87 protein-coding genes and 1 tRNA gene are annotated in these 90,063 nt (G+C 64.9%); 36 read left to right on the forward strand and 52 right to left on the reverse strand.

The genetic code is table 11. From position 1 onward, the window contains the following. Nucleotides 1-105: 105 nt before the first annotated feature. The 23 genes from murA to argS all read right to left on the reverse strand — a co-directional run bounded on the left by murA (nt 106) and on the right by argS (nt 24,622). Nucleotides 106-1,365 carry a UDP-N-acetylglucosamine 1-carboxyvinyltransferase gene (gene murA / locus ACL02S_RS20575; RefSeq protein WP_412804100.1) on the reverse strand — a complete coding sequence of 420 codons (1,260 nt, stop codon included), beginning with the start codon at nt 1,363-1,365 and terminating at the stop codon, nt 106-108. 187 nt (nt 1,366-1,552) lie between these two features. After that, nucleotides 1,553-2,134 (reverse strand): cob(I)yrinic acid a,c-diamide adenosyltransferase, encoded by a 582-nt coding sequence (locus ACL02S_RS20580; RefSeq protein ID WP_412804101.1) that lies wholly within the window; start codon nt 2,132-2,134, stop codon nt 1,553-1,555. 17 nt (nt 2,135-2,151) lie between these two features. Then, on the reverse strand, nt 2,152-2,574 hold the full coding sequence (locus tag ACL02S_RS20585; protein ID WP_412804102.1) for a DUF2550 domain-containing protein: 423 nt from the start codon (nt 2,572-2,574) through the stop codon (nt 2,152-2,154). 264 nt (nt 2,575-2,838) lie between these two features. Further along, the gene (locus tag ACL02S_RS20590) at nt 2,839-3,216 is read right to left on the reverse strand and encodes a F0F1 ATP synthase subunit epsilon (RefSeq protein WP_412804103.1); all 378 of its coding nucleotides are present in this window, start codon (nt 3,214-3,216) and stop codon (nt 2,839-2,841) included. 6 nt (nt 3,217-3,222) lie between these two features. Then, entirely contained in the window at nt 3,223-4,668 is a 1,446-nt protein-coding gene (gene atpD / locus ACL02S_RS20595) for a F0F1 ATP synthase subunit beta (RefSeq protein ID WP_412804104.1), read from the reverse strand. A gap of 31 nt (nt 4,669-4,699) precedes the next feature. Next, nucleotides 4,700-5,671, reverse strand: coding sequence for a F0F1 ATP synthase subunit gamma (locus ACL02S_RS20600; RefSeq protein ID WP_412804105.1), 972 nt, complete (start codon nt 5,669-5,671; stop codon nt 4,700-4,702). A 98-nt stretch (nt 5,672-5,769) separates the two neighbouring features. Beyond that, entirely contained in the window at nt 5,770-7,407 is a 1,638-nt protein-coding gene (atpA, locus tag ACL02S_RS20605; RefSeq protein WP_412804106.1) for a F0F1 ATP synthase subunit alpha, read from the reverse strand. Nucleotides 7,408-7,461: 54 nt separating this feature from the next. Beyond that, entirely contained in the window at nt 7,462-8,271 is an 810-nt protein-coding gene (locus ACL02S_RS20610) for a F0F1 ATP synthase subunit delta (protein ID WP_412804107.1), read from the reverse strand. Nucleotides 8,272-8,290: 19 nt separating this feature from the next. Beyond that, nucleotides 8,291-8,851, reverse strand: coding sequence for a F0F1 ATP synthase subunit B (locus tag ACL02S_RS20615; protein WP_412804108.1), 561 nt, complete (start codon nt 8,849-8,851; stop codon nt 8,291-8,293). Between the two features lie 5 nt (nt 8,852-8,856). Continuing rightward, a complete protein-coding gene (locus tag ACL02S_RS20620; RefSeq protein WP_412804109.1) occupies nt 8,857-9,108 on the reverse strand; it encodes an ATP synthase F0 subunit C in 252 nt (83 codons plus the stop codon). Nucleotides 9,109-9,186: 78 nt separating this feature from the next. After that, nucleotides 9,187-10,035: a F0F1 ATP synthase subunit A gene (gene atpB / locus ACL02S_RS20625; protein ID WP_412804110.1), complete on the reverse strand. Its 849-nt coding sequence runs from the start codon at nt 10,033-10,035 to the stop codon at nt 9,187-9,189. Between the two features lie 253 nt (nt 10,036-10,288). Beyond that, nucleotides 10,289-10,750 carry a Cg1360 family ATP-synthase-associated protein gene (locus ACL02S_RS20630; RefSeq protein WP_412804111.1) on the reverse strand — a complete coding sequence of 154 codons (462 nt, stop codon included), beginning with the start codon at nt 10,748-10,750 and terminating at the stop codon, nt 10,289-10,291. 11 nt (nt 10,751-10,761) lie between these two features. Beyond that, nucleotides 10,762-11,919, reverse strand: coding sequence for a glycosyltransferase family 4 protein (locus tag ACL02S_RS20635; protein ID WP_412804112.1), 1,158 nt, complete (start codon nt 11,917-11,919; stop codon nt 10,762-10,764). Then, entirely contained in the window at nt 11,916-12,587 is a 672-nt protein-coding gene (locus tag ACL02S_RS20640; protein ID WP_412804113.1) for an L-threonylcarbamoyladenylate synthase, read from the reverse strand. Before ACL02S_RS20640 ends, ACL02S_RS20635 begins: the two co-directional genes overlap by 4 nt. Nucleotides 12,588-13,137: 550 nt before the next feature. After that, nucleotides 13,138-14,016: a peptide chain release factor N(5)-glutamine methyltransferase gene (gene prmC / locus ACL02S_RS20645; protein WP_412804114.1), complete on the reverse strand. Its 879-nt coding sequence runs from the start codon at nt 14,014-14,016 to the stop codon at nt 13,138-13,140. Between the two features lie 26 nt (nt 14,017-14,042). Further along, complete coding sequence (gene prfA / locus ACL02S_RS20650) at nt 14,043-15,113, reverse strand: peptide chain release factor 1 (protein ID WP_412804115.1); 1,071 nt, start codon at nt 15,111-15,113, stop codon at nt 14,043-14,045. A gap of 81 nt (nt 15,114-15,194) precedes the next feature. Further along, complete coding sequence (gene rpmE / locus ACL02S_RS20655) at nt 15,195-15,425, reverse strand: 50S ribosomal protein L31 (RefSeq protein WP_412804116.1); 231 nt, start codon at nt 15,423-15,425, stop codon at nt 15,195-15,197. A gap of 228 nt (nt 15,426-15,653) precedes the next feature. After that, on the reverse strand, nt 15,654-17,708 hold the full coding sequence (gene rho, locus ACL02S_RS20660) for a transcription termination factor Rho (protein ID WP_412804117.1): 2,055 nt from the start codon (nt 17,706-17,708) through the stop codon (nt 15,654-15,656). Nucleotides 17,709-18,036: 328 nt separating this feature from the next. Continuing rightward, the gene (thrB, locus tag ACL02S_RS20665) at nt 18,037-19,002 is read right to left on the reverse strand and encodes a homoserine kinase (protein ID WP_412804118.1); all 966 of its coding nucleotides are present in this window, start codon (nt 19,000-19,002) and stop codon (nt 18,037-18,039) included. 25 nt (nt 19,003-19,027) lie between these two features. Continuing rightward, complete coding sequence (gene thrC / locus ACL02S_RS20670; RefSeq protein ID WP_412804180.1) at nt 19,028-20,131, reverse strand: threonine synthase; 1,104 nt, start codon at nt 20,129-20,131, stop codon at nt 19,028-19,030. A 23-nt stretch (nt 20,132-20,154) separates the two neighbouring features. Beyond that, the gene (locus tag ACL02S_RS20675; RefSeq protein WP_412804119.1) at nt 20,155-21,510 is read right to left on the reverse strand and encodes a homoserine dehydrogenase; all 1,356 of its coding nucleotides are present in this window, start codon (nt 21,508-21,510) and stop codon (nt 20,155-20,157) included. Next, a complete protein-coding gene (lysA, locus tag ACL02S_RS20680) occupies nt 21,507-22,928 on the reverse strand; it encodes a diaminopimelate decarboxylase (RefSeq protein ID WP_412804120.1) in 1,422 nt (473 codons plus the stop codon). Before lysA ends, ACL02S_RS20675 begins: the two co-directional genes overlap by 4 nt. A 35-nt stretch (nt 22,929-22,963) precedes the next feature. Further along, the gene (gene argS, locus ACL02S_RS20685) at nt 22,964-24,622 is read right to left on the reverse strand and encodes an arginine--tRNA ligase (RefSeq protein WP_412804121.1); all 1,659 of its coding nucleotides are present in this window, start codon (nt 24,620-24,622) and stop codon (nt 22,964-22,966) included. Nucleotides 24,623-24,713: 91 nt separating this feature from the next. Here argS and ACL02S_RS20690 point away from each other — a divergent pair, with 91 nt between their 5' ends. The 11 genes from ACL02S_RS20690 to ACL02S_RS20740 all read left to right on the forward strand — a co-directional run bounded on the left by ACL02S_RS20690 (nt 24,714) and on the right by ACL02S_RS20740 (nt 34,241). Further along, nucleotides 24,714-25,607: a thioredoxin-like domain-containing protein gene (locus ACL02S_RS20690; RefSeq protein ID WP_412804122.1), complete on the forward strand. Its 894-nt coding sequence runs from the start codon at nt 24,714-24,716 to the stop codon at nt 25,605-25,607. Beyond that, entirely contained in the window at nt 25,607-26,323 is a 717-nt protein-coding gene (locus ACL02S_RS20695) for a DUF305 domain-containing protein (RefSeq protein ID WP_412804123.1), read from the forward strand. Before ACL02S_RS20690 ends, ACL02S_RS20695 begins: the two co-directional genes overlap by 1 nt. Nucleotides 26,324-26,430: 107 nt before the next feature. After that, nucleotides 26,431-26,503, forward strand: a tRNA-Arg gene (locus ACL02S_RS20700). A gap of 183 nt (nt 26,504-26,686) precedes the next feature. Further along, nucleotides 26,687-26,968 (forward strand): hypothetical protein, encoded by a 282-nt coding sequence (locus tag ACL02S_RS20705; protein WP_412804124.1) that lies wholly within the window; start codon nt 26,687-26,689, stop codon nt 26,966-26,968. Between the two features lie 193 nt (nt 26,969-27,161). Further along, the gene (locus ACL02S_RS20710) at nt 27,162-27,788 is read left to right on the forward strand and encodes a hypothetical protein (protein WP_412804125.1); all 627 of its coding nucleotides are present in this window, start codon (nt 27,162-27,164) and stop codon (nt 27,786-27,788) included. Nucleotides 27,789-28,099: 311 nt separating this feature from the next. Then, nucleotides 28,100-28,690 carry an Rv0361 family membrane protein gene (locus tag ACL02S_RS20715; protein WP_412804126.1) on the forward strand — a complete coding sequence of 197 codons (591 nt, stop codon included), beginning with the start codon at nt 28,100-28,102 and terminating at the stop codon, nt 28,688-28,690. Nucleotides 28,691-28,750: 60 nt separating this feature from the next. Beyond that, nucleotides 28,751-29,773, forward strand: a complete 1,023-nt coding sequence (locus tag ACL02S_RS20720) for an iron ABC transporter substrate-binding protein (protein WP_412804127.1) — start codon at nt 28,751-28,753, stop codon at nt 29,771-29,773. Next, nucleotides 29,773-31,329 (forward strand): ABC transporter permease, encoded by a 1,557-nt coding sequence (locus ACL02S_RS20725; RefSeq protein WP_412804181.1) that lies wholly within the window; start codon nt 29,773-29,775, stop codon nt 31,327-31,329. Before ACL02S_RS20720 ends, ACL02S_RS20725 begins: the two co-directional genes overlap by 1 nt. Next, nucleotides 31,326-32,429, forward strand: a complete 1,104-nt coding sequence (locus ACL02S_RS20730) for an ABC transporter ATP-binding protein (RefSeq protein ID WP_412804128.1) — start codon at nt 31,326-31,328, stop codon at nt 32,427-32,429. Before ACL02S_RS20725 ends, ACL02S_RS20730 begins: the two co-directional genes overlap by 4 nt. A 72-nt stretch (nt 32,430-32,501) precedes the next feature. Continuing rightward, nucleotides 32,502-33,053 (forward strand): MarR family winged helix-turn-helix transcriptional regulator, encoded by a 552-nt coding sequence (locus ACL02S_RS20735; RefSeq protein WP_412804129.1) that lies wholly within the window; start codon nt 32,502-32,504, stop codon nt 33,051-33,053. A gap of 147 nt (nt 33,054-33,200) precedes the next feature. After that, entirely contained in the window at nt 33,201-34,241 is a 1,041-nt protein-coding gene (locus tag ACL02S_RS20740; protein WP_412804130.1) for a hypothetical protein, read from the forward strand. Nucleotides 34,242-34,288: 47 nt separating this feature from the next. On the opposite strand, the gene ACL02S_RS20745 is transcribed toward ACL02S_RS20740, so the two are convergent. Continuing rightward, nucleotides 34,289-35,065, reverse strand: a complete 777-nt coding sequence (locus tag ACL02S_RS20745) for an enoyl-CoA hydratase (RefSeq protein ID WP_412804131.1) — start codon at nt 35,063-35,065, stop codon at nt 34,289-34,291. A gap of 229 nt (nt 35,066-35,294) precedes the next feature. Between ACL02S_RS20745 and ACL02S_RS20750 the strand changes: the two genes are divergently transcribed. Next, nucleotides 35,295-35,759 (forward strand): hypothetical protein, encoded by a 465-nt coding sequence (locus tag ACL02S_RS20750; protein WP_412804132.1) that lies wholly within the window; start codon nt 35,295-35,297, stop codon nt 35,757-35,759. A gap of 252 nt (nt 35,760-36,011) precedes the next feature. Here the strand turns inward: ACL02S_RS20750 and ACL02S_RS20755 are convergent, their stop codons facing one another. Beyond that, nucleotides 36,012-36,464, reverse strand: coding sequence for a PaaI family thioesterase (locus tag ACL02S_RS20755; protein ID WP_412804133.1), 453 nt, complete (start codon nt 36,462-36,464; stop codon nt 36,012-36,014). A gap of 388 nt (nt 36,465-36,852) precedes the next feature. On the opposite strand from ACL02S_RS20755, the gene ACL02S_RS20760 reads away from it, so the two are divergent. The 3 genes from ACL02S_RS20760 to ACL02S_RS20770 are packed head-to-tail and all read left to right on the forward strand — an operon-like array spanning nt 36,853 to nt 40,467. Continuing rightward, entirely contained in the window at nt 36,853-37,176 is a 324-nt protein-coding gene (locus tag ACL02S_RS20760; RefSeq protein WP_412804134.1) for a hypothetical protein, read from the forward strand. Next, the gene (locus ACL02S_RS20765; RefSeq protein WP_412804135.1) at nt 37,166-39,679 is read left to right on the forward strand and encodes a WXG100 family type VII secretion target; all 2,514 of its coding nucleotides are present in this window, start codon (nt 37,166-37,168) and stop codon (nt 39,677-39,679) included. The genes ACL02S_RS20760 and ACL02S_RS20765 overlap by 11 nt, the downstream gene beginning before the upstream one ends. Further along, nucleotides 39,676-40,467 (forward strand): hypothetical protein, encoded by a 792-nt coding sequence (locus ACL02S_RS20770; protein ID WP_412804136.1) that lies wholly within the window; start codon nt 39,676-39,678, stop codon nt 40,465-40,467. The genes ACL02S_RS20765 and ACL02S_RS20770 overlap by 4 nt, the downstream gene beginning before the upstream one ends. A 19-nt stretch (nt 40,468-40,486) precedes the next feature. On the opposite strand, the gene mmsB is transcribed toward ACL02S_RS20770, so the two are convergent. The 5 genes from mmsB to ACL02S_RS20795 form a co-directional block, all read right to left on the reverse strand. Then, nucleotides 40,487-41,386, reverse strand: a complete 900-nt coding sequence (gene mmsB, locus ACL02S_RS20775; protein WP_412804137.1) for a 3-hydroxyisobutyrate dehydrogenase — start codon at nt 41,384-41,386, stop codon at nt 40,487-40,489. Then, complete coding sequence (locus ACL02S_RS20780; RefSeq protein ID WP_412804138.1) at nt 41,386-42,450, reverse strand: enoyl-CoA hydratase/isomerase family protein; 1,065 nt, start codon at nt 42,448-42,450, stop codon at nt 41,386-41,388. The genes mmsB and ACL02S_RS20780 overlap by 1 nt, the downstream gene beginning before the upstream one ends. Before the next feature lie 162 nt (nt 42,451-42,612). Further along, entirely contained in the window at nt 42,613-43,752 is a 1,140-nt protein-coding gene (locus tag ACL02S_RS20785) for an acyl-CoA dehydrogenase family protein (protein ID WP_412804139.1), read from the reverse strand. Between the two features lie 3 nt (nt 43,753-43,755). After that, nucleotides 43,756-45,255, reverse strand: coding sequence for a CoA-acylating methylmalonate-semialdehyde dehydrogenase (locus ACL02S_RS20790; protein ID WP_412804140.1), 1,500 nt, complete (start codon nt 45,253-45,255; stop codon nt 43,756-43,758). 157 nt (nt 45,256-45,412) lie between these two features. Next, complete coding sequence (locus tag ACL02S_RS20795) at nt 45,413-46,366, reverse strand: hypothetical protein (protein ID WP_412804141.1); 954 nt, start codon at nt 46,364-46,366, stop codon at nt 45,413-45,415. A 258-nt stretch (nt 46,367-46,624) separates the two neighbouring features. Here ACL02S_RS20795 and icmF point away from each other — a divergent pair, with 258 nt between their 5' ends. Both icmF and ACL02S_RS20805 read left to right on the forward strand, forming a co-directional pair. Then, nucleotides 46,625-49,843, forward strand: coding sequence for a fused isobutyryl-CoA mutase/GTPase IcmF (gene icmF, locus ACL02S_RS20800; RefSeq protein WP_412804142.1), 3,219 nt, complete (start codon nt 46,625-46,627; stop codon nt 49,841-49,843). A 96-nt stretch (nt 49,844-49,939) separates the two neighbouring features. Then, a complete protein-coding gene (locus ACL02S_RS20805; protein WP_412804143.1) occupies nt 49,940-51,010 on the forward strand; it encodes an amidohydrolase family protein in 1,071 nt (356 codons plus the stop codon). 28 nt (nt 51,011-51,038) lie between these two features. Here the strand turns inward: ACL02S_RS20805 and ACL02S_RS20810 are convergent, their stop codons facing one another. The 3 genes from ACL02S_RS20810 to ACL02S_RS20820 all read right to left on the reverse strand — a co-directional run bounded on the left by ACL02S_RS20810 (nt 51,039) and on the right by ACL02S_RS20820 (nt 55,742). Further along, the gene (locus ACL02S_RS20810; RefSeq protein ID WP_412804144.1) at nt 51,039-51,845 is read right to left on the reverse strand and encodes a helical backbone metal receptor; all 807 of its coding nucleotides are present in this window, start codon (nt 51,843-51,845) and stop codon (nt 51,039-51,041) included. 274 nt (nt 51,846-52,119) lie between these two features. Beyond that, nucleotides 52,120-52,887 carry an SWIM zinc finger family protein gene (locus tag ACL02S_RS20815; protein ID WP_412804145.1) on the reverse strand — a complete coding sequence of 256 codons (768 nt, stop codon included), beginning with the start codon at nt 52,885-52,887 and terminating at the stop codon, nt 52,120-52,122. Then, entirely contained in the window at nt 52,884-55,742 is a 2,859-nt protein-coding gene (locus tag ACL02S_RS20820; RefSeq protein ID WP_412804146.1) for a DEAD/DEAH box helicase, read from the reverse strand. Before ACL02S_RS20820 ends, ACL02S_RS20815 begins: the two co-directional genes overlap by 4 nt. 158 nt (nt 55,743-55,900) lie before the next feature. Here ACL02S_RS20820 and ACL02S_RS20825 point away from each other — a divergent pair, with 158 nt between their 5' ends. Next, the gene (locus ACL02S_RS20825; protein ID WP_412804147.1) at nt 55,901-56,263 is read left to right on the forward strand and encodes a hypothetical protein; all 363 of its coding nucleotides are present in this window, start codon (nt 55,901-55,903) and stop codon (nt 56,261-56,263) included. Nucleotides 56,264-56,287: 24 nt separating this feature from the next. On the opposite strand, the gene ACL02S_RS20830 is transcribed toward ACL02S_RS20825, so the two are convergent. After that, nucleotides 56,288-57,106 carry a sulfurtransferase gene (locus tag ACL02S_RS20830; protein ID WP_412804148.1) on the reverse strand — a complete coding sequence of 273 codons (819 nt, stop codon included), beginning with the start codon at nt 57,104-57,106 and terminating at the stop codon, nt 56,288-56,290. Between the two features lie 248 nt (nt 57,107-57,354). Between ACL02S_RS20830 and ACL02S_RS20835 the strand changes: the two genes are divergently transcribed. Then, nucleotides 57,355-58,551, forward strand: coding sequence for a benzoate/H(+) symporter BenE family transporter (locus ACL02S_RS20835; protein ID WP_412804182.1), 1,197 nt, complete (start codon nt 57,355-57,357; stop codon nt 58,549-58,551). On the opposite strand, the gene ACL02S_RS20840 is transcribed toward ACL02S_RS20835, so the two are convergent. Then, a complete protein-coding gene (locus tag ACL02S_RS20840; protein WP_412804149.1) occupies nt 58,497-59,303 on the reverse strand; it encodes an SDR family oxidoreductase in 807 nt (268 codons plus the stop codon). The genes ACL02S_RS20835 and ACL02S_RS20840 overlap by 55 nt on opposite strands. A 154-nt stretch (nt 59,304-59,457) precedes the next feature. Between ACL02S_RS20840 and ACL02S_RS20845 the strand changes: the two genes are divergently transcribed. Next, the gene (locus tag ACL02S_RS20845; protein ID WP_412804150.1) at nt 59,458-59,802 is read left to right on the forward strand and encodes a hypothetical protein; all 345 of its coding nucleotides are present in this window, start codon (nt 59,458-59,460) and stop codon (nt 59,800-59,802) included. 28 nt (nt 59,803-59,830) lie between these two features. Here the strand turns inward: ACL02S_RS20845 and ACL02S_RS20850 are convergent, their stop codons facing one another. Next, a complete protein-coding gene (locus ACL02S_RS20850; RefSeq protein ID WP_412804151.1) occupies nt 59,831-60,316 on the reverse strand; it encodes an Lrp/AsnC family transcriptional regulator in 486 nt (161 codons plus the stop codon). A 163-nt stretch (nt 60,317-60,479) separates the two neighbouring features. Here ACL02S_RS20850 and pdhA point away from each other — a divergent pair, with 163 nt between their 5' ends. From pdhA to ACL02S_RS20865, 3 genes are read left to right on the forward strand one after another with little or no spacing between them, the layout of a single operon-like run. Continuing rightward, the gene (pdhA, locus tag ACL02S_RS20855) at nt 60,480-61,592 is read left to right on the forward strand and encodes a pyruvate dehydrogenase (acetyl-transferring) E1 component subunit alpha (RefSeq protein ID WP_412804152.1); all 1,113 of its coding nucleotides are present in this window, start codon (nt 60,480-60,482) and stop codon (nt 61,590-61,592) included. Beyond that, nucleotides 61,589-62,572 carry an alpha-ketoacid dehydrogenase subunit beta gene (locus ACL02S_RS20860; protein WP_412804153.1) on the forward strand — a complete coding sequence of 328 codons (984 nt, stop codon included), beginning with the start codon at nt 61,589-61,591 and terminating at the stop codon, nt 62,570-62,572. Before pdhA ends, ACL02S_RS20860 begins: the two co-directional genes overlap by 4 nt. A gap of 31 nt (nt 62,573-62,603) precedes the next feature. Next, nucleotides 62,604-63,974 carry a dihydrolipoamide acetyltransferase family protein gene (locus ACL02S_RS20865; protein WP_412804154.1) on the forward strand — a complete coding sequence of 457 codons (1,371 nt, stop codon included), beginning with the start codon at nt 62,604-62,606 and terminating at the stop codon, nt 63,972-63,974. 151 nt (nt 63,975-64,125) lie between these two features. Here ACL02S_RS20865 and ACL02S_RS20870 read toward each other — a convergent pair whose 3' ends face one another. From ACL02S_RS20870 to ACL02S_RS20880, 3 genes are read right to left on the reverse strand one after another with little or no spacing between them, the layout of a single operon-like run. Beyond that, nucleotides 64,126-64,518, reverse strand: a complete 393-nt coding sequence (locus ACL02S_RS20870; RefSeq protein ID WP_412804183.1) for an acyl-CoA thioesterase — start codon at nt 64,516-64,518, stop codon at nt 64,126-64,128. A 29-nt stretch (nt 64,519-64,547) separates the two neighbouring features. After that, a complete protein-coding gene (locus ACL02S_RS20875; RefSeq protein ID WP_412804155.1) occupies nt 64,548-64,667 on the reverse strand; it encodes an AraC family transcriptional regulator in 120 nt (39 codons plus the stop codon). After that, nucleotides 64,664-64,891, reverse strand: a complete 228-nt coding sequence (locus tag ACL02S_RS20880) for a cupin domain-containing protein (RefSeq protein ID WP_412804184.1) — start codon at nt 64,889-64,891, stop codon at nt 64,664-64,666. The genes ACL02S_RS20875 and ACL02S_RS20880 overlap by 4 nt, the downstream gene beginning before the upstream one ends. 89 nt (nt 64,892-64,980) lie before the next feature. Between ACL02S_RS20880 and ACL02S_RS20885 the strand changes: the two genes are divergently transcribed. Next, nucleotides 64,981-65,832 (forward strand): NmrA family NAD(P)-binding protein, encoded by an 852-nt coding sequence (locus ACL02S_RS20885; RefSeq protein ID WP_412804156.1) that lies wholly within the window; start codon nt 64,981-64,983, stop codon nt 65,830-65,832. Between the two features lie 71 nt (nt 65,833-65,903). Here the strand turns inward: ACL02S_RS20885 and ACL02S_RS20890 are convergent, their stop codons facing one another. The 3 genes from ACL02S_RS20890 to ACL02S_RS20900 are packed head-to-tail and all read right to left on the reverse strand — an operon-like array spanning nt 65,904 to nt 68,790. Continuing rightward, nucleotides 65,904-67,316: an NAD(P)(+) transhydrogenase (Re/Si-specific) subunit beta gene (locus ACL02S_RS20890; protein ID WP_412804185.1), complete on the reverse strand. Its 1,413-nt coding sequence runs from the start codon at nt 67,314-67,316 to the stop codon at nt 65,904-65,906. Nucleotides 67,317-67,333: 17 nt separating this feature from the next. Continuing rightward, complete coding sequence (locus tag ACL02S_RS20895) at nt 67,334-67,672, reverse strand: NAD(P) transhydrogenase subunit alpha part 2 (protein ID WP_412804157.1); 339 nt, start codon at nt 67,670-67,672, stop codon at nt 67,334-67,336. After that, nucleotides 67,672-68,790, reverse strand: coding sequence for a Re/Si-specific NAD(P)(+) transhydrogenase subunit alpha (locus ACL02S_RS20900; RefSeq protein ID WP_412804158.1), 1,119 nt, complete (start codon nt 68,788-68,790; stop codon nt 67,672-67,674). Before ACL02S_RS20900 ends, ACL02S_RS20895 begins: the two co-directional genes overlap by 1 nt. 559 nt (nt 68,791-69,349) lie before the next feature. Here ACL02S_RS20900 and ACL02S_RS20905 point away from each other — a divergent pair. Genes ACL02S_RS20905 through ACL02S_RS20915 form a run of 3 tightly spaced genes read left to right on the forward strand, consistent with a single transcriptional unit; the run spans nt 69,350 to nt 71,307 of the window. After that, nucleotides 69,350-69,811: an HIT family protein gene (locus ACL02S_RS20905; protein ID WP_412804159.1), complete on the forward strand. Its 462-nt coding sequence runs from the start codon at nt 69,350-69,352 to the stop codon at nt 69,809-69,811. Further along, nucleotides 69,808-70,644 (forward strand): maleylpyruvate isomerase family mycothiol-dependent enzyme, encoded by an 837-nt coding sequence (locus ACL02S_RS20910; protein WP_412804160.1) that lies wholly within the window; start codon nt 69,808-69,810, stop codon nt 70,642-70,644. Before ACL02S_RS20905 ends, ACL02S_RS20910 begins: the two co-directional genes overlap by 4 nt. A gap of 9 nt (nt 70,645-70,653) precedes the next feature. Further along, a complete protein-coding gene (locus ACL02S_RS20915; RefSeq protein ID WP_412804161.1) occupies nt 70,654-71,307 on the forward strand; it encodes a Type 1 glutamine amidotransferase-like domain-containing protein in 654 nt (217 codons plus the stop codon). 65 nt (nt 71,308-71,372) lie between these two features. On the opposite strand, the gene ACL02S_RS20920 is transcribed toward ACL02S_RS20915, so the two are convergent. Then, nucleotides 71,373-71,693, reverse strand: a complete 321-nt coding sequence (locus tag ACL02S_RS20920) for a hypothetical protein (protein WP_412804162.1) — start codon at nt 71,691-71,693, stop codon at nt 71,373-71,375. 252 nt (nt 71,694-71,945) lie between these two features. On the opposite strand from ACL02S_RS20920, the gene ACL02S_RS20925 reads away from it, so the two are divergent. Both ACL02S_RS20925 and ACL02S_RS20930 read left to right on the forward strand, forming a co-directional pair. Further along, the gene (locus ACL02S_RS20925; RefSeq protein ID WP_412804163.1) at nt 71,946-73,304 is read left to right on the forward strand and encodes an FAD-binding oxidoreductase; all 1,359 of its coding nucleotides are present in this window, start codon (nt 71,946-71,948) and stop codon (nt 73,302-73,304) included. A gap of 43 nt (nt 73,305-73,347) precedes the next feature. Continuing rightward, nucleotides 73,348-73,638, forward strand: a complete 291-nt coding sequence (locus ACL02S_RS20930) for a GNAT family N-acetyltransferase (RefSeq protein ID WP_412804164.1) — start codon at nt 73,348-73,350, stop codon at nt 73,636-73,638. Nucleotides 73,639-74,099: 461 nt separating this feature from the next. On the opposite strand, the gene ACL02S_RS20935 is transcribed toward ACL02S_RS20930, so the two are convergent. The 4 genes from ACL02S_RS20935 to ACL02S_RS20950 form a co-directional block, all read right to left on the reverse strand. Continuing rightward, a complete protein-coding gene (locus tag ACL02S_RS20935) occupies nt 74,100-75,257 on the reverse strand; it encodes an acyl-CoA dehydrogenase (RefSeq protein WP_412804165.1) in 1,158 nt (385 codons plus the stop codon). Nucleotides 75,258-75,522: 265 nt separating this feature from the next. Further along, nucleotides 75,523-76,209 (reverse strand): TetR family transcriptional regulator, encoded by a 687-nt coding sequence (locus ACL02S_RS20940; RefSeq protein ID WP_412804166.1) that lies wholly within the window; start codon nt 76,207-76,209, stop codon nt 75,523-75,525. A 96-nt stretch (nt 76,210-76,305) separates the two neighbouring features. Then, complete coding sequence (gene purE / locus ACL02S_RS20945; RefSeq protein WP_412804167.1) at nt 76,306-76,821, reverse strand: 5-(carboxyamino)imidazole ribonucleotide mutase; 516 nt, start codon at nt 76,819-76,821, stop codon at nt 76,306-76,308. Next, nucleotides 76,814-78,034 (reverse strand): 5-(carboxyamino)imidazole ribonucleotide synthase, encoded by a 1,221-nt coding sequence (locus tag ACL02S_RS20950; RefSeq protein ID WP_412804168.1) that lies wholly within the window; start codon nt 78,032-78,034, stop codon nt 76,814-76,816. The genes purE and ACL02S_RS20950 overlap by 8 nt, the downstream gene beginning before the upstream one ends. A 39-nt stretch (nt 78,035-78,073) precedes the next feature. Between ACL02S_RS20950 and ACL02S_RS20955 the strand changes: the two genes are divergently transcribed. Further along, on the forward strand, nt 78,074-78,613 hold the full coding sequence (locus ACL02S_RS20955) for a GtrA family protein (RefSeq protein ID WP_412804169.1): 540 nt from the start codon (nt 78,074-78,076) through the stop codon (nt 78,611-78,613). A gap of 10 nt (nt 78,614-78,623) precedes the next feature. On the opposite strand, the gene ACL02S_RS20960 is transcribed toward ACL02S_RS20955, so the two are convergent. Genes ACL02S_RS20960 through ACL02S_RS20970 form a run of 3 tightly spaced genes read right to left on the reverse strand, consistent with a single transcriptional unit; the run spans nt 78,624 to nt 81,172 of the window. Then, nucleotides 78,624-79,931 carry a sensor histidine kinase gene (locus ACL02S_RS20960; RefSeq protein WP_412804170.1) on the reverse strand — a complete coding sequence of 436 codons (1,308 nt, stop codon included), beginning with the start codon at nt 79,929-79,931 and terminating at the stop codon, nt 78,624-78,626. 1 nt (nt 79,932) lies between these two features. Next, nucleotides 79,933-80,610 carry a response regulator transcription factor gene (locus ACL02S_RS20965; RefSeq protein WP_412804171.1) on the reverse strand — a complete coding sequence of 226 codons (678 nt, stop codon included), beginning with the start codon at nt 80,608-80,610 and terminating at the stop codon, nt 79,933-79,935. A 16-nt stretch (nt 80,611-80,626) separates the two neighbouring features. After that, nucleotides 80,627-81,172: a PH domain-containing protein gene (locus tag ACL02S_RS20970; RefSeq protein WP_412804172.1), complete on the reverse strand. Its 546-nt coding sequence runs from the start codon at nt 81,170-81,172 to the stop codon at nt 80,627-80,629. A gap of 188 nt (nt 81,173-81,360) precedes the next feature. On the opposite strand from ACL02S_RS20970, the gene ACL02S_RS20975 reads away from it, so the two are divergent. Next, nucleotides 81,361-82,314, forward strand: coding sequence for an acyl-ACP desaturase (locus ACL02S_RS20975; protein ID WP_412804186.1), 954 nt, complete (start codon nt 81,361-81,363; stop codon nt 82,312-82,314). Between the two features lie 20 nt (nt 82,315-82,334). Here the strand turns inward: ACL02S_RS20975 and ACL02S_RS20980 are convergent, their stop codons facing one another. Next, a complete protein-coding gene (locus ACL02S_RS20980) occupies nt 82,335-83,135 on the reverse strand; it encodes a biotin--[acetyl-CoA-carboxylase] ligase (protein WP_412804173.1) in 801 nt (266 codons plus the stop codon). Between the two features lie 272 nt (nt 83,136-83,407). Here ACL02S_RS20980 and ACL02S_RS20985 point away from each other — a divergent pair, with 272 nt between their 5' ends. From ACL02S_RS20985 to ACL02S_RS20995, 3 genes are all read left to right on the forward strand, one after another. Beyond that, the gene (locus ACL02S_RS20985; RefSeq protein WP_412804174.1) at nt 83,408-85,048 is read left to right on the forward strand and encodes an acyl-CoA carboxylase subunit beta; all 1,641 of its coding nucleotides are present in this window, start codon (nt 83,408-83,410) and stop codon (nt 85,046-85,048) included. A gap of 197 nt (nt 85,049-85,245) precedes the next feature. After that, nucleotides 85,246-85,584, forward strand: coding sequence for an acyl-CoA carboxylase subunit epsilon (locus ACL02S_RS20990; RefSeq protein WP_412804175.1), 339 nt, complete (start codon nt 85,246-85,248; stop codon nt 85,582-85,584). After that, the gene (locus tag ACL02S_RS20995; RefSeq protein WP_412804176.1) at nt 85,581-86,213 is read left to right on the forward strand and encodes a nucleoside triphosphate pyrophosphatase; all 633 of its coding nucleotides are present in this window, start codon (nt 85,581-85,583) and stop codon (nt 86,211-86,213) included. Before ACL02S_RS20990 ends, ACL02S_RS20995 begins: the two co-directional genes overlap by 4 nt. Here ACL02S_RS20995 and ACL02S_RS21000 read toward each other — a convergent pair. Further along, the gene (locus ACL02S_RS21000) at nt 86,142-86,918 is read right to left on the reverse strand and encodes a helix-turn-helix transcriptional regulator (protein ID WP_412804177.1); all 777 of its coding nucleotides are present in this window, start codon (nt 86,916-86,918) and stop codon (nt 86,142-86,144) included. The two genes, ACL02S_RS20995 and ACL02S_RS21000, sit on opposite strands and share 72 nt — an antisense overlap. A gap of 168 nt (nt 86,919-87,086) precedes the next feature. Between ACL02S_RS21000 and ACL02S_RS21005 the strand changes: the two genes are divergently transcribed. After that, the gene (locus ACL02S_RS21005) at nt 87,087-87,998 is read left to right on the forward strand and encodes a sulfurtransferase (RefSeq protein WP_412804178.1); all 912 of its coding nucleotides are present in this window, start codon (nt 87,087-87,089) and stop codon (nt 87,996-87,998) included. Between the two features lie 197 nt (nt 87,999-88,195). Beyond that, nucleotides 88,196-90,001 carry an acetyl/propionyl/methylcrotonyl-CoA carboxylase subunit alpha gene (locus ACL02S_RS21010; RefSeq protein ID WP_412804179.1) on the forward strand — a complete coding sequence of 602 codons (1,806 nt, stop codon included), beginning with the start codon at nt 88,196-88,198 and terminating at the stop codon, nt 89,999-90,001. Nucleotides 90,002-90,063 lie beyond the last annotated feature (62 nt).

A 90,063-nucleotide genomic window follows, 5' to 3' on the forward strand; every position in this document is an offset into this window, starting at 1 on the left:
CTGGAATAAGTTACGCATCTCTGTAAACAATGTCAAATCGCCTGGTCAGGAAGCGTTTTTCGGAAAACGCTCGACACCGGTTGATGCCCGGAATCGAACCCATGATCATTCAGCGGCGCCGACACGGGTGACATCGCCGCCGAGCGCCCGCAACTGCTCGACAAAGTCCGGATAACCGCGATCGATATGGAAGACGTCGTGCACCTCGGTAGTTCCCTCCGCGACCAAGCCTGCGAGAACGAGGCCCGCACCCGCCCGGATATCGGACGACCACACCGGTGCGCTGGACAACCGAGGAATCCCGCGCACCACTGCGTGGTGCCCATCGGTACGCGCGTCCGCACCGAGCCGGATCATCTCCTCGACGAAGCGGAAGCGTGCTTCGAAAATGTTCTCGGTGATCATCGAAGTTCCGTCGGCGATAGCCGCCAAACCGATGGCCATCGGCTGCAGATCCGTCGGAAAACCGGGGAAAGGCAACGTCGAGAAATTCACCGCGCGCGGACGCTCCGCCTGGACCACCCGAAAGCCGTCCTGCTCGAACGAGATCCGCGCCCCCGCGGAACGCAACTTGTCCAGCACCAGCGCCAGATGCTTGGGGTTCACCCCACTGACACGCACATCACCCATCGTCATCGCGGCTGCGATCCCCCAGGTCGCGGCCACAATTCGATCGCCGATGACGCGGTGCGTGGTTGGTGAGAGCCGCTCGACGCCCTGAATGGTGAGCACCGAGGTGCCCGCTCCACTGATCCGTGCGCCCATCTGGATGAGCATGTTGCACAGATCGACGATGTCGGGCTCGCGTGCGGCGTTGTCGATTACCGTCTCGCCTTCGGCGAGCACGGCCGCCATGAGGATGTTCTCGGTCGCGCCGACCGAGGGGAAATCGAGACGGATTCTTGCGCCCTGCAGTTCATCGGCCCTTGCCACTACACAGCCGTGCTCGATCTCGCTGGTCGCGCCGAGCAAACGCAGACCGGCTTGATGCATATCGAGTGGACGGGAACCGATCGCATCACCGCCAGGCAACGCGACAACGGCTCGCTTACATCGCGCCATCAGGGGGCCGAGGACACACACCGACGCACGGAATTGGGTGACGGCGGGGAAATCCGCGTGGTACTTCGGTTCGGCGGGCGTGGTGATGGTGACCACCCCACTGTCGATAGTCACCTCACAGCCGAGGCCGCGCAGCACATCGCCCATCAACGGCACATCGAGGATGTCCGGGCAGTTCGTGATCGTGGTGGTGCCTTCGGTCAGCAAGGCAGCGGCCATCAGTTTGAGGACGCTGTTCTTGGCGCCCCCTACCGTGACCTCACCGACGAGCCGATTACCGCCGGTAACCATAAACCGTTCCATGCCGCCTCTCCGCGTATTCGGCACACTGTTGGTGCAAGGATAGTTGCGGCGGCGGACTATGGTGCCGCCTCGCATCGCTGCCGGTCCAGCGAGTACCACGAGGTGGGCATTCCACAGACCACAGGCAGTCCGCTGTGCCAGGCATACCCGATGTGTGTTCAGGTACGCACCTCGTGGCACACCACAATCAGGGATTCGGCCGATCTCCACCGGGCTGCCACAGGATATCCCCGTCCGGATTGGCCACTCGGCTCAGGATGAACAGCAGGTCCGATAAGCGATTGAGGTATTTGGCAGGCAGCGTGCTTGTGTCGTCTGGATGCGCTTCGATCGCAGCCCATGCGGAACGCTCCGCACGGCGTGCCACAGTGCGCGCGGTGTGCAACAGAGCCGCCAGCGGCGTACCCCCGGGCAGGATGAACGAGTTCAGCGCGGGCAGTTCGGCATTGAACTCGTCACACCACGTTTCGAGCCGATCGATATACGGCTGGGTGACACGCAGCGGTGGGTACTTCGGCTGCGCTACTACAGGTGTCGAGAGATCCGCGCCCGCGTCGAACAGATCGTTCTGTAACTGCCGTAAGACGGCGAGTATCGACGCCTCCGGCTGCCCTAGGGCGATCGCCATACCTATCGCCGCATTCGTCTCGTCGCAATCGGCATAGGCGATCAGCCGCGGGTCGGTTTTCGCAACTCGGGAGAAGTCGCTCAGCCCTGTCGTTCCTTCATCGCCGGTCCTGGTATAGATCCGTGTCAAATGCACGCTCACGACCCACAGCCTAGATGTCAGAGCCCTGGCATCCGCCGGGTCCGGTCGGACGGGCGGGATTCCACCCAGGAGAGAAAGGCGGTCAGCGAGTCACGATCAAGCGCCAGCTCGAATTCACCGGCCGGGTCCGACACCGCGATCACCGCGATGTCATCGGTCATGATGTCGTATTCATCACCGCGCGGGCCACGCCGATCGCCGATCTCGATACCCCTGCGTCTGATCGTGGAATCCGGGCCGAGCTTGAGACTGGTGAGTTTGAAGAAGACGAGCCGGTCCTCGTCATAGCGAATCAATCCGTGCCGCCAGCCTTGACCGCCACGAGCGGGTAATACCCGCAGAATCGCGGCAGTTCCACCACGGCGCAACATGATCAGGCGATACGTCGAAGCCAGCGCGAGGAACACAAGCACGAGCACCAGAATGATCAGAAGAACCATCCCGGTCTGCAATGCCGTTCATCCCTTCGCTCCGCCGCCGTGTCATCGACACGGTATTCGGTTGGCGGTGTTCGCAGGCTCTTCGTGATTACCCAGGCTTCCCGCCTGGTGCGCACACCGCGTGCGGTCATTCAACCATGGTCCCGAGTGTACAAACGGTCCGGCCATACTCGACTCGCCTATAAAGACCTCGCCGGTAAAGAAACTGCCGGCGGTGAAGAGAATCTTCACCGCCGGCAGGTGCGCTCGATAACAGGGTGCTGGTCAGACGTGCGCTTTCTGCTCGACCGCGCGCACCCGAGCCTGAGCCGCCTTCTGCTGCTCTTCATTGGCGTCCGAATCGGCGAGCACCCGGCGGGCCGCCTCGACATCCACCTCATCGGCCAACTCCGCCAATTCGGCCAACACCCGAACGGTGTTCGAGGTCACCGAAAAGAAACCACCGTGCACCGCGGCGACGATGCGTTGACCTTCGGTATCCACGATGGTTACGGTGCCGCCTTCGACCAGCTGGCCGAGCAGCGGCTCGTGTCCCGGCATGATGCCGATCTGGCCCTCGGTGGTCTGCGCGCTGACGAACGATGCCCGGCCGGACCAGAGCAGCCGCTCGACCGCGACGAGATCAACTGACATTTCCGCCATCGGTGACTACTTTCCGGCGATCTTCTTCGCGGCCGCCTCGACGTCGTCGAGACCACCGCAGCTGTTGAACGCCTGCTCCGGGAAGTGATCGAACTCACCCTTGCAGACCCGATCGAAGTCGTCGATGGTCTGCTCCAGCGGTACGACCGAACCCGGCTGGCCGGTGAACTTCTCGGCGACGATGAAGTTCTGACCGAGGAACTTCTCCAGCCTGCGGGCGCGACCGACGAGCACCTTGTCCTCTTCGGAGAGCTCGTCCATACCGAGGATGGCGATGATGTCCTGCAGCTCCTTGTACTTCTGCAGGATCCGCTTCACCTCGTTGGCCACCGCGAAGTGCCGGTCGCCGAGGATCGAGGCCTCCAGGATGCGGGAGGTCGAGGTCAGCGGATCGACGGCGGGGTAGATGCCCTTCTGCGAGATCGGGCGGGAAAGCTCGGTCGTCGCGTCCAGGTGGGCGAAGGTGGTCGCCGGAGCCGGGTCGGTGTAGTCGTCGGCGGGCACGTAGATGGCCTGCAGCGAGGTGATGGACCGGCCACGGGTCGAGGTGATGCGCTCCTGCAGCTCGCCCATCTCGTCGGCCAGGGTCGGCTGGTAACCGACGGCCGAAGGCATACGGCCGAGCAGGGTCGACACCTCGGAACCGGCCTGGGTGAACCGGAAGATGTTGTCGATGAACAGCAGCACGTCCTGGTGCTGCACATCGCGGAAGTACTCGGCCATGGTCAATGCCGAGAGCGCGACGCGCATACGGGTGCCCGGCGGCTCGTCCATCTGACCGAAGACGAGGGCGGTGTCCTGGAGAACCCCCATCTCCTCCATCTCGAGCCGGAGGTCGGTGCCCTCACGGGTACGCTCGCCGACGCCTGCGAACACGGAGGTGCCGGAGAACTCCCGCGCGATACGGGTGATCATCTCCTGGATCAGCACGGTCTTGCCGACGCCTGCGCCACCGAACAGACCGATCTTGCCACCCTTCACGTACGGGGTGAGCAGGTCGATGACCTTGATGCCGGTCTCCAGGATCTCGGTCTTACCCTCGAGCTGGTCGAACGACGGCGGCTTGCGGTGGATACCCCACTGCTCGCCCTCCCGGCCGAGACCGGGTGTGTCCAGGCAGTCGCCGAGGGCGTTGAAGACGTGGCCCTTGACCACGTCACCGACCGGCACCGAGATCGGCTTGCCGGTGTCGGTGACGGTGGCGCCGCGGACCAAGCCGTCGGTCGGCTGCATCGAGATGGTGCGCACGATGTTGTCGCCGAGGTGCTGGGCGACCTCGAGGGTCAGCGTCTTGGCCACCGAGGTCAGGGTGATCTCGGCGTGCAGGGCGTTGAACAGTTCGGGAATGGCTCCGCGCGGGAATTCGACGTCCACGACGGGGCCGATGACCCGGACGACGCGGCCTGCGGCGCCGGTCCGGGTCGTGTTGTCTCGAGTGACAGCTGCGGTCATTGGTGTTGGTTCTCTCCGTGTCTATGGGCGCTTAGTCGCGGTCCGAGCTCGCGGCCAACGCATTCACGCCGCCGACGATTTCGCTGATTTCCTGCGTGATGTGGGCCTGACGCACCGAGTTCGCCTGGCGGCTCAGCGCACTGGCCAGTTCGTTGGCGTTATCGGTGGCGGCCTTCATTGCGGTGCGCCGAGCCGCGGACTCGGATGCCGCTGCCTCGAGCAACGACGCGTAGATACGCGTATTGATGTACTTCGGCAGCAGTGCCGCCAGCAGCACATCGGCGTCGGGCTCGAATTCGTACTGCGCCTGGACATCCGCGGTCGGGGAATCCGACACCATGTCCTCACCCAGGTCGAAGCTCTCGTCGACGAAGCTCACCTGGATCGGTGCCAGACGGCGTACTTCCGGCGTCTGGGTGAGCATCGATACGAAGCGGGTGTAGACGATGTGCAGTTCGTCGAAACCAGCGATGTCACCCGTCCCGTTCGGGGCCGGAACCGTACCGTCGGCACCCGCCATGAAGGCATCGACCAAGTGCCTGCAAGCTGCCGAGGCATCGGTGTACTTCGGCTGCTGGGAGAACCCGGTCCAGGCCGACACGAAGGGGCGGTTACGGAAGGTGTAGTACGTCAGGCCCTTATTGCCCATGACGTAGAGCACCGGCTCCTTGCCATCGCCACGCAGGGTGGTCATCAGCTCTTCCGCGCGCTTGAGCACGTTCGAGTTGTAGCCACCGCACATGCCGCTGTCACTGGTGATCACCAGCACTGCCGCCCGACGCGCGTCGGGACGCTCGGTCAGCAGCGGGTGCGACAGGTTCTTCGACGCACTCGCCAGCTCACCGAGGACCTTGGTGATCTCCTCCGCGTACGGCTTCGCGGCCGCGACCCTGCCCTGAGCCTTGGAGATTCGCGAGGTCGCGATCAGCTCTTGGGCCTTGGTGATCTTCTTGATCGAATTCACACCACGAATGCGGGAGCGCAATTCACGCAAGCTTGCCATCAGCGGTTCACACTCCCTTCATTCGCGGCAGTAGTTTGGCAGCGCTCACGGCTCCGGCCGCTCCTGCTGCTGATCGAATAGCGCATTGCCGACTCGCGTCACTTCTCGACGTGCTTGCGGGTCACCGACAGCGACTCGACCTCTTCATGGTCGAGCTCACCGGCAGCGGGCTCGTTCACCACACGGCTGCCGTCGGAGGCGAGGAAGCCCTGCTTGAACTTCTCAGTGGCCGCCTTGATCGCCTCGGCCGCATCGCTGTCGAGCACCTTGCCACCCTCGATAGCCTTGAAGGAGTCGGCCGCGGTGCGGTGCAGGTCCTCGATCAGTTCGGTGTTGAAGCGACGGATGTCGGCAACCGGAACCGAGTCGTAGTAACCGCCGTCGACCAGGTAGATCGAGACGATCTGATCCTCGACCGGCACCGGCGAGTACTGGTCCTGCTTGAGCAGCTCGACCCAGCGGGCGCCGCGCTCCAGCTGCGCCAGCGACGCGGCGTCGAGATCGGAGGCGAAGGCGGAGAACGCCTCCAGCTCGCGGTACTGCGCCATTTCCAGACGCAGCGAACCGGCGACCTTCTTCATGCCCTTGGTCTGAGCGGCGCCACCGACACGGGAGACCGAGGTACCGACGTTGATCGCCGGGCGGACACCCTTGTTGAACAGGTCGGACTCCAGGAAGACCTGACCGTCGGTGATGGAGATGACGTTGGTCGGGATGAACGCCGAGATGTCGTTGGCCTTGGTCTCGATGATCGGCAGACCGGTCATCGAGCCGGCGCCGAGCTCATCGGAGAGCTTCGCGCAGCGCTCCAGCAGCCGGGAGTGCAGGTAGAAGACGTCACCCGGGTACGCCTCACGGCCCGGCGGGCGGCGCAGCAACAGCGAGATGGCACGGTAGGCCTCGGCCTGCTTGGTCAGATCGTCGAACACGATCAGAACGTGCTTGCCCTGGTACATCCAGTGCTGCCCGAGGGCGGAACCGGTGTAGGGGGCCAGCCACTTGAAGCCTGCGGAGTCCGAGGCGGGCGCCGCGACGATGGTGGTGTACTCCATCGCGCCGTGCTCCTCCAGCGCGGCCTTCACGCCCGCGATGGTGGAACCCTTCTGGCCGATGGCGACGTAGATGCAGCGCATCTGCTTGGTGGGGTCGCCGGACTCCCAGTTGGCCTTCTGGTTGAGGATCGCGTCGATGCAGACCGCGGTCTTACCGGTCTTGCGGTCACCGATGATCAGCTGACGCTGACCACGACCGATCGCGGTCAGCGCGTCGATGGCGGTGATGCCGGTGGCCATCGGCTCCTCGACCGGCTGACGCTCCAGCACGGACGCGGCCTGCAGCTCCAGCACACGCTGCTCTTCGGCCTCGATCTCACCGAGACCGTCGATCGGCTGACCGAGCGGGTTCACGACGCGGCCGAGGAATTTGTCGCCGACCGGAACCGAGAGCACGTCGCCGGTCCGGCGCACCTGCTGGCCCTCCTCGATCTCGGCGTACTCGCCGAGGATGACCGCACCGATCTCACGGTCCTCGAGGTTGAGCGCGACACCGAGCACGCCGCCCGGGAACTCGAGCAGCTCATTGGCCATCGCCGAAGGCAGGCCGCTGACGTGCGCGATGCCGTCACTGGTATCGGTGACCACACCGACTTCTTCGATGGAGGTCTCGGGGGTGTAGCTCTGGGTGTAGCTCTCGATCGCGCTACGGATCTCATCGGAGGAGATCGTCAGCTCCGCCATGTTCTTCCTGCTCTCGCTGTCTGGGTCTGGAATGTCGGGGGGTGGTGGCGCGCGTCAGGTCAGGGCCCGGCGCAGCTTCTCCAGTCGGCCGGTGGCGCTGCCGTCGATGATGTCGTCACCGACACGCACCACAACTCCGCTCAGCAAACTCGGATCGACCTGAACGTGCACCGTGACGGCCTTGCCGTAGATGCGCCGCAGCGAAGCGGCCAGCCGGTCGCGCTGCTGCTGGGTGAGCCCGATCGCGGCACGCACATGCGCGACGATCTGCTCACGGCGAGCCGCCGCCAAATCGGACAGCTCGTCGAAGGCCAGGCCGAGGCCGGAGCGCTGCCTGGTCACCACTTGCTCGGCCAGGGTCTTGGTGACGGACTCGGTCTTGCCCGCCAGCAGTCCGGTGAGCAACTCCTGCTTGGCAGAAGCCGGCTTCGACTGATCCGACAGCGCCTGCTCCAGCTCGGGGTTGTCGCTGATGATCCGGCCGAGCCGGAACAGTTCATCCTCGACCGCGTCCAGCCTGCCGCCGTTGGCCGCCGACTCCAGCAATGCCTCTTGGCCGAGCAGGACCAGCGTGTCGATCAGGTCGGCGGTGCGTGACCAATCCTGCGCGACCGCGGTGGTCAGCACTGCCAATGTGGCAGCGCTGACCTTGCCGCCGAAGACCCGCTCGCAGAGTTCCGCACGAGCGGAACCCGGCACCGACACGTCCGCGAGCGCCACACGCAGCGAACGCTGGTCGTCCAGCACGGCGACAACGGCGAACAATTCCGACCCCGTCGTGGCCGCGGCACTGTCGCTTCCGGTCAGAGCGGCCCGAAGCGCCTCCCGAGACCGGGCACTGGCCTCGCGGCTCGCTGCGTACATGCTTCTCACTTTCGCGTCGTTACCTTCCGACCCCGATGCCTGCGTCGGATGCGTCGAGCTCGTCGAGGAACCGCTCGATCGATGCCGCCTGCTTGGCCTCATCCGATACCGACTGTCCGATGATCTTCTCGGCCAGGTCGACGGCCGTGCGGCCGACTTCGGAGCGCAGCTCGGTCAGGATCTGCTGGCGCTGCGCTTCCAGCTGGGTGTGACCGGCCGCGACGATACGGTCGCTCTCGGCCTGGGCGTCGGTCCGCATCTGGGCGAGGATCTCCTGGCCCTGGCTGCGCGCCTCCTCCCGGATACGAGCGGCTTCCAGCCTGGCTTCGGCCAGCTGCTCCTGGTACTGCTGCAGAGTGTGCTGCGCCTTTTCCTGCGCGGCCTCGGCACGAGCGATGCCGCCCTCGATCTTGTCGGAACGCTCGTCGAGCGTCTTCATCAGGCGGGGGACCACATACTTGTAGAAGAGGACCCCGATGATGGCGACGCAGACAACCGACCAGACGATGTCATACGTTTCGGGGAGGAGGGGATTCACATCCTCTCCCTCCGCCGCCGCGAGCAAAACTGACTCGTACATGGGAATCAGAAAATGAAGCCGGCGACGAGGCCGATCAGGGCCAGCGCCTCGGTGAACGCGATACCGAGGAACATGTTGGTACGGATGGTGCCCTGCAGTTCGGGCTGCCGGGCGATACCTTCGATCGCCTTACCGACGACGATGCCGACGCCGATGCCGGGGCCGATCGCGGCCAGGCCGTAACCAACGGCACCGTAGCCCTTGACCGTGCTCTCGGCGGTGGTCGCGGCTTCCTGGGCCAGGTAAGCGAGGCTCATGAGTCTTCCATTCCCTTTCTGTTGCTCACCCGCCGGTCGGCGTGGTGTAGCAGATTTCCGGTAGTTGTTTCGGTCGGGTCAGTGGTCAGCCGCGTGCTGGGCAAGGCTGATGTACACGGCGGTCAACAGCGCAAACACATAGGCCTGCAGGAAGATGACCAACAACTCGAACAGCGTGAATCCGAGTCCCGCGAGCAACGAGAACGGCGAGAACACCTTCATCCACGCGGCGGCGTCGAACAGGAAGAACCAGGTCGCGCTGAAGAACAGCACCAGCATGATGTGGCCTGCCAGCATGTTCGCCAGAAGTCGGACGGTCAGCGTGAACGGACGCAGAAGGAAGGTGGAGACGAACTCGATCGGAATCAGCAGTATGTGCAGCAGGGGGGGGACATTCGGCACGACGATGCTGCTGCGCATGTAGTTGAAGAAGCCGTACTTCCGGATACCGACGTAATTGAAGGTCACGTAAGCGATGACGGCCAGCACCAGCGGCATGCCGATTCGGGCGTTCGATGAGATGTTCAGCCCCGGAATGACACCAGAGAAGTTCAGGAAAAGCACCGTGAAGAAGATCGTGGCGATCAGCGGGAAGAATCTCCGGCCCGATTCCTTGCCGAGTACCTCATCGCAGATCTGCTCCTTGACGAAGACCAAGCCGATCTCGGCGACATTCTGCAGACCGCGCGGAACGATCCTCGGCGACCGGAATGCCAGCAGCATCACGGCGACCAGAACAGCGGTCATCACGAGACGGACCAGCATCAATCGATCGAGTTCGAACGGCGTACCCTCGAACAGCAAAGCTGGAGGGAAGAAGTCGGTAAGCGACGGCGCGTGGAACTCGGCCGCCAGAGTGGTGACGCTCAGCGTTCTCTCCCGTGTTCGGGCCGCGGGTACGGTTGCTCCCGCGGTTCGATCGGACATTGACGATCAATGTGGTCGACTCAGGTCGGCTCGAAGTTCGTCAGCAGCTGTGCGGCGGTTTGGATCCCACCCGGCGTCTGTACGTGTGTCGGCGACATCGTCGACATGCAGAACCGGTACACGCTTGGAGCCCGGTACGGCATAAGCATAGCGGTCCCTCTCAGGCATCCCAGGGGGGACCCCTCACTTGACCGCTTACTTACCAAGACTTTACCAAGACATCTACGACAACGTGTAGGGGGTGGGTGTTTTGTTACTCGCGGGTACCCGGAGCATCCTCCCCCTCGGCACCGACGGGTTCCACATAGGGAACCTTCTGGCGCACAACACCATAGGTTTCCGCGCCGAGCACGATGATCAGCGCTCCCACCACGGTGAGGAACAGCACGACCCGGTCGTAGAACTCGAATCGCTGGAGAATCGCGACCACAATCAGCGCGACCAACACCTTGCCCACCCAGCTGACCAGCATGATCAACCCGGCGGTACTCGGCGGCAATTTCGCGCCGAACAGCACGACGGCGGCGGTGGTGAGAATGAAGCCGCCACCGATAGCGGCGCCGAGCAGCGCACCCCACACACCGGATGATCCCGAGACGGCGGCGCCGAGCCCGACGGCCAGAGCCACCAGCACACCGAGACCGAACAAGCCATAGCGCAATGCGGCCCGCAGCGGCGCGTCCGGGCCGGGAACAGGTTGGGGGGTGAAGCTCACAACCGCCGACCTTACCCGGACGCCGATCGCTCGGCCGCCCGCTCCCCACGCCGAAGCCCGGGAACCGCCGTGATCACCAAAGCGAAAACCAGACCACCCGCCATCAGTAAGACCACCAGCCTGCGATCCATCAGCGAGGTGCCGACCGCGCCGAAAGCGAGCACACCGACCCACAAATAGATCAACAGCACCACCCGCCGGTGCGAATGCCCGATCTGCAACAAGCGATGATGCAGATGCATTTTGTCCGGCGTCGAAAAACTCACCCCGGCACGGACCCGGCGCACAATGGCGAGCAGCAGGTCGAGCACCGGAATGAACATCACCGCACCGACCAGCAGCAATGGCGACAACAGACCGACGATATCGCGCGGCCCGTACCCCTGTAGCGGGATCCGGCCCGAAGCACCGGTCGATACCGCGGCCAGCATCAATCCGATCAGCATCGAACCGGAATCGCCCATGAATATGCGTGCGGGCTGAAAATTATGCGGCAGAAATCCGAGGCATCCGCCCGCGAGTGCGGCAGCCAGCAACGCGGGCGGATAGGTATCCACCGAGCCACCCTGCTCATTCATCAAACCCAAACAGAATACGAACACGGCGAGCGCCGCGATGAGACCGAGCCCGGCCGCGAGACCATCCAGCCCATCGACGAAGTTCATCGCGTTGACCAGAGTGACCGTGACCGCGACAGTGACAAGACCACCCTGCAACCCGTCCAGCACCACCGTGGTGTTACTGAACGGGTTGTAGATGACATACCAGCCCACTCCCATGGCGGCCATCACACCCGCCGCGGTCACCTGTCCGGCGAATTTGGTGAGCGCGTCCAGACCCCACCGGTCATCGACAATACCGACCAGCACGATAAGAGTGGCCGCTACCAGCACTGCGATCGGAACATTAGGGGTGTAGTCGAATCCGTTGCGCAGCGCGGGCAGCTGATGCGCGAACAGCACTGCCGCGACCACTCCGAGATATATCCCGACACCCCCCATCCGCGGAATCGGCTCCAGGTGTACATCCCGATCACGCGGAACGGCGATCGCGCCGAAACCGATCGCAAGCAGGCGGATACCACCGGTGGCCAAGAAGGTCACCACCGCGGAGATGAGCAGGACGACCAGCAGCTCCCGCAGGGGAACGACAGCGCTCGAACCCATCATCCGCGTGTCTGGGCGGTACCGCTGAGCGCCTCCGGCGACATGCCGAGCACCTCGGCGATATCGGTGCTCGCCACCGCGCCTTCGCGCAGAATGCGCGGCTGATCGGCGGTCAGGTCGACAATGGTCGAGGCGACCGCGTGCTCGGCGGGACCGCCGTCGAGATAGACGCCGACCAGCGCACCGAGCTGATCGCGGGCCTCGGCCGCGGTTTTCGCCGGGGGCCGGCCGGACACGTTGGCACTGGAGACCGCCAACGGACCGACCTCACGCAGCAACTCGAGCGCGACCGGGTGCAGCGGCATCCGCAACATCACGGTTCCGCGCGTATCCCCCAGATCCCAGGCAAGCGAGGGCGCTTGCTGCACAATGAGACTCAGGCCACCGGGCCAGAACGCCCTGATCAGCTCACGGGCCTGCGGGCGCACCGAGAAGACCAAGCCGTCGATGGTGTGCCACGAGCCGACGAGCACCGGCACCGGCATATCCCGGCCGCGGCGCTTGGCCGCTAATAGCAAGCTGACAGCAGAGGAATCGAACGCGTCGGCGGCCACACCGTACAGAGTGTCGGTGGGCATGACGACCAACCGTCCGGATTTCAGGGCGCTGGTCGCCGCGGACAATCCGGCGGCACGCGAATCCGAATCCGCGCAGTCGTAGACGGTACTCACAGCCCCCATGCTATCCCGCCTCTCCGGGGATTCAGGCCGTGCCGGTGGGTGCCGGGGGGCTTGCCGCTCAGGTCTGGCGTCAGGTGCCGTGCAGGTTTTGGGCGTACCCGATGAGTTACCCATGTACGTACGAAAGGCTCCCGCCTTTTCCGGGTATTCGGGTCGTAGCAGTGGGTGCCAGGGGGTTTGTGCTCAGGTTCTACGTCAGGCGCCGCAAGAGTTCTGGGCGTACCCGATGAATTACCCGTGTACGTACGAGAGCTCCCCCGCCTCTCCAGGTACTCAGGCCGTACCGGTCAGGCACCAGAGGGCTCGCATTCAGATCCTGCGTGAGTTGCCGCACAGGCGCTGGGACACCCGACGAGTACCCATGTGCGTACGAGAGCTCCCCCGCCTCTCCGGGTACTCAGGCCGTACCAGTTGGACACCAGGAGACTTGCATTCAGGTCCTGCGTGAGGTGCCACACAAGCGCTGGGCGTACCCGATGAGTTACCCATGTGCGTACGAGATCAGTCGTTACGTGGGTGGTTTGTGGGTATGGGGGCGGGGTCAGGTTCGGGTGGCGGCGACGAAGCGGGGTTTTCCGGCTAGGTCGGGGTGTTCGACGATGTCGGTGAAATCACCGTGTTCGGCTAAGAGGGTGGCCAGGGTGGAACCGTTGGTGTCGTCGTGCTCGATGGCGACGCTACCGCCTCGGCGCAGCAGGCGGGTGATGTTCGGGATCATGCCGCGGATGACGTCGAGTCCGTCCGGGCCGCCGAAGAGTGCGATAGGCGGGTCGTGTTCGGCCACCTCGGGATCGAGCCGGGCGTCTTCCGGGATATAGGGCGGATTGGACACGATGATGTCGACTCGGCCGTCCAGTTCGGTGAACAATTCTGGATCTGTGACGTCATCGGCGTAGAGGGTGATCGATGTGTCACCTGCCTCAGCTCTGGCGGTGATGTTGCGCTGCGCCCAGCGCAGCGCGGCGGGGTCCAGCTCGACGGCGCGCACGTCGGCATCGGGGCGGGCGTGGGCGATGGCCAGCGCCAGCGCGCCCGATCCGGTGCACAGGTCGATGACGATCGGCGCCCGATCGTGCGGCAGTGTCTCCAGCTGTTGCAGTGACCACTCGAACAACAGCTCGGTTTCCGGGCGCGGCACGAAAACTCCTGGACCTACCTCGATATCGAGCTCACCCATCACAGCGGTTCCGGTCAAGTGCTGCAACGGAATGCGCTGTGCCCGGCGCGCGACCAGCTCCCGGTATTCGATCAACTTGTTCGGCGGCACGAGCGGGGTCAGCGCCAGCCTGGTCCGTTCCACGCTGAGAACATGCGCGGCCAACTGCTCGGCATCTGCCTGCGGGCTGTGCACACCGGCCGCCCGCAAGGTCTCGACCGCATCATTGATGGCAGGACGCAGCGGAACTCGAGTTGTCGACATAGCCCTTGACTCTGCCCGAAACAGCGTCACTCCGCGGCCATACGCGCGGCACGATCCGCTTTCCCCAAGGCATCCAGTAACGCATCGAGCTCACCATCGAGCACCGCGTCCAGGTTGTGTGCTTTGAAACCGATCCGGTGGTCGGTAATCCGATTCTCCGGAAAGTTGTAGGTACGAATCCGCTCCGAGCGGTCCACCGTACGAACCTGGTCGGCTCGGCCCGCGGCTGCTTCCTGGTCGGCCTGCTCCTCGGCCAGCGCCTGCAGCCTGGCCGCGAGCACCTGCATGGCGCGGGCCTTGTTCTGCAGTTGGGAGCGCTCGTTCTGGCAGGTGACCACGATGCCGGAGGGCAGATGCGTGATACGGACCGCGGAGTCGGTGGTATTGACGCCTTGACCGCCCTTACCCGAAGAGCGATAGACATCGATCCGCAGATCCGACTCATCGATACGCACCTGTTCGATCTCGTCGGGCTCCGGATAGATCAGCACGCCCGCTGCCGAGGTGTGGATACGGCCCTGCGATTCGGTAACGGGAACGCGCTGCACCCGGTGCACCCCGCCCTCGAACTTGAATCGGGACCATACGCCGTCACGCGCGGCGTCACGACTCTTGATCGAGAGCGTCGCCTCTTTATAGCCACCCAGATCCGACAGCGTGACGTCGAGAATCTCGACCTTCCAACCGCGCCGCTCGGCATAGCGCACATACATACGGGCCAGATCGGCGGCGAAGAGCGCGGATTCCTCGCCACCCTCACCGGACTTCACCTCGAGCACGACATCGTCGCCATCATGGGGGTCACGGGGAGCCAGCAGGTCGGCCAGAGCCCGCTCCAACTCTTCGACCTGCTGTTCCAGGCCGGGTACCTCAGCGGCGAAGGCAGCATCGTCGGCGGCGAGTTCCCTGGCCGCGGACAGATCATCGCGCGCGGCCACGAGCTTTTTATGGGTGGCCATGACCGGGGCCAGCTCAGCGAATCGCTTGCCGACCCGGCGCGCGGCGCCCGCGTCGTTGTGCAGCGAGGGATCAGCCAGCTGCGTCTCCAGGCCGGCATACTCGGCCAGTATGTCGTCGATCGCGGACGGTTGCGTCACGGTGCTTCCTTCTCCTGGTACCTGTCCATACAAAACACCGACGCCCGGCCTGCTCAGCAGGACCGGGCGTCGGGGCGGAAGCTACTTGGCGTCGGCCTTCTTGCCTGCGCGCTTGCCATAGCGAGCCTCGAAGCGGGCCACGCGGCCACCGGTGTCGAGAATCTTCTGCTTGCCGGTGTAGAACGGGTGGCATTGCGAGCAGACCTCGACGGTGATGTGCCCGGACTCCTTGGTGCTGCGAGTCTGGAAGGTATTGCCACAACCACAGACGACCGTGGTGTCGACATACTCCGGATGAATTCCTGCCTTCATGGATGTCCTCTCGAGATATGGTCGCCGGGTCGCCCCCGCGAACTCGCGGGCAGCGTGAACCGGAACCGACTAGGCGGGAGCCCTGCTCAGCCGAGCAGACGCAACGACGGCTCAGTATGCCAGAACTGCCGTTACGCTCGCACAACACCCCGAGCGAATACTTTGTTCCCGTTTACGCCGAAAGGGCCCCGCATTTGCGGGGCCCTTTCGGCGATACAGCTGGTGAATCTACTCGTCGATCCCGCCTGGCGCGTTCTTGCTCACCTGCATGAGGAATTCGAGGTTGTTCTTGGACTTCTTCAATCGGTCGATCAGCAGATCGATCGCCTGATGCGAGTCGAGACCGGACAGCACGCGCCGCAGCTTGTGCATGACCCCTGCCTCATCCGGGCTGAGCAATAGCTCGTCTTTACGTGTACCGGACGGATTGACGTCCACCGCGGGGAACACCCGCCGTTCCGCGATCTTGCGGTCCAGCTTGAGTTCGGCATTACCGGTGCCTTTGAACTCTTCGAAGATCACCGTGTCACCGGTCGAACCGGTCTCGACCATGGCGGTGGCGATGATGGTGAGCGATCCACCGTTCTCGATATTGCGCGCCGCGCCGAGGAACCGCTTGGGTGGGTAGAGCGCCGTGGAATCGACACCACCGGAAAGGATTCGGCCCGATGCGGGTGAGGAGTTGTTGTACGCGCGACCGAGCCGGGTGATCGAGTCGAGCAGCACGACGACGTCCTTGCCCATTTCCACCAGGCGCTTGGCCCGCTCGATGGCGAGTTCGGCGACCGAGGTGTGATCCGACGGCGGCCGGTCGAACGTCGAGGCGATGACCTCGCCCTTGACCGAACGCTGCATATCGGTGACTTCTTCCGGACGCTCGTCGACCAGCACGACCATGAGATAGCACTCGGGGTTGTTGGTCGCGATCGCGTTCGCGATGTCCTGCAGGATCGTGGTCTTACCGGCCTTGGGCGGCGACACGATCAACGCGCGCTGTCCCTTGCCGATCGGCATGATCAGGTCGATGATCCGGGTGGTCAGCTTGTTCTGCGCGGTCTCGAGCCGCAGTCGCTGATTCGGGTACAACGGGGTGAGCTTGCCGAATTCAGGGCGGCGCCTGGCAGCGTCCACATCACCGCCGTTGACGGTGTCCAATCGCACCAGCGGATCGAACTTCTGACGCTGACTGCTCTGCTCACCGTCACGTGGGGCACGCACCGCGCCGGTGATCGCGTCACCACGGCGCAGACCGTTCTTGCGGACCAGGTTCATCGACACGTACACGTCGTTCGGCCCGGCCAAGTAGCCCGAGGTGCGCACGAAAGCGTAGTTGTCCAGCACGTCGAGGATGCCCGCGACCGGCTGCAACACATCGTCTTCCCGGATCTCCGGCTCGCGGTTATCGCCGCCACCGTCACGGTCACGCCCGCGCCGCCGCTCCCGGAAGCGGCGTCCGCGCCGACCGCGCCCGCCTTCTTCCTCGTCGCCGCCCCGGCCACCTTGGCCGCGCTCACCTTGGCCGCGCTCACCTTGGCCGCGCTCACCTTGGCCACGCTCACCTTGGCCACGCTCACCCTGGCCACGCTCACCTTGGCCACGCTCACCTTGGCCACGGTCCCTGCGGCGTTCACCGCCCTGGTCGCCATCCTGCTTCGACTCATCACCACGCGTCTCGGCCTGCGCCGTGTCGTTGGTGGATCGCGCCTGGTCACGGCCACGTCGCTGCCTACCACGACCACGCTGACCACCCTCACGGGCCGACTCCTCGGTGGTTTCGGCCGTCTTCACCTGAACCGAGCCGGCCTGAGCCGAACCGTTCGTAGTGGCTTGCGCGGAATCGGCGGGGGCTGCCTGCGCAGCGGCGGGGGCCTCGGCGGGCTTGGCCGCAGACGCGGCCGTCACGTCGAAGGCCGCCTGCCCGGACTCCTTGGCCGGTGCCGACTCGGCACGAGCATCGGTCTTGGCGGGAGTATCGGCTTCAGCGGGAGCACCAGCCTTGGCAGTCACCGCGGATTTGGCCTCGCCCTTGGCGGACTTCGCCGGTTTCCCGGCCTGATTCTCCTTGATGGCGGCGATCAAATCGCCCTTACGCATTCCGGAGGTGCCTCGTATACCGAGCTCCCCCGCAAGCGCGCGCAACTGCGGCAACAACATTCCAGTCAGCCCCGATCGTGCGACGTCGGTGTGTTCGCTCATCTTCGAAATCTGTCCGGATTCACTTTCGCGGCCCCCCGCCGGGCTTGCTTCCACCCCGGGTGTCGCGAGCAGGTCCGTATCTGTCACGGAAATCCTTTCCTTCCCTCGATTGCCGTGTGCTGTTTCGAGGGTTCGTCCCGCAGCCCGGGCATTCTTCCGGACTGGGATGCGTCCATCCGGGCGCTGTGTGCCGTATCACCTGCCCCGCCGGACCGGCGGCTTCTCCACCATTGATGGGAGGTGGGGAGTGATCATTCCAGTTGCCTAGCTACGCAGCACCCCCATGGCCTGGAGGCTCAAGCCTGGAGCCTGCTGGAGCGATTGCCCTGATGAAGCACCGGCGTCTGATGCGCACGATGTACGGACCTGCTAAGAATAGCTGCACATTGCGAATCTCGGCAAGGTGGACGCGCCATCAGTCGACCAGAACGCCCTCCGCGAGCCCCGGTTCGACGACGCGCAGCCCATCCGCGACCGCGAGTTCGTGGAGTTCCGCGGGGAATTCGCTGGTGCCGAGAGCCAGGATGGTCGGACCGGCGCCGGAGATGGCTGCCGCGATCCCCGCCGTGCGCAGGCGGGTAATCCACGTGGTGGTCAGCGGTAGCGCGGAGGCACGCTGGGCTTGGTGTAAGCGGTCGGCGGTCGCAGGCATCAGCAGGTCAGGGCGCTGGGTCAGCGCCACCACCGCCAATGCCGCGCGGCTGACGTTGAAGGTGGCATCGCGATGCGGCACCACCTCGGGCAACAGCCCACGGGTATGCGCGGTGGACGAACACTGGTCCGGAATCAGCACAACCGGACGCAACGCGGGGTGCGGCTCCAGCCGCACCGCGCGATAGACGGGACCGTGCTCCGGCTGCGGCGCCACCTCCTCGCGACCGGCACGGTCGGGGTTTTCGGTCTCGGTCCACGAAACCACGACCCCGCCGAGCACACTGGCTGCCGCATTGTCGGAATGCCCCTCGAATTCCGAAGCCAGCTGAACCAATTGATCAGCCGACACGGCCAACGCCGGGTCCAGTTTCGCCGCGAGAGCACAGCCGGCGGCCAAGCCACCGACTACGGCGGAAGAGGAGGAGCCGAGCCCACGCGAATGCGGAATCACATTGCGGCACAACACATCGAGACCTGCTGCCGCCACACCGGCCACTGCCAGCCCGCGCTCGATCGCACGGACCACAAGATGCGAAGGACCCCAGGGCACTTCGTCGGCGCCCTCGCCCTCGACCCGGACCGTGAGTCCGGAATCAGTAGTACGCACCTCGATCTCGTCGTAGATCCCCAACGCCATACCGAGTGAGTCGAACCCGGGACCGAGGTTCGCGGTGGATGCGGGCACACGCACTGCCGCGGTGAGACCACTGGGCAGTGTCGTGCTCACGAGCTGGCTATCACGCGAATTCAACTCAGGCCAGCTCCAGTTCGGCGGCGACCGCGACCGGGTCGACCGGAATCGCCTGCACCTGCAGCATTCCCGATAACGCCGTATCGGGATCCTTGAGACCATTGCCGGTCACCGTGCACACCACCGTGAGCCCGGAATCCAGCCAGCCTTCCTTACGCGCGGCGAGCACACCCGCGACGCTCGCGGCCGAGGCAGGCTCGACGAACACCCCCTCGGTGGCCGCGACCAAGCGGTACGCCTCGAGAATCTCCTCGTCGGTGGCGGCGCGGAAGGCTCCCCCGGATTGCTCCTTGGCTTCGACGGCGCTGTTCCAGGAGGCGGGTGCGCCGATCCGGATAGCGGTCGCGATGGTCTCCGGCTCCGCGACCGGAGCACCGTTGACCAGCGGAGCCGCGCCCGCGGCTTGTACGCCGAGCATGCGGGGTAGTCCGCTGGTGACCCCGTCGGCGTAGTACTCGCGGTAACCACGCCAGTACGCGGTGATGTTGCCCGCGTTACCGACCGGGAGGGCGTGCACGTCAGGTGCGGCGCCGAGCACATCGCAGATCTCGAAGGCCGCGGTCTTCTGGCCCTCGATACGCGCCGGGTTCACCGAGTTCACCAAGCCGATGGTCGGGAAGTCGGAGGTGACCTTGCGGGCGAGTTCCAGGCAGTCGTCGAAATTGCCCTGTACCTGAATGATCTTCGCACCGAGCATGACGGCTTGGGCCAGCTTGCCCATCGCGATCTTGCCCTGCGGGATGAGCACGGCGCAGCTCAGTCCGGCGCGGGTGGCATAGGCCGCGGCGGATGCCGAGGTATTGCCGGTCGACGCGCACAACACCGCCTGCTGACCGCGGTACTTGGCATCGGTCATCGCCATCGTCATCCCGCGGTCCTTGAACGAACCGGTGGGATTCAGGCCCTCGACCTTCAAATAGACCGAACACCCGGTCAGCTCGGACAGGTGCGGCGCAGGCACCAAAGGCGTGCCGCCTTCGTACAAGGTGACCGGCTCCCAATCGGCCGCGCCCACGAGCCGCTCACGATACGCCGCGATCAAGCCCGGCCAGCGAGAATGCACTCCGGCTTGGGGCGCGACGCCAGTCGTACGCCCACCACTCATGGCGTCGCCGCGCGACACTACACTCATTCTTCGGTGCCTTCCAATCTCAGAACGCTGGTCACAGATGTGACGGATTCCATTTCCGCCAGCGCGGCCACGGTGTCCGCGAGCGCCGACTCCGCCGCGTGGTGGGTCACCACGACCAGGCGAGCACCCGAATCGTGTCCGCCCTGCCGGACGGTCGAAATACTCACCCCGTGCTCGGCGAATTCGCCCGCTACCTTGGCCAAGACCCCTGGACGATCCTCGACCTGCAGGTTCACGTGATAGCGGGTGGGCGTATCCCCGATCGGCGCGATCGGCAGCTCAGCATAAACCGATTCACCAGGAGCGCGACCCCCATAGAACTTGTTCCGTGCCGCCATCACCAGATCGCCGAGCACAGCGGACGCGGTGGGAGCACCGCCGGCACCCTGCCCGTAGAACATCAGTCGCCCCGCGTTCTCCGCCTCGACAACGACTGCGTTGAAGGCACCGGTCACCGCGGCCAGTGGATGCTTGCGTGGAATGAGGGCCGGGTAGACGCGCACGGAGACACGTTCCTTGCCCCCTTCCTCCGGACTCGGCTCGCCGGGGCCCGCGCCGACTCGCTCACAGATCGCCAGCAGCTTGACCGTGCAGTCCAGCGCCGAAGCGGTCTCCAGATCTTCCGCGGTGATCCGCGAAATCCCCTCCCGGTACACGTCGGCGGCGGTGATCCTGGTGTGGAACGCCAGCGAGGCGAGAATCGCGGCCTTGGCCGCGGCGTCGAAGCCCTCCACATCGGCGGTCGGATCCGCCTCCGCGTACCCGAGCCGAGTGGCTTCGGCCAGGGTGTCCGAGTAGTCGGCACCGGTCTCGTCCATCGCGGAGAGGATGAAATTGGTGGTGCCGTTGACGATGCCGACGACCCGGTTCACTCGATCACCGGCCAGGGATTGGATCAGCGGGCGCACCACCGGGATGGCGCCCGCGACCGCGGCTTCGAAGTACAGGTCGGCACGGCTGTTCTCGGCAGCCGAGGCGAGTTCGCCGATATGGTCGGCCAGCAGCGCCTTATTCGCGGTCACCACTGATTTACCCGCGTTCAACGCGGCCAAGATGAGCCTGCGCGGCAGGTCGATACCGCCGATCACCTCGACGACCAGATCGACATCGGCGCGCATCACAAGGGCATCGGCATCGGTGGTCAGCAGGTCAGCGGGAATACCGCGATCGGTGCCGAGATCACGCACGGCCACACCGCGCAGCACTACCGGAGCACCGACACGGGAATGCAGATCGTCGGCGTGATCACGCAGAATGCGCACGACCTCCGCGCCGACATTGCCCATCCCGAGCACCGCGACCCCGATCGGGCGACCGATCCCCCAGCTCCCGTTCTTCGCATTCTCCGTCACGCTTCCACCTCCAGGCTGAGCAGATCCGCCACCGTTTCCCGGCGCAGGACGAGTCGTGGCTGTCCATCCCGTACCGCGACCACCGCGGGACGAGTCACCTGGTTATACCGGCTGGACATCGAATAGCAATACGCACCGGTAGCGGCGACGGCAACCAAGTCACCTGGTCCGACATCGTCGGGCAGCCACGTATCACGGATCACGATATCGCCACTTTCGCAGTGCTTTCCGACCACTCGCGCGACTACCGGCGCGGCCTGTGACGACCGGGAGACCAGGCGACAGTCGTAATCGGCCTGGTACAGCGCTGGACGGATATTGTCACTCATACCACCGTCGACACTCACGTATCGCCGGTGCAGGCCGCCGTCCAGCGAGACGTCCTTGATAGTGCCTACCTCGTATAACGTCACCGTACCCGGGCCTGCGACAGCACGGCCGGGTTCTACCGCGATCATCGGCGTCGGCAGGCCTGCGCGATCGGCCTCCGCGGCGACCAGCGCGCGCAGGTTCGCGGCGAACTCCGCCAGTGGGGGCGGAGTGTCCGACGGCAGATAGGCGATACCGAGTCCGCCGCCGAGGTCGAGGGTGGAGATCTGCGCGATACGCTCGATACCGAATTTGTCCACGGCCTCGCGCAGCAGGCCGAGCATGCGCCGCGCGGCGAGCTCGAAGCCGTCGACCTCGAAGATCTGCGAGCCGATGTGGCTGTGCAGGCCGACCAGACGAAGATTCTCGGTGTCGAAGACGTGCGCGAGCGCATCCATCGCCGCACCGTCCGCGATCGAGAAACCGAATTTCTGATCCTCGTGCGCGGTCGAAATGTATTCGTGGGTATGCGCTTCCACGCCAACCGTGACACGGACCAGCACATCCTGCACCACGCCCGCACGGCGGGCTGCGGCATCCAGCCGCTCGATCTCGATCAGCGAGTCGACCACGATATGGCCTACTCCAGCGGATACCGCGTCCTGCAGTTCGCGCATCGATTTATTGTTGCCGTGCAACGCAATTCGCTCGGCCGGGAAACCGGCGTGCAATGCGATGGCGAGTTCACCACCGGAGCACACGTCCAGCGACAGCCCTTCATCACGAATCCATCGGGCGATCTCGCCGCACAGAAAAGCCTTGGACGCGTAGTGCACTCGCGCATCCGCACCGAAAGCGCTGACCATATCGCGGCAGCGGGAACGGAAATCGTCCTCGTCGATCACGAACAACGGAGTACCGAACTGGGCAGCCAGCTCATGCACCGGTACGCCTGCCAATCCGACCACACCATCGGCGCCACGCACCGCATTGCGCGGCCACACATGCGCGGGCAGATCGATCAACTGTTCCGGGTCCGCCGGACGCTCCGGCAGATTCGGCGCGTGCGGTATATCGGCATGCCGGGGACCGGCGGGATGCGCGCTCATCATGCTTCCTTCCTCGCTCTGGCCACTACAGCCGGTCACATACGCTCCGGCGCGCTGACACCGAGCAAGCTCAAACCGTTGGCCAGAACCTGGCGTGTGGCGTTGACCAGAGCCAGCCGGGCGGCGTTCGTCGGCGAAACCGGCTCATCGCCTTGGGGCAGCACACGCAGATTCTTATTCGTCTGGAAACGGTGGTAGGCGCCGGCCAGCTCCTCCAGGTATCGGGCCACCCGGTGCGGTTCGCGCAGGCTCGCCGCACTTGCCACCACCCGCGGGTACTCGCCGAGGGTGCGGATCAATTCACCCTCCTCCTCCGCGGACAGCAACGCAAGATCCGGGGTGACGGAGCCGTACTCGAACTCGGCGGCGTTACGCGCGATGGACGCGGTCCGCGCGTGTGCATACTGCACGTAGTAGACCGGGTTCTCATTGCTCTGACTGGCCCAGAGATTCAAGTCGATATCGATACTGGAGTTCACCGACGAGCGCACCAGCGAATACCGCGCCGCATCCACCCCGATCGCCTCGACCAGATCGTCGAGTGTCACCACTGTGCCCGCGCGCTTACTCATCCGCACCGCGACGCCGTCACGCAGCAAATTCACCATCTGCCCGATCAGCACCTCGACAGTCGCCGGATCGTCGCCGAACGCGGCCGCCGCGGCCTTCAATCTGCCGATGTAGCCGTGGTGATCGGCACCGAGCATGTAGATGCACAGGTCGAAGCCACGGGAACGCTTGTTCTGGAAGTAGGCGATATCGCCTGCGATATAGGCGGCCTTACCGTCGCTCTTGATGACCACCCGGTCCTGCTCGTCACCGTACTCCGAGCTGGCGATCCACCAGGCGCCGTCCTTCTCGTAGAGATCGCCCGAGTTCTTCAGTTTCGCCACGGCCTGCTCGACCGCACCGGAGGCGAACAGCGAGCTCTCGTTGAAGTAGACATCGAAGTCGGTACCGAACTCGTGCAGCGACTCCTTGATATGGGTGAACATCAGCTCGACGCCTTCGGCACGGAACAGTTCCAGGCGTTCGGCCTCCGACCGATCCAGCACATCGGGGTTGGCGGCCACGATCTTCTCGGCGATCTCACCGATATAGGCGCCCGCGTAACCGTTGTCCGGGGTCGGCGCTCCCGTCGCCGCCGCGACCAGCGAGGCGGCGAACCGATCGATCTGCGCGCCGTGATCGTTGAAGTAGTACTCACGCACCACATCGGCGCCCTGCGCGGCCAGGATGCGCCCCAATGCGTCGCCAACCGCGGCCCAGCGGGTACCACCGAGGTGTACCGGGCCGGTGGGATTGGCCGAAACGAATTCGAGGTTGATCCGGAGGCCCTTCATGGCGTCCGCGCCGCCGTACCCGGCGCCTGCGGCGAGCACCTGCTCGATGATCGCGCCCTGCGCGGAAGCCGCGAGGCGGATGTTCAGGAATCCTGGACCGGCCACCTCCGCGGCGGCCACACCGTCCGCCGCGGCCAGCGCGGTAGCCAACCAGCCTGCCAGCTCGCGCGGCGTGGTCCCGGCCCGCTTGGCCACCTGCATCGCGACATTCGTGGCGTAATCGCCGTGCTCCGGGTTCCTCGGACGCTCCACGGTGACCTCGCCGGGCAGAACTGCCGGGTCCAGCCCGTGTTCGACGAGCACCTTCGCCGCGGTCACGCGAAGGAGATCTGCAAGATCAGCGGGATTCACGAATCACTATCCTATGGTCTCGGCGGGTGTACACCTCTGGTGGGCACTGCGCAGCCAGCGGATCCATCACGTCGAAAGAGCGCAACGAGCGATGCCGAGCAATCCCAGCATCAGATCGGCCAAGGCCACCAAGGCCGCGGCGAAGTTGTCAGCTGCCCGCACCAAAGGCGGGCGGGGACAACTTCCGAAGAAAAATCGTCAGATCCCATGGCTGACCATCAGCGCGGTCGTTGTCATCATCGCATTGGTCGGTGCACTGACCTACCACCTGGTCCCCAAGTACCGGGAGCAGGCCGAATTGGACAAGTACACACCGAGCGCGCAGCAGAAGGATCCCTCCGATGGGATCACGGGCGTAGTGAAACAGGAATACCCCGCAGGCTTGCACGTCGGGCCGGATCAACGAGTGGCCTACGATCAAGCACCGCCGTTCGGCGGCCCACACGACCAGTCCTGGGCAACCTGCACCGGCACGGTCTACGACACGCCGATCCGGGCGGAGAATGCGGTGCACTCCCTGGAGCACGGCGCCATCTGGATCACCTACAACCCCGATCTGGTGGACGCCGAGGCGATCGCGACGCTGCGGGCGAAGGTCGAGAACAAGCCCTACACCATGATGTCGCCCTACCCGGGCCAGGACAACGCGGTATCGCTGCAATCATGGGGACACCAGTTGAAACTGGACAGTCCCGACGATAAGCGCGTCGGCCAGTTCATCACCGCGCTGCGACAGAACCCCTATACCCACCCCGAAGTCGGAGCGGACTGCTCCACCATCGTCTTCGATACCGACAACCCGCCGCCGTTCGACCCGGCACCGCCAGGCCCGGACGCGGTGCCGATGGACGGCGGCGGCCTGCAACCGGATCAATCCGAACTCGGCAGCATGTACGGCGGTCTGCCCGGTGTGCCCGGCGTTCCCACGCTCCCCGGCGCACCCGCCCTCGCCCCGCCCCAGTCCGCACCCGCCAAGGAGCAGTGATGTCCGCCGATCCCGATCTCACGACCCCGGCCGAATCCGGCCTCCGCGGACAGCTCCGCCGCCAGCGCACCGCGCTACTGGTCCTCGGTGCCCTCGGCACCATCCTGCTCGGCTTCGCGATCGGCGTGCTGACCCGGATTCCGCTGGACGACCCGGCCGAACCCGAACCAGGCACCACCGACATCGGTTTCAGCCAGGACATGTCGGCGCATCACGCCCAAGCCGTGGAAATGGCGGGAGTCGCGCTGATCCGGTCCACCGACCTCGAGGTGCGCCGCCTCGCCTACGACATCCTCACCACTCAGCAGAACCAGATCGGCCGGATGCAGGGCTGGCTGCAACTGTGGAGCAAGCCGACACAGGGCGTGGACGGATACATGGGCTGGATGACCGAACCGATGACCGGACACGACCACTCCGCGGCGAACACCCAGCACCCCTCCGGCCCACTGACCGCGATGCCGGGGATGGCCTCGTCCGATGAGCTCGCCGCATTGCGGCAAGCCACCGGTCCCGCGCTCGACACCATGTTCCTGCAGCTGATGCTGCGCCACCATGAGGGCGGGCTGCCCATGATCGACTACGCCACCGCATACGCCGACACCACCGTGGTGCGTACTCTCGCCGAAACCATGGCCGAAACCCAACGCGGCGAATCCGAGCTGATGACGGCGATGCTCGCCACGCGCGGCGCCACTCCCCTCCCCCTCGGCTGACCCGCGACCACGCCGCGTATCCACGCTTTTTGGCGGACGGCGGTCCATACGATAGGCTGACTCAGCCCGATCGGACCGCCGTCCCGGCCCCGACCGAGCCCTATCCCGCCCTCGTAGCTCAGGGGATAGAGCGTCTGCCTCCGGAGCAGAAGGCCGCAGGTTCGATTCCTGCCGAGGGCACGCACGAGAAAGGCCCTGACCAAGGTGAACTTGGTCAGGGCCTTTCTCGTTCAAAACATCAGCCCGCGTCGATAACACGGGATGACGCAACCTCTCCAAAGCCCTCATTGCCTCGCGCAATGCCTCATCGCCGCTACTCGAGTCGATCGTGGTGAAGAACTGATAAATCTACTCTTAGAAGCTATGACCGCAACGCTCGCCGAGCTCGAAGCCCGGGTGGCAGCTCTGGAGGCCGAACACGCCGACTACCGCGCTGTGCTCACGGCCGGCAACGCACTGAGTCAGCAGACCCTTGAACGCTTGGACCAGCTCAACGAGAAAATCGATCGCACGGCTGCGCGGCACGACGCCGAGTTCGATGCACTCGATGCCAAGTTCGTTGGACTCAACGGACGGATGCGTTCTATTGAGGAATCGTTCGCGGAAGTCCGGGGCCTACTGGTCCGGGCGCTGGATAACAAGTAAGGGACGCTGGAGTATGTAGGGGGCGCGTCACCCCCTACATCTTCGCAGTGCTGGACACGACGGGAGCTGTACCAGGTTCAGCTCCCACAGTCGAAAATGAATCCGCAAGTAACCTGCTTGTTCCACCCACTACAGCCTGGCGCAGCACACCCCCAGCAACTCGGCCATCACCCATGTATCGGATCATGGACGCGTGGAGCTCGATCAGATCAGAACACTCGCTGGGCAACTTGCGGCAAGATTCGGTATACAACCACCTCCCGTCGAGTCAGGAAAGGTGCCGAAGTGGTCCCTGGACGGGCTGTGGGCGCGCCGGAGAAAAGGACAGCCGGTCCTCCTGGTCGGGAGCGCCTTCAACAACTACCTATCGCCAGCTGAACAGGAAGGCGCGCTCGCGGCGGCAGTGGTAAGCCTCGACCTCGTCAAGACCAGGCGACGTAAGTTCCTGATCACCTCTTACTTTTCCCTGCTAGCAGTGGGCATGATCCTCGTTTTTGCAGGAGGTTTGTTCCGGCGTACGCACAACATCGACGTACCGTCGTGGCTGCTGCCAGCCCTGATAGGGGGAGGGTTCGCGATCAGCTATTACATGACGATAGCGGTGTGGCTTCGACGCATCATCTACCACACGGACCGTAGGGTGGCGGAGTTGATGGGGCGACCGGTCATAGACATGCTGCTCAACATCGACAACCGCGGGCAGCCCCAGCCCCGTATCCTCGTCGCCGCCTTTCTGATGATAGTTGTACCCAGTAAGACCCAGCGGATAAAACGCCTGGACATGCTGGAACCGCAGACCGAAAGTTCGATCGCACGGTAGTTCCCTGCCTGTTTCCCGGCCCGATTGTCCCCCTCGCTCGGACGAGTCGATGGCGCCTACGGCGTCGCTACGTGATTCGACATACGCCAGCCCTTGTTCCAGCCGAATCCGGATAGTGCTCCAGCCTCTCGGCGAACTACAGGCAATCCGCGACCGAATCGAACGCGACACCAGCCACAGTTTCCGAAACACACCCTGACTAACCCCGGTTACCGCAGCTCAAAGGCTATTCCGGCAAGTAGTTCGATTTTCACTCGCCCGGGCACACCGTGCCGTAACGTGCTAGCCACCGGGGCGTACCGGAGGACGATATGACGTATCCAGTGGACGGGCAACCGCCGGATGATCGACCGCAGTACCCACAACAACCCACAAGCTATCCGGAGACGGAACCGGGCTTCCTGCCGCCGGATCAGCCGCAGCAGGAATATCCGCCGCAGTCGCCGAAACGAAGCGGGACCAGCCTGATCGTCGGCTTGGTCGTACTGGTGGCGTTGGTGGTCATCGGCGCCACTATCGCGAGCGTGCTCTTGACCGCGCAGGGCCGGGGCCCGCTCGTCCCGGACGAACAAAAGGTCGAACTGGCGATTCGCGACTTCTACGACACGCTCGGTTCGTATGGCTTCCGGGCGGCGCTCGAACAAGCCTGCGAGCAGGAACGCGCCGCGTTCGAGTCGATGACCGATGCGGAGAAGAGGGAATTCGATATCGCCTCGGTCTCGATCACCATCGATAGAATCGAGAACATCGATATCACCGGGGACCTCGCGACCGCGGACGTCACCGGCAGGCTCTCCGTAGCAGTTCCTGGTGCGCAACCCCAGACCCAAACCAGTACGACCGAGCGTCTGCATAAAGAAGACGGGCGGTGGCGGATCTGCTCCTCCGGTGGCGGGCGCTGATCGAGGCGTGTGATGCCGCGACACCGGCATGAGGTGCTGGACACGATCGGGAGGACGAGGATGAAACCGGTCCGATGGAAGGCAATTGTCGCGGGTATGGTCGCCGCGGTGCTGGTACTCGGCATGGCCGCCTGCGCGGATTCCTCGAACGACGCGAATGCCATCATCGTCTACAACGCACAGCATGAATCGCTCACCAGAGAATGGGCCGAGGCGTTCACCGCGGACACCGGCATCAAGGTGACATTGCGCCAGGGTGGCGATACCGCGCTGGCCAACCAATTGGTCGCCGAGGGCGCGGCCTCGCCCGCCGATGTCTTCCTCACCGAGAACTCCCCCGCCATGGCCCTGGTGGAGAACGCGGGCCTGTTCACCGCTATGGATCCGCAGACCCTGAACCAGGTGCCCGCCCAGTTCCGCCCGTCCACCGGTAAGTGGACCGGTATCGCCGCGCGGTCGACAGTCTTCGTCTACAACAAGAACCAGCTATCGGCCGATCAGCTTCCAGCATCACTGCTCGATCTGGCCCAACCACAGTGGCAGGGCCGGTGGGGCGCAGGCGTCTCCGGTGCCGATTTCCAGGCCATCGTGGCCGGCCTGCTCGTCTTGAAAGGCGAGGACACCACCCGCGCGTGGTTACAAGGTATGAAAGCGAACGCGACGCCCTTCCCGAACAATGTGGCCACCATGAAAGCGGTTGATTCCGGCAACCCCGACGGCGGCATCATCTACCACTACTACTGGTACCGCGATCAGGCCGCCACCAAGGACAGCAGCGCCGAAACCGCACTGCACTATTTCAGGAACCAGGATCCTGGCGCATTCGTCAGCATCTCCGGTGGTGGCGTGCTCGCATCGAGCACGAAGCAGGAATCGGCACAGAAATTCCTGGCGTTCATCACGAGCAAGGCCGGGCAAGAAGTGTTGCGCGACGGTTCTTCGATGGAATACCCCGTCGCCAGTGATGTAGCCGCCAATCCGGCACTGCCGCCACTGGCCGATCTGCAGGCCCCTGCGATCGACCCGTCCGAGCTCGACTCGAAGAAAGTCACCGCGCTGATGACCGAAGCGGGACTGTTGTAATCGTGGCGCTGCGCAGCATCATCGCTGCACCCCAGGTCGGCAAGCCGGGGCCAGTGGTGACGGTCGCCGCGCTGCTGCTGGTGGCGGCGACGTTCGTCCCCTTGGGATATATCGTTTCGACGGTCTTCTCCACCGGGCCCGAGCGCGCCGCCGAGCTGGTGTTCCGGCCACGGGTCGGTGAGCTGTTACGTAATACGCTCCAGCTGGTGGTATGCACCGTACCGATCTGCGTGGCGCTCGGTATCGGCCTGGCCTGGGTGGTCGAGCGCACCGATGTACCGGGGAAATCCTGGTGGGGGCCGATCTTCGCGGCGCCGCTCGCGGTGCCCGCGTTCGTCAACAGCTACGCCTGGATCAGCATCTTCCCGACCATGCACGGACTCGGGGCAGGCGTGGTGATCTCGACGATGTCCTATTTTCCGCTGGCTTATCTGCCCGCGGCGGCCACACTGCGGCGGTTGGACCCCGCAGTGGAAGAGTCGGCGCGGGCACTCGGCTCAGGGCCGGTGGCGGTGTTCACACGGATCGTGCTGCCGCAGTTGCGTTTGGCCATCCTCGGCGGCGGGCTGCTGATCGCACTGCATCTGCTCGCCGAGTACGGCGCCTTCGCGATGATCCGATTCGATACCTTCACCACCGCTATCTTCGAGCAGTACCAGTCCAGCTTCGCCGGGTCGGCGGGCAGCATGTTGGCCGGTGTGCTGGTGCTGTGCTGTCTGGCCCTGCTCGGGGCCGAGGCCGGGCTACGCGGCCGGGCCCGCTACGCCAGGCTCGGGTCGGGGGCGCCGCGCGCCGCACCCCGGATCGGATTGGGTCTCGGCACGATACCGGTACTGGCCGGGCTCGCCGCAGTGACCGCGGGCGCACTCGGTGTGCCGCTGTGGACCATCGGACGCTGGTTACGGATCGGTGGGGCGGACGTATGGGATTTCACCGCGATCGGCAACGCGCTGGGGCAGACCATCGGGCTCGCGGCGGCCGCGGCACTGCTCACCACCCTGTGCGCGTTCCCGGTCGCATGGATCGCGGTGCGCTCCACCTCGTCGTTCGCGCGGCTGGTCGAGGGGGCCAACTACATCACCAGTTCGCTGCCGGGCATCGTGATCGCGCTGGCCATGGTGACCGTGACCATCCGCTGGGCGCCACCGCTCTATCAGACCGCCAGTATGGTGATCGCCGCGTACGTACTGATGTTCCTGCCAAGGGCGCTGATCAATGTACGGGCCGGACTGGCGCAGGTGCCGGTCGGCTTGGAAGAAGCCTCCCGTGCGCTGGGTAAATCGGGGACTTCGACGTTCTTCCTGGTCACCCTGCGGCTCACCGCGCCCGCCGCGGCTGCGGCGGCTGCCATGGTCTTCGTCGCCGTCGCCACCGAATTGACCGCGACACTGCTGCTCGCGCCCATCGGAACCCGCACGCTGGCCATGCGGTTCTGGGCGTTGTCCGGCGAATTGGACTACGCGGCCGCTGCGCCATACGCCCTGATCATGATCGTGACCGCGGTGCCGGTGACGTATCTGCTGTTCACGCATTCGCGGAAGGCGGCAGGGATATGAGTCGCGTTGTCGTCGACGAGGTATCGAAGACCTTCGGGCACACCCTGGTGCTCAACGGGATCACCCTCGACGTGCCCGACCACACCACGACTGCGGTAGTGGGCCCGTCCGGATGCGGCAAAACCACGTTGCTGCGCGTGATCGCCGGATTCGAGTTCCCGGACCAGGGGCGGGTCTCGATCGGCTCGCGCACCGTGGCAGGCGCGGGCAGCTCGGTCCCACCCCAACGTCGCAATGTCGGCTACGTCGCGCAGGACGGAGCCTTGTTCCCGCATCTGACCGTCGGTCAGAACATCGCTTATGGGCTCCCCGGCCGATATCGCCATAGTCGGCGCGTCCGGCCCAGGGTGCGGGAGCTATTGGCGATGGTGTCTCTGGACCCGTCATACACCGATCGGCGACCACACCAGCTCTCCGGCGGTCAGCAGCAGCGTGTCGCCCTTGCCAGGGCGCTGGCCCGCAAACCCGCGGTGATGCTGCTGGACGAGCCGTTCAGCGCGCTCGATACCGGGCTACGAACGACAACCAGAAAAGCCGTGGCCGAGGCCCTGCGGGCGGCAGGTATGACCAGCATTCTGGTCACTCACGACCAGGAAGAGGCGCTGAGCTTCGCCGAACAAGTCGCGGTGATGCGTGCGGGCCGCTTCACCCAGGTCGGCACTCCACAAGAGGTCTACGCCACGCCGAAGGACCTGCGCACCGCCCGGTTCCTCGGCGACTGTGTGCTGCTCGACGCGGTGGTCGAGGCCGAAGTGGCCGAGTGCGCCCTCGGCCGGATCCCGGTGCAACCCGGAGCGCCCACGGGAGCGGTGACTCTTATGTTGCGACCAGAACAGATTGTGCCCCAACCTATTTCGGATAATCAACCAGCAAGCGGCCGGGTCGATACTGTCGAGTTCCGCGGCTCCGACGTCATCGTGACCATAGACTTGAACAACGCCACCGTCCCGGTACGGGCCCGCCGCGCCAGCGCCGCCGCCCCAGCGCCAGGGCAGCGCGTCGGTCTCGCGGTACTCGGCGCGGCAGTGGCGTACGCCGAACCGGGCGCAGCCGAGCAGCCCGGCCACCCTCAGCACATGCGGAATGTCGGCGCCACCTAGCTGTGACCGGTGATTACCCCGAGCCTGGTCGGATACCCGCATCCACATTCGGTCGCATGAAATGATCAGAGCATGTCTCGGCCACGCCCGCTTCCACTGGACCCGATCGAAGAGGCCCACCGCCAGTGGGTCGGCCATGGCTGGGGAGAAGTCGCCGACGGTATGGCCGCGGTGACCTCACTGGTACGGGCCCAGCAGATCGTGATGGCACGAGTCGACGAAGCACTGAAACCGACCGGTCTGACCTTCTCCCGCTACGAACTGCTGATGCTGCTCAGCTTCAGCAAAACCGGCACGCTGCCGATGGCGAAGGCCAGCGCGCGGTTGCAGGTACATCCCACCAGCGTGACCAACACCGTAGACCGCCTGGAAGCGGCGGAACTCGTCGAACGCGTACCGCATCCAAGCGATCGGCGCACCACATTGATCGAGATCACCGACGCCGGAAGGGCATTGGCGGCGAAAGCGACCGAGGAACTCAACACAAGGGTGTTCGCACTCCCAGGGCTCCCACCGGACCGGCTGCACACACTCCTACAACTTCTTGCCGAATTCCGTTATGCCGCAGGAGATTTCGATACCGGAGAGGGAACCGCGCGCTGGTCGGCAGGCACTACGACCTGAGCGAACAGAACCGGTCGATCACATACTCGCGGTTGCGTTAGAGGACTGTGCCGGGCAGCCGTAACGCGCGCTTTCCGAGCCGCATCGGCTCGGCAGCAGCACCCTATCGGCTTGGCAGCAGCACGCAAAAGGTCCACCATATGTTTCATGGTGCTGGTTTTGGGGGTATCAGCGGGCGCGAGAGGGGCGCACGCGATGCTGACGCACTCCGATCAGCCGCACCTGCCCCCGATCGACCGCTGCACGGTGCCGCGGCGCGCGGGTGGCGGTATCGAGGAGCCGGTCTTCGAAGCGATCCGCCGGATGAGCAGCGCCGCCGACCAGCGCGACGAACTGATCTCCTCGGCAGCCGTGACCTGCCGTTGTTCCCAGCACGCCGAAACCATCCGCACGGGCGCGCGCGAGCTCACCATCATCGATGAACCGCTTGCCCAGCTGCGCTATCTGCACTTCACCGGGCGGCTTCCGGACAACGGCACGGTGATTCTCTACGATCTGGGCAGCTCCGGGCTGACCATCACCCATGCCGATTGCCGCACGGGCACGATACTTGCCAGCACCCGCAGCACCGTACTCAGCGGTGACGGCTACGACACCCTGCTGCGCTGGCGGCTGGCTCGTGGCGGGGTACTCACCGACAAACCGGCCAGCCGCCGCCATCGCGAAGAACTGAGCACGGCCAAGGTAGTGACCGCGATCGACCCCCATACCGGCAAACGAGTCGTAGTGACCCATAGCGACCTGGTCGAACTATGCGCCGCGGGTATCCACCATTCCGCCTCGCTCGTCCGCCAGCTCATCACCGAAACCGGCGTCCAACCGAAAGTCATGGTGCTGCTCGGCGGCTGCACCCGCGATCCCGGTATCCGCGCGGAGCTCACCGGCCTGATCGACCTGCCGATCATCTCCGATCCGGAACCCGAGCTCGTTTCCGCACGCGGCGCCGTGCTGCTCGCTGCCGCACGACCGGGTAGCGAGATAAAAATGCCCCGGCTCCTGGCCGGGGCCAGGCTTGACCCCGGTCCCCCGGACCGGCGCAAACTCATCGCGGCGGCCACGGTGACCGTCACCCTCGGTGTCACCATCGCCGGACTGCTCGCCACAAATAAGAATTCGTCACCACCATACGACCACGGCGTGCCCGCGTCTGTGGAAATAGTCGCGCCGACACCCGAGCCGGGCCGATAGCCCACCGCACTCCGTCCCGGCCGAGTAGTTCGGCCGGGACGCCGATATCAGCGATTGGTGAACGTCGCCGGACGCTTCTCGACGAACGCGCTCATGCCTTCCTTCTGATCCTCGATCGCGAACAACGAGTGGAAGACCCGGCGTTCGAACCGCAGCCCCTCGGCCAGGGTCGTTTCGAACGAGCGATTCACCGATTCCTTGGCGATCATCGTGACCGGCAGCGACATCGCCGCGATGGTCTCGGCGACCTCGAGCGCGGTATCGAGCAATTCCGCCGCTGGCACAATCCGCGAGACCAGCCCGGCCCGCTCGGCCTCATCGACATCCATATTGCGCCCGGTGAGCACCAGGTCCATCGCCTTGGCCTTACCGATCGCGCGAGTCAGGCGCTGCGAGCCGCCGATACCGGGGATGACGCCCAGCTTGATCTCCGGCTGCCCGAACTTCGCGGTATCGGCCGCCAACAGAATGTCGCAGAGCATGGCCAGCTCACAGCCACCGCCGAGCGCATAGCCCGCGACCGCGGCAATAGTGGGCTTACGGAACTGCGCCAACCGGTCCCAGCGGGCGAAATAGTCGTTCATGAACATGTCCATGTACGACTTGGGCTGCATCTCCTTGATATCGGCGCCCGCCGCGAAAGCCCGCTCCGAGCCTGTGATCACGACGGCACCGATTTCGTCGTCGCGCTCCAGCTCGTCGAGCGCGACGATGACATCATCGAGGACCTGCGCGTTCAGTGCGTTCAACGCCTTCGGGCGGTTCAGCGTGATCCAGCCGACCCGGCCCTTACGCTCCAGCAGAATCGTCTCGAAGTCGGTCACTCGGCACCCTCTCGATCGCAGCGGTTATGGACATTGGTGACAATACAACCCGCTCAGCGTGGACAGCACCACCCGCTGAGCGGTTCTCGACATCTCCAGCATCACCGCCACCGCCGAACTCCCAGTGCCGCACTATCGTCACGGCTGCCACCTCATCGGCGACTTCACCCGGACCTCGCCGCTGGTGTTGCAGATTCACTGTTCCGGTGACCCCAGAAGGGATGACCATATGACCAAAGCTGCCACTCGGCTGGGCGCTCGACGAGCAAAAGACGACCTCCGAAGAAACGTAACCGCTCATGCGGCGGTAGCTATCGGTATCTTTTTACTGGCTGCATGTTCTTCTCCTGAATCGGTTTCTCTGGAAGAGAATCCAGCACTGTCCAAGAAATTGACAGAGCTCCGACAAACGGGAGGTTCGGCAACCTTGGCCGACTGGACCGGTAGCGACTGGGATTCGGTGTTCGTATCCCACCATCCGGTTTCCCGTGACTACGTCGAGAGTCGAGTAGGCGGCAAGATCAACATGGATGATACATTTATGCAGCGCGGGAACTTACTCGTCTTCCTGAACGGTGGCGAAATAGTCAGGGCAATATATATAACCCCAGACCTCCTCCAGCCCGGGAGATACTCCAACAGAGTTCAGGTCACGACGGACGGATACCCAGCATTACTCCAGATGTCCGAATAACAGTGTTTCCCCTTCGAAGGATTCGAGCGCTCACATACTGGTCGACACAATTTTCTCACGATCGGAATATCTCGGTGCCGAGCCCCGAAATGTCCGCCAGAGCGCTTACTCGGCGAGGAGCATTCCATCGACCTGCACAGCGAACCCACCCGCCTGTCGAATCACCGGCCGCAATCGCGGTGCGGGGTATGGGAGCTTACCGAAGAACTCGATCGACGCTTCCCAATCGAGGTACACGGAGCCCAGCGTGGTTCATCGGGAGAATTGCTGTATGCGCGCTGTCGCGGTGGCGGTAGCGATAAGTTCTCCCCGCGTATCGGTCAGCTCACCGGAGAGAAAACAGATTTCCCTGCCGCGCTTCACGACTCGACCGCTGCCACGGAGCCGACCGAGTTGCGCCGGACGCAGAAACTGAACGTGCAGATCAAGCGTCGGTGCGAACTGCCCTGGAGGTAACGACGCGACCAATGCGGGCCCCAACGTGTCGTCGAGCATCGCCGCGAGGAAGCCACCCTGGATTCCGCCCATAGGGTTGAGCAGGTGTTCGCCGGGGTTGAATGCGACTTCGATCGTCCCTTGCTCCGGATCCGCCTCGATGAACTCCCAGCCGAGGGTAACCGCTGCTTGCGGTGGTGGGATACGCCCTGCTTGCACCTCCCAGAACAGGCCCTGTCGTAATTCGAGGTCCGGTCCGCTGTCCGCCATATCGAGAGTCCTTTGTCGTCGAGGCTTCCGTCACTTCGTCGCCCGGAATCGACCGCACCCGGTTCGCACCCGTCATCGATGCCGAACTCAGCCAACGCCATGGCAAGGAGGGGCGAAGTCAACCGCACCCACCGATCTCGACGCTATCCCTGCGCACCGACAATTCGCGGAGCTCACCCTAGTGGATGAGCGTAGTGATTTGGTGGTACCAGAAGCGCTGTTCGACCACCATTTGACTACCGTCGACAATTCACGACAGGTAGCAGACACTCGCTGAGCTCACCTCAGTGTGACGATCGAACTCCTGTGTCCCCTCAGTCAGCAGTGGTCGCGGGAACCGGCTATGGTCGTCGTCCGGATCCGTAATGCCGAACCTCGAGGGGGGATCGTGGCACTGCTTCAAGCCGATATCGACCGGCTGACCACCCTGTGCAACACATTGGAAGATGTCGCCGGGCAGGTCGATGACATCGACGTGCGTACCGCGGCCAAGGATATCGCGGCCGCGCTGCCGGGAACACCGCTCGGTGCGGCGTGCGAGCTGGCCACCGAGTACACCGAGGGTGCGTGGCTGCGAGTCTCCCAGCGGATCGGCCAGGTGTCGGCCGCTGTCCGGCAGACAGCCGCCGACTTGTCCGCGACAGACGAGGGTTTCGCCGCTCGCCTCGACAACTTCGACTTCCACGGCCGAGGGGGCCCGGGTGAGCGATGAATGGCACCTGACCCGAACCAACGTCACTGCTTGGAAAACAGAGCAATTGGTCGCCCTTGCCGACACCATCACCAAGGGCAATGGCACGTTCGACTACCAGATCAGTCGGATGACCCAGCAATTCGCCGATATCGGTCCCGCATGGACCGGTCGCGCACACAATGCCGCCTACGACCGTGTCACCGAGGATCGGCGGCAGGCGATGAAGGTGAAGTACGAGACCGACGATCTCACAACGGTACTGACACAGGCCGCTGACCGGCTGTTCTGGGAGCGCGACAACCTGTTGTGGAAGGTCGCTGACGTAGAGGCCCCACTCTCGCTCGGCATCTCTTTGCCTGCCACCGTCGAGGACAACTGGCAAATCAGCCTCCGGTGGACCGGAAACGAGACCCAAGAACAGCGCAACGACGCCGAGGAGAAAGCCAAGGGGCACCAGGACCTGATCAATGCGGCGTGGAACGAGCTGCGCAACGCCGCGCACGAGGTCGATCGGCTCATCCGTGCGGCCGCCCAGCAGATCCGTGATGCGGGCAGCCACTTCGGCGACGGAGTGGACGCACCCGCGATCCCCGGCACCGCTGATACGCAGAAGGAGCCGACCGCTGGAGACGGCATCGAGGACGGCAAAGCCATCGCCGACGGCACCGCCACCGATGCTGAGATTCAGCGAATCACCGATCACCTCGCCCAAGCCGGCCTGACACCCGAACAGCTGGAGGCCATGGGCCGCGGCGAGGAAATAACCGTCCCGCAATCCACTCTCAGCTATCTGCGTTCCTTCTACGAGAACGCTGGCAAGGACGGTCTGCTCACGCTCTCCACTTCGCTGCAAGCCAACGGCTCTCCCGAAGCATTGGGCCTGCAAAGAAGTATCGCGGCCGGGATGATGACCGTCTCGAACGAGCAGATAGTGTCGAAGAACGCGATGGGCGAGATCCAAGGACGCGGCAGCTGGGACTATGTCCCCGAGGAAATCAAAGAGCTCGTCAGCACGCGCCCCTACAGCGGAATCGGCGGCGGGGATACCAATAGTCTCGGCTTGCCCGAAGGTTACGACGGGCCCGGTGCGACGATCGCCTACAACAAAGACATGTCGGCCTTCGCCTCCCTGCTCAACAGCGCCGATCAGGGGTATCAGCCCGGCGATAAGTTCTCTGTAGAACTGTCACGACAGGCCGCGTACCAAGCGTGGCTGGCCGATGATCCCGGCTCCGGTGTCGGCTACGTAGCAGGCGGTATGCCTGATCAGCTCGGTGACGAAGCTATTCAGAACCTCCTCGGAGCAGGCACTCGCAACCATGACGCGAACTACGCGCTGATCACCGGCAACGGCTCACCCGAACTACTCGGCGAGGGATACCACCGCGACCAGCTCATGGTCCCACTCATCCAACACGACTGGGACGATGACGGTGCGGCACTCGGGGACATGTTCAACTGGATCGACGACAATGCTCATGTCGCTCCCGGTCAGACCCCATCGATCGCGAATATCCATGCGGGCGAGGCCGCGTTCGGGGTTTCCCAGCTGCTGTCCACCGACCGATCCGGATTCGACGGCGACCCACTCTATGCCAACTGGCTCGATATGCCCGGCCATGAGAAACAGTCACTCGGGCAGGTCAATCCGGAACTGGTGAAAGCTATGGCCGAAGGGCTTTCACCGTATACCGGCAAGCTGGTCGATATGCCCGACTACATCTCGGGCACAAAAGGTTTCGGTGACCTCGGCGGTCCCGCCGAAGCGGTCCGCGTCATGACTATCCTCAGCGGAGACCCCACCGCGTCCGCCATCATCAATGGCGCCGCCCTGAACGAATCACAACGCCTCGACCAACAGTTCGCCGCGCAAGAGATATTCGGTGAAGGCAACCCTCGTAGCATCTATTACGGCAACCGTCTGCACTGGCTCGTCGGCGAGGCCTTGGACACGGAATTCGACGACCGCCATGACGACGCCCAAACCACCGCCGACGACCGGAAGGCCCGCTTCAACACCGCTTACACCGCGGCACAGATCATGGTGGGTGGTTTCGGCCCGACCCAGGCCGGAGTGGCCGCGGTCGCCGAATTGGCGCGCAACCCGATCGTCGATGCCATCGGATTCGACCCGGAAACCGTGAGTCCATACGCGCCGATGACGTTCGACGGCGGCACCTACGATCATGCGCAGTTCGGCACCGAAGAATACCGCAAGTACGTCATGCTCCAGCAGCTGACCAATCAGGGAATCATCAATTTCGATTCTCTTCCAATGGAATTCAAGAACGAAGACGGGACCAGGTTCAAACCCTACTTCGAACTCGAGGCCAACGATGACTACAACTCCCAGCTGGATCTCGACAACGCTCTCAATGACATCGATGACCGGCTCGTCGGTGCGGGCGTCGACAGGGAAAGGCTCGAGGCCTACCTCGAGAGGTACGACTCCGAAACAGTCCGCCTGAACCAGGTCATGGACTCCCCAGGGACCATTGAGAACAGTTGGCCGCACATATGACACGACACCGGATCTCGCAGCTCGCCGCGATGACGCTCGCCGTACTGATGGTGGCAGGTTGCGGCCACACGACCTCATCCACACCCGCCCCCACCACCATTGTGGCGCCCCCGCCCGCGTACTACATTCCGCCCGATCAGGTCCGCAACGCCTCTGCGGTCTGGTCGGCCGATCCACCCATCGACCTGCTCTCCCTGGAAGCCGCGCTGGTCCGCGCCGCATTGGAATCCGACCTCATCGGCAGAGCCGCCGGAATAGACAAGACCTATCCCGGCTTCGAAGAAGCGCTCGACCGAAGCCAACGCTTCCGCTACAACCGCGACAGCAGCCGTGGGGCGAGTAGCGGAACAATGCGTGGACACATCCAAACCATCACCCCCACACCCACCGGGTTCACCGCGTTCTTCTGCATCCAATTCAACAACCTCGCGAGACTGGTGGACAACGGCGAATACGTGCGCTCGCACGCACTCGCCATCGGAACACTCATCGAATTCATCCGCTACCCCGCCCTCGACCCCTCCGCAACGGCTACCACGACACCGAAGACCAACACACCGGACACCTCGTCCAACGGCACCTGGCAAGCACCCACCTACGACGTCTTCACCGGATGGCGAGTGGACTACCCCTCCACCGGCATGCTCGAAGAAAACAACGCCCGCTGCGCACCGTGGTCCCTCACGATCGACCCGACCGCAACCGACCGGCGCGGCGAGACCATCCGCAGCAAAGAGCCACCGCCCACCCAACCCGCATTCCCCGGCTGGTCCACTCGACCCCGATGACACCGACGGAACTTGACTTTCAGCTATCCGAGCCGGAATTCTGGCTCCGATCCCTGATATCGGTGACGATGGCCGAGAAATCCCGTCCGGCGTCGGTCTGGTTGAACCGGGTATAGATCTCGGCGGCGAGCTGCCCGAGCCTGCCGTCGATATCGTTCTCCCGCAATGCGTTCGCGGCCAGACCGAGGTCCTTGGCCATCAGAGCGGTGGCGAAGCCCGGCTGATAGTCGTTGTTGGCCGGGCTGGTCGGCACCGGGCCGGGAACCGGGCAATAACTGGTCAGCGCCCAGCTCTGGCCGGATGCGGTGGAGACCACGTCGAAGAACGACTGATGGCTCAATCCCAGTTTCTCGCCGAGCACCAGGGCCTCCGACAGCGCGATCATCGAGACGCCGAGCAGCATGTTGTTGCAGATCTTCGCCGCCTGGCCCACACCGGAGCCGCCGCAATGCACGACCTTGCCGCCCATCACCTCCAGTACCGGGAGCGCAGCGGCGAAATCTTCCGCATCGCCGCCGACCATGAAGGTCAGCGTGCCCGCTGCCGCACCGGCCACGCCGCCGGAGACCGGGGCGTCCAGTGCGCGGTGTCCGGCGGCGGTGGCGCGTTCGGCGGCGGTCTTGGCATCGGCCACATCGATGGTGGAGCAGTCGATGAACAGCGTGCCCGGCGCGGCGACCGGGAGCAGCTCGGCGTAGACGTCGAGGACGAGTTTGCCGTTGGGCAGCATGGTGATCACGAGATCGGCGGCAGCGGCCTCGGTGGCCGAGGCGACGACTGTCGCGCCGTCCCGCTCGGCCTGCTCTCTTGCCGCTGGCACCGGGTCGAAGGCGAGTACGTCGTACCCGGCTCGCACCAGGTTGGCTGCCATCGGCGCGCCCATGTGGCCGAGGCCGAGGAAACCGATTTTCGTGCTCATCACGCCACCTCCGGGGTCGCCAGACCCAGTTCTCGATCGCCCAATCCGGCGAAGTACGCGTCCACCTGCGCGTCGGTGACCTCCGTGAGCGTCGGGGGTGACCAGCGCGGGGTGCGGTCTTTATCGATGACCTGTGCCCGGATACCTTCGACCAGATCGGGTGAGGACAGCGCGGCGATCGAGACGCGATACTCCTCGTTCAGCACTGCCTCCAAGCTCGGTGCGGTTCGTGCCGCACGCAGGGAACGCAGTGTGACCTTCAGCGCGACCGGGGATTTCGCCAAGATCTCGGCAGCCGCCGCGTGCGCCTCCGGTGCTTCATGCGCTTGCAGGCGCGCCACGATCTCTTCGACGGAGTCGGCGCTGTAACAGGCGTCGATCCATTCCTGACCGGCGAGCAGCGTGGATTCCGGCGCGTCTGTAGCGAATTTGGCGATCGCGATATCGGCGCTCTCGGTGCGCAGGGTCTCCAGTAGGGCGGGCAGGTGTTCGGTGGGGACGAAATAGTCGGCGAAGCCTGCCGCGATGGCATCACCCGGGCTCATGCGTGCGGTGGTGAGCGCGATATGGGTGCCGATCTCGCCTGGGGTCCGGGCCAGCAGATAGGTACCGCCGACATCAGGGACGAAACCGATGCCGACCTCGGGCATGCCGATCTTGGATCGTTCGGTGACGATGCGATGGCTGCCGTGCCCGGAAAGGCCGACACCACCGCCCATCACGATGCCGTCCATCACCACCACATACGGCTTGGAGTAGCGGCCGATCAGCGCGTTGAGGATGTATTCGTCCCGCCAGAATCGGCCGGTCGCCGAATCGGCCGTGTTGGCACCGCTTTTCGCATCGGCGTGGATGGCGACGATATCGCCGCCCGCACACAGGCCGCGCTCACCCGCGCCGGTGACGACCACGGTGCGCACCTGGTCGTCCTGAGCCCAGGCGCGCAGGGCGGCCGTGATGGCGAGAGCCATCGGATGGTTCAGCGCGTTGATGGCCTTGGGCCGATTCAATGTGATCAGGCCGAGCCCATCACGCTGTTCGATCAGGACTTCCGGTTCGCCCATGTTCTGTTCCCTCATAGTGCTGTTGACTTTCCGGCACGAGCGGAGCCCTCCATGGCCACGCTCCGCTGCCGCCTCCGGGCCTGACCGCTCATGCCGGTGACTTTCCGGCACGAGCGGAGCCCTCCATGGCCACACTCCGCTGCCGCCTCCGGGCCCGACCGCTCATGCCGCGCCGACCACCGAACGGGCGACGACCATCCGCATGATTTCGTTGGTGCCCTCGAGGATCTGGTGCACCCGCAGATCGCGGACGATCTTCTCCAGGCCGTATTCGGCCAGATAACCGTAGCCGCCGTGCAGTTGGAGCGCTTTGTTGGCGACCTCGAAGCCCGCGTCGGTGGCGAAGCGTTTCGCCATGGCGCACAGTTCCACCTTGTCCGGGGCATCGGCGTCCAACGCCGCGGCGGCCCGCCACAGCAGGGTGCGGGCGGCTTCCAGTTCGGTACGCATATCGGCGAGATCGAATTGCAGCGCCTGGTTCTTCAGCAGCGGCTTGCCGAATGCGTGCCGTTCGGCAAGGTAGGGGACTGTTTTGTCCAGTGCGGCCTGCGCGCCGCCGACCGAGCACGCGGCGATATTGAGCCTGCCGCCGTTGAGCCCGTTCATGGCGATGCGGAAACCGTCGCCCTCCGCGCCGAGCCGGTTGGCCGCGGGCACTCTGGCGTCGGTGAAGATCACCTGGCGGGTCGGCTGGGCGTTCCAGCCCATCTTCTTCTCATTGGCGCCGAAGGAGATACCAGGGGTATCGGCGGGCACGATGAATGCCGAGATCCCCCGTGCTCCCGCCTCTCCGGTGCGCGCCATGACAACGTAGACATCGGTAGCGCCCGCACCGGAGATGAACTGTTTGACGCCGTTGAAGAGGTAGTCGTCGCCATCGCGGACGGCTTTGGTGCTCAGCGCCGCCGCATCCGAGCCGACACCCGGTTCGGTGAGCGCGTAGCTGGCCAGCAGTTCCATCCCGGCCAACCGGGGCAGCCAGTGGTGGCGCTGGCGCTCGTCGCCGTACTGGTCGATCATCCACGCCGCCATATTGTGGATGGAGATATAGGCGGATATGGCCGGGCAACCGGTGGCCAGCTGCTCGAAGATGCGTACGGCGTCCAGCCTGCGCAGTCCGGAGCCGCCCACGTCCTCGCGCACGTAGATGCCGCCGAGACCGAGCGGGCCCGCCTTATGCAGTACATCCACGGGGAAATGCTTCTGCTCGTCCCATTCCAGCGCGTTCGGGGCCAGGAATTCGTCGGCGAAGCCGCGCGCAGTGTCGCGGATCGCCCGTTCGTCGTCGTCGAGTGCGAACATCGGTCAGTCCATCGTCGGGATGACGAAGGCGTTGCTTTCTTTCAGACCGGCAGGCCAGCGCTGGGTCACCGTCTTGGTCTTGGTGTAGAAGCGGATGGAATCCGGCCCGTGCTGGTTCAGATCGCCGAACCCGGAGCGCTTCCAGCCACCGAAGGTGTAGTACGCGATCGGCACCGGGATCGGCACATTGATCCCGACCATGCCGACCTGCACACGCGCGGCGAAATCGCGCGCGGTATCGCCGTCGCGGGTGAAGATCGCGACACCGTTGCCGTACTCGTGCTCATCGGCCAGGCGCAGCCCTTCTTCGTAGTCCTCGGCGCGGACCACACTGAGCACCGGCCCGAAGATCTCCTCACGGTAGATCCGCATATCCGGGGTGACCTTGTCGAACAGGGTGGCGCCGACGAAATAGCCTTCCTCGGCGCCTGCCACGACAAGGCCACGCCCGTCCACCACCAGCTCGGCCCCCTCATCGATGCCGAGCTGGACGTACTTACTCACCCGGTCCACCCCGTCCTGGCCGACCAGCGGGCCGTAATCGGCGCCGGGGTCGTCGGAACGGCCGACATTCAGCTTGCGCACCCGCTCGGTCAGCTTGGCGACCAGCCGGTCGGCGGTTTCCGCTCCGACCGGAACGGCTACCGAGATGGCCATGCAGCGCTCCCCAGCCGATCCGTAGCCCGCGCCGACCAGCTGGTCGGCGACATCGTCCAGATCGGCATCCGGCATCACGATCGCGTGGTTCTTCGCGCCGCCGAAGCACTGGGCGCGTTTACCGTTCGCGGTCGCGGTCTCGTAGATGTACTGCGCGATCGGAGTGGAACCGACGAAGCCGACGGCCTTGATCCGCGGATCGTGTAGCAGCGTGTCGACGGCTTCCTTATCCCCGTTGACCACGTTGAACACCCCGGCGGGCAGCCCGGCCTCCAGGAACAGCTCGGCGAGGCGAAGCGGCACCGAGGGGTCGCGCTCGGAAGGTTTGAGCACGAACGCGTTACCGGTGGCCAGCGCGGGACCGGCTTTCCACAGCGGGATCATGGCCGGGAAGTTGAACGGGGTGATGCCCGCGACGACGCCGAGCGGCTGGCGCATGGAGTAGACGTCGATACCGGTGCCGGCGCCCTCGGTGTATTCGCCCTTGAGCAGGTGCGGGATACCGGTGGCGAATTCGATGACCTCCAGGCCGCGCTGAATATCGCCTTTGGCATCGGCGATGGTCTTACCGTGCTCGGACGACAGCAGGGCGGCGAGCGAATCCATCTCGTCCTGCACCAGGGTCAGGAACTTCATCAGCACCCGCGCCCGCTTCTGCGGGTTGAACGCGGCCCACTCCGGCTGCGCGGCCGCCGCGTCGGCGATGGCCGCTTCAACCTCGGTTTTATTCGCCAGCGGCACCTTGGCCTGCACTTGGCCGAGGTTGGGGTCGAAGACATCACCGAAGTTGCCCGAGGTGCCAGGCACATGGTGTCCGCCGATGAAATGGGTGAGTTCGCGAACCATGTCAGTCCTGTTCTTGTCGCCGATCCGAACACCGCGATTCCGGTATGCGGTCATCCTATAGTTGGACATCCAATCAACAAGATGATGTGACCTATCCCACTCCAGCCGCCGCGACAGCAGACCAATGGCCCGATGTCGCGGCACACCAGCGAGGCGGCTAGCCGGTTCGGGTGAGATGGATCGCGGCAATGAACAGGAGGGTTGCGCCGAGCGCCACGACCACACCTGCCACGCCGAGCGTGTCATCAGTCCATTCGGACACCGCTTGACCGGCCGCAAGCGCGATCGCAACAGCGCCGCCGATGACGAGCACTGCCCACCGCTGCGTCGCATACAAACCGAAACACGCGGCTGCCACTACGGCGGTAAGCAGATAGGCCCCGGCCGATCCATTGATGCCGATGCTCTGGGCACCGGCGATCGAGGTGACTATCGCGATCAGATACCCGGCCCACGTCTCGATCAGAACGCCGAACCATGCCAGCGCGAACCACAACCCGCCGAGTAGCAGCGCGGCCACGCTTCCCCACACATCGCCCAGTCCGAAGACTTCGACCAACAGGCCTATCGATGCGGCGGGCACAAAGCAGGCACAAGCGAGCAGACCCAGTAACGAGGGCAGCGCGAGATAACCGAGCACCGCCACAACCGCACCGGCGAGACAGGCGAAAACCCAAGCGTTACCAGCACTCCCGTTATCGATCGCAGTGCCGGTCGCCCCGGCCGCCGCGACCGATGCCAGCGCGAACAGCACCGTAGCGAGCCGCGTGCGGGCACTGCGCGAAACTCCGGGACCGGAGAACAAAAGGGGGATACCGCCTGCGAGTATCACTCCGCCGTACAACAGACCGGCCGCAACGGCCACCAGTATGCCCACCTGAACCAACGCGCCGAGCCGTCCCCACGACGACGCCATGACCATGACGATCCCACCGAACAGCAAACCAGCGCCGAGATAGGCGGCGATCTCCGCGAGTACCTTTCCGCGTGGCGACTCCGCCGCACGATCGGCCGCCAGCGCCGTGACTACCGCGTCGGCTTGAGATCCGGACAGCACCCCCTCCGCGACCAACCGCGCCACGACGGCCCCCGCCCTGTTGTCGCTCACCATCCGCCCAGTATGCCCGCGCCGGTGGGCCGGGCACGGCAGATCAGCCCCGGCACGACAACCGAAATCCGATGCGTCGGCACGCGCAGACCTCGATGAACTACTCCGCCGACAACAGTGGCCCGGATCGAGCCAGGGAGGCCTGCGGTCGCGACGAATGGCGATTCAGCCGACGACATAGCTAGTGATGTGATCGCGATCACTGTACGATTGGTTTGACGTCCTAGTGTCGGGCGCCAATGGACTCGCCGGAGGGATCCCGTGGCCGACAGCAGCGCGCTCTACTCGCCCACCCACCCCGTTCGTTTCGTCACCGCCGCAGCCCTGTTCGACGGGCACGACGCGGCGATCAACATCATGCGCCGCATCCTGCAAAGCCAAGGCGCGGAGGTGATCCACCTCGGTCACAATCGCGCGGTGAGCGAGGTGGTCGACGCGGTACTCACCGAGGACGCTCAGGGCGTCGCGGTCAGCTCGTATCAAGGCGGGCATATCGAGTACTTCGAATATCTGGCCGCGGCACTGAAAGAGGCCGGGGCCGAACATGTGCGGATCTTCGGCGGTGGCGGTGGCGTGATCGTCGCCGAAGAGATCACCCGGCTGGCCGAATCCGGCGTGACCATCTTCTCGCCCGAGGATGGTCAACGACTCGGCCTGCCCGGCATGATCAATCAGTTGATCCGGGCCTGCGATATCGACTTGGCGGCCGCACCGCCCGCGCCCGCGGCGGTGCTCGCGGGCGAGCGCGGCGCCCTGGCCCGCGCCATCACCTGCCTACAAGCCGGTTCGTTACCCGAGGCCGACCGACAGCAGCTGGCCGCCGCGGCGGCCGCGCGCACTGTGCCGGTACTCGGTATCACGGGCACCGGCGGCTCCGGAAAATCCTCGCTCACCGACGAATTGGTGCGCAGACTACGCACCGACCAACAGGACAAGGTGCGGGTGGCGATCCTCGCGATCGACCCGACCCGCCGCCGCGGCGGTGGCGCACTGCTCGGCGACCGTATCCGGATGAACGCACTCGACGACGAGCACACCTTCTTCCGTTCACTGGCCACCCGTGGCGGCCGGGAACTGCCCGACAACATCGATACGATCCTTACCGCCTGTAAAGCCGCGGGATATGACCTGATCATCCTGGAGACGCCGGGCATAGGCCAAGGCGATGCGGCGGTAATCGAACACGTCGACCTGGCGATGTATGTGATGACACCCGATTACGGCGCGGCCTCCCAGCTGGAGAAGATCGACATGCTGGATTTCGCGGATGTGGTGGCGATCAACAAGTTCGAACGCCGCGGCGCCGCGGACGCGCTGCGCGATGTAGCCAGGCAGCTGATCCGCAACCGGGAGGAATTCCATGCCGCGCCGGAGGATATGCCGGTCTTCGGCACCAGCGCGGCAACCTTCAACGACGATGGGGTGACCGCGCTCTACCAGCACCTGATCGATGTGCTCGGCGCCGACGGCCTTCGCTTGGAGCCCGGTGTACTGCCCAGGGTGGATACCCGCACGTCCACACGTTTCGCGCAGCTCATCCCGCCGGCACGGGTGCGCTATCTGGCCGAGATCGCCGAGACCGTACGCGGCTATCACGCCGAGACCGCTACCCAGATCCGCGCCGCGCAACGCCTGCAACGACTCGAACTGGTAGCTGCCGAACTGCCCGCCGATGCCGCTGTCGCCGAGCTGGCCGCGCGAGCTCGTGCCGAACTCACGCCCGCGAATGCCGCGCTGCTTGCCGAATGGCCCGCGCTCGCCGAGTCCTATCGTGGCGCCGAGCAGGTGGTGCGGGTCCGCGACCGTGAACTCCATACCGTGCTGCGCCGGGAAACCCTATCGGGCAGCATGATTCCACGTGTGGCTCTGCCCCGTTATACCGATCACGGCGAACTGCTGCGCTTCCTGCGTGCTGAACACCTGCCCGGCCGCTTCCCGTTCACGGCGGGGGTGTTCGCGTTCAAACGCGATACCGAGGACCCCGCGCGGATGTTCGCGGGTGAGGGCGACCCGTTCCGGACCAACCGCCGGTTCCGGGTGCTCAGTGCGCATGCCGAGGCGAAAAGGCTTTCTACCGCCTTCGATTCGGTAACGCTCTACGGACACGATCCGGCCGAGCGCCCGGACATCTACGGCAAAGTCGGCACCTCCGGGGTATCGATCGCTTCGCTCGACGATATGAAAGCCCTCTACGACGGCTTCGAGCTGACCGCACCGACCACCTCGGTGTCGATGACCATCAACGGGCCCGCACCGACCATCCTGGCGTACTTCCTCAATACCGCTATCGATCAGGCGCTGGACCGCTTCACGACCACACAGGGCAGGCCACCGAACGGCGACGAAGCGGCCGAGATCCGTGCGCGCGCCATGGCCACGGTGCGCGGCACCGTACAGGCGGATATCCTCAAGGAGGACCAGGGCCAGAACACCTGCATCTTCTCCACCGAGTTCAGCCTGCGCATGATGGCCGATATCCAGGAGTGGTTCGTGCGCAACGGCGTCCGCAATTTCTACTCGGTGTCGATTTCCGGCTATCACATCGCAGAGGCGGGCGCGAACCCGATCAGCCAGCTGGCCTTCACCTTGGCCAATGGGTTCACCTATGTGGAGGCGTACCTCGCGCGCGGCATGCACATCGACGATTTCGCGCCGAATCTGTCGTTCTTCTTCTCCAATGGCATGGACCCGGAGTATTCCGTGATCGGCCGGGTAGCCCGGCGTATCTGGGCGATCGCCCTGCGCGACCGCTACGGCGCCGACGAACGGTCACAGAAGCTGAAGTACCACATCCAGACCTCCGGCCGGTCGCTGCACGCGCAGGAGATGAACTTCAACGATATTCGCACCACCTTGCAGGCGCTGATCGCGATCTACGACAACTGCAACAGCCTGCACACCAACGCCTACGACGAAGCGGTGACCACCCCCACCGAGGAATCGGTGCGCCGCGCACTGGCCATCCAGCTCATCATCAATCGGGAGTGGGGGGTGGCCATGAACGAGAATCCACTGCAGGGCAGCTTCCTGGTCGAGGAACTCACCGATCTGGTCGAAGAGGCCGTACTGGCCGAATTCGATCGGATCAGCGCACGCGGCGGCGTACTCGGCGCGATGGAGACCGGTTATCAACGAGGCAAGATCCAAGACGAATCGATACGGTACGAACAACGCAAACACGACGGTTCTCTGCCGATCATCGGCGTGAACACCTTCCGCGCCGACCACAACGAGCCGGATCGGGTCATGGAACTGGCCCGTGGCACCGAAGCGGAGAAGCAGTCCCAGCTGCGCCGGGTCCGCGAATTCCAACAGCGGCATCGCGATGCCGCGCATACCGCGCTGGCCCGCCTCGAAGCGGTCGCGCGCACCGATGACAACATCTTCGAGGTGCTGATGGACGCCGCTCGGGTGTGCACGTTGCAGCAGATCACCGATACCTTCTGCACCGTCGGCGGGCAGTACCGGCGCACTATGTGAGACGGCACGGCGAGCGGCACCCCGATTTCCCACTCATCCGTGCCGGACATGTGAGAATCTGCCTGGTAGGCCATCGACTCCAATGGGACGGCAACCATGGACCTCTCGGGTATCCAGATCGTCGACGCGCATATCCACCAGTGGAATCCGTTCACCAACCCACGGGAATACGGCACCCTGGCGAAGGTGTTCCGGATGCTCCCGATACCGGTAGGCATGACCAGGTATCTCGCGCCGCGACGGGAACGGCGGTTCGCCGGAGATCCGTTCATTTTCCTGCGGCCCTATCTGCCTGCCGATTACCGGGCCGATGCCGGGAACACGCCGATCGACGTGGTCACCCATGTCGAGGCCGCATGGGCACAACCAGGACCGCTCGGCAAAGCAGGCGAGACCACATGGCTAGCGGGGTTGCCGCTGCGGGAGGCTCCCCGGCTCGGGGCGATCGTCGCGGGCGGTGACCCGGCGGCACCGGGGTTCGCCGAGTTGCTGGACGCACATGCCACCGCGTCACCGCTGCTGCGCGGCATCCGGACCATGACCGCCGTACATCCCGATCCCGAGGTGCGGCCGTTCCTCGACACAGCGGGCGGTCTCACCTCGACGGCGTTCCTGAACGGCTTCGCACAGCTGGCCGAGCGGGGCCTGTCCTTCGACGCCTGGGTGTACTCGCACACCATTCCCGAGGTCACCGCGCTGGCCGAACGCTACCCCGAAGTGCCGATCGTGCTGGATCACCTCGGTACTCCCGCAGGTGTTCTCGGCCCGTTCGGCAAACACACCGGGACGCATCCCGGGATGCGCAGGCAGCTGCTGACGCGATGGCGCGACGATCTCACCGCGCTGGCCGCGCAACCAAATGTGGTCGCGAAGGTCAGCGGGCTGATGATGCCGGTGCTCGGCCACCCGGTCCCACCCCCCGGCAAATCGACCCCGGTACAGGACCTGGTCGACCGGATCGGCCCGCTGGTCGAACACGCCCTCGACGTCTTCGGCGCCGACCGGCTGATCTGGGGCTCCAACTTCCCGGTGGACAAGCCGGTCACCACGATCGCAGGCAGCGTCGAGGCGATCGCGACCGTGATCACCGGCCACGGCGGCGGTCACAAGGAACTCGAGCAGGTCTTCCGGACCACCGCGCAGCGCGTGTACCGGATCGCGGACTGAACAGGCACCCGCACCGCATCGGGTTCGGCTACCCGCGCGGCGGGTGCGCAGGTCGCGCAGCAGCCAGTTGCGCGGCGAGTACCTCGCGCGCGGTCGCCAGGGACGGCCCATACCAGGTGAGAGCGCGCCCCTCCACCAAAGCGACCGGAATATCCGGAAAAGCCTCCGGCCCGTCGGATGCGGTGAAGGGGTACGGCTCGTCGGGAAGTACCGCTACGTCGATGCCCACGGTCAGCTCGGCCTCGGTGAGGCGCGGGTAGCGGTCCGGACGGTCGGCGTGCACCAACCGCAGGCCGAGGCGGCGGGCGAGATCGCCGGTGAAGGTATCGCGCCCGACCACCATCCACGGGCGCCGCCAGATCGGGATGACGGCAGCCGAGCGCGGCGTCGGCGCCTTCGGTTCCCACGCGGATTCGGCTTGGCGCAGCCAGGACGGAAGCTCGACCCCGAGTACCCGCGTACAGATCCTGGTGAGCGAGGCCATCGCCTCGTCGACTGTTTCCACCTTGGTGACCCAGACCGGGATTCCCGCGGCGCGCAGCCGTTCGACATCGATCCGGCGGTTCTCCTCCTTATTGCACAGCACCACATCGGGAGCCAGTTCGATAATGCGCCGCACATCCGGATTCTTGGTGCCCCGAACCCGTTCCACCGCCAGCCCGGCGGGATGCGTACACCATCGCGTCGCGGCGACGAGAACGTCCGGACAGGTGAGCGCCACCGCCTCGGTCAAGGATGGAACCAGCGACACCACCCGGCGCGGTGGCGCGCGCACATCAACGGGGACGTCGAGATCATCGCGAGGCAATACCGCCGATAGGCTCTTCCCGGCCACGACTGCCAGCCTATCGCGAAGCATTCGTGCTGTTCGGTACCGTTTCAGTGCGAAAAATGATGAGGTGCCGGTATCCGTTGGGCGGGTGCCGAGTTCGGCACAAGGGCAGTACCCGGGCACCGTTGCGGCAGTTCCGGGCCGCCCCGAACGACCGGAGAATAGAAAACGGTACCCGGTGTCGGGAAGTCTCCGGTCGCTTCGCCGTACTGGACGCGCCCTGCCCCTGACGTCCGGTGCGGCCGACAGCCCCGATACTGGGTGCCAACCACGCTGTTCAGCCGGTGCACACGTGGTACAGCGCGGTGAGTTCGCGCAGACCCGCGGCGGCGGTCGGCTCATCGGCCGCGGTCATCCGCAATGCCTTACGTAACAGCGTGGAATCCAAATCCTTTATCGCCGGACGGTATTCGACGCTCGGCAACGCGGGCAACACGAGGTTGTCACCATACGGGTCGGTGGTGACCACCGGCCGCGCCTCCCGTTCGATACCGCTGATCAGGGTGTCCAGGTCGAGGCCGCGCAGGGTGAGCAACTCCTGCGGGTTTTCGTCGAGCCGTTCGGCCAGCAAGTAACACACCGCGGCCACGTGTTTACACAGCAGGCTCGGATCGGGGCAGGTGCAGCTGAAATCCAGATCCGCCGCGGTGGCGGGCAACAGCAACGGCCCTAGTTCGGACGGCAACGCGCCAGAGGCGATCTCGGCGAGCATGCCCGGCGCCGACCGGATGGTCTCCAGGAGTACCCCCACCTCGTCCGCGCGTAGTACCCGCACCAGGAATACCGCGGTGAACGGGCTCGGTTGGCTGCCTTGCACTTCGGCGGTCACGGCACCCGATTCGATCCGATAGTTCACCACCTGCCCCGACCTGGCGTAGTTGCGCCCACGGGTCAGGCGCCCCGGCTCCGCCCTCCGTTCCACCGATTCCACCAGCGCCCGGCCCCACCAGCTACGCCCGAACGCACCGCGGCGGCTGCGTGCCTCGGCCCCGCCGCGCACCGGGAGCTTCTTACCGTATTCGGCGTAGTCGAAGAAGGGACTCATGCGCCGACCGCCCCGGCGCCGAGCGCGAACAGGTCACGCAGTTGTTCGGTACTGAGCTCGGTGATCCAGTTCTCCCCCGCCCCGACCACCAGATCAGCCAGCATGCGCTTGCCCGTGATCATCTCGTCGATTCGCTCCTCCACGGTATCCACACACACCAGTTTGCGTACCTGGACATCGCGGCGCTGCCCGATCCGGAAAGCGCGGTCGGTGGCCTGGTTCTCCACTGCGGGATTCCACCAACGGTCCAGGTGGATGACATGATTGGCGGCGGTGAGATTGAGCCCGGTACCACCGGCCTTGAGCGATAACAGCATCAGCGGCGGTCCGTCCTGCGCTTGGAACGCGCTGACCATATCGTCGCGCTTACGCTTGGGTACACCACCGTGCAGGAAGGGAACTCGCACGCCGAATCGCTCGGCCAGATAGGGCGCTATCAGTTCACCGAACGCCCGGAACTGGGTGAACAACAAGGCTTTCTCCCCCTCGGCGAACACCGCGTCCAGCACATCCTCGACCAGGGCCAGTTTGCCGGAGCGGTGCGCTCCGCGCCGCAGGATGCCCGATCCGTCGCCGAGGAAATGCGCCGGATGGTTGCACACCTGTTTGAGCCGGGTGAGCGCGCCGAGGACCGCGCCCTTACGAGCCATACCCTCGGCATCCCGGATGGTGACGAGCATATCGTCGAGGACAGCCTGATAGAGCGCGGCTTGTTCGACGGTGAGGTTGGCCCGCGCGGTCATCTCCAGTTTCTCCGGCAGATCGCTGATCACCGCGGGGTCGGTCTTCACCCTGCGCAATACGAACGGCTGGGTGAGCCAGCGCAAACGGCTGATCGCGTTCTGGTCGTGCTCGCGTTCGATGGGCACCGCGAAGCGGGCACGGAACGACTGCGGGCTGCCGAGCAGCTTCGGCACCGCGAAATCCAGCAGCGCGCGCAGCTCTTCCAACCGGTTCTCCACCGGAGTCCCGGTGAGCGCCAGCCGATGTCGCGCGGGCACCGCACGCGCCGCCTTTGCTTGTTCGGTTCCCGCGTTCTTGATGTGCTGCGCCTCATCCAGGACGATGCGGTCCCAGTGTTGCCTGCCGAGCTGCTCGACATCGCGAGCGAGCAGCGCGTACGTGGTGATCACCAGATCGGCCGTCGCGACCGCCGCGTCGAGTTCGTGGTCGGCCCGCCTGCCCGCGCCATGGTGTACCCACACCCTGAGGTCGGGTGCGAACCGGGCCGCCTCCCGCTGCCAGTTGCCGACCACCGACATCGGGCACACCAGCAGCGTCGGTCCCGGCGGCGTGGCCACCTCGGACGCGGCGGCCGGAGCAGGCGAGGACAGCGCTGTCTCGCGCTCGTGCACCAGCAGGGCGAGCACCTGCACGGTCTTGCCCAATCCCATGTCATCGGCCAGGATTGCCCCGCAATCCAGCCTGCTCATGGTGGCCAGCCAGGCCAGACCGCGTTCCTGATAGGGGCGCAGCTCGGCTTTCAACCCGATCGGACGCGCCACCGGTTCCGGTTCCCTTGTGCGGTCGAGCAGGTCCGCGGCCCAGCCCGAAGCGGTCACCTCCACGATCGGCACCCGCGGCACCCTGGCGCCCGCGATATCGCCGAGTAGATCGGCGAAGGTCACCTGGCGCTCGTCGGTATGCGCGGCGATATAGCGGGCCGCGTCGGCGAGCGCCTTGTGGTCGGCCCGCATCCAATGGCCGCGCAGCTGGACCAGATCGGACTTACCGCGCACGAGCCGCTCCATCTCGGCCTCGGTCAACACGATGTCACCGAGTGCGAGCTCCCAGCGGTAGGAGACCAGGTCATTCATCCCCACGACGCTTTCCCCGGCAGGCACCCCGCTCACCACCCGCAACCGCATACTCGGTTCGGTGACGCGCCACGCCCGGGGCAGCAGCAACCGGACCCCCGCCGCGCGCAAGGCGTGCGCGCCGTGTTCGACGAGATCGATCACCACCTCGGTCGGCAGGAGCAGATCCATGCTGCGCGGATCGGTCGGCACCTCCCGCAACCGCGGATAGGCCCGCTGCGCCGCGCCGAGTTTGTCCACGGCGATCCGGACCCGAGCCGGATCGCCGTGCAGCGGCACCGGGATGGGCACCGCATCGGCCGTGTCCAGACACACCTGCAGCCGCCACAGTGTCATCGGTTCGGGCGCGGCATCGAGTTCGCCCTCCGGTTCCAGCAGGCGCAGCAGCAGATCCGGCTCGTCCCCGGTGTGGGAGGCGCGCCAGCGCTCGAGCACCTCGGCCACCTGATAGCTGCCTTCGTCCAGCGGAGTATCCCCGAGCAGCGCGGTAAGCAGCGGATGAGCCGAATCACCCGGACCGAACAGCGCCCGTGCGATCGGATCGGTGAGCTCGGTGACCATATCGTCGAGCAGCATGGCCGGGCGCCCGGCCACCAGGACGGCCTGCGGCATCACCGTGGCCAGTTCGGCCAGCCACGCGCGTTGCCGTTCGCCGCCGACCAACCGCCAACGTACCCACCACTGGCCATCCGCCCTGCGCAGCTCCGGAACGACTCGGCCGGCCCGCACCCACCGTTCGATACCGCGCGCGATATGAGCGAGAAAGCGCAGATCCCCGGACACCGCCTCGGTAGGTAACCGGCCGAGCAGGACTTCGGCGGCCGCGGCGGGAACAAGCGCGTGTGCGCGGACCCGTTCGGTCCTGACACCATCGGGCCCAGCGACCAGAACCTCGGCTCGATGCCGGAACTTCGCGGTCCGCAATACGCTGCCCACCGGATCGGGCAGCACAAGGTCCGGTTCCTCGGATCGCCCCCTGAGCAGCGCGTCCTGCCAGAGCAGCAAGCCGGACCCCGGCGACCACAGACCGTGCAGCATCAGCCCATCCAATCAAGCGGCACCGACGCCACCGCGGCGCGGGCCTCCTGGATTTCTGCACAATCCCGGAACATACTGGAATAACCGCTGGTCATCGCGAAAGAACCGTAGTCAGGTGTCAACCGCAGTTAGGTGTCAAGGGAAGCCGAGGAAGCAGCATGACGATCCTGCTCCAGGTACTCGAGCAGAGCTTTACGCCGACGACCCCATGGGAACGGCGCAGATTCACCTTCGTACATGCCGACAAGATCGTCGGGATGCGGCTCGACGGACAGGGCGGTGTATGGCTCGACCTCTCCCGGCCAGGCGAATCCCAGCGTCTGGCCCGGACCACCGAACCCGATGAAGCGATCACGTTCCTGCTCACCGTGTTCGCGAAGATCGCCGAATGCGAAGAGCACGGCGGCTCGTGGCTGGTCGGGCATGACGGAACACATACCGATTCGATCGCGGCCACCCGATTCCCACCGAGGACGAGCGAAGTCACCGACGACGATCTGCTGGCTCGCGCCTGGTTATAAGCGCTGAGTGGCCGATCTGCCCGCTCAGTCGCCGATCGCCACCGGTCGTTTCGGGTCATGCGCCCACTGCGACCACGAACCGGGATACAGCGACGCCGCGACGCCTACCACGGCCAGCGCCGCGATCTGATGCGCCGCCGTTACCCCGGACCCGCAGTACACCGCGACCGGCCCCGAGCCGAATCCGGCGAATCGCTCGCGCAACTCGGCCACGGCACGGAACCTGCCTGCGGCGTCGAGATTCTCGGTGGTCGGGGCGCTGAGCGCGCCGGGAATATGACCCGCTCTCGGATCGATCGGCTCCACCTCACCGCGGTACCGCTCGTCCGCGCGCGCGTCGAGCAACACGCCCTCCCATCGGGCTGCCGCGTCCGCGTCGATCACCGGTAGCTGCCCGGAGCTCATCTCGACATCGCCCGGTTCCGGATCTGCTTCGGCTCCGGTCGCGATCGGTCCGCCCGCCTCGATCCAGGCGGGCAGCCCGCCGTCGAGGATGCGCACGTCGGCAATACCCGCCCAGCGCAGCAGCCACCAGGCGCGTGCGGCGGCCAGCCCCCCGGTGGCGTCGTAGACGACGACAGGGTCACCATTGCACAGACCCCAACTCCGCGCGCACTTCTCCAGTTGCGCGGGGTCGGGCAGCGGATGCCTGCCCCGCGCGGCGGAGGGCGGTGCGGCCAGTTCGGTTTCCAGGTCCACGAATATCGCCCCGGGGATGTGGCCGTCGAGATAGTGCTGCGGCCCATCAGGATCGCCTAGCGCCCAACGAATATCCAAGAGGCGAAGGCACTTGTCCGCCAAAACTTCCCGAAGCCCCTCCGGTGAGATCAGTACCGTGCTCAACACAGCTCCTCGTCCCGAATCGCATCCTCGCGCACCGACTTCCCCACCCTACGCATCGACATGCCCTGATGTCGCCTACTCCGAACCAGGGCGTGTGGCATGCCGACCTACCCCTACCGACCAGGCCAGTTTCCCGGTACTGGCCGGTGACATGGCGTGCCCGCCGGGGCAATATCCAGCCGGTGTCCAACGTTTCCACGGCCCCGGCCGCCGCACTACCCGAATCAGTGCCGAACAGAGCCCGGCTCATGCCGCTCGGCGCGGGCGTTATCACCGCACTGGTGGGTTTCACCAGTTCGTTCGCCGTGGTACTGAGCGGACTCACCGCGGTAGGGGCGAATAGCGCGCAGGCGGCCTCAGGGCTGCTCGCCCTGTGCTGCGCGCAGGCAATCGGCATGATGCTGCTGAGCTACCGGTATCGGATGCCGATCACCTTGGCCTGGTCAACGCCCGGCGCGGCGCTGTTGGCGAGTACCGCTGCCGTTGCGGGCGGCTGGCCCGCCGCGATCGGCGCGTTCACGGTGACCGGGGTGCTGATCGTGCTCACCGGGCTGTGGCAGCGGCTCGGCGCGCTGGTTGCCGCGATCCCGACGGAGATAGCGCAGGCCATGCTGGCCGGTGTGCTGCTGCCACTGTGCCTGGCACCGGTCCTCGCGGTGCGGACAAGTCCGGCCACAGTGCTTCCGGTCCTCCTCGTCTGGCTGGTGCTACAACGATATGCCCAACGCTGGGCCGTGCTCGCGGCGTTTGTCACCGCCGCGGTCTGCGCGGTGATCGATATCGTGGTGCACCATAAACACCTGGATATCGCCGCGATGGTTCCTTCACTGGAATTGACCATGCCGCAGTGGAGCTGGCAAGCGCTGATCGGCATCGCGATCCCGCTGTATATCGTCACCATGGCGGCACAGAACATTCCCGGTGTAACGGTGCTGGCATCCTTCGGCTACCAGGTGCCGTGGCGCGCGGCGATGACCGTCACCGGTCTCGGCACCGTCCTCGGGGCCCCGGCAGGCGGTCACGCGATCAACCTCGCCGCTATCAGCGCCGCGCTCTCGGCGGCGCCAACCGCGCATCCGGACCCGAGGCGGCGCTGGGTCGCCGCGTTCACCACAGGCGCGACCTATCTGCTGCTCACCATCGGCTCCGCCGCACTGGTCACGCTGATCGTCATCGCTCCGGCCGGGACACTGGAGACCGTCGCCGGTCTGGCGCTGTTGGCGACGCTCGCCGCGGCACTCAGCGCGGCTCTGCGCGCCGAGCACCGTGAAGCGGGCATCGTCACCTTTGTGGTCGCGGCTTCCGGTATCAGCTTCGCCGGTATCGGCGCCGCTTTCTGGGCATTGCTGGCCGGGCTCGCTGTCCGCGCCGTGCTCCGCGCACCGGCAGGCTATCCACGCAAGGTGGCCTGGAAGCGGCGCATACCGTCGATCCAGCGGTCGTAGTCGGAGCCCTTATAGCGGTACATCTTCAACACCTCGGGGTGCGGCAGGATCAAGAAGTGCTCCTCGGCTACCCCGGCGAGCACGATATCGGCGGTCTCTTCCGGAGACAGCACCGTACCCGCACTGGTGACGGCCCGCATCGCCAACTCGGCCGCGGCAGTGTGCTCCGCGGGATCGCCGCCGCCGCGCAGCAGCGGCGTCTCCACCCCCATAGGGCATACACAGCTCACCCTGACCCCGCGATCGCCGTAGGTGACCGAGAGCCATTCGGCGAACCCGACGGCGGCATGCTTGGACACCGCATAGGGCGCTGATCCGAGTTGGGTGAGCAGACCCGCCGCCGACGCCGTGCTGATGAAGTAGCCGCTGCCGCGTTCCAGCCAGCCCGGCACCAGTAGCCGCGCGGCCCGCACATGCGCCATGACGTTGACTTCCAGCGCGGCCGCCCACTGCTGATCGGTACTGTCCAGATCCCCGCCCCCGCCGATACCCGCGTTCGCGAAGTACAGGTCCACCGGCCCGAACTCGGCTTCCGCACGTTCGATGAGCGTGCGGATCACCGTTTCCTCCGCTACATCCCCACCGACCGCGAGCGCGGCGGAACCGAGCGACTCCGCCGTCTTTGCCGCACTCTCGCCGTCCAGATCGGCGAGTACCACCTTGGCGCCCGCGGCGACGAGCCGGTCCGCCAATGCCGCCCCGATGCCGGAGCCCGCTCCGGTGACGATCGCAACTTTGCCCGAAATCTCCATTTCCGCACCCTAGCGGGAGACCGTTCAGGAAACATGTAAAAGCGTGTCCCGCGACTTGCTGGTCAGCACCCGGCCGGGCTACCCCGTTCACTCCGGTAGTCTCCGTAGTAGTCTTGCCGTGTGGCGATCATATGGTATTGGGAGGCGACCAGCAATGACTGACCAGTTCGATGCCATGACACCCGACGAGGTGGCCGCGATGGTCGACCGCCTCGAATTCACCGGCGAACCGGTAACCGAAAAGGATCTAGGGATCACAGTCGGCCCCGACGCCGAACCCGTGTTCGTTCCCCGGTCCATCAAAATGCCCTACGACCTCGACCGAGCGTGCAAGGCGCGGGCGGCGGCACTAGGGGTGTCGCAATCGGCCTACATCCGCTCACTGATCGAAAACGATATCGCCACCGCCGGAACCGGAGCCCCGAGGCCGGCGTGGGTGCGTGAACTCCTCGCCGTGATCGCTCACCACGAGAGCGACGAGCACCGCGAGGCACCCTGAACCGATCCGGCATCTGGGGCGCCCAGCCTCAATTCGCCAAGCGCTCCAGCAGCGGCGCGGTGCGCGGACCGACCAGCTCCCGCATCACCAGCGCCATATTGGTTCGCTCCACACCGGGAATCTTGAGGATCTGTCCGGCGATCCGGTACAGATCGTCGGCATCCCGCGCGACCACCCGCACGGTGAGATCGGTGAGTCCGGTCATACCGCACACCTCGGTCACCTCTGGCACCTCGGCGAGTTCGTCCACCACCGAATCCAACCGGTGCTGGTCGACGACAACCGCGACGAAGGCCGCGAGCGGATAGCCGAGCGCTCGCGGTTCGACCCGGCGTTCGAAACTGCTGAGCACGCCGCTTGCTTCCCAGCGAGACAAACGCGCCTGCACTGTATTGCGGGATAAGCCGAGCCTGGTCGCCAGCTCGACACCCGTCGCCCTCGGGTTGGCGACCAGTTCCAGCAGCAACCTGGCATCGGTGGTATCCAGACGCATACCGACAGTTTCCCCGGTCATCGCACTTCTCTGATCACAGAACGCAGCTCGACATCATTTCTCGGGCCGAAATTGAGCATTCTGCCCATTGTTCTCTCAACCACTTGCGCAGTTCGCATTCTAGTGGATGCTGTGAGGTAAGACACAATTTGTTGTGGAGCGGCAGGCGAGGAGGCGAGCGCCCATGCCAGGCAAATCCACGTATCCCGTGCAGTTGGTGCAGCCGGACGGTCACCGCGTCCTCGATCCGGAACATGCCGCGCTGGTCGCCGATATCGGGCCCGAGCAGCTACGCGGGCTGTACGAAGATATGGTCATCGCCCGCCGGATCGATACCGAGGCCACCGCACTGCAACGGCAAGGCGAACTCGGCCTGTGGGCGCCGCTACTCGGGCAGGAAGCGGCCCAGGTCGGTTCGGCACACGCGCTGCATCCCGATGACTACGTGTTCAGCGACTATCGCGAAACCGCCGTGGCGTATTGCCGCGGTGTGCCGCCCGCAGATCTCACCCGGCTGTGGCGTGGCGCCGCCCACTACTGCTGGGATCCGCACCCGGTGCGCATGACCAACCCGAATATCGTCGTCGGCTCCCAAGGGCTGCACGCGACCGGCTATGCCTTCGCCGCACATCTGGACGGCGCCGATATCGCCACCATCGTCTATTTCGGTGATGGCGCGAGCAGTCAGGGCGATATCGCCGAGGCACTGGGATTCGCCGCGAGCTGGAGCGCGCCCGTGGTGTTCTTCTGCCAGAACAACCATTGGGCGATCAGCGAACCGGTACGGGTGCAGAGCGCGACCCCGATCGCGCACCGCGCCTACGGATACGGCATGCCAGGCACTCAGGTCGATGGCAACGACGTGCTCGCTGTGCTCGCCGTAACCAGGCAGGCAGTAGCCAGAGCCAGGTCCGGCGGCGGCCCGTCGTTCATCGAAGCGCTCACCTACCGGATGGGCCCGCACACCACGGCGGACGATCCAACCCGCTACCGCTCGGCCGCCGAACTGGAGCAGTGGGCGCGGCGCGATCCGATCGACCGGATACGCCTGCTGCTGGAGCGCGAGGGCCAGTGGGACGAGGAGTTCGCGCAGCGCGTCGCGGCGCATTCCGACGAGGTAGCCCTGATGGTGCGCACCGCGACCATCGAAATGCCCGATCCGACGCCGATGGAGCTGTTCGATCACGTCTACACCACGCCGCATCCGCTGATCACCACACAGCGGAAGGCATACGCGGAATACCTGGCAGGCGATCCCGGCTGGTCCTCCGCGCGATCGAAAGGAGCCCCCGGATGACAACCACCTTCGCCGCCGCACTCAACGCGGGCTTGCGCCGGGCGCTGGAAGACGACCCGAAGGTCGTGCTGATGGGTGAGGATATCGGCCGCCTCGGCGGAGTGTTCCGGGTGACCGATACGCTGCAGAAAGACTTCGGCGAGCATCGCGTCATCGATACACCGCTGGCCGAATCCGGCATTATCGGCACGGCTTTCGGTATGGCGCTGCGTGGCTATCGGCCGGTGTGTGAGATCCAGTTCGACGGCTTCGTCTATCCCGCGTTCGATCAGATCGTCTCACAGGTGGCCAAGATCAATTACCGGACGCGGGGAAAGGTCAACGCTCCCCTCACCATTCGCATCCCATTCGGTGGCGGCATCGGTTCGGTGGAGCATCATTCCGAATCTCCCGAAGTGTATTTCGCGCATACCGCGGGGCTGCGCGTTGTGGCACCGAGCAACCCCGCCGACGCGTATTCGATGATCCGGCAGGCGATCGCGCTGAACGACCCGGTGATCTTTTTCGAACCCAAGCGCAGATACTGGGACAAAACCGAGGTCGATTTCGCCGCGCTCGACCGGGACGGCGGGCTGCCACTGCATCGCGCCAGAGTGTGCCGCCCTGGTTCAGACGCGACTGTCGTCGCCTATGGCGGCACCGTGGCGACCGCATTGTCGGCCGCGGCTATCGCGACGGAGGAGGGCCATGCGCTCGAAGTGATCGACCTGCGCAGCCTCTCGCCGATCGACTTCGACACCATCGCGGAATCGGTCACCAAGACCGGGCGGCTGATCATCACGCATGAGGCGCCGGTATTCGCCGGGCTCGGCGCCGAGATCGCCGCGCGAATCACCGAACGCTGCTTCTACTATCTGGAGACTCCGGTCCTGCGCGTCGGCGGATTCGATATCCCCTACCCCCCGGCTAAGCTCGAAAAGCACCATCTGCCCGACCCCGACCGCATTCTCGACGCGGTCGACCGCTGCCTCGCTGCCTGAATCAGCGGCCGCCGTAGTGAGAGGTGCCCACGTGCCAGACCCCGCCAACCAAGATCTTCCTGACTCCGTGCTGGAGTTCCGGCTTCCCGATCTCGGGGAAGGTCTGACCGACGCCGAACTGGTGTCCTGGGCGGTCGAGGTCGGCGATACGGTGGAACTGAACCAGACCATCGCGGAGGTGGAGACGGCCAAGGCGGTCGTCTCCCTGCCATCGCCGTTCGCGGGCCGGATCACCGAATTGCTGGCCGAGCCCGGCGATACCGTCGCGGTCGGCGCACCGCTGATTCGCATCGAGCAGCAACGGAAAACCGGACCGGATGACACCGTGCGGGATACAGGCCGCACCTCGGTGCTGGTTGGTTACGGCCCCGATCACGAAGGGGTATCCCGACGAAGGGCCACCCCGGCCGAACCACCGCCGGACGTTTCGCGGTCCATCGGCACGGTGGACAACACCACTACCGAGCCGCGGCCCGCTACCCCGGAGCCCACGGAACGGGTGGCGGCGACCCCGGCCGCGCGCAAACTGGCCCGCGAACTCGGTATCGATCTGTGGTTCATCGCCGGATCCGGGCCTGGTGGCGCGGTCACCGCCGACGATGTGCGCGACGCGGTACCCGTCTCATCGCCGCGCCAGGCGGAGCGGGCCGCGACAGCACCGGCTCCCACCGACCCGGTCGGCGGGATCACCGGTCCGACCGCACGCGAAGTCCGCACTCCGATCAGTGGCATCCGCAAACGCACCGCGACGGCGATGCTCACCAGCGCCCGCACTATCCCACAGGCCAGCGCTTTCGTCACAGTGGACTGCACCGTCTCGATGGAACTGCTCGACCATCTGCGCGGCACCGCATCCTGCGCTGAGCTGCCCCTGACCCCACTGGTGTTGGTGGCGAAGGCGGCGTTGGCCGCGCTCACCGATTTCCCAGGGATCAACGCCGTCTGGGACGAAGCCGGCCAGGAGATCGTCACCAAGCACTCTGTGAATCTCGGCATCGCGGTGGCCACCGACCGTGGCCTACTTGTACCGAACGTCAAAGAGGCGCAGACCGCGAGCCTTCGTGAGCTCGCCCGCGAGATCGACTGGCTGGCCGATACCGCCCGCGCGGGCAAGGCCACCCCCGCCGATCTCCGCGGCGGCACATTCACCATCACCAATATCGGGGTATTCGGTGTGGATGCCGGGGTACCGCTGGTCAATCCGGGTGAGGCGGCGATCCTGTGTCTCGGTGCGATCCGCAAGCGGCCGTGGGTGTTCCGGGACGAGCTCGCGGTCCGCTGGGTAACCACGCTCGGTATCAGCTTCGACCACCGGATCATCGACGGTGAACTGGCCTCCCGCTTCCTCGCCTGCGTCGCGGCACTGCTAGAGGATCCCCTCACCTTGCTCACCAGGCTGTGATGCCACTGCCGCGACCGTATCGGCTCCACCTGGAATCACACCGTCCCCGCAACCGCGGCTGATGGCACACCGCCGATCAGCGGACCGGGTACGGACTACTCGAATAACGGTTCTACTACAGAAAAGAACTCCGCTGAGCCGTCCATGGATATCAGTCGGTAACAAGCGCCTCTGCGGCGGTGCGGATCACGCTCGGGATCTCGACCGGTTTACGAGACTCGGCGTCCACGTAGACATGTACGAAGGTGCCGGTCGCGACCATTTCCAGCGCATCGTCGTCCACCCGGAAGATGGCCATATCGTAGGTGATGCTGGAACGGCCGAGCCGCGCTACGCTCAGGCCGACCTGCAACTGGTCCGGGAAGCTGATCGAATCGAGATACTGGCATGCGGTCTGCGCGACCACGCCGAGCGCGGGCAACGTGCGAATATCGATACCGGTGGCATCCATCAACCACGCGTTGACCGCGGTGTCGAAGTACGAGTAGTACATCACGTTGTTCACATGCCCGTAGTGGTCGTTATCGGCCCACCGGGTCGGCATCGGCCAGAGCACCGGATACTGCTGCTGTGTCACCCGGCCGACGATAGCTCAGTCGCGGATACGCCTTGCCGGTGGTCGCGTGGGGAGATACCGAAGTGGCGTTTGAACGCGGTACTCAGCGCGAAGGCGCTGCCGTAGCCGACCTTCATGGATCGGGTCCGTGGAAGATCGCGACGTCACCGGCCGCCAGTTGCCGTGGCACACCTGCGCTGTCGGTGATCCAGGCACCGCCGCGGATCAGCGACAGCACGGTCGGCGCGGCTTCGTCCTGAATACGCAACGACCACGGTGGATTCAATAATGAACACATCAGGAACGCGCCACGGGCACGCGGACCGTCGAGTGCATCCGCACCTGAAAAGTAGACAATCAGGCATGATCGTGAATAGCCCGACTACATTCCGCCTCGCCGAGGCCGAATAGCTGGACAACCGATACACCTGGGCAAATAGAGTGGACCTCATGCCGAACACTGCCACTGATCAGCATCGTGTTCTCGTTGCGGGCGGCACCGGCAAGACCGGCAGCCGTATTGTGGCCCGGCTACGGGCAGGCGGGTACCCGGTCCGAGTCGGCTCCCGTACCACCGATATCCCATTCGACTGGGCCGATCCAAGCACCTGGACCGAGGCCATGGCCGGTGTGCGCGTCGCCTATCTCGCATTCCAACCAGATCTCGCGATCGCGGGAGCCGCCGAAGCGATCCGCGCGTTCGCTGCTGCCGCCGGGCACGCGGGTGTACGTAAGCTGGTGCTGCTGTCCAATCGCGGCAGTGCGGAGACCGTGCAGTGCGAGCAGATGGTACGGGAATCCGGCTTGGACTGGACCATCCTCCGCGGCAGTTTTTTCGCACAGAACTTCAGCGAAGGCTCACTCACCGAGCAGATCCTGGCCGGAACGGTCGCGCTGCCGGTCAACGATGTGCCGGAACCGTTCGTCGACGTCGATGACATCGCCGACGTCGCCGTCGCCGCGCTCACAACGGATGAGCACAACAGCGAGATCTACGAGCTGACCGGCCCACACGCGATGACTTTCACCGAAGCGGTCGCGCAGATCGCCACCGCCACCGGGAGACCGATCGCTTTCGTGCCGATCTCCCGTGCGGATTTCGCCGCCGGGCTGACCGCGCATGGCGTACCCGCCGATATGGTGAACGTGCTGGATCATGTGTTCAGCACTCTGCTCGACGGTCGCAATGCCGAGCCGATGGACGGGGTACGCCGCGCGCTGGGCAGAGAACCGAAGAGTTTCACCGACTATGTCACAAGGACAGCGGCCGCCGGAGTCTGGAACACCTCAACGCAATTATGACGATGCCGCTCCACCGATAACTCGATGGAGCGGCATCGCTGTGCGAAACGCTGAGATCCGAAACTGCTGGTCTACAACACCTTCAGTTCCTCGGTAACCGCCCCGACGGATTTCTTCGCATCGCCGAACAGCATGGCGGTGTGATCGGCGTAGAACAGCGGATTGTCGATACCGGCGAAACCGGAGTTCATCGAACGCTTGAGCACGATGACGCTCCTGGCCTGGTCGACGTTGAGCACCGGCATACCGTAGATCGGGCTGGAGGCGTCTTCCCTGGCCGCCGGATTGGTGACGTCATTGGCGCCGATCACCAAGGCGACATCGGTACGGCCGAACTCACCGTTGATCTCGTCCATTTCCTTGAGCGCGTCATAGGACACTTCGGCCTCGGCGAGCAGCACGTTCATATGGCCGGGCATACGGCCCGCGACCGGGTGGATGGCGTACTTGACCTCCACCCCCTTGGCCTCCAGCAATGCCGCCATCTCCTTGACCGCGTGCTGCGCCTGCGCGACGGCCATACCGTAGCCGGGGACGATGATGACCTGATTGGCATACGCCATCTGGATCGCGGCGTCCGCGGCCGAGGTGGCCTTGGCCTGCTTCTGCTCCCCGTCCCCGCCGCCGACGGCCGCACCGCCGCCACCGAATCCGCCCGCGACGATGGCCGGGATGGACCGGTTCATCGCCTTGGCCATCAAATTGGTCAGGATGCTGCCGGACGCGCCGACGATCATGCCCGCGACGATCATCGCGGTGTTGTTCAGCGCCAGACCGGCGGCCGCGGCCGATAAACCGGTCAGGGCGTTGAGCAGCGAGATGACCACGGGCATATCCGCGCCGCCGATCGGCAGCACCACCATGAGTCCGAGCACACCGGCCAGTACCAGTACCGCGATCATCCACAGCTGCGATACCCCGTCACCCGTGGCACCGATGCCGATCACCACCGCGGCGGCGATCGCGCCGAGCAGCAACAACAGATTCAGCGGCTGCTGCAGTTTGCCGACCCCGATCGGACGCCCTGGCAGGATCTCCTGCAATTTGCCGAACGCGATCAGCGAACCCCAGAACGACACCGAGCCGATGATCGCCGCGAACAGCGAACCGATCACGATATGTACGGTCGGTTCCTCTTCGAGGTGTGAGAAGCCCTCGGAATTGATGAACTCCGACCATGCGATCAGGGCGACCGTGCCACCGCCGACACCGTTGAACGCGGCCACCAGCTGCGGCATCGCGGTCATCTTGGTGTAGCGGGCTGGCGGCACGCCGAGGACCACACCGACCACGAGACCGGCGATGATCAGAATCCAGTTGCTGGTGTGCCGGATCGAGATCAGTGTCGCCACCACCGCGATCGCCATACCCACCGCGGCGATCTGGTTACCGCGCACCGCGCTCTTCGGGCCGGTCAAACCCATCAGCCCGTAGATGAACATCGAGAACGCCACGATGTAGAGGCCGTTGACCAGGTAGGTCACATTATCGAAGGTATGCATCAGATATCGGCCTTCTCGGCGGTCGTGCCGCTGTCCTTCTTACCGGTGTCTTTTTTGGCCTTGAACATGCCGAGCATGCGGTCGGTGACCACGAAGCCACCGATGACGTTCAGAGTTCCGAAGACCACCGCGACGAACAGAATCACCTGGGTCAGGATCGAGGGATCCTGCTTATTGCCGAGGGTGACCAGCGCACCGAGCACCACGATGCCGTGAATGGCATTGGTGCCCGACATCAGCGGGGTGTGCAAGGTGTTGGGCACCTTGGAGATCACGGCGAAACCGACGAACCCGGACAACACCAGGATCGCGATATTCGCCAGCAGTTCGGTGTACATCAGTCCTCCACCTCACGCGTGACGCAGGAATCCGCCAGCACCTGATCGCTGAAGTCCGGTGCGAGCTTGCCCTCGACCAGCATCAACTCCAGCAGTGCCGCAATGTTCTTCGAGTACAGCTCGCTGGCGTGTTCGGGCATGGTCGCAGGCAGGTTCAGCGGCGAGGCGATGGTCACCTCGTGTTCGACCACGGTCTCGCCCGGCTCGGTCAGTTCGCAGTTGCCGCCGGTCTCCCCGGCCAGATCCACGATCACACTGCCAGGCTTCATGCCCTCCACCGCCGCGGCGGTCACCAAACGCGGCGCGGGACGGCCTGGCACCAGCGCGGTGGTGATCACCACGTCGAAGCCCTTGATCGCCTCTTCCAGCGCTTGCTGCTGCGCGGCTTTCTCCTCTTCGGTCAGCTCCCGCGCATAGCCGCCCTCACCGGCGGCGGCGATCCCGAGATCCAGCCACTGCGCGCCGACCGAGCGCACCTGATCGGCCACTTCGGGCCGTACGTCATAACCGGTGGTCCGGCCACCGAGACGCTTGGCCGTGGCCAAGGCCTGCAGACCGGCGACGCCGACCCCGAGCACCAGCACCGTCGCGGGCTTCACCGTGCCCGCCGCGGTGGTCAGCATCGGGAAGAACCGGGTCGATTCCGATGCCGCCAACAGCACCGCCTTATAGCCGGCCACATTCGCCTGCGAGGACAACGCGTCCATCGCCTGCGCGCGCGAGATCCGCGGAATCGCTTCCACCGCGAAGGCCCGTACCCCCGCGGCTCGCAACGCATCGATCTGATTGTCCGCGTCGCGCGGCGCCAGGAACCCGATCAGGGTCTGTCCCGCTGATAATTTCCGCACTTCGTCGGTATTGGGCGGGGCCACTTTGACGACCACATCGGCCGACCAGGGATCGCCGATCGAGGCGCCCGCTTCGGTATAGGCGCGGTCCGGAATCAGCGCGCCCTGGCCGGCACCGGGCTCGACGACGATCTCGACGCCCTGCCCGAGCAGACTCGTAATGACCTTCGGCACCAATGCGACACGTCGTTCGCCCGCGTTGGACTCGCGAACGACCCCGACACGCGCGCCACGTAGCGACGAATCGCCAACGCTCTGCGTTGTCTCCACTTGTCAGACTTCCTTTTCGTGCTGAGCTTCAGGCAATAGGTAGACGACAGGACGTTATTACTGTCGGGTAAGTTACTCGAATCCTCGCAACTGTACCCGGCACGCGGTGAGCAGAGCCGAGACGCCCGTCACACATGCTGAGTGGATCGTACCGATACACCCGATTTCCGGGTCTACATAAAGCGGTCGACAGCCACCGAGCTTCGACTCATGTACTCAGTTCTCGATACGCAGTTGGCCGCACTCACTACATCCGTCCACGGCACGCTCACCTGCCAGATTACAAAATTCCTGGTAGTCACGCCCAGCAGAGGAAAGCGCGGCCCACCTGTGTTCGGAGCACACCGCGCTAGCCCCGATCGCGCCCGGTTTCGCGGCCCCACCGCAAGCAGATCGTCACCTCGGACAACAGGAATGAGCACGTACCGAGAAACCCATCGCTCATCCCACGGCCCTGGCGGTGACCACAAGCCCGGCGTGTCGCCGAGTGATGACGCAATCGGGCTCGATCCACGCCGAGGGCTGTTCCACTCGGCTCTTACGCCGTATGGTCCAGCATGTGAACGACTGCGTCTTCTGCCGCATCGCGGCAGGCGAAGCCCCAGCGACAAAGGTGTATGAGGACGACACCCTCTGCGCGTTTCTCGACATCCGGCCGATCACCCGCGGCCACACACTGGTAATACCCAAACAGCACGCCGCGGAGCTGGAGGACCTCGACGCCGAGCTCGGCGCGCGGATCTTCCGCACCGGACATCGGCTCGCACTGGCTATCCGGCGCAGCAGCCTTGCCACGGACGGGGCCAACCTGGTGCTCAACGATGGCACGGCCGCCTTCCAAACCGTCCCGCATGTGCATCTACATGTCGTCCCCCGCAAGCATGGCGATATCCTGCGGTTCGCCAAGGGTTTTCTGCTGCGGCGCTCGCATGACCCAGTCGGCACAGCCGCCGCTATAAGAGCCGGTATGGCGGCATTGGACAACGAGGGCGAAGACCCGGAAGAGAGAGTCGACCGATGACCGAGACAATGGACCGGACCGCGCAGATCAGCCTGCTGTCGGAGCAGTGGGACAGGATCGAAGCCCTGGTCTCCACCCTGGACGAAGCACACTGGCGCACCCCGTCACCGCTGCCGGGCTGGACTGTGTTCGATATCGTCGCGCACATCATCGGCACCGAATCCTGGCTGCTCGGCGATCGCCCGCCCGCACACGACCCGACCAAGGTCAAGACCGACGTACGCACCCTCCCTCATGTGCGCAACGAGACCGCGGTACTCAACGAGATCTGGGTGGACCGGCTGCGTCCCCTGCCCGGCGCCCGGCTGCTCGAGCTCTACCGCGAGGTCATCGACCGCAGGCTCACCGTGCTCAGGGCGATGAGCGACGCCGAATGGGAGAAGGAAACCAACTCGCCGGTCGGACAGGTGAGCTATGGCAGGTTCATGCGAGTGCGGTTGTTCGACTGCTGGATACACGAACTCGATATCGCCGACGCACTCGGTACCCGAGTCGCGGAGGGTGGGCAGTGCGGGGAGCTGGCCTTCGCCGAATTCGCAGGCAATATCCCGCGCACAGTGGTCAAGAAGGGCGGGGCGCCGGACGGATCGCGAATCACCTTCGTACTGAGCGGGCCGCTGGCCAGGACCCTGCACATCCAGGTAACGGGCCGGGCGAGCTACGTCGACGCGTTCGACGAGCCTGCCACGGTCGAAATCAGCATGGACAGCGGACTTTTCGTAAGACTCGGCGGCGGAAGGACCACCGCCGAGAAGCACCTCGACGAGATCACCATCACCGGCGATACCGAACTCGGACAGCAGGTGGTTCGCCACCTGACCTTCACGCTCTGAGACAAGCCGATGCGACTGTTTCTGTCCAGCTACCGTTTCGGAGCGCACTACGACCGGCTGCTCGCCCTGGCGGGCCCGCCAGGGCCCGTCGCGATGATCGGAAATGCTTGTGACGCATGGCCTGAAGCGCGGGTGGCGGCAGCCACCAGCGATATGGTTCTGTTACGCGATCTCGGGTACGTCCCGACAGAACTCGACCTGCGCGAGTTCGTCGGACGTACCGCGGAATTGGCTCGCAGGCTGGCCGATTTCCCGCTGGTGTGGGTGCGCGGCGGGAACACTTTCGTACTGCGTGCCCAGTTCGCCCGTAGCGGAGCGGATCGGGTGCTCACCCAACTGCTCGCCGACAACGCACTGGTCTACGCGGGGTACAGCGCGGGCGCGTGTGTGCTCACCCCGGATCTGCACGGCATCGAGTCCGTCGATGATCCGGCCGAAGTAGCTCCGGTCTGCGGCATCGAACCGCAATGGGATGGACTGGGTTTGGTCGATCGCGCCATTGTGCCGCATATCGATTCCACGATCGATCCGGACGGTGGCTGCGATCGGCTCGCCGCCCGCTACCGGGCCGAGGGCATCGCGCACTGGGCGCTCACCGACGACGACGCCATCGTCGTCGACGGAGCACGGACCGAGGAACTGTGCACTCGGGCAACGCCATGAATGCCTCATCCGCCGCGCCCGAGTGCGCGGCGGATGAGCAGGTGTACCCGGACCGGTGGGTCCGCTCAGCCGATATGCGCCTGAGCAGACCCGCCCACAGCGCGATCCAGATCCGACCATGCCGCAAGACACCGCCGCCGGGTGACATCATCAGCCGTGGCCAGCAGTGCTTCCAATAGATCAAGTGGATCGCGGCGCCAGCTGTCGGCCAGCTCGGCGAGTATCTCCTTACCGAAGAGGCCGGAACGATCCAGCGCGGTCAGCCATTCACTGTGTTCACCCGCGTGCATCCGGCGCAACATATCGGGGTCGATGCCACCGTCGACGAATTCACCGGAGAATATCTCGGCGACCAATTCCCGGCGACCGTATTGTCCACCCTGCATCTGTTCCATCCCTTCGAGTGATATGCGTGGTACCCGCAACACGGAGCAAACCGCATGACTGGCGACGCCGAATGGGATGGCGCCGGGCTAACTCGATACCCCTTACGGTCAAACCCCTCTCCGGCATTGTGGCCCGTTACGAGCAGGAATGCCACTGGGGCAGGCGACATCACATTTCGGTTCGCCCACCCATTACCCGCGATAACACAGGAAAATCAGCAAATATCGGGCATAAGGGTTAGCGTGAAAGGTGTGGACGTGGATGATCTGATCGCCTGCCTCCCCGCCGGCGCGGTGCTCACCGACCCCGCGCTGCTCGCGAGCTACCGGCAGGACTGGGCGCGTGATCCGGACGCAGGCACCGCCCGCGCCGTAGTGCGTGCCACCGGCACCGACGATGTGGCCGCGACGCTGCGCTGGGCCACCACCCACGGTGTCCCGGTGATTCCGCGTGGTGCCGGATCCGGGCTTTCCGGCGGTGCGACGGCCGTCACCGGGGCAATCGTGCTGAGTACCGAACGAATGCGCGCCATCTCGGTCGATCCCGTAACCCGGACCGCGGTGGTACAGCCAGGGCTGCTCAACGCGGAAGTCAAACAGGCGGTCGCCGCGCACGGCCTGTGGTATCCACCTGACCCTTCGTCTTTCGAGATCTGCTCGATCGGCGGCAACGCTGCCACCAATGCGGGTGGGCTGTGCTGTGTGAAGTACGGCGTGACAACCGATTACGTCCTCGGCATGGAAGTGGCGCTTGCCGACGGCACCGTAGTACGACTCGGCGGCCCACGACTGAAGGACTCGGCGGGCCTGTCGCTGACCAAACTGTTCGTCGGCAGTGAGGGCACGCTCGGCGTGATCACCGAACTGACCCTGCGGCTGCTTCCCGCGCAGCCACCACAGAGCACCGTCGTGGCGACCTTCGGCACGCTCACCGCGGCGACCGAGGCGATCCTGGCGATCACCGGCGAGCTGCGACCGTCGATGCTCGAATTCATGGATTCGGTATCGATCAACGCCGTGGAGGACGAGTTACGAATGGGCTTGGACCGCACCGCGGCCGCACTACTGGTCGCACGTTCCGACGCTCCCGGTGAATTCGCCAGGCGTGAGGCCGAGATCATGGCAACGGCCTGCGAGAAGGCCGGAGCGGCAGAGGTTTTTCGCACCGATGACCCCGATGAAGGCGAAGCATTCTCCGCGGCAAGGCGTTTCGCCATTCCCGCCGTGGAGAAACTGGGTCCGCTGCTGCTGGAAGACGTCGGGGTACCGCTGCCCCGGCTCGGCGACCTGGTCACCGGCATCGCCGCGATCGCGGAGCGCAACGAGGTGACGGTATCGGTGATCGCGCACGCGGGCGACGGCAATACCCACCCGCTGATCGTGCACGATCCCTCCGATCCGGACCACGCCGCGCGAGCGCACCGCGCCTTCGGCGAGATCATGGACTTGGCCATCGCCCTCGGCGGCACCATCACCGGCGAGCACGGCGTCGGCCGATTGAAGAAGGCCTGGCTGCCCGATCAACTCGGCCCCGATGTCATGGACTTGACCCGGCGTATCAAAGACGCGCTCGACCCGAACGGGATACTCAATCCCGGCGCGATCCTCTGACGCCCCCTGGAACATTTCCCGCGGGCAAGGAGTTCTCCTGAATATGACGACCAGGCTGGAGCACAACGTCGCCGACACCCGTTTCGAGATCTACCTCGATGACACTCTCGCCGGGTATGCCGACTACGCCGAACGCGAAGCCCCCAAGGTCCGCGACTTCCACCACACCATGACCTTCCCGGAGTTCCGTGGCCGTGGCGCAGCCGCCGAGCTCGTGCGGTACGCCCTCGACGACTCCCGCGCCTCGGGCTTCTCCGTCATCCCCACCTGCTGGTACGTAGAGAAGTACATCGCCGAACACGCCGAATACGCCGACCTGGTGAATAGGGCATAACCGCTGGCCCGTGATCGCGGCCAAGACCTACCCGAATGCGGTGCCGGTGATTATCGGAGTATTCGGTCGCTATATTGGTGCAGGCCGCAGACCTCGTGTCGTATCTGCACTACCGGATGAGACGGACGACGATCACCGATGAGCGCGCCAAGAAGACCAACGAGATGCTGTGGTCGACAGTCGAGCCCAATGTCTTCTCTCGGTACATGTGGTGCCCCTGACGCACGACGACCCCGCTAATAGGCGTAGCGGGGTCGAAGGCTAATCGGAATCCACTGAGGATATCCTGCTACTCAAGCTAGCACGATCGTCATGCCGATCGCGAGAGTTTCACGCTACCTACGTAGTAAGCGCAGAACACGATCGACAGGACGTTCGGGTGGCCGGTACTTCTCGGCGGTCTGGCGAAGGCCCGAGAAGCGGTCCAGGCACGCCCGAACATCCGGCGATCTAGAAAAACATCACTTGAGCAGGGCGCGCGACATGACCAGGCGCTGGATCTGGTTGGTGCCCTCGTAGATCTGGGTGATCTTGGCGTCGCGCATCATGCGCTCCACCGGGAAGTCGGTGGTGTAGCCGGCGCCGCCGAACAGCTGCACCGCGTTGGTGGTGACTTCCATGGCGACATCGGAGGCGAAGCACTTGGCGGCGGCGGAGATGAAGCCGAGGTTCTGCTCGCCGCGCTCGGCACGAGCGGCCGAGCTGTAGACCATCAGGCGGGCGGCTTCGATCTTCATGGCCATATCGGCGAGCATGAACTGGGTGTTCTGGAAGTCGGCGATCGACTTGCCGAACTGCTTGCGATCCTTGGTGTAGGCGATCGCCGCGTCCAGTGCGCCCTGGGCCAGACCGACGGCCTGCGCGCCGATGGTCGGGCGGGTGTGGTCGAGGGTTTGCAGTGCGGTCTTGAAACCGGTGCCCGGCTCGCCGATGATGCGATCACCCGGCACTCGGCAGTTCTCGAAGTACAGCTCCGCGGTGGGCGAGCCCTTGATGCCGAGCTTGTGCTCCAACGGGCCGACCACGAAGCCTTCGTCATCCTTGTGCACCAGGAAAGCGGAGATACCGTTGGCGCCCTTATCGGCGTCGGTCACGGCCATCACGGTGTACCAGGAGGACTGGCCGCCATTGGTGATCCAGCACTTGGAACCGTTGATGATCCAGTCGTCGCCCTCCTGCTTGGCCCTGGTACGCATACCTGCCGCATCCGAGCCCGCCTCGCGCTCGGACAGCGCGTAGGAGGCCATCTCGCCGTTGACGATATCGGAGAGCACCTTCTGCTTGAGCTCTTCCGAACCGTTCAGGATCATTCCCATGGTTCCGAGCTTGTTGACCGCGGGGATCAGCGAGGACGACCCACATACCCGGGCCACCTCTTCGATCACGATGCAGGTGGCCACCGAATCGGCACCCTGGCCGCCATATGCCTCCGGCACATGCACGGCGTTGAAGCCGGAGGCGTTGAGCGCGGTCAGCGCCTCCTCCGGGAACCGGGCAGCACCGTCGACGTCTTTGGCGTGCGGGGCGATCTCCTTCTCCGCGAGAGCGCGGATCGCGGCACGCAACTCATCGTGGAAGTCCTCCAGCTTGAAAAGGTCGAAATCGGGGTTTCCCGCCATCGGATTCACTCCTGGTCTTCGGTGATGGTTTTCGGTGGTGGTCCTCGGCACAGGCCACTGAATTCCCCTGAGCGAATCCAGTACAGTGCCAGCATAACGGCACCGAGTGCCAGCATATAGGCAATTATACGCATCGGGATTACGATCACATGCGGAGACGATATGGCACTCGGTGTCAGACCGGGGCAGTGTCAGAGCTGGGCATGGCAGGCTCTGTGATATGTCGAGCGCACGCCACTCCGGTCTATACCACAGCCCACCCAGGTCACAGTGCCGCGAGTTTGCGGGCGAGCAGTTCAGCGACCTGCCCCGGCGCGGCGTCACGGGGAAATACCGCGACCACCATTTCCTCGGCGTTCGCCGGGCGGGCGGCGCCGCGCGGAAGCACAGCCAGTTCCCGGCGTAGATCCGCGGCGCTCGCCGCCGATTCGCCGCGTACCATCCGGCGCAGCAGGTAGTTGTGCGTCGCCGTGACGGACGCGGTGAACTGCACCCTGGCCAGATCCGGCACATCCGGCAGCCGCTCCCGCAGGTAATCGGTGAACAACCGCTGGTAGCGGAATACCGTGACGATCTCCCGTTCCCGCAAGGTCGGCACCCGGCGCACCAGCTGGTAGCGCCGCGCCGCGATCTCCCGCCACTGGGTGAACCGCTCGAATACACCGACCGCCGCCACACATACCGCCTCCCACGGGTCCTCCCGCGCGGCCGACAGGTACTCCTGAGCTCGGGCCAGCTGGTATTCGTGATCGGCGAAGACCACGTCTTCCTTCGCGCGGAACTGCCGGAAGAATGTCCGCCGGGAGATCCCGGCGGCTTCGGCGATCTCGTCCACCGTCGTCGCCTCGTACCCCTTCTCGGCGAACAACCGCAGTGCTTGATCCACCACCGTAAGCCGGAAATGCGCGGTGTCGTCCCCACCTCTGGGGCGGGTGATATCGCCAGTCGTCACAGACTCACCGTAGCCAGGCACTACCCGCCCGGAGCCGCACGGTTCGGTGCGCGCGGCGGCCGGACCCCCTGGCAGGTGCACCCGGCAGCTTCCCGCTCAACCCAGGAGCTCGGCGCGCAGAGCGTCGTCCTTGTCCGAGACCATCTGTTCGAGTCCGGCCTGGAACTGTTCCATGCGGTCCCGCAGGGCGGGGTCGTGTGCGGCGAGGATACGCACGGCGAGCAGACCAGCATTACGGGCGCCGCCGATAGAAACGGTGGCCACGGGAACACCGGCGGGCATCTGGACGATGGACAGCAGCGAGTCCATCCCGTCGAGATATTTGAGCGGTACCGGGACCCCGATCACCGGCAGCGGGGTTGCCGAAGCGACCATACCGGGCAGATGAGCCGCGCCGCCCGCGCCTGCGATGATGATCTTCAGCCCACGGCCCGCGGCGGCGCGCGCGTAGTCCAACATGCGCTGCGGAGTACGGTGTGCGGAGACCACCCCGACCTCGAAACGAATCCCGAACTCGGCCAATGCTTCCGCGGCGGCCTCCATGGTCGGCCAGTCGGAGTCGCTGCCCATGATCAGGCCGACCGCCGGGGTCACAGCCTCTGCTTCACTCATGCGGATCCCATCCGTCCGTCCACACCGCGTGCGACATCCAATGCGCCGCTCGCTCTGCCTTTTCCCTGACCTCGGCCACATCGTCGCCGAGGATGTTGATGTGCCCGATCTTGCGTGCCTGGCGCTCGGTTTTGCCGTACAGATGCACCTTCGCCTCTGGCATTCTGGCGAACAGGTGGTGCAGCCGCTCGTCCATCGACATGGCCGGGGCCTGCGGCGCACCGAGGATATTGGCCATGACGGTGACCTCGGCCAGCGGTGTGGTATCACCGAGCGGGTAATCCAGCACCGCGCGCAGATGCTGCTCGAACTGTCCGGTACGGGCACCGTCCATCCCCCAGTGCCCGGAATTGTGCGGACGCATGGCCAGCTCGTTGACCAGCAATTCCCCGCCTTCGGTCTCGAATAGCTCCACCGCCATCACACCGGTGACACCGAGGCGCTCGGCGAGGTTCAGCGCCATGGTCTCCGCCGTCGTAGCCGTATGCTCCGGCAGCTCGGGCGCAGGCGCGATCACCACCGCGCACTGCCCGTCACGTTGCACTGTCTGTACGACCGGCCAGGTCGCCGCCTGCCCGAACGGCGACCGAGCCACCATCGCCGACAGCTCTCGCTTCAGGTCGATCTTCGCCTCCGCGAGTAACTGGACACCGCCTGCGAGCTGTTCGGCAACGATCGCCTCGGCCGCTGCGGCGGAATCCGGCATCCACACACCCCGCCCGTCGTAGCCGCCACGCACCGCTTTCACCACGATGCGCCACCGGTGCTCCTGACCGAATCTCACCACGTCGGCCACCGAGGTCACCGGGGTGAACGCGGGCACAGGCAGTCCCAGCTCCAGCAAGGTAGTGCGCATCGCCAGCTTGTCCTGTGCGTAGACCAGGGCCGACGGCGGCGGCTGCACGTTGACACCCTCGGCGACCAGTGCCCGCAAATACTCGGTCGGTACATGCTCGTGATCGAAGGTCAGCGCGTGCGAGCCGACCGCGGCCTTGCGCAGCGCGGCCAGATCGGCATGGCTGCCGAATACCACCTCGGAGCTCACCTGCGCGGCCGGATCCTCTGGACGCTCAGCGAGCACCCGCAACCGCTGCCCCAGCGCGATCGCCGCCTGGTGGGTCATACGGGCCAGCTGGCCGCCACCGATCATGGTGACGGTGGGCATTGCCGATGGATCGAAGGAACGAGCACTCACATCGGACAATATTGTCATGTCCGAGACGAATGACCGGTACCGGTACACTCCGCTGTTGTGTCTATCGTCGACGGCGTGGTCAGCGTCCTCCCCGAGCCGCTGCAGGATATCGCATACCGGCATCGGGAGTTGATCAAGTTCGCGATCGTCGGCGCGACCACCTTCGTGATCGATAGCGGCATCTTCTACCTGCTGAAATGGACGGTACTCGCGGAGAAGCCCGTTACGGCCAAGATCATCTCCGGCATCATCGCGGTGATCGCCTCCTACATCCTGAACCGGGAATGGTCGTTCAAGAACCGGGGCGGACGTGAGCGGCATCACGAAGCGCTGTTGTTCTTCGGTGTCAGCGGTGTCGGTGTTGTCCTGGCCTTCACCCCGCTGTGGATCTCCAGCTATGTCTTCGACCTGCGCCAACCCAATGTGAGCTTCACCGTCGAGAACATCGCGGATTTCATCAGCGCCTTCATCATCGGCAACCTGCTGCAGATGGCCTTCCGGTTCTGGGCGATGCGCCGCTGGGTCTTCCCGGACGAGATGAACGAAATCGTCGCGGAGTTCGAGGATCTGATGGAGGAGGAACTCGGCCGCGGCTGAACCACCCGACTCACCGTGGTTCGGAAACCACCGAGTTGAGTGCCCTGACCTTCGAGGACCCGAGGAACACCGCGAACAGCGCGGGCTTGCGCCGCTGCAATTCCAGCCGCCCGCCGTCCGCCTCGATCAGCGCCCGCGCGAGTGCCAGCCCCACCCCGGTAGAACCGCCCCCGGAGAAGCCACGATCGAAGATATGCGGCGCCAATTCATCGCGCACACCGCCGCCCTCATCGGCGACCTCGACGCACACCAGTGGTTCACGGCCGGTTCCCGGCAACACCGAACGCACCGATACCGTGCAGGTCCCACCGCCGTGCATGAGCGCATTGTCCACCAGCACCGTTACCGCCTCACGCAACCGGGAACCGGTGATCGGCGCGCACAGTGACTGGTCACCGGTCAGGGCCAGGGTCCGCCCCGCCTCGGTGAAGGGGTGGGTCCATTCGGTGACCACACCACGCAGCTCGTCCATCACCGGCACCGGATCACGGTCGGCCGCGTCCTCGTCACGGGAGGTGCGCACCAAATCGTCGATCGCGTCGGTGAGCCGGTCCACCTGGGCCATCGCCTCCTCTGCCTCGTGCACCACCTCCGGATCGGTATGCGCGGACAATTCATCGAGGCGCAGCCGCACGGCGGTAAGCCTGCTGCGCAATTGATGGGAGACATCGGCGACGAGAGCGTGTTCGCGCTGGAGCCTGCCCGCGATCTCCACAGTCGCCGAGTCGAGCACATCGGAGACCCGGTCCAGTTCGGCGATACCGTGTCTGCGCGGATCGGGCCGGAAATCCCCCATCGCCAACCGCGCGGCACGCGCCGCGACATCACGCAGCGGATCGGCCACCCGGCGGGCGGTGACCACCGCGACCGAGAAAGCCGCGGCCAACGAGGCGAGCACCGCCAAAGCCACCACCGCGACCGCTTGGCGCTGCATGGCATGCATCGGCGCCGCGGGCACTTCCAAACGCAGTGATCCGGATGTGCCCATCGACAGCGACTCCACCAGCGGTTCCGGTACCTCCGCCACCCCGACATCCCGGCGGGCAGTACCGTCGCGCGCCGACGGATAGACGATGGTGAGCCTGCCGTTGTCGGGTACCAGCGGCGCTATCGAACGGACGTCCAGCTCGCCGAGTACCGTGCCGTCGGCACGCTCCTGCGCGATGATCTCCGCGGCGATCCGGTCCAGCCGGTTCTGCAGATCGTTACGGGTGATGTCCTCCACCCACAACCAGGCCGTGTAGACGAGCGGCACGCCGAGTATCACCGTAGTGAGAGTCAGCACGGTGAGCATCGAACGCAGGATGCGGCGGCGCACGTCAATCGGTATTCAGCCGGAATCCGACTCCCCGCACGGTGACGAGGCGCCGTTCGGCCAGCGGCCCCTCGTCCCCGATCTTGCGGCGTAGCCACGACATATGCATGTCCAGGGTCTTGGATCCGCGCAGCTCGGCATCACCCCACACTTCGCGCAGGATAGTCTCCCGCGGCACCACCTGACCCGCCCGATCGATCAGCACTTTCAACAGCTCGTATTCCTTGTTGGCCAAGTTGATTTCGACTCCGTTGACCAGCACCCGCCGTGCCGCCGGTTCCAGGCGGATACCGCCGACCTCGACCGTATCGTCCCCTGGCCCACTGCGCCGCAATAATGCTCGCACCCTGGCGAGGAGTTCGGCGAGCCGGAACGGCTTTCCGACGTAGTCGTCGGCGCCCGCGTCCAGCCCGACGACGAAATCCACTTCGTCGGTGCGCGCGGTAAGCATCAGTACAGCCAGATCCGCTCCGCGAGCACGCACCTGACGGCATACCTCCAAGCCGTCCATGCCAGGCAGGCCCAGATCCAGGATGAGCAGATCGTGGCTGCCCTGCAATGCCTGCTGCAACACAGCGGGGCCGAAACTCTCGACGGTCACCGAATACCCCTCGCGGCTGAGCGCACGTGACAGCGGAGCAGCGATGGCCTCGTCATCCTCGGCCAGCAGTACAGCGGTCATACGCCCAGGTTACGGCTCACCGATAGGTGTGGCTGCCGTCCCGGCGCTCATCATGTCCGTTGTCCTGCTGGTCGACCTCGAAAACTTGGTGATACAGCAGTGAATGTACTCGCTGAACCGAAGGGATATCGTCGTATTCCAGTGGCTCCGAGGAGGCCGACTCGATGATCAGCGTCCCGGTCCCGAGCAACCGATCGAACAGTCCGTGCCGGAACTGAACACTGGAGATCCGGCTCATCGGGATATCGATGCCGCTGTGGGTGAGCACTCCCTCCCGCACCAGCATCCTACGGTTGGTGAGGATGAAATGTGTCGACTTCCAGCTGATTATCGGTGCGGCACAACGCCATCCGATCAGCACCAGATACACCACGAGCACCGCGATCAGCCAGGCCGAGCGGGTGGTGCCTTCGGTCTGGCGGGAGATGAACCCAGCCGCGAATCCCGCGAGCGCGGTGACGACGATGAGCGTCACGATCGGCAGAAAGAGCATCTTCCAATGCGGATGCCGATGGAGCAACAGCTGTTCGCCGGGCGCCAGCACGTCCTCCGGATAACCCATGCCAGGAACCCTACCGCGTAAAGATGCCTGGATGCCCGGCGCTACAGCGCGTCATACCGCGCAATCGGTTGCCTGCGTGTGACGATTCCGCGCAGCAGCTATCCATGCGAACCGGATTCAGTCCCGCCCGAGTGCGCAGCACAACGCCCGGCACACCATAATCGCCGATTCCGACCGTGGAGGAACGACTGACCATGGAACTGACCCAGCTGGAAATCCTGACCGAACTCGAACCAGTGGCCGAACAGAATCTCAACCGGCACCTGTCGATGGCGAAAGACTGGAACCCGCATGAATACGTCCCGTGGTCCGAAGGGCGCAATTTCGCCGCTATGGGAGGCAAGGACTGGGCTCCGGAGCAATCGCAACTGAGCGAGGTTGCCAAGGTCGCCATGATCACCAACCTGCTCACCGAGGACAATCTGCCCTCATACCACCGGGAGATCGCGCAGAATTTCCCCGAGGAGGGCCCTTGGTGCAGCTGGGTGGACCGCTGGACCGCCGAAGAGCACCGCCACGGCATCGTCATGCGTGACTATCTTGTGGTCACCCGCGGGGTGGATCCGGTCGCCCTCGAAGAGGCCAGGATGATCCACATGACCAACGGCGCCCAGTCACCGGAGGGCTGGGGCGGGTTCCTCCAGGGCATCGTCTATGTCACCTTCCAGGAGCTGGCGACACGGGTATCGCACCGCAATACCGGCAAAGCGTGCAATGACCCCATTGCCGAACGCATGTTGCAGCGCATCGCCACCGACGAAAACCTGCATATGGTCTTCTATCGCTCACTCTGCGGCGCCGCCCTCGATCTGGTGCCCGACCAGGCGATGGTCGCGCTCACCAAGGTCGTGACGAACTTCCAGATGCCCGGTATGGGTATGCCCGACTTCCGCCGCAACAGCGTGCTGATGGCCAAGTACGGCATCTACGACGTACGCCAGCATCTGGAGGAAGTCATGGGTCCGGTGCTCAAACAGTGGAACATCTTCGACCGATCCGATTTCGGGGCGCATGGTGAACAGGCGCGTGAGGAGCTCGGTCTGTTCATGGAGAAACTGGACAAGGATGTGCTCAAGTTCGAGGAGCAACGCGACCGCGCACTCGCCCGCGACGCCGCACGCGGCCTCACCCCGCACACCTGACTCCGCGTCGAACCGAGTAGTCAGTCCTGTGCGCGCAAGTGCGTGACATCGGCCGCTGATACCGCCTCGTCGTCGATGAGCAGGCGCCCGGCGTCGTCGATACCTTCGGCGACGCCGGTCAGCGTCCGACCGTCGGGTAACTCGGCACGGACCGTGGTGCCGATCGTGGCGCACCGCTCCCGATAGGCGACGGCCAGCTCGCCAGGCAGCCAATCCTTGTCCCGCCAGGCGGTGAAACGATGAGCGAACTCGGTCAGCAGCGCGCGGACGAGTACTGTGCGATCGGTCTGCTTCGCCTCGGCGAGCACGAGCGAGGTGGCATGCGGTACCGGTAGTTCCTCCTCGGTAAGGCTGACATTGAGCCCGATACCGACCACCACTATCGGTGCGGCGCCACCCGTCGCCACTTCGGCGAGGATGCCCGCGACTTTGCGCCCATCGATCAGCACATCATTGGGCCACTTCAGTTCCGCGGACACGCCCGCGGTAGCCCGCAGCGCGTCGACAACGGCAATGCCGGTGAGCAGCGACAGCCAGCCGAGCGCGGCCGGTGCGACCCCGTCCAGTTTCACCAACAGCGACATCGCGAGCTGCGCCCGTGGTGGGCTGACCCAGGCCCGCGCATGTCTGCCACGTCCGTGCGACTGACTCTCCGCCAGCAACACCGCGTTGCCGATATCCGGCTCCGTCGCGCGCGCGATCAGATCGGTATTCGTGGACCCGGTCGACTCCACTATGTCGATCCGGGAAAAGAACGACAGCTCAGGCGACTCGAGGAGACTGCGCCGCAATTGCTCTGCATCCAACGGTGGCCTCTGCACACCGGCAGGTTACCCACCATCCGAAGAGTTACCCGACCGAGCCGTACTCACAGGCAGTTCGGTCACGCACGACCACGCCGCCGAACTCGAAATGAGCCATGACCGAGCGGTCCGGGCAACACCGATAGGCGATACTCGTTATCCATAACGACACCTCGATGATCGACCAGCTGTTTCCCGTAGCCGAAGCGTGATCTAGCTGCGGTTTTCTACTCGTGGGTAGCCCGGTCTGGGTTACCGGGACGCACTGGCACTGGTTACACTCCGGAGCCATGACGAGTGTCCAGCAGCAGCCCGCGTCAGGTCCGGCGGGCTCACCCGATATCCACACCACCGCTGGGAAGCTGGCTGACCTTCGGAATCGGCTGGAAGAGGCCAAACACCCGATGGGCGAGGCCGCGACCGACAAGGTGCACGCGAAGGGCAAGATGACCGCCCGCGAGCGCATCCTCGCCCTGTTGGACGAAGGTTCCTTCGTCGAACTCGACGCGCTGGCCCGGCACCGCAGCGTCAACTTCGGCCTGGAGAACAACCGCCCGCTCGGCGACGGCGTGGTAACCGGCTACGGCACCATCGATGGCCGCGATGTGTGCATCTTCAGCCAGGATGTCACCGTATTCGGTGGCAGTCTCGGCGAGGTCTACGGCGAGAAGATCGTCAAGGTGATGGACCTGGCCTTGAAGACCGGTCGTCCACTGATCGGCATCAACGAGGGCGCGGGGGCGCGCATCCAGGAAGGCGTGGTCTCGCTCGGCCTCTACGGTGAGATCTTCCATCGCAATATCCAGGCCTCCGGGGTGATCCCGCAGATCTCGCTGATCATGGGCCCGGCCGCCGGTGGACACGTCTATTCCCCCGCGCTGACCGACTTCGTAGTGATGGTCGACGGCACCAGCCAGATGTTCGTCACCGGCCCGGATGTCATCAAGACGGTCACCGGCGAAGACGTCACCATGGAGGACCTCGGCGGCGCGCACACGCATATGACCAAGTCCGGCGTAGCGCACTATGTCGCCTCCGGTGAACAGGACGCACTGGACTACGTCAGGGATCTGCTGTCCTACCTGCCGAGCAACAACCGCGCCGAGGCACCCCGGTTCCCGGCAACCGAACCGATCACCGGCGCGATCGAGGACTCGCTCACCGACGAGGACCTGGAGCTGGACCGGATCATCCCGGACTCGCCGAACCAGCCCTACGATATGCACGAGGTGATCGTTCGCCTGCTCGACGACGAGGAGTTCCTCGAGGTGCAAGCCGCGCGCGCGATGAACATCATCGTCGGCTTCGGCCGGATCGATGGCCGTAGCGTCGGCATCGTGGCCAACCAACCCACCCAGTTCGCCGGCTGCCTCGACATCGACGCCTCCGAGAAAGCCGCGCGCTTCGTACGCACCTGCGACGCGTTCAATATCCCGATCATCACCCTTGTCGATGTTCCCGGCTTCCTGCCAGGTACCGGACAGGAATACAACGGCATCATCCGGCGCGGCGCGAAGCTCCTCTACGCTTATGGTGAGGCCACTGTGGGGAAGATCACTATCATTACCCGCAAGGCCTACGGTGGCGCTTATGACGTCATGGGTTCCAAGCATATGGGCGCCGATGTGAACCTCGCCTGGCCGTCCGCTCAGATCGCCGTCATGGGTGCCTCCGGCGCCGTCGGATTCGTCTACCGCAAGCAATTGCAACAAGCCGCTCACGAGGGCGAAGACGTCGATAAGCTGCGGCTCGAATTACAGAACGAGTACGAGGACACGCTCGTGAATCCCTATGTCGCCGCCGAACGCGGATACGTGGACGCGGTTATCCCACCATCACACACCCGCGGCCAGATCGTGTCCGCACTGCGATTACTCGAACGCAAGATGGTGACCCTTCCGTCGAAGAAACATGGCAACATCCCGCTGTGACCGAGCGATAACCTCGAAAAGCCGCGCACACTGGTTGCAAAGAAGCACCGGTCGCGAAGAGGCACCGGTTACGGAGAGGCACCAGTCACAGAGAGGCACTGCGTGAATCCGAGGATGATCGCCCCATAGGCAGTTGGTCGACAATCGGGAACAGCCTGATCAGTTCACCGTGATCAAGGCAAGAGAGGATCTGCACTGTGACGACCGTGGCAGAAGAAGATGTATTAAGCACCGTCGAACTGGACCTCACAGTCGAACGGGCCGCGGATGAGGCCGGTGCGGCCGTCACTCCGAACGCGGCGGTGGCGGCATCCACCGAAGCTACCGCGGAGCCATTCTTCCGTGTGGTGCACGGCTCCCCCACCGACGAGGAACTCGCCGCCCTGGTATGCGCGCTGTCCGCTGCCGCGGCCGGTGCCGCGCCGAGTGGCCCTTCCGGTCCGCCGGACCTGTGGGGCCACCCGACAACACTGCACCGGAGCGTATCGTCGTTCTCTCCGTACACCTTCACGCACTTGTCCCACCTGTGCGGGTGACCCGTCTGGTTCTCGCTTCCGCGTCTCCTGCCCGCCGGGAAGTTCTCCGCTCGGCGGGCATCGACCCGGTCGTCCGGGTCTCCGAGGTCGACGAGGACGCGGTGGCCGCCGCTCTCCCCGCGGATACCGCTGCGCAACAGGTCGTGGTGGAACTCGCTCGCGCCAAAGCAACCGCCGTCATCGCGAACCTTCACGAGTTCTCCCACGACTGCGTTGTGGTGGCGTGTGATTCGATGCTGCTACTCGACGGCGAACTACAGGGCAAACCGCATACGCCCGAGATAGCGCGGGCCCGCTGGGGCGATATGGCCGGACGTAGCGCGGACCTCGTGACCGGACACTGCGTGGTACGCCTACAAGACCATCAGGTCACTGCCGAGGCAGTCGACTACAGCAGCACCACTGTCCACTTCGCCAAACCGGAGCCGGACGAGCTGGACGCCTATATCGCGACCGGCGAGCCGCTGCGGGTAGCGGGCGCCTTCACCCTCGATGGTCTGGGCGGCTGGTTCGTCGACCGCATCGATGGCGACCCGTCCAGCGTCATCGGGATCGGATTACCACTGCTGCGCCGACTGCTTGGCAAGGTGGGGATCGGCATTACGCAGCTGTGGGGCCACCCGAGCTGATGGTGCGGTGAGCATCTCGGCGACACCCGCGACGGGCACCGTTACCGTCTCCTGGATGCTGTCGCACCGCGGGGCAGCCATTTCCAGCCGCGCCACACACAGCTCCGGCTCGACGAATGGATGCATCCCGACCTCGATCGCGCCCCGCGCGCCAGGACGATCGAACAGCCCTTCGATCAGGCCACGATGTACGCCGCACACCACCTCGGAGTGCGTCCGCGCGAGCTCGCGTAGTGGGCATGCCGTCAACCGGATCAGCGCCCTGTCCTCGTCCCAGGAAGCGGGATCACGTTCTGGCGCGAAGCCGAGTTCCGACATCAGCGTCATCGTGACCTCTTTGGCATCTTCGAGTGATTCGACCCGGTGGTCGCTCGCGGCGAGCCTGGTGCCCCATGCTCGGCCCGCCGCGATAGCGGCCTCCGACCTGCGCCGGGGATCCGGCCCGAGCTGATCGGCGAGCACCTGAGCCACATCCTGGTAGCCGACCGATCGTTGCACCGCGCTGTAACCGATGCGCGGCCGCCCGCGCCCCCGCGGCGGCTGCTGGAATTGCCGGACGAGCGATTCCCTGGTGAGAACATCCAGATGGAATCGGACCGTGGTGACATGCTGCCCGGTGATCCTGGCCAGTTCCTGGGCATCGAGTGGCTCATTGGTGCCACGTAGGATCGCGAGCAGTCGCCGACGCGGCCAAGAATCCGACATAGCTCACCCCTCCTTCCAGGAGACTTTATCGGATGCTGATGCCATTTATTTGCCCCTCATCCGATTCGTGATCCGAAACGAGGAGTCGCTGCCGCCTCGTACCAACCATCACTGTGCGACCCGAACCGCTGTAATCCACCGCCTACCCACGTATGAAGGACCTACACCGTGCCTATTGCCCCGGATTCTCATCCCGCATTCGGTTCTTACGCAGATCCACACAGACTGGTAACCACAGAATGGCTGTCTGCAAACATAGGTGCGCGAGGGCTCAAGATCATCGAGGCGAACCACGACGCGCTGCTCTACGACATCGGACATGTTCCCGGCGCCATAAAACTGGATTGGCGAAATGATCTGAACGATCCGGTAACGCGTGACTACATCGACGGAACCGGCTTTACCGAATTGATGCGCACCAAGGGAATCGAGCGCGGTGACACCGTGGTGATCTACGGGGACCGCAGTAACGCGCAAGCAGCACACACCGCGTGGATATTCGCCCTGTTCGGACACGAGGACGTGCGGTTACTCGACGGCGGGCGAGCAATGTGGATCTCCGAGGAACGCGCCACCGTCTTCGAACCCGCCTACTGTGTGCGCAGCGATTATCCCGAGGTCCGCCGGGATGACAACACCATAAGAGCTTTTCGCGAGGACGTGCTCGCCCATCTCGGCGAGCCGCTGATCGACGTACGCTCCGCCGCGGAATACCGTGGTGCGCCCACCCGGTCGGGTACACCGCAGGATGCGCTGCGCGGCGGCCATATCCCCAGTGCGTCGAATATCCCGTGGACCGAAGCACTCACCTCCGACGGACGGTTCCGCCCACACGCCGAACTCGACGAGATCTACCCCGCCCTGAACGACCGCGACGATCTGATCGTCTACAGCGGGACCGGCGTACGATCCAGCCACACCTGGTTCGTACTGACCTACCTCCTCGGCCGCGGCGAGGTACGCAACTACGATGGTTCCTGGACCGAATGGGGCAACTCGGTGCGCATGCCGATCGCCAAGGGAGACAACCTCGGCGGGACCTCCCCGGATAGTGATGTACAGCGTGCCCGCAGCAGGTAGGGCCCCACGCGGGTTCAGCGACAGGACGCGTACATTGTGATCTACGACCTACTGTCGAGTAGCGCTGGTCGAGTTCGGAGTCTGCCCGCGGACTGCCTACACTCGCCCGAGACGTCAGTTTGTCGATTACGGGAGCGGAGCCTGCGCAGCGACCCCATCCCCGCGAAGCGACCAGAAGAATGCACACAGGAGGCTCAGTGCCCAGTCATGCCAGCGCGCAGATCACAAAGGTACTCGTAGCTAACCGAGGCGAAATCGCCGTGCGCGTGATCCGTGCGGCGAAAGACGCCGGCATCGGCAGCGTCGCGGTGTACGCCGAACCGGATGCCGAAGCGCCGTTCGTGAAACTCGCCGATGAGGCCTTCGCTCTGGGTGGGCAGACCTCGGCCGAGTCGTATCTTGTGTTCGACAAGATTCTCGACGCCGCGGCCAAGTCCGGTGCCAATGCCATCCACCCCGGCTACGGCTTCCTGTCGGAGAACGCCGACTTCGCTCAAGCCGTGATCGATGCGGGGCTCATCTGGATCGGCCCTTCCCCGCAATCGATCCGCGATCTGGGTGACAAGGTCACCGCGCGGCATATCGCCGAGCGCGCGAAGGCACCGATGGCAGCGGGCACCAAGGAACCGGTGCGCAACGCCGACGAAGTCGTGGAGTTCGCCGAGAAATACGGCGTTCCGGTCGCCATCAAGGCCGCTTTCGGTGGCGGTGGTCGCGGGATGAAAGTCGCGCACTCCATCGAGGAGATCCCGGAGCTGTACGAATCGGCCACCCGCGAGGCGATCGCCGCCTTCGGGCGTGGCGAGTGCTTCGTCGAGCAGTACCTGGACAAAGCCCGCCATGTCGAGGCCCAGGTGATCGCCGATATCCACGGCAATGTGGTGGTCGCGGGCACCAGGGACTGCTCGTTGCAACGTCGATTCCAGAAACTCGTCGAGGAGGCCCCCGCACCGTTCCTGCCCGACGAGGTCCGCGCGAAGATCCACGCCTCGGCCAAGGCCATCTGCCGGGAAGCCGGCTATCACGGCGCGGGCACCGTGGAGTATCTGGTGCAGGGCGACACCGTGTCCTTCCTCGAGGTGAACACCCGGCTGCAGGTCGAGCATCCGGTCACCGAGGAGACCGCGGGCATCGATTTGGTGCGTCAGCAGTTCCGGATCGCCAATGGCGAGAAACTTGAGATCACCGAGGACCCGATCCCGCGCGGACACTCCTTCGAGTTCCGCATCAACGGCGAGGACGCCGGACGCGGCTTCCTGCCCGCCCCCGGCCCGGTCACGGTCTACAAGGAGCCGACAGGCCCCGGCGTCCGGGTGGATTCCGGCGTGGTGGCCGGCAGCGTGATCGGCGGGCAGTTCGACTCGATGTTGGCCAAGCTGATCGTCACCGGCGAGAACCGCACCCAGGCACTGCAGCGGGCCCGGCGTGCGCTGGCCGAGTTCGAGGTCGACGGGCTGGCCACTGTCATCCCGTTCCACCGGGCGATCGTCGAGGACCCGGCTTTTATCGGTGACGGTGAATCGTTCCAGGTCTACACCAAGTGGATCGAGAACGAATGGGTCAACACCGTCGAGCCCTACGGCGGGGCCGGCGCCGTGGCCGACCACGAAGAGGAACTGCCGCGGCAGAAAGTCGTCGTCGAGGTCGGCGGGCGGCGCGTCGAGGTCTCCTTGCCCGGTAACTTCAGCGTTGGCGCGGGCCCGAACGTGGCGGCGGGCAACGGTGTCGGCGTGATTCGCAAGAAGCCCAAGCCGCGCAAGCGCGGTGGTACCGGCGCCGGTGCCGCCTCCGGCGATGCGGTCACCGCGCCGATGCAGGGCACTGTCGTCAAGGTCGCTGTCGCCGAAGGCCAATCGGTCGAGACGGGTGACCTGATCGTGGTGCTGGAAGCCATGAAGATGGAGAACCCGGTCACCGCGCACAAGGCTGGTGTGGTCACCAGCCTCGCCGTCGAGGCGGGGGCAGCCATCACCCAGGGCACGGTCCTCGCGGAAATCAAGTAGCTGCCTGACCAACACCGGTGGGGGGGGGCCGCCCCGGGCCCCCCCCCCCCGGGTGGGGGGGG

This window comes from Nocardia spongicola (genome assembly GCF_047200775.1).
In the GTDB taxonomy this organism is placed as follows: domain Bacteria; phylum Actinomycetota; class Actinomycetes; order Mycobacteriales; family Mycobacteriaceae; genus Nocardia.

Coding starts and splice junctions, on each gene's coding strand:
- ACL02S_RS20870 (WP_412804183.1), bottom strand. CDS start 64,518: ATGCCGACCCGGTGGGCCGATAACGACCACTACGGGCATGTGAACAAC.
- ACL02S_RS20705 (WP_412804124.1), top strand. CDS start 26,687: ATGACCGCAACGCTCGCCGAGCTCGAAGCCCGGGTGGCAGCTCTGGAG.
- ACL02S_RS20695 (WP_412804123.1), top strand. CDS start 25,607: ATGTCCGCCGATCCCGATCTCACGACCCCGGCCGAATCCGGCCTCCGC.
- ACL02S_RS20885 (WP_412804156.1), top strand. CDS start 64,981: ATGCCGAACACTGCCACTGATCAGCATCGTGTTCTCGTTGCGGGCGGC.
- ACL02S_RS20935 (WP_412804165.1), bottom strand. CDS start 75,257: ATGGCGGGAAACCCCGATTTCGACCTTTTCAAGCTGGAGGACTTCCAC.
- ACL02S_RS20590 (WP_412804103.1), bottom strand. CDS start 3,216: ATGGCGGAAATGTCAGTTGATCTCGTCGCGGTCGAGCGGCTGCTCTGG.
- ACL02S_RS20635 (WP_412804112.1), bottom strand. CDS start 11,919: ATGATGGGTTCGAGCGCTGTCGTTCCCCTGCGGGAGCTGCTGGTCGTC.
- ACL02S_RS20915 (WP_412804161.1), top strand. CDS start 70,654: ATGCGACTGTTTCTGTCCAGCTACCGTTTCGGAGCGCACTACGACCGG.
- atpB (WP_412804110.1), bottom strand. CDS start 10,035: ATGTCCGATCGAACCGCGGGAGCAACCGTACCCGCGGCCCGAACACGG.
- ACL02S_RS20795 (WP_412804141.1), bottom strand. CDS start 46,366: ATGGTGAGCGACAACAGGGCGGGGGCCGTCGTGGCGCGGTTGGTCGCG.
- ACL02S_RS20910 (WP_412804160.1), top strand. CDS start 69,808: ATGACCGAGACAATGGACCGGACCGCGCAGATCAGCCTGCTGTCGGAG.
- ACL02S_RS20965 (WP_412804171.1), bottom strand. CDS start 80,610: ATGACCGCTGTACTGCTGGCCGAGGATGACGAGGCCATCGCTGCTCCG.
- prmC (WP_412804114.1), bottom strand. CDS start 14,016: ATGTCGACAACTCGAGTTCCGCTGCGTCCTGCCATCAATGATGCGGTC.
- ACL02S_RS20610 (WP_412804107.1), bottom strand. CDS start 8,271: ATGTACGCAGCGAGCCGCGAGGCCAGTGCCCGGTCTCGGGAGGCGCTT.
- ACL02S_RS20835 (WP_412804182.1), top strand. CDS start 57,355: ATGCCGCTCGGCGCGGGCGTTATCACCGCACTGGTGGGTTTCACCAGT.
- ACL02S_RS20690 (WP_412804122.1), top strand. CDS start 24,714: ATGCCGAGCAATCCCAGCATCAGATCGGCCAAGGCCACCAAGGCCGCG.
- murA (WP_412804100.1), bottom strand. CDS start 1,365: ATGGAACGGTTTATGGTTACCGGCGGTAATCGGCTCGTCGGTGAGGTC.
- atpA (WP_412804106.1), bottom strand. CDS start 7,407: ATGGCGGAGCTGACGATCTCCTCCGATGAGATCCGTAGCGCGATCGAG.
- ACL02S_RS20985 (WP_412804174.1), top strand. CDS start 83,408: ATGACGAGTGTCCAGCAGCAGCCCGCGTCAGGTCCGGCGGGCTCACCC.
- ACL02S_RS20755 (WP_412804133.1), bottom strand. CDS start 36,464: ATGGCGGACAGCGGACCGGACCTCGAATTACGACAGGGCCTGTTCTGG.
- ACL02S_RS20715 (WP_412804126.1), top strand. CDS start 28,100: ATGACGTATCCAGTGGACGGGCAACCGCCGGATGATCGACCGCAGTAC.
- ACL02S_RS21000 (WP_412804177.1), bottom strand. CDS start 86,918: ATGTCGGATTCTTGGCCGCGTCGGCGACTGCTCGCGATCCTACGTGGC.
- ACL02S_RS20950 (WP_412804168.1), bottom strand. CDS start 78,034: ATGACAATATTGTCCGATGTGAGTGCTCGTTCCTTCGATCCATCGGCA.
- ACL02S_RS20620 (WP_412804109.1), bottom strand. CDS start 9,108: ATGAGCCTCGCTTACCTGGCCCAGGAAGCCGCGACCACCGCCGAGAGC.
- ACL02S_RS20860 (WP_412804153.1), top strand. CDS start 61,589: ATGACAACCACCTTCGCCGCCGCACTCAACGCGGGCTTGCGCCGGGCG.
- rpmE (WP_412804116.1), bottom strand. CDS start 15,425: ATGAAGGCAGGAATTCATCCGGAGTATGTCGACACCACGGTCGTCTGT.
- mmsB (WP_412804137.1), bottom strand. CDS start 41,386: ATGAGCACGAAAATCGGTTTCCTCGGCCTCGGCCACATGGGCGCGCCG.
- ACL02S_RS20790 (WP_412804140.1), bottom strand. CDS start 45,255: ATGGTTCGCGAACTCACCCATTTCATCGGCGGACACCATGTGCCTGGC.
- ACL02S_RS20815 (WP_412804145.1), bottom strand. CDS start 52,887: ATGAGTCCCTTCTTCGACTACGCCGAATACGGTAAGAAGCTCCCGGTG.
- ACL02S_RS20740 (WP_412804130.1), top strand. CDS start 33,201: ATGGTGCTGGTTTTGGGGGTATCAGCGGGCGCGAGAGGGGCGCACGCG.
- ACL02S_RS20720 (WP_412804127.1), top strand. CDS start 28,751: ATGAAACCGGTCCGATGGAAGGCAATTGTCGCGGGTATGGTCGCCGCG.
- ACL02S_RS20780 (WP_412804138.1), bottom strand. CDS start 42,450: ATGGGCGAACCGGAAGTCCTGATCGAACAGCGTGATGGGCTCGGCCTG.
- ACL02S_RS20735 (WP_412804129.1), top strand. CDS start 32,502: ATGTCTCGGCCACGCCCGCTTCCACTGGACCCGATCGAAGAGGCCCAC.
- ACL02S_RS20785 (WP_412804139.1), bottom strand. CDS start 43,752: ATGTTCGCACTCGACGACGACGAACGGGCGATCCGCGACACTGCGCGC.
- ACL02S_RS20615 (WP_412804108.1), bottom strand. CDS start 8,851: ATGTACGAGTCAGTTTTGCTCGCGGCGGCGGAGGGAGAGGATGTGAAT.
- ACL02S_RS20730 (WP_412804128.1), top strand. CDS start 31,326: ATGAGTCGCGTTGTCGTCGACGAGGTATCGAAGACCTTCGGGCACACC.
- ACL02S_RS20585 (WP_412804102.1), bottom strand. CDS start 2,574: ATGGTTCTTCTGATCATTCTGGTGCTCGTGCTTGTGTTCCTCGCGCTG.
- purE (WP_412804167.1), bottom strand. CDS start 76,821: ATGAGTGAAGCAGAGGCTGTGACCCCGGCGGTCGGCCTGATCATGGGC.
- ACL02S_RS20875 (WP_412804155.1), bottom strand. CDS start 64,667: ATGAAGGTCGGCTACGGCAGCGCCTTCGCGCTGAGTACCGCGTTCAAA.
- ACL02S_RS20970 (WP_412804172.1), bottom strand. CDS start 81,172: ATGGGTTATCCGGAGGACGTGCTGGCGCCCGGCGAACAGCTGTTGCTC.
- ACL02S_RS20845 (WP_412804150.1), top strand. CDS start 59,458: ATGACTGACCAGTTCGATGCCATGACACCCGACGAGGTGGCCGCGATG.
- ACL02S_RS20895 (WP_412804157.1), bottom strand. CDS start 67,672: ATGTACACCGAACTGCTGGCGAATATCGCGATCCTGGTGTTGTCCGGG.
- ACL02S_RS20850 (WP_412804151.1), bottom strand. CDS start 60,316: ATGACCGGGGAAACTGTCGGTATGCGTCTGGATACCACCGATGCCAGG.
- lysA (WP_412804120.1), bottom strand. CDS start 22,928: ATGAGCGCGCATCCCGCCGGTCCCCGGCATGCCGATATACCGCACGCG.
- ACL02S_RS20820 (WP_412804146.1), bottom strand. CDS start 55,742: ATGCTGCACGGTCTGTGGTCGCCGGGGTCCGGCTTGCTGCTCTGGCAG.
- atpD (WP_412804104.1), bottom strand. CDS start 4,668: ATGACCGCAGCTGTCACTCGAGACAACACGACCCGGACCGGCGCCGCA.
- ACL02S_RS20840 (WP_412804149.1), bottom strand. CDS start 59,303: ATGGAGATTTCGGGCAAAGTTGCGATCGTCACCGGAGCGGGCTCCGGC.
- thrC (WP_412804180.1), bottom strand. CDS start 20,131: ATGAGTGGTGGGCGTACGACTGGCGTCGCGCCCCAAGCCGGAGTGCAT.
- ACL02S_RS20825 (WP_412804147.1), top strand. CDS start 55,901: ATGACGATCCTGCTCCAGGTACTCGAGCAGAGCTTTACGCCGACGACC.
- pdhA (WP_412804152.1), top strand. CDS start 60,480: ATGCCAGGCAAATCCACGTATCCCGTGCAGTTGGTGCAGCCGGACGGT.
- ACL02S_RS20920 (WP_412804162.1), bottom strand. CDS start 71,693: ATGCAGGGTGGACAATACGGTCGCCGGGAATTGGTCGCCGAGATATTC.
- ACL02S_RS20930 (WP_412804164.1), top strand. CDS start 73,348: ATGACGACCAGGCTGGAGCACAACGTCGCCGACACCCGTTTCGAGATC.
- ACL02S_RS20805 (WP_412804143.1), top strand. CDS start 49,940: ATGGACCTCTCGGGTATCCAGATCGTCGACGCGCATATCCACCAGTGG.
- ACL02S_RS20750 (WP_412804132.1), top strand. CDS start 35,295: ATGACCAAAGCTGCCACTCGGCTGGGCGCTCGACGAGCAAAAGACGAC.
- ACL02S_RS20600 (WP_412804105.1), bottom strand. CDS start 5,671: ATGGCAAGCTTGCGTGAATTGCGCTCCCGCATTCGTGGTGTGAATTCG.
- ACL02S_RS20770 (WP_412804136.1), top strand. CDS start 39,676: ATGACACGACACCGGATCTCGCAGCTCGCCGCGATGACGCTCGCCGTA.